The sequence below is a fragment of the Campylobacter concisus genome (genome assembly GCF_902460715.1).
Taxonomy (GTDB): Bacteria; Campylobacterota; Campylobacteria; order Campylobacterales; family Campylobacteraceae; genus Campylobacter_A; species Campylobacter_A concisus_AK.
Genome location: NZ_CABPUX010000001.1, coordinates 982,404 through 1,092,911, shown reverse-complemented (window position 1 = coordinate 1,092,911; position 110,508 = coordinate 982,404). Strand labels below are relative to the sequence as shown.

Sequence of the window (110,508 nt, the reverse complement as noted above, 5' to 3'; positions counted from 1 at the left end):
AGATAAATGACGAGCTAGAAGCCGATCTAAAAGCTATGATACTTGGAGTATCAAATATGGGTGAAGTAATTTGCACTATGCTAAACTCAAATTTAAATGATGCCAAGATGCTTGAAGAAAAGGCTACAACCTTGGCTTTGGCTATGAAAGAGCTTACACAAGGTGCTAGCACACAAGCAAGCTCACTTCAAGAATCTGCAGCAGCAGTTGAGCAAATGAGTAGCTCAATGAATGCCATCTCTCAAAAGACAGCTGATGTTATAAGACAAAGTGATGAAATCAAAAACATCATAACTATCATTAGAGATATAGCAGATCAAACAAACCTTCTAGCACTTAATGCTGCAATAGAAGCTGCACGTGCAGGAGAGCATGGTAGAGGGTTTGCAGTTGTTGCTGATGAAGTTAGAAAACTAGCAGAAAGAACTCAAAAATCACTTGGTGAGATAGAAGCAAATACAAATGTATTAGCTCAATCAATAAATGAGATGAGTGAATCTATAAAAGAGCAAAGTGAAGGAATAAATATGATAAATCAATCAGTTGCTCAAATAGATAATCTAACAAAAGAGAATGTTGTAATAGCCAATAAAGCCAATGAAGTAACAAGCGATGTTGATAACATGGCCAAGACAATAGTAAGTGAAGTAAGAAAGAATAAATTTTAATCAAACTACTTCATCAATCTTCATAAATTCCAACCTAGTTTAGACTGGGTTGGAATTTTAATATTTTTAAATTTAATTTTTATCCAACTGCTTTAAATTTAATAATCAAAAAGCTTAAACAAAAATGCATGCAGTGCTTTAGCGCAATTGCATGCCACCTCTAACGTGCGAGGGGATTTTACTCGGGCTTTGCCTCGTAACTGCAAGCAGAAGAGGGATTTAAAAAGGGGGATAAGGGGACGGCCTCGTAATTCAAGTCCCCTTGTCTCCCTTTTGGATAAAAGAGTTTATAAATTTAAAGTTGAGATTTCAAAAATAGAAATTTGCTATTTTTACAAATTTTAAAATTTCATGAACGAGTAATTTCGGCTCTAAAATTTGAGCTAAGCTGTAAGCGAAGCCAAATTTTAGTAGTCAATTCTTGCGAGTGAGCGAAAATTTAAAATTTGCAAAGCAATCTAATCAAATTTAAATGTTTGTTTTTCTTTGTTAAGGGGGAAGAGGCTTGAATTACGACGTCGCTCTCTTCCCCCTTAACGATCCCCTAACTCCGACAACGTTAGAGGTGCATGCTTCAGTGCTTCGCACTGCATGTGATTTATTTTTAAGAAATTTCTAGCAAATTTTAAAATTTCATGAACGAGCAATTTCGGCTTTAAAATTTGAGCTAAGCGCTAAGCGAAGCCAAATTTTAGCAGTCAATTCTTGCGAGTGAATGGAATTTTAAAATTTACAAAATAGCTTGATTAAATTTGTAAATTTCTTTTTATTCAAAAGGGAGTTAAATTTCACCTCACCTTATAATGCACACTACCGCCATATGCGATATCTTCGGCTTTTACGTCATCGCTTGTTAAAATCTCACTTATCTTGCCGTTTGCTTCAAGCCTCTCTCTATTCTCTTGAGCGTCTTCTTGGTAGCTATAAACCATCGCAACGCTCACCACGCCGCTAATGCCCTCTATCATCTTAAAAACTCTGATCTCATCTTCAATGCTCTCTGAGCTAACGACCACCACGATCCTATCTTCTGCGTCAGTGATGATCTCGCACTCTTTTAGCTTGCTTATCTCGCCTTTTACGCTCTCATTTTTATTATCCGTATAGACTATCAGGCTTGAAATATTCATCTAACTCTCCAAAATAAAATTTTCTTCTCATAAGCAGAGGTTACGACCTCGTTGTCGCTTATGAAAACTATGCTATTTATCGTGCTTTGACCAGTTTTTAGCATCGCGATCTTATCCAAAGTCACGCTATCAACCAAATTTACATCGCTCATCTCATCGCTCATATAAGCTGCGATCTTGCCATCGCTACTAAGTCCTACGCCATAAACCAAAAAGCCAGTATTTATCTTTTTTAGCGTCCCAGCTGAGAAGATGCCAGCGATCCTGTCGGTGCCTCCGCTGATCATGACGCCATTTTTATAGGCAATGTCGTAGATATTATCAGTGTGGATGTCTAAAATTTTGTCCATTTTTTTAGTATGAACGTTGTAAAAATAGACCTTGCCACTCTCACAAGCGATCGCTAGCGTGCCTCTATCTTCGCTTATCTCCATGTCTGAGAGCATTGCGATAGAGATCTTAAAACTATCATAAATTTCGCCACTTTTTAGGTTTAAAAAGTAAATTTCATTGCTGATTGACGCAAGTGCGACGTGCTCATCATCTAAAAATAGCGCCTTTTTTGTCGCTTGATTAGCCATTTTTATGCTTCTCATCTGCCCATTTTCTCTTATATAAAGCACCTTTGTAGCGTAGTCGCCCTCGCTTAGGATGAGCATCTTGCCATTTAGCTCATCGACATTTAAAATTTTTGGCCTTTCATGGTCGCTAACGTAGGTTTTTATATCATCCATTTTGATGATCTCATCAAATTTAGACTCTTTTGGATCGTAAATTTCAACCGTGCCACCATCAGTTGCGATAAAAAGTTTGCCATTTATCAGCGTGGTGCCAAGCACATTTGCACTAGCTTCTATCTCTTTAATAGGCGTTGTGATCTCATTTGCAAAGACAAAATTTAGCAAGCAAAAAAGAAAAAATAAAACTCTCATAAAGCCTCCATCTCAAGCGAATTTTTAAAACAAACATCAAAGCACTCGCCGCAGCTTACGCAATTTTGATTGATTATAGGGCGAAAAACACCAAGAAACTCAACCGCTTTAAATTTACAAGCATCAAGGCAGTTGTAGCAAATCGTGTCATTCCACGCTAGGCAGCTAGCGACATTGATGCTAACCTTTGCGTTTATGCTCTTTGGTGAGCTTAAATTTAGCGTCGCGTGACCGCTACTTTGACAAGCTTTCGCGCACTCTTCGCAAAAGTCGCAGCCTAGCTTTTTAACTTTAAAAACAACTCTTTCATTTTCAAAGCTAAGAAGCTCTTTTTCACAGGCACTTACGCAGCCAGCCTCACAGCCAGCGCAGTCAAATTCTCCGCTAAAAAATGGTGGATCTATAAATTTGGGAGCAGGTTTTGCCCCCAAAATTTTACTAATTAACTCGCGCCTGCTTTGCATTACTTAACGCCGTCATTTAAAACGTCTAGTAAATTTGACTTATGTGAGCCGTTTTTATCTCTAAAGTCAGGCTTAAATTTGTTGCCAACAAGCTGCGTTACGCCATTTTGTTGCTCGACGTGGCAAGTTGTGCAGTTATATCTCTCATCATCAAGCTTACCTGCAAGATCTTTTTTATTTCTGATGTCATAAAGGTGAGAAGCTGGGATCGCAGTTGCTCCGCTATCTTTTGCAAACTCAGGCATGTGGCAGGTTACGCACATATTTGAATCTTTTGTGATAGGCACCAAACCCTCAGTGTCGTGTGGGATAAATGGAGGTGCATTTTCAAAAGATCTATCAAATCTCTTTGCCATACCTGCTGGCTCTTTTGTGTAGTTGATGTCTTTTAAAACAACGTCTTTATCATCTAACAAATCAACATTTCTAAGGCCGATTTGCGAATCACTAATGCTTGGATTATTCAATGCACATGCCGCTAAAAAGGCAGCGCATAGTGCTCCAAGCGCCATTATTTTCATTTTCATTTTTCTCTCCTTAAATTTCTAATACTAAAATTTAACGCCCCGTCGCCGCAAACGTCGATGCATCTACCGCAGCTTATGCACTCGCTTGAGCTAACCGCGCGGCTCTCTTTACCGATCATATCTAGCACTTGCACCTCTGGGCAGACGAGCTTACACTTCATGCATTTTGTGCAGGCATTTGCGTCGTGTTTTACTCTGATGAGTGCAAATTTTGATATCACCGCGTAAAATGCACCAAGCGGGCAGACGTATGAGCAAATTCCGCGCTTTAGCACGAACATATCAAAGGCAACTATGCCAATGGCGATGCCAATGGCGCTAACTGAGCCATAGATGATGCCACGCTGGATGATACCTATAAAGCTAATGCTCTCAAAAGCTGGCACTGACAGAGCAAGGCTTAAGATAAGAGCAAGTGCTAGCAAGTAGTAACGCAAATTTTTACTTACGTTTAAAATTTTCTCACCCTTAAAGCCAAATTTCTCTCTTAGCTTGTAAGCAATGTCGGTTAGTAAATTTACTGGGCAAACCCACGAGCAAAATGCCCTAGAAGCGACGAGCGCGTAAAATGCAAAGACTATGATCGCGCCAATTATTGCATTTATGCCTACGCTAAAGCCTGCTAGTAAAATTTGAAGCACCGCAAATGGATCGCTTAGTGGAATTTGTCCAAAAAGCGAAGATGAGCTTAAATTTCCGCTAAGTATCTTAACTCCATAAACATTTCCTAGGATAAATAGCACTAGGATAGAAATTTGAGTTATTCGTCTTAAGATTAAAAATTTCATAGCTCACCACCATTTAGATAGTCAGTCGCCTTTTTGATGTCGAGCTTTATCTTGCTGTCGGCATCGTCCACGCGCCTTTCATCTTCTTTTATCCAGCCTTTGACGTAGTTATCGCCAACTTTGCCAAGCACAACTTCGCGGTTTAGCACGGTAATGGCTGCTTTTTCGGTGATACAGGCTCGCTCGCACACGCCGCATCCCGTGCAGATATCGCTATCAACTACTGGGAGTAAAAACGCATGCTTTTGCGTCCTTTCGTTGCGGCGATACTCAAGATACAAGGCCTTATCTATGAGCGGACAGGATCTGTAACAAGCATCGCACTGTATGCCCCAGTATGCCACGCAGTTTTTCATATCGACCACTGCAACGCCCATTTTGGCTTTATTTATATCTAGTTTGCCAGCTGTGCTTACTAAATTTGCATCCAGCGCACCAGTCGGACAGGCTGGCACGCAAGGGATATGCTCGCACATATGACAAGGAATTTTTCTAGGCTCAAAATAAGGCGTACCGACACTTATACCATCTTCAAGAGTTGCAAGCTTTAGCGTATCAAATGGACAGGCCTCTACGCAAAGCCCGCACCTAATACAGCTTTTCAAAAACTGCTTCTCCGCTTTCGCACCAGGCGGTCTAAGAAGTACAAGCGGTGAGGCTTTGGCACTAAGTGACCATATAAAGCCTCCGCCAAGAGCTAAGATCGCCGCCTTAGCTCCAAATTTCAAAGCTTCACGCCTACTTGAAAATTCCATATCAGCCACTTTTATGCCTTGTAAATTTTAACCGCGCACTTTTTATAGTCTGTCTCTTTTGAGATTGGACAAGTAGCGTCAAGGCAGACTTTATTTATAAATACGTTTTCATCAAAGAAAGGCACATAGACAAGACCTACTGGCGGCTTATTTCTACCTTTTAGATCTACTCTTGCTTTTACTTTGCCACGGCGTGACTCGACCCAAACGATCTCATTTTGCATTACGCCAAGCTTTTTAGCGTCATCTTCGTGCATGTAGCAAAGTGCCTCTGGGACGGCTCTATAAAGCTCAGGAACACGCATAGTCATCGTGCCTGTATGCCAGTGCTCTAGAACACGGCCAGTACATAGCCAGAATGGATAATCTTTGCTTGGCATCTCGCATGGATCCATGTAAGGGCGGAAGAAAATTTTTGCTTTGTTTGCAAGAGGAGTTTTCTCTTGATTTTTTACGCCTTTTAGATCGCCTGTTGGAAGAGCTGCGTTTTTGTTGCCGTAGAATGCAAATTTATCATTTGGAGCAGCTTTTTTAGCGTATGGGTCAAATTTAGTGTTAAATCTCCACTGAGTCTCTTTACCATCGACAACTGGCCATCTAAGACCTCTTACTCTGTGGTAAGTGTCAAAGTCAGCTAGGTCGTGACCGTGACCAACGCCAAATTTTCTATACTCCTCCCAAAGATATTTGTGGATGAAAAATCCATATCCTTTAAATTCTTTACCATCTGAGCCGATCACTTTTCTGCTGTCGCCAAAGACCTCAGTATTGTCATAGTTTTCCATGATCGGATCGTTTGCGCTAAATTTCTTAGCATCTTCGTTTGCAAAAAGCACGTCAAATAGCGTATCTTCTTCGCTATATCCCATAGCTTTTGCAGCTTCAAGCACGCTTGGAAGTGTCACTTTGTCATTTAGCTTTTTCTCGCCCCAAACATCTTTTAGTTTAAAGCGCTTACTAAATTCAAGCATCTGCCAGATATCAGGCATCGCTTCGCCAACAGGGAGCACTTGCTGTCTCCAGTGCTGTGTCCTTCTCTCAGCATTACCGTATGCGCCCCATTTTTCGTAAATCATCGCAGTTGGAAGGATAAGGTCAGCTACTTTTGCAGAAATTCCTGGATAAGGGTCACTTACGACGATGAAGTTGTCCATTTCGCGAGCTGCTTTGATCCAGTGGTTTGCGTTTGCAGTGTTTTGCCATGGGTTATTTACTTGAACCCAGATAAATTTAACCTTGCCATCTTCAAGATCACGCATCATTTTTACGTAGTGTGAGCCTGGTACGGCATTTAGTGTGCCAGCAGGTAGTTTCCAAAGTTTTTCAGTGATCTCTCTATGTTTTGGATTGCCGACAACCATATCAGCTGGCAAGCGGTGAACGAATGTTCCAACCTCTCTTGCAGTTCCGCACGCACTTGGTTGGCCAGTTAGAGAAAAGGCACCTGAGCCTGGAAGTGCTTGCTTACCAAGTAAGAAATGCACCATATAAGCTTGCTCATTTACCCATGTGCCGCGTTGGTGTTGGTTAAAACCCATCGTCCAGAAGCTAACGACTTTGCGGTTTTTCTCGATGTAAAGATCAGCAAGTGCTTTTAGTTTTTTCTTAAATTCATTGATATCTTCGTTAGGATCGCCTTTTGCTACCTTAGCTGTAAAGTCAAGTGTGTAAGGCGCAAGAGCTTTTTTAAACTCTTCAAATGTTATTTGCCAGTGATCGCCAGCTTTTGCAGCATTTTTATTTTCTAGTGTATCGCCAGCTTTTAGGCCAAGGTAAGAAAGCGTAACGCCCTCAGCCTCGCTTAGCACCTTTGACTTCTCAGTCGCAGCTGTGTCTAGCTCGCTTGGAGCATATTTTTTGTGGTGGATGTCTGGACGAAGACCATATCCAATGTCAGCTGGCCCAGCTGTGAAGACGCAGTGTTTTTTAACAAATTCTTCATCTATCATCTCTGGGTGGTTATAAACTATCTCACGAGCGATGTAGTTCCATATAGCAAGGTCAGATGATGGAGCAAAAATGATCTCGATATCAGCTAAATTTGATGTTCTAGTTGAGTAAGTACTTAAATTTACGACCTTTACTCTATCAGGATCGCTAAGCTTTCTATCGCTCACGCGCGCCCAAAGGATCGGGTGCATCTCAGCCATATTTGCGCCCCAAGCTATGACAGTATCAGTTAGCTCGATGTCATCAAAGCAGCCTGCTGGCTCATCGATGCCAAAAACTTGCATAAAGCCAAGAACCGCACTTGCCATACAGTGTCTTGCGTTTGGATCGATGCTGTTGCTTCTAAAGCCGCCTTTCATAAGCTTAACTGCTGTGTAGCCCTCTGGGATTGTGTATTGACCAGAGCCAAGCACGCCAACGCCGTGAGGTCCAAGCTCGTCATAAGTCTTTCTAAACTGAGCTTCCATCACGTCAAATGCTTGCTTCCAGCTTACTTGCTTAAATTTGCCTTTTTTGTCAAATTCACCCTTTTCATTTACACGTAAAAGTGGATGAGTTATCCTATCTTCGCCGTACATGATCTTAGCGTTAAAGTAGCCTTTGATACAGTTTAGACCGCGGTTTACTGGTGCTTCTGGATCGCCTTTTACAGCTACTATCTTGCCCTCTTTTGTAGCAACCATGATGCCACATCCGGTTCCACAAAATCTACAGGCAGCCTTATCCCAACGCCAGCCTTTTTCAGCTTCGTTTGCCGCACTTAGCGAGCTTGGCACAGCGATACCGGCACTAGCACAAGCAGCACTAGCTGCAGCACTTTTGATGAAATCTCGTCGATTCATTTTTTCTCCTTAAAAGATTTAAACAAATTTAATAGATATTATCCTCATTAAACTTATTTACCCCTGATTTACATAGATAAAATTTTTAATAAACTTAAAACATAAAATTACATATTAGTTTAAGAAAATTTATATAAACAGCCCTTGATAAAAGAGATGATGCGATAGTTTAAAGCAATTTTTCTACATATTTATTGGGATTTTACAAGTCAATCTTAAAAAAATAAATTATAATTTTATTTAAATAGTTGAGTAGAAATGTAACACATATAATAGGATGAAAATTATGTTTTATTTGGTAAATAGTGTAAATTTTATTAAATATCTTAATTATTTTTATAAATTAAATTTAAAGCCCTCCTCAAGCATAAACCTGGTGAGAGGTGGGACAAAAAAGAGGATAAGGGGGCTTCTTTACTTCGTAGGCTCGTAACTGCAAGTAGAGCGTAACTCAAGCCTCCTTGTCTCCATTTTGAATAAAAAGAAATTTACAAATTTAATAAAGCTTTCTTTGCAAATTTTAAACTTTCGTTCACTCGTAAGAGTTGGCTACTGATTTTAGGTCTCGCAAAGCTTGCCACTAAAATCAGAGCCGAAATTACTCGCTCATTAAATTTTAAAATTACTGGAATTTCAATAAATTGCATACATCGCAAGACAAATTTTAAATCTTACTCGCTCGCCCTAACAACTTACTAAATTTAGGGCTCATAGCCATTCGCCACTAAATTTAGAAGCATGATATGCCAGCTCTAATTTTAAAATTTATCCTAGTTTTTGAAACGCATGCAGTGCGTTAGCACTAAAGTATGCACCTCTAACGTGCGAGGGGTTTAGGGGATTTAAAAAGGGGGATAAGGGGACGGCCTCGTAACTCGAGTCCCCTTGTCCCCCTTTGGATAAAAAAGCTAGAATCTCTTCTTCCTAACCTCTTCAACTATGGCTTTAGCCATCTCATCTACTTCTGATGTTACTTCGTTTGCTTGGTTTGCAATTACCACGTTTTCTTTTGTTAGGTGATCTATTTGAGCAACTGATTGATTTATCATGTTAATTCCTTCACTTTGCTCTTTTATAGATTCACTCATCTCATTTATTGATTGAGCTAATACATTTGTATTTGCTTCTATCTCACCAAGTGATTTTTGAGTTCTTTCTGCTAGTTTTCTAACTTCATCAGCAACAACGGCAAATCCTCTACCATGTTCTCCTGCACGTGCTGCTTCTATAGCAGCATTAAGAGCAAGTAAATTTGTTTGATCTGCTATATCTCTAATGATAGTTATGATGTTTTTAATTTCATCACTTTGTCTTATAACATCAGCTGTCTTTTGAGAGATGGCATTCATTGAGCTAGACATTTGCTCTACTGCAGCTGCAGATTCTTGTAAGCTATTTGCTTGAGTGTTTGCTGAGCTAGCTACTTTTGATACAGATTCAGCTAGAAGTTTAGCTTTTTCTTCTAGTACTTGAGCTTGGTTTAGATTGTCATTTAGCATTTTAGAGATTTCAATGCCAAGAGAGTTTATACCACTTGCTATCTTACCATCATCATCAAGTCTTTTTGTAAAGTCTTGGTTTTTATAAGTATTTAGTAGATCAAGTACATCTTTACCATTACTTGAGATTGCATTTTTAAGAGCAAGTTGTAGATCTTTAAATGTGCTTTTTAGTTGATTTAGAGCTGGGTTATTAGTATCAGCTTCTAAGCTTGCTTCATAGTTGCCATCTTTTATCTCATTTACAAAGGTGTTGGCTTTTTGGATGAAGGTGTTCTCTTTTTCTTTAGATGTTTGGATTTTTTGGATGTTTTCATTTATAAGAGAAGACATAACGCCAAATTCATCTTTAGAAACGATATTTGACTTAACTGGCTCTTTGATCTCGTAGTTTAGAAATTTAAAGAACGAAATAAGCGAATCAGATATATTTGAGAGTGGCTTAAGCGATCTGCTAACGATAAATATAAGAAGCGCTACAATGACTACTATAAATATAACTGAAGAGATGACTTGTGAGACAAGTGTTTTGCTAAGGCTTCCGTCATAATCGCTCCAAGAGTTTGCAGAACATACAAGCCAGTTTGCTTGATCGTAAAGCTCGCAAGCAAGAAGTCTCTCTGTGCCTCTGAGGTTATAAGTAAATGTTTTATCGCCATTTTTCTTATACTCGTTTGAGTAGTCGTCAATGATCTTCATAGCTTCGCTAGCATCAGATAAAACAAGATCCTTATGAACAAAATGAATTATCTTTTTATGTTCTAAATCAAATAAAGCTATCGCGCTACTTGGAGTTGGTTTTATCTTATTAAGCTCATTATCAAGCTTATCTATGCCCATATCCACGCCAAAGACACCAACGACCTTGCCATCAACAACTATCTTTTTAGCGATAGTTAAATTTAAGCCACCAGCTGAGCTTGTGTATGGAGCTGAAAAGATGATGCCCTCTTTTGCAATAGCGTCCTTGTACCAGCCTTTAACCCTCGCATCATAGTTTTTTCTCTGATCAAAAACCATAAATTTACGCTCTTTGCCATCAAGCACAGCGTTATAAACAGCACCATCAGCCGCATAACCAAAGTAAAATTCAGAAAAATCAGTAACCTGCGCTGCGTTCATCAGCACTTTTTCTAAAGCCTCTTTGTCATCCAAAATTTGCGGATGCGCCTCGATGTAACTAGCAAAATTTTGAACGGCTGCAAGCTTGTCTTCAAAAAATGCATTCATATAAAACTGCAAAACTTTTGAAGATGAAGTCTTAGACTCCTTTGCTAGATCGTAAATCCTCTCCTTGGTATTTGTGTAATTCACCGTTGAAAACACGCCAAGCGAGACAACTAAAAGCACCACAATAATGAGTGCTATCTTGTTTGCTGCTTTTTTCATAAACAAAATCCCTTTGTGTAAATTTTATGTTTATATCGGCAAAAATTTTTTATGGTTAATAGCTATTTACAATTATTGAGGTATAAAATTTCAAGCTAAATTTCATATAAAGCCTAGTTTCTAGCATCTGCTAAAACAAGTGCAAAAAGCACATCAATGCCTGCTTTTTGAAGTGTATCTCTAGCTTCTAGTATCGTTGTGCCAGTGGTTACGATGTCATCGACTAAGATAACTGGCGCAGTGATCTTTTTTAAAATTTTAAAATTTCTTGGATTGTTTTGTCTAAATTTAAGATCCTTGCCGCTGTAGCTGACACTGCTTGTCGCATGCAGGGCGTGAAAGATAGGTTTAAGGTTTTTAGCACGAAGTTCATTTGCCAAAATAGCCGTGTGCGAGTAGCCGTGATGCACTCTATCATCTATCGGCAGGGCGTAAATTTGCTCTGGGAAGCTAAAGCTTTTAGCAAATTTCTTAAATGCAAATTTGGCTAAATTTTTATAGATAAAAAGTCCGTGCATTTGGTGCTTTGAGTGGATGAGCTCTTTGATCTCAGAGTAGCCATAGAAGCTATAAATTTTAAAGCCCTCTAGCTCTCTTACCAAAGGGCTTGGCTCGCTTAAAATTTGCGAGCAGGTTTTACAAAATGTCTTTAGCGTAAAGCTCTTGCAAAACGCACAAAACATCAGCTATTTAAGATAGCGATCGCAGAGCGTTTAACGGCGTCGTTGATGATGTCTGTTAAGAATGGCTTAAATGCTCCGCCAGTGCGAACTAGCTCAAATTTGGTTTGGTTGTTTGAGATATTTTTGATGATGCTTTGATCGCCTTTTTGGATTTTAAGAGTGATCTTTATCTTGCCCCTTGTGTTGTCGCTGTTGTATCCGCTCATATTTGCTTCAAATTCGTTTATGAAAACTTCAACCACAACGCCACCCATGCCATTTACATTTGCACCATGAGCTATGAGCTCTTTTTTAAGAGAATCGCCAAAATAGGTCGCGAGATCGTTTTGAAGCACGACGTATTCATCCACGGTACCCTTATCATCAGTTATGGTTGCAATAATGCTTTTGTTTTTGCGACTATCATGCACCGCACTTATATAGACCTCAAAACCATTGCTTTGTTGATTTGAAACAATAGCCTTATAAGGATCAAACGCAAGCACCGTCTGAGTAGGCGCACAACCGCTCAAAAATAGGACAAAAAGTCCAAAGATAGCTAGAAATTTAAATTTACTCATATTTTTCCTTTCAAAGTTTAGTGATCTCATCAGCCACTTTTATGGCAGCTTGCTTGACTAAAAGCGCGATAAAGAAGTCAAACTGACCACTTTTTGACGCCTCAAGCTCCTCCACGTGGTGTCTAGTCGAGATAGGGATTCGTTTTTTGAAATTTATATCTGAAAGCACAAGCTCGCCGTATAGATGTCCGTTTAAAATTTCAGAGCTTCTTGAGTAAGTGCCTCTAAGCTCGTCAAATCTAAAATCAAGCCTATATGTATAAGGCGATGTTTGCGTATCCACGACCACGATGCCACGCGAATTTAGCTCACGTTTTAAAAACATATAAAAGAGCACTTCAAGGCGTGGGTTTGAGTTAAAGACTACGCCGCTACCATCTTCTCTTGTGTAATAAATCGACCTTGCACTGCTTCTAGCATCCACAATCCTATGAAAATAGACCTTTTTTAGTCCAACATTTATGTCGATCATATTTTTTTCTAAGCAGCAATTTATCGCCACGTCACTTCTATACTTGACGCCATTTATAAAGACGCCATCGCCCCTGCCCTTACAAGCGCTGCAGTCAGCTGGGATCCTCATAACCTCTTCAAAATAGGTCTTATCTTGGCTGCTTATGCTCGAACTTTGCACGCCGTCTATGCCCTCGCACGATAGACAAAGGCTAGCTTTTGCCACGCAGCCAGTTAGAAAGATGGCTGCAAAAACTGCTAATAATGTCGCTCTTAGCATTTCACTTCCTTTTGCTCCTTTTGTTTTTTGCGGAGATTTTTCACGCTCTCGCCTGCGATGCCGTAGTTGTTCGTATCGATCTCATCGATAATGACAACGGTATTTTGAGCGCTTCTACCTAAAATTTCGCTTATTAGCTTTGTAACTCCGCTTATCATCTTCTCTTTTTGCTCCACACTTGGGCTATCATTCTCTTTTGTCACGCAAATTTTCACAAACGGCATAGCACTCCTTTTTGTAAATTTAGCATTTAAACCTATAAAAACAGCATAAGACAAGTCATAATGTCGTGAGATGATTTTGGATGTTGCGCATAAATTTTCGATCAAGATAGGACAAATAGTCCATCGAAGAGAGAAAATTTAAAGCTCATTCAAAGGCGCTCACGACACGCCGCTAGTCTATTTTTAAGACAGAGAGAAATGCCTCCTGCGGCAAATTCACCTTACCTATCGCCTTCATCCTCTTCTTACCCTCTTTTTGCTTTTCAAGCAACTTTCTCTTACGCGTGATATCGCCGCCATAACACTTGGCTGTGACGTTTTTACCCATTGATTTCACGGTCTCACGAGCGATTATTTTATTGCCGATACTAGCTTGTATCGCCACTTCAAAGAGCTGACGAGGCACGATCTCTTTCATCGCCTTTACAAAGTCTCTACCCTTTGTCTGCGCCTTGCTCTCAGGCACGATGATAGAGAGCGCATCGACCGTCTCGCCGGCCACTTTGACATCAAGCTTCACTAGATCGCCCACGCGGTAGTCGCTTGGCTCGTAGTCAAAACTCGCGTAGCCTTTGGTGCTTGACTTTAGCTTGTCATAAAAATCCATAACGATCTCGTTCATCGGTATATCATACTCGAGTAAAACGCGGTCAGTCGTGATGTAGTCCATCTTTGTTTGTATGCCGCGGCGGTTGTTTAAGAGCGTGATGATGTTGCCCAAAAACTCGCTTGGCGTGATGATAGTAGCTTTCACGTATGGCTCAAGGATCGAGTCTATTTTATTTACAGGCGGCAACTGGCTTGGGTTTTGAATTTTTAAATTTAGCCCATCAGTTTGGATGACTTCATAAGTCACAGTCGGCGCTGTGGCGATGAGATCTAGGTCAAACTCGCGCTCCAGCCTCTCTTTGACGACCTCCATGTGAAGAAGGCCTAAAAAGCCAACCCTAAAGCCAAATCCAAGTGCGACCGAGGTCTCTGGCTCATAGCTTATAGAGCTGTCATTTAGCTTTAGCTTATCCAGCGCATCACGCAGATCTTCAAATTTATCAGTTTCAATAGGATAAAGTCCCGCAAAAACAAATGGCTTAGCCCTCTCAAAGCCGCCAACTGGCTCTTTTAGCGGATTTCTTGACTGCGTTATCGTATCACCAACTTGCACGTCGCTAACGTTTTTAAGCCCCAAAACAACGATGCCAACCTCGCCAGCGCTAAGCGTTTTGGTCTTGATCGGAGCTATAGGATTTGGATACATGAGGTCTAGCACGATGTGTTTTTTGCCCGTGCCCATGACCAAAATTTCGTCATTTTTTGAAATTTCACCATCATAAACACGCACAAGAGCAAGCGCGCCAAGGTAGTTGTCGAACCAACTATCGTAGATTAGCGCCTTTGTAGGCTTGCTTGCGTCGCCATTTGGCGCAGGGATCCTCGTGATGATCGCTTCAAGCAGCTCTTTTATGCCAACGCCCGTTTTTGCGCTCACTTCGATCGCTCCTGAGCAGTCAAGTCCGATGATGTGCTCGATCTCGTCTTTTACCCTAGCAGGGTCAGCCGCTGGTAGGTCGATCTTGTTGATGACTGGGATGATCTCTAGGTTGTTTTCAAGCGCGATATAGACGTTTGCGATGGTTTGCGCCTCCACGCCCTGGCTGGCATCCACAACAAGCAGCGCGCCCTCGCAGCTAGCTAGGCTACGGCTCACCTCATAGCTAAAATCGACGTGTCCTGGGGTGTCTATCAAATTTAGAACAAAATTTTGCCCATTTAGTGCGTAGTTTAGGCGGACAGACTGGGCCTTGATCGTGATGCCACGCTCTTTTTCGATGTCCATCGTGTCCATGATTTGCGAGCTCATCTCACGGTCGCTTACAGCGCCACACTCCTGAATGAGGCGATCAGCAAGCGTGCTTTTGCCGTGGTCGATGTGAGCGATGATGCTAAAGTTTCTAATGTTTTTCATGAAATCCCTAGTTAAATTTTAGGCGATTTTATAAAAAAAATCGTTAAAGTTGAGTAAAAATGAGTTTGCTAGGCTAGCAAGGCTTAAATTTAAAGCTCAAATTTAGCTCTTAAACTTTTACGCAAAGCGCAGAGCACAACGCAAAGTGAATATAAAAAATAAAGATAAGCAAGAAGTGGCAAAAAAGCAAGAAAAGCTGAAGCATAAACTAAAGCGCTAAGCCCGTATGTCGCAGTTGCCAGCGCTGGCACGTGATAAGTCCAAAGCTCTGGTTGTTCGAACGGAGCATCTATGGCATTAAAATAAATATATAATCCTTTTTCATACAAAATAGAGCGCATATCAAGGCTACTACGAAATTTACTGCGATAAGAGGAACCATATCCATAAAAATACCAAGCAAGCACATAGCCACGACTACTAGATATTCATTTTTTATGCGAAACATTAAATTTAAACCTTTTGCGTCAAATTTTAGTGATAATGCCCAAAATGCTCGTCTTTATGCGCACTTTTTAGCTCGCAGATGAGATCGTCTTTATGTCCAAGGCTCTCGCTCTCAAACTGAAGCGTGACATGGCCGATGCCAACGTGAGAAAGCTCGTGCTCGATGCGCTTTATCATCTTTGAAATTTCAGCCACGCTTAACGCATCATCCACCACCACGTGGGCTATGAGCGCGTTTGTGCCAGCATTTATCGCCCAGATATGCAGGTCATGCACGATTTTAACGCCATCTACACCCTTTATAACGCCTAAAATTTCATCCGTATCAAGCTTAAGCGGCACCGCTTCGATCAGGATATTAAAGCTATCTTTTAGCAAGCTAGCGCCACTTTTTATGATGAGTAGCGAGACAAAGATACTTGCGATGCTATCGGCCTGCGTGAAGTTAAATTTCATCACAAGAATCGCCGCAATAATGGCGCCAACTGAGCCAAGCGTGTCGCCAAGCACGTGCAAATAAGCACCTTTCATGTTTAAATTTTCTTTTGTATCAGCGCTTTTATGCATATAAATGGCTACGACTAAATTTACCACAAGCCCCAAAATGCTAACAAAAAGCATCGTTTCAGCCTCTATCTCTGGCTCGTTAAAAAGCCTGATGATCGCTTCGACTATGACAAAAACGGCAAGCGCGATAAGAGCGATAGCATTTATGAAAGCGGCGATGATCTCGACCCTTTTGTAGCCAAAGGTCTTTTGTAAATTTGCCTTTTTTTCTGCGATCTTAAAAGCGACCAGCGACAAAAAGAGAGCCGCAGCGTCTGAGAGCATGTGAAATGCGTCGCTAATGAGCGCAAGCGAGTTTGAAACGAAGCCAAAAACGGCCTCAACTATCATAAACGTGAAAATTAGAAAAAATGAATTTCTAAGAACGCTCTTGTTGTGCATCATTATCCTTCTTTTGGGCGTCGATCCTCTTGCCTATATCTTTTAAATTTGAAAACTCCTCGATGAGCTTTGGTGAGTCGTCAAGACTGATGACGAAATTCCATATATAGGTCATCACAGAGTAGATGTGGCCGGCATTTGTCTGCTGCGAGCTTAGCACTATTATCGCCACCAAAAAGAGTAGCGAAGCGCTAATGCCGATGATAAAATAGCTCAACGCCTCCCTGTTTGAGATCGCTATACGAAATTTAGAAACGACATCGTAGTGCCTATTTAGCGTGCTTTTATTAAAAACACCTATAACCTTTGCCTCTTTTTCTAGGCGGTCATTTAAGCGAAGATAAAGGTCGTCATTTTTCTTGATATATCTTGGCAAAAATATAAGAAAAAAGGTCATCACTACAAAGCACGCCATAGCGACCTTTGGCTCGACAAAAATGAGCATAAACGCTGAGCCGATGATCGAAATGACCGATGTAAAAAACATAGGAAAATGCATCTCAAAGAAATTTACAAACTCTCGCGAGAGCGCTACTCTGGCGATGATGGCGGAGTCGTCTTTGGCATTTTGTTTTTCATTCATGATGACATTTACAGCAAGCTTTGCGTAGATATTTGCAAAAACTTGCGTATCCACGCGGCGTCTAATGGCTCCTACAAGCCACGCTATGAGCACAAAAAGTGCGTAAATAAGGGAATTTGATGTGTTTCCTTGCATGATTGCGTTGATCGCAAAGCCCGCAAATATTGGGTATGCTAGAAAAAGTCCGTTCTCTGCTAGCACCAAAGCAAAGGTCAAAATGAGCTTTTTGTTATGCTCGGTCGCTATGCTCTTTAGCGTTTTAAAGGCGTTATTTTGCAAATTTACTCCTAAAATTTTCGCGAATTCTAGCCAAAATTTATAAATTTTGAAAAATTTTTGTTGTAACTCTTGACATTACAACAAAAAATCACTATACTTCGCTCATCAGTTGTAAATAAAAATATTACAACATAAAAAACAAGGAGAATAAAATGAAAAATTATCAAGTTGCAAAGGTCGCAAACGAGCCAAGAGTCGAGCTAAAAGAGGCTTTAAATTTAACTGGCTGTGAGGTATCTATAAACGAATTTGCGGCAAATGTGAGCGTGCCATTTGTCCATGCGCACAAGCAAAACGAGGAGCTTTACATCATCACTGATGGCGATGGCGAGCTCTTCATCGATGGCGAAGTGATAAAAGTAGGCAAAGGCGACGCAGTGCGCATAGATCCAGATGGCAAAAGGTGCTTTAAAGCTGGCAAAAACGGTATCAAAATGATCTGCATCCAGACAAAACGCGGTAGTCTAGAGCAATACACCATGACTGACGGCGTGATAGTTGAAGACGTAAAGCCAAGCTGGCTGTAAATTTAGCGAGGCAAGAACACAAAGTGCGAGCGTAAATTTAAAATGCGTATCGACTGTGCGATCAAACAAATCAAATTTAAAGGAGAAACAATGAATATAGCAATCATAGGTGCAAACGGCAAAAGCGGCGCAAATTTAGTAAAAGAAGCGCTAAAACAAGGTTACGACGTTACTGCGATCGTTAGAAACAAAGAGTATAAAAACGAAGGCGTAAAGGTTGTTTATAAAGATATTTTCGAGCTTACAAAGGCTGATTTAACTGGCTTTGACGCAGTTATCAGCGCATTTGCAGCATGGAGCGAAAAGACTTTCCCGCTTCACAAAAAAGTGGCCGCTCACCTAGTAAATTTACTAGAAGGCACTAACACAAGGCTCATCGTAGTTGGCGGCGCTGGCACGTTATTTGTTGATAGCAAAGGCACTATGCTCATGGACACCCCAGACTTTCCAGCTGCATATATGGGCGTGGCAAAGGCTACGGCAGAGTCTTATTTTGAGCTAAAAGGTAGCACAAATGTGCTTTGGACATACGTAAGTCCAGCAGGAGACTACGACGCAAACGGCGCTCGCACGGGCAAATACGTGCTTGGCGGGGATGATCTCATACTAAACTCAAAAAATGAGAGCTACATAAGCTACGCAGACCTTGCGCTTGCGATCATTGACGAGCTAAAAAACAAGAAATTTATCCAAAAGCGTTTTACTGCGGTCGGCGAGAGAGCGTAAGTTTATAAATTTGAGAGCTGCGAAGGCTCGTAAGTCAAATTTAGCTGGCTATTTTTGGCAGAAAATTTAAGTATAATCACGAAAAATTTAAGGACGATCATGCAAATTGGCATTAAATTTTCAACCGCGATACACGCGCTTTTGTGTGCTAAATTTTTTGAAAATGAGAAGGTTACTAGCGAATTTATAGCTGGCAGCATAAACACAAACCCAGTTATCGTTAGGCGCCTACTTGGCACACTAAAGGCTGCAGGACTCGTAAATGTCGCAGCTGGAGTTGGTGGGGTGAGCCTTACAAAAGAGCCAAAAGATATAAATTTGCTTGAAATTTTTAACGCAGTAAACGACAAAGAAAAACTTTTTAAAATTCACTCTGACTCGCCCAAAGCCTGCCCAGTCGGCGGTAGGATAGAGGAGCTTTTGTCTGGGCACTTTTTAAGAGCACAAACTGCCCTAGAAAACGAGCTAAAAAACGTTACTTTGCAAGATTTATTAGACGAGCTTGCAAGATAAATTTAGACTAGAAGCTTAATCCTTTCTAGCCTAAAAATAAATTTACAAACTACTCCTGCATCATGGTCCATTTTTGTGCGATCCTAACGGCATTTGTCGCAGCTCCAACACGGATCTGATCGGCACTGCACCAAAGGTGAAGCACATTTGCTCTAAAGTTATCAACCCTGATCCTGCCAACATAAGTCTCGTTTGTATCGCTTGAGATAGTAGGCATCGGATACTCTTTTTTAGCTGGATTATCGACTACGACGACACTTGGAGCTTTGCTTAAAACCTCTCTTGCTGCATCTGCGCTCACGTCTTTGTCAAAGTGGATGGTGATCGCCTCAGAGTGGCTTCTAAGCACTGGCACACGCACACATGTCGCGCTCACTTCGATATCTTTGTGAAGAATTTTTTGCGTTTCATTGACCATTTTCATCTCTTCTTTTGTGTAGTCATTATCCAAAAAGACGTCGATGTGAGGGATCACATTTAGCGCTAGGCGGTGCGCAAAGACCTTTGGCTCGCACTCATCAAGCTTAAATTCAAAAAACTTTTGCATCTGAACAACAAGCTCCTCCATGCCCTCTTTGCCAGCGCCGCTTGCTGCTTGATAGGTAGAAACATCGACCCTATTGATGCCAAAAGCGTCATTTAGTGGTTTTAAAATTTGAACCATTTGGATAGTTGAGCAGTTTGGATTAGCGATAATGCCGCGGTTTTTCCACATGGCGATGTCACTTGGATTGCACTCAGGCACGACTAGCGGGATATCTTTATCCATCCTAAAATGGCTAGTATTGTCGATAACTACCGCGCCGCTGTCAGCTGCAAATTTGGCAAATTTCTCTGAAACTGAGCCACCTGCACTAAAAAATGCGATATCGATCTCGTGCTCGCTAAAAACTTTCTCGGTTAGCTCTTTTACTTTGTAGTGTTTGCCCTTAAATTCGATCTCCATGCCAACGCTCTTTGCACTTGCAAGTGGCAAAAGCTCACCAACTGGGAAATCAACCTCCTCCATAACTCTAAAAAGCTCTTCGCCGACCGCTCCAGTAGCACCAACGACCGCTACGTTAAATTTTCTCATCTGCTCTCCTTGGTTTCTTTTAATTTTCTTAATTTGCATAATTTTACTAGCCAAAAACTTAAATTTTTACCTATTTTTTACTTCTTGCTTGCAAAAATAGATCTTTTGGCAAAATTTCATCGCCCTCGCTTAGTATCGCTGCACGCTGCACGACTGAGATGAGCTCTCTTATGTTGCCTGGGTAGTCATAGACCAAAAGCTCCTCTTTGGCTGCTTTTGAGAAATTTTTAGCCTCAAAGCCATACTCTTTGCAGCATTTGTCCAAAGCATCCTGCGCGATAGGCAAAATTTCATCCTTTCGCTCGCGAAGTGGCGGGATGAAAAGTGGGATCGTGTTTAGGCGGTAGAAAAGATCCTCTCTAAACCTACCCTCTTTCATCGCAAGCTCTAAATTTGCATTTGTAGCGCAGATGATGCGAACGTCTATCTTTTCGCTCTTTGTAGCGCCAAGTCTTGTTATCTCGCGCTCCTGCAAGGCACGAAGCAATTTTGGCTGTAAATTTATAGGCATCTCGCCGATCTCGTCTAAAAATAGCGTTCCGCCATTTGCCAGCTCAAACTGCCCTTTTTTGGTGGTCGCAGCGTCAGTAAAGGCGCCCTTTTCAAAGCCAAAAAGCTCACTTTCTATCAAATTTTCAGGGATCGCAGCCATATTTAAAGCGATAAATGCAGCGTCTTTTCTAGGTGAGTTTGCGTGGATAAATTTAGCAAAGACCTCCTTGCCAACGCCACTTTCACCACTAAGCATGACAGAAGCGTCTGTTCTTGCAGCTTTTAGCGCGATATTTAGCGTCGCTTCAAGCGCCTTTGAAGTGGCTAAAAAGCCGTTATTTTCGCTTTTGGTTTCAACTTTTTTTATGCTTTTTGGAGTCTTTTGCTTTAGCGCCTCTACCCTTTTTATCGCTTCATATAGCGTTGAGACGTCAAATGGCTTTGTTAAAAAGTCTTTCACGCCGAGCCTAACGCTCTCGATCGCCTTGTTAAGTGTCGCGTTACCAGTCATTATGATGACGTCAAATTTGCCGTTTAGCTCTTTAATGAACTCAAGTCCGTCCATCTTTGGCATGTTTATGTCGGTGATGATTAGATCAGTGTCGTCACTTAGCTTTTTTAGAGCTTCAACTGCGCTCTTGTAGCTCTTGATGTTTAGCTCTTCATACTCGCCAAGTGCGATCTCAAGCGACTTTCGCATATTGATGTCATCTTCTACTATGACGATATTCATTTGATCTCTTTTTTATTGAAGTGTGCCGATGATAGCGGATTTTGGCTTAAATTCCACCATAAATCTAACTGGCAAAATTTTCAAATTTGAAGCATTTGTGACCTGCGCATTTTTGACATTTAGCTCATTTTTTATCATCACTTTTCTTAAGGCAAAGCAGTCAAAAATTTCATCTTTGTGTAAATTTAAAAAGCCAAGAGTTGTGGTGTTTTCATCTTTAAAAGCATCTATCTGACAAAGAAATTTTGGTTTTGGATTTGGCGAGAGAGTCATCGCCTTTGAAAATGAAATTTCCTCAAAGGAAACTATTTGATTTTTTGTATCGACCTTCGCCCAGAAGATAAACTCCTCTAGGCAAAAGGCGAAATTTAAAAGTATCGTTAGTAAGAAAAGACTTCTCGCCACTTATCTTCGTCTATCTTAAGCTCCATATTTACCTTATAAAGCCCGTCTTTGAAATTTTCATTCACGATCCTTGCGTTTTTGACAAGACCTTGAACCTTTGAAGTGATAGATGAGTCGTTTAGCATCGCGTCTCTTACGGTGTCTTCAGCGTTGATCTTTACGCCGTAAAGCTTACCAGCAAGCTGCGAATAAGCATCAGCCATCGCTGCTCTTTTTGCAAGAGTGACTGACTGAGCGTATGAGAGCGAATTTAGCGGAGCTATGCCCTCGCCTGTGGCTCTAAAAGTGGTCTCTCTTGGAGCGCTATCATATATCATCTTCTCTTTTTTCATCACCTCTCTAAGATCGTCTTTATCGACCTTTTGGATGACTACGTTGCGGTTTGATGTGCTAGTTGGCTCGCCCATAAAGCCATTAAATGAGCAACCACCAAAAATAGCGATCATCAAAGCAAAAGATAAAATTTTAACCTTCATAAACAACCTTTTTTATGCTTTTATTTAAAATTTAATAGCAAAATTTATTCCAAAAGCCCCATATCTTCGCTTGGTGCTTCGTCCTCATCTTCGCCATCATCTGCCTTAGGGCATCTTGCGATACTTACAACATCATCGCCATCTACATTTACGACGATAACGCCGCTTGTGTTACGTCCTGCTTTGCGGATGCTTTGCATATCAACTCTTATCATCTTGCCGCTTGATGTTAGAGCCATAAGATCTTGCTCTTCATCAACCATCACAACGCCCACTAGATCGCCTGTTCTACTTGTTAGCTTCATGCAGATGACGCCTTTGCCGCCGCGGTTTGTCAAGCGGTACTCATCAGCGGTTGTGCGCTTACCGATACCTTTTTGAGATATGCTTAAAATTTCTTGATCATTGCTTTCGATGACTGCTGCACCTACGACCTCATCGCCTGGCTCTTTAAATTTGATACCAGTTACGCCGCGTGCAGTTCTTCCCATTTGACGAACTTTGCTGATCTTAAATTTAAGGCACATACCTTTTTTGGTAACGACAAATAGCATTGTCTCATCGCCTGAGTTTGCGTCCTCTTCGGCATTTACATTATCTTCATCGATCTCGTTTTGAAGCTCTTCAACTTCAAGCACCTCTGTCTCAACGCTTAGCTCATTTTCAGGGTCAGTTACTGGCATATCATCGTATGTTTGGGCGATGAGTGCAGTTACTAGCTCGTCGTTCTCATCAAGGCTTATAGCTCTTACGCCAACTGAGCGGATGTTTTTAAACTCGCTTAAATTTGTGCGTTTTACGATGCCATTTTTAGTGAAGAACGCTAGCGATTTACTCTCGTCAAAGTCGGTCGTTGGGATGATCGCTTTGATCTTCTCATCAGGCTGCAACTGGATCAAATTTACAACTGCTTTGCCTTTTGCTGTGCGGCTTCCCTCTGGGATTTTATAGACTTTTAGCCAGTAGAGCTGTCCGCGGTCAGTCACAAACATAAGCGTATCGTGGGTATTTGAAGTAAAGAAGCTCTCTATAAAATCATCATCGTATGTCGTAACCGCTACTTTGCCCTTGCCGCCGCGTTTTTGCTTCTCATACTGCTTGCTTGGCACACGCTTGATGTAGCCGCGGTGAGTTATGGTTACGACCATATTTTCATTTGGTATGAGATCTTCGATGTCGATATCATCGTAGTCATCAACGATCTCAGTCACTCTTGGTACTTTAAATTTATTTTTGATCTCAAGAAGCTCTTCTTTGATCAAATTTTCAAGCAATGTCTCGCTCTTTAAAATTTCATCAAGTCTTGCGATCTCAGCCATAAGCTCAGCTAGTTCGGCCTCTAGTTTTTCTCTCTCTAGGCCTGTAAGCTTGCTTAGACGCATATCAAGGATAGCGTTTGCTTGAAGCTCTGAGAGGTTAAATTTACTCATCAAGCCTTCTCTAGCAACGGCTGTATCGGCACTATTTCTAATAAGCTCGATCACCTCGTCGATGTTATCAAGTGCGATCTTTAGACCTTCTAAGATGTGGGCTCTTGCGCGCGCTTTTTCAAGCTCAAATATCGTTCTTCTAATGATGACTGTTTTTCTGTGATTTAAAAATAGCTTAAGTAGTTCAATAAGGTTAAATACCTTTGGCTCTTTGTTATTAATAGCAAGCATAATAACGCCAAAAGTGCTCTCCATCGTGGTTGATTTAAAGAGATTATTTAGCACGATGTCGCTCATCGCGTCGCGTTTTAGCTCGATGACTACGCGAATGCCGTCCTTATCAGACTCATCTCTAACCTCGCTTATGCCATCTATCTGCTTATCTTTTACAAGCTCAGCGATCTGCTCGATAAGCCTTGCTTTGTTTGTTTGATAAGGTAGCTCGTCGATTACTATGACATCTTTGTTTGGCTTTTTTTCTATGTGAGTTTTGGCTCTTAGTTTGACCCTGCCACGACCTGTGCGGTAGGCCTCTATGATGCCTTTTTTACCAAAGATGATACCGCCAGTTGGGAAGTCTGGACCTTTTATAAATTCCATCACCTCTTCAAGTGTCGCCTCTTTGTTTTCAAGAAGTAGCAAAAGACCGTCTATTAGCTCATCAAGGCTGTGTGGTGGGATATTTGTCGCCATACCGACCGCAATACCGCTTGAGCCGTTTAATAATAAATTTGGCACACGGCTAGGCAAAACATCTGGCTCGACCTCTCTATCGTCGTAGTTTGGTACAAAATCAACCGTATCTTTGTCAATATCTTTTAAAAGCTCTTCAGTAAGCATGGTCATTCTAGCTTCGGTATAACGCATCGCAGCTGCGCTGTCACCATCAATCGAGCCAAAGTTTCCTTGTCCATCAACGACTGGATAACGCATAGAAAATTTCTGAGCCATACGAACAAGTGCGTCATAAACCGCTGTGTCGCCGTGTGGGTGGTACTTACCGATGACTTCGCCGACGATACGAGCTGACTTCATATAGGCACTTCTGCTGCCAACACCGAGGTTATCCATAGCGTATAAAATTCTTCTATGAACTGGCTTTAGTCCGTCTCTAGCGTCAGGCAAAGCACGTCCGACGATGACGCTCATAGAGTAGTCAAGATAGCTATTTTTTATAGAATCTTCGATATCAACTGAAGCGATATCTTGAGTTAATTCAAGTAGATTGTCTTTCATTTTTATCCTTAAATTTAGCTTGTGGGATTTTAGCCAAAAATTGATAAAAACTTTCTAAGGGCAAAGCGGCCTGGGTTAAATTTAACCCTTAAGCACGCTCGTAATATGTAGCTCCGTTTGAAAAACGCTTTGTGTAAAGTGGGGTGTATGGCACAAGATCAGCGTGTCCTGCGTAGAGCCTGCCCTCTGGTTTAAGTAGTTTGTGAAGTCTTTCTACGCACTTTAGCCTAAACGCATCGTCAAAATATATCATCATATTTCTTGAAAGGACGATGTCAAATTTACCAAGATTAAACATCGCATCGTCAAAGACATTTAAAATTTTAAACTCACACCTTGGCAAAATTTCTTTTTTGATGAAAAATTTGTCATCTTTTTTTGTAAAAAATCTCTCTTTTTGAAACTCGCTTAGCCTGTGTAAGCTCCTCTCGCCATAGCATCCGACGCTACAAGCTTGTATAGCTTCTGAGTTTATGTCGATGCCAGTTAGCTGGATATCACTTTGTTTAAGGCCAAATTCATAAGCAAGCATCGCAAGCGAATAGACCTCATCGCCAGTTGAGCAAGGCGCACATAAAATTCTAGCCTCCCCAAGCTCTTTTGCGTAGTAGATCACGTCTTTTAGCTGGGCTAGCTCTCTATAAAAATATGTCTCATTTACGGTGACTAAATTTAAAAGATCTTGCCTGAGTAGCGTGTCAAATCTTATCATCGAAACTAGATCTTTAAAGCTTTTTATCTGGCGATTTTTGGCAAATATACTAACTCTTTGCAGTGTGATGTCTCTCTTTGGCTCCAGATCGACCCCACAAAGCGTCTTTATAGTGCTCATAAATTCGTTAAATCCTTCCATGTCGCTTGGTGCTTTTGCCTCTAAAACTTCGCTTTGTTTATTCACTTTGTTAAAAAGCATTTAAAAACTCCTCAAGCTCTTTTCTTATCATCATTAAATTTAACGATTTTAAATTTTGATTTAGCTCCTTAGCACGCTTTGGCATGCCATAAACTATGGCGCTCTCTTCGTTTTCAGCTATGCATTTTGCGCCTGCTTTGTAGAGCTTATCAAGCCCAGCTGCACCATCATCGCCGATACCAGTTAGCAAGATCGCTAGTAAATTTACATTTTTGGCGATCTGCGTGCCTGAGTTAAAAAGCACATCAACATTTGGCGTGTATATCGTTTTTATCTCAGGTTGTGGCTTTGCGCTAACTGGCAAAGTCGCTGAAATTTCAAAATTTTGATCACAGATATAGACGATATTTTCTCTTAAATTTGTCTTTTCGCTTAGAATTTCAACATTTATATTGCACTCCCTGCCCATTTGCGTGACAAATGAGTTTATAAACATCTTATTCATATGCTGAGCTATGACGACCATCGCACCATTTAAATTTATATCTTTTAATAGTTTTTTTATATGACCTGGGCCTCCTGTAGAAGCCCCTATTAAGACCAGTTTTTGAGCCACTAATTGCCTTTAAATTTAAAATTTACCACACAAATCAAGTTCTAAATTCGCCAAGTTTTGCATTTAGCGTATCTGTCATCTTGTTTAGATGCTCAGCAGCTGAAGCTATCTCTTCTACGCTTCTTGCACTTTGAGATGAAATTTGACTTATGCCCTCCATGTTTTTTACTATATCGTCAATATCCTTGCCGGTCTTTATATAGTCCTCGATAGTTTTATCAGATAGTCCTATGGCTGATCTCATGATATCACTCATATCTCGTATGGTCTTTTGCGCGTTGTTTGCCACGCCTATTAGCTCGCTTATTTGCTTAGAGTTTATACTCATTTGCTCGCTACTTTCATTTATCGCTTGAACGATGACGTTGATAGTTGCGTTTATCTCAGTGAGGCTCTTTTGAGTGCGCTCAGCTAGCTTTCTAACCTCATCTGCAACGACTGCAAATCCACGTCCATGCTCGCCTGCACGTGCTGCTTCAATGGCTGCATTAAGGGCTAGTAAATTTGTCTGATCTGCTATGTCGTTGATAACCACAAGGACTGATTTAACCTGCTCGGCATCACGGCTAAGCTGCTCGATCTTGCCAGCCATTTGATTTTCTATATCTGATGTCTGAGCGATCTCTGAAGATAAATTTGAGATGGTATTTAGCGTCTCATCAACGTAGCTTAGCGCCTTTTGAAGATCATCTTTGCCGCCTTTTGCAACTTCGATTGACTCTTTCATATATGATTGTATCTCAGTGCAATCCTTCCCAGCGTCCTCAACTATCTTGCTTGAGTTTTCTACCCCGCGACCAGTTTGGACTGAGGTTGAGCTAAGCTCGTTTGCGATAGAACTGTTTTCGTTTGAGATATTTTTAGCTTCTGAGATCAAAACCCTTACTTTTTCTATAAATTTATTTATGGCTTCGCTTGCCTTTGCTATCTCATCTTTGCCTACAACTTCTAGTTTTCTTGTTAGATCGCCATCGCCGCTTGAGAGGTTTGTAGCTCGCAAGATTAGCTCATTTAGCGGTTTTGTGATAGAAAATTTAGAGTAGAGCATGGCAACTATTAGTGAGATGATTAAAACTATGACGGCTATGACGATGAAATTTGTAGTGTTTGCATTGGCATCATTTTGCATGGTAGCTGAAATTTTATCTATCTCTTTATACATGCCCTCAAGATCAACAACAGACATCAAAAGCACATCCTCATGAAATAAATTTAGCTTTTGTCCACGTGCTATCTTTCTTATAGTATTGCCATCCTTTGACTTCGCAACAAAATTTACAAAGTCTCCATTACTATTTTGCTTAGCCTTTTCGATAAGCTCTTTTACATATTTATAGCCATTTGCATCAGTTGCATCAAGCCTATTTTGTCCATTAAATTCAGGTATACCAGGGTTTGCAATAACCACACCATCTATTGTTGAGAGACTAAAGTAACCAAGCTTACCATCACCAAATCTAGCCCTTGAGAGATAGTCGATGATATCTTCTTTTTGATCTTCTATGGTCTCGTTTGCGTCGTCATAGACCTCTTGAATTTTTAGCAAAATGTTTGAAACGATATCCATCTCTTCACTTAAAGCTGCCCTTTTATCGGCTAAGACCGTTTCAGTCAGCTGTTTGGTAGAAAATTCTATCGCTTTGTTTTGCTCGTAAATGTTTAGAAAGACTAAAATGGCTCCAAGCACCAGTAGGGACGAGACGATCATCATCGTCACTTTTGATGAAATCTTCATAATACCTCCTTTTTAATGTTTAAATTTCCCTAATTTTGAGATTATAGCACTATTAAAGTGCAATATTTACTTTTTATTTGTGATCTTATATAAAAAGCTAAATATCTCGGCCACCGCCTTATATAAATTTGGCGGTATCTCTTGATCGACCTCGACCTTGCTTAAAATTTCAATAAGATCAGGGTCCTCTTTGATAGGTATGTCATGCTCTTTTGCTAGGCTTATTATCTTATTTGCTATCTCGCCAGCACCGCTTGCAAGCACCTTTGGAGCGTTATCTTGCGATCTGTTGTAGCCAAGAGCGACGGCTTTTTTCTTATTTACTTGCATCAAATTTTCTTATCAAAGCCCACATCAAGGCCGCCAAAATTTTTAAATCTATCGTTTAGCTTCACCTTTGGCAAGGTTTTGATGTTAAAATTTGAAACGATCAGTCCAAGCTTTGAGATAGCCTGCTTTAGCTCGCTTGAATTTCCTAAGATAAGCTCTTTAAACTCATTTGTCTGCGTTGCTACCGATAGATCGATATAGCGTTTATCCACAAGCCCAACCATCACATTTATCTGGCCAAATTTCTTGAAATTTAGATCGATCTGGGCATAAAATTTATCCTTTTTGCCCTGCTTAAATGCGACATTTCCGCCCTCCACGCCGTCCCAGATATATGGCATATAAGTTTGTATGCCCCCTTGCAAGCTTGAGACCATCTGGTGCATCTCGATCTGCGAGATCATCTTGTTTGCGGCATTTACGGTTTGGGGGTTTTGGCTCTTTTCGCTTATGTTTAAAAGCGTGCTTTTTACATCTTGATTTAGCACCTTTGAAATTTCACTCTGGCTCTTTGTCGTGATGTTATTTATATCATTTGTGGCTAGTTTTAGTTGCTTTAAAAGCGCCTTACTTTCGGCTAGATCGCTTTTTGCCGTGCTTGCTTCTGGATCTGCTAGGCTAAGGCTATGAGCGAGGCGTCTTGCCGCACTTTGGAGCTTATCTTGCAAGCTACCCTCTTTTGAGACGTCGCTAAGCTCGTTAAACGCCTTTACAAGTCCAGCCTCATCGCCTATATTATTTAGCATTTTTAGATCGTTTTTTAGGCTCTCAAGGATAGCTTTTAGCTCTTTGTGGTTTGAGCTAAAAGCCGCACTTTGATTTAGCTTTTCGCTAGCTAAATTTGCTACCTTCTCGCTTAAATTTGAGATGAAATTCTCCATCTTGCTGGTCTGATTTTTTACCGCGTCTGCGCTTTGCTCTTTTGAGAAGTTTTTATCTAGAAATTTAGCCACATTATCAAGCTTATCCACATCTTTTAAAAGCGTTTTTATACTTGAGTTATCAAGGATGTTTTTAGCGTCACCGCTCGCTTTTTCAAGCATCGAAGTAAGCTTCATAAATGAGTTTTGATTATCCAAGCTCTCATCATTTAGGGTTAAAATTTGACTAAGTAAATTTTGATTTGAGAGATTTTTTATATCGCTTAGTAGCTTTTGTATCGAGCTTGGCAGCTTCTCTGGAGTAAGTGCATCTTTTAAATTTGCTTCAAGCATGACGCCTGAGTTTTTGATCTGATCATTTAGCGAGCCAGCTTTAAGATCAGCTATTGGCTTTAGAAATTCTTTTAGTTTTAGAGCAAGGCTCTTTATCTCAGGGCTTTCATTTTGCGCCGCTTCTGCCTCTAAGCTTTTGGCAAGGTCAGAGAGCTCGCTAGCTAAATTTGGAGCGATCTTTGTATCTTTTGCCTGAGATAAAATTTGCTCAGCCTTACTAAGGCTTGAAGCACTTTTTAGATCATCAAGCACCCTTGCAACTAGCTTGCCAACGTTATCAAGCGCGTTTGAGACACTCTGCTCACTTGGCGTCCCAACTGGCTGATTTTTAAAAAGCAAACCCTCGTTTTTACGGACAGGCGCGTTTTGGGTGGCGTTTTGCCCAGTTTGAACCGAGGTGTTTGATATGTTTAGAGAATTTGCTACGTCCATTTTCTACTTTTTATTTTCTCTATCGGCAAAATTGCCATTTTGCTGAATAGTCGCGATGCCAGCCGTCCTTGCAACAAGCCTGTCGTTGTAGTCTTTTCTCATGTGCTGTGGTATGGTCTTTTGCGTTAGTGCAAATAAAATGAGCCCAACATAAAGCACCAAATAGACATAGATAAAGCCAAATGCGCCAAAAATTTTCATCGCATAGCTCATAAGAAGCGGCGAGAAAAGCGAGGCAAAAGAGTAGCTAAAAAGCAGCGCGCGTGCCACTTGGACGCTCTTTGTCTTGTCTGTGATCTCGTCATTTGCCCTAGCGAGCGAAAGTCCGTATGTACAAAAAATGCCGCCACCAAAGAAAAATGAGAGGACGTACTGAACTATCAAATTTGAGCCATTTAGCAAAAATAAAGCCGCACTGATTAAAGATACAACGCTACAAAGCAAGAGCGCTGGGCGTCTGCCATATTTATCTGAAAAGCCTCCGATAAATGTTTGAGCCAAAAAGCCCCCAGCCATCGCTATAGTCATAAAAAATGACGCCTCTTTTGCGCTATATCCTTGAAGCAAGACAAAGAGGCTTGCCATAGAAAAAAAGCCATTTATCGCAAGTCCTGCAACAAGCGCTCCCACAAGGGCTAGTGGGACGATACCAAAAATTTTTGGGATGTTTATGGGTTGGCGCTGCGGGATTTGGGGCTGGTTGATGCGGATTAAATTTAAAGGTATGCTTGAGAGCATGATAAAGGCTGCGCTGATGATGAAAATTTCAAATGCGCTAAGATCAAGTGCTAAGATCAAAATTCCAAGTCCAAAGCTCGTGTAGAAAACGCACTCGTAAAAGGCGATGACGCGCGATCTTATCTTGTTTGGGATCTTAGCATTTAGCCAGCTTTCTATAACCATCAAAAGTGCGTAGTAGCAATATCCCAAAAAGGCTCGCAAAATCGCCCAAAAGATCAAATTTTCACTTATGGCGTGAAGCATGGCTGAGACTGCAAATATAGCTGAAAAGATAGCAAAAGCTCTGATGTGGCCAGTGGTTGAGATGACTCTGTGCGCTGTGATCGTGCTAATTAACGCTCCTATAAAAAATCCAGTGTTAATTAGTCCAATCGCAAGCTCGCCTACGCCATTTTGCTTAAGTAGCGCACTACAAGATGCGATGACTAGGCCATTGCCTATAAAAAGCAGGCTCATGCCCAAAAATAGCGGTCCCATCGAGCGAATGATCCTAAAGCTACTTGCCATCTTCGTCCTTTTTTAAATTATTTTGCATTATCCCAAAGATAAAAGCTCCAATAGGCATCGGAGCAAGCCCCACTAAAAAGCCAGGTACGTTTAGTAAATTTTCATTTTTTAAAAATATAAATCCAAAAAAAAGTATCGCATACGCAACCAAGCGATATGGCATAAATGCCGCTGCAAAACTCCTATCTTTAAAAGAAAATTTCTGCTTTTTTAGCCTTGCTTTTTCATCTTTTAGGCTAAATTCTTTTGCCTCTTTTTGGGGCAAAATTTCTTCATCCTCTTCGTCCTCTTCTTCTATCTTGGCTAAAATTTCATCTCTAGCATTTTCTAGCCTTGAGTTTATGCGATTTTTATAGGCAAAAAAGCTAGCCGTTAGAATGATAAGCGAGGCAAAAAATGAAATTTGCGAGCTTATAAAAAATTGATTTGATATAAATTTGCCAACCACGCTAAGGGCTAGCCAAAGCGCAAAATAGCAAAGAAAAAGCCTGCTAATCGTCCTCGTCATCATCGTCTTTTTTATAGCCTTTATATCTTGTCTCATCCTTTAGTTCATCTAGGCTTTTAACCTGCGCTTTGTAGGCTTTATAGACATTTAAAATGGCAGCTGCGATGCCAAAGGCAAGCCCTATCCAAAGCGCTGGCGTGAAATTTGTAGCCTTTTTTACAAGATATCCTAGCCCAGTGCCGATCACCACAGCCACGACCATCGATATGCCAAGGCTTAGCTGCTCAGCCCCTGCTACGATATCTTTTATCTTAAATTTTGCCATTAAGCTTTTATCTCCAAAAATGCCTCTTTAGCTGCATTTACCGCTAGATCGATATCCGCTTCACTCATCGCGTTGCAGATAAATCCCGTCTCAAACTGACTTGGTGCAAGATAAATTCCGCGTCTAAGCATCGCTTGGTGAAATTTAGCAAAGAGTTTTGTGTCGCTCTTTAGCGCATCGTCGTAGTTTTTTACTGCATGATTAGTAAAAAAGTAGCCAAACATAGAGCCACGAACCTCGGTTTGGATAGTGATGCCAGCGCTTTTTGCAGCCTCTTTGAAGCCGTCCATTAGTCTTAGGGCTAGTTTTTCAAGTCTAGCGTATAAATTTGCGTCGCTATTTATCTTTGAAATAGCCGCTATGCCAGCGCTCATCGCCACTGGGTTGCCACTTAACGTACCTGCTTGATAGACAGCGCCATCTGGGCTTAGGCAGTCCATGATCTCCGCCTTGCCACCAAATGCAGCGACGTTCATGCCACCGCCTATAACCTTGCCAAATGTGACAAGATCGGCATCTACTTCGTGAAATGGATATGAGCCAAGGCGAGAAGCTCTAAAACCACTCATAACCTCATCAAGGATAAGCACTGCGCCAAATTTATCGCAAAGCACTCTAAGCTCACGTAAAAATTTCTTATCAGCTGGCACAAGTCCCATATTTCCAGCGATTGGCTCGATTATGACGACACCTATTTTGTCTTTATTATTTTCAAAAATAGCTTTTACGCTCTCTATATCGTTGTAGATAGCTAAAAATGTATTTTTCACAACATCTTGTGGCACGCCGCCGCTTGAAGCGTTGCCATATGTCGTAGCGCCACTTCCTGCTTTGATAAGAAGTGCGTCGCTGTGTCCGTGGTAGCAGCCTTCAAATTTGATAAGTCCGTCTTTTTTGGCATATCCTCTAGCCACTCTGATAGCGCTCATGGTGGCCTCTGTGCCAGAGCTAACGAAGCGAATTTTATCTATTTGTTTAAACTCATCACATATTAGCTTTGCTAGAGCGGTCTCTTTTGGTGAGGGAGCGCCGTAAGATACGCCTTGTTTTACAGCAGAGATGATCGCTTCTTCGATATCTTTGTCGCAGTGACCAAAGATGAGCGGACCCCAGCTTTGGATGAAGTCAAGGTACTTTTTACCCTCGACGTCGTATAGATAAGCGCCCTTTGCGTGATCTATCATCACAGGCTCACCTCCAACGCTGCCAAATGCACGAACAGGTGAATTTACGCCGCCTGGGATATATTTTTTAGCTTCACTAAATGCCTCTTTATTTGTCATTTTTTATCCTTTTGATTTTGTGTTTTTAAATTTGTCTTTTGATTATCTTTTTGATTTGCTGCTGGTTTTGTTGGTGACTTTGGTGCCTGCGTGCTAGCTGGCTTTGCAGGCTCAGCTGGTTTTGCAGGAGCGCTCTTGGCTGGCTCTGCTGCTTTTGCGCTTGTGGCAGCTTTAGCAGGTTGCTCTGGCTGTTTTTGCGTAGCAGCAGGAGCGGCTGGCTTAGCTAAATTTTGCGATTTTGCCGCTTTTGCAGGAGGTTTCATCTGATTTGTGATGTATTCATAAAGGATGGTCGTCTCCTCGTCTGTCAAAAAGTAGCTTGGCATGACGCCTTTTGGCTTTGTAAGAGCTGCTTTAAAGCTTTCAAAATCTATATCATTTATCTTTGGCGCTCTAAGCTCATCATCGACCGTTTTGTTAGCTTTTTTGTCAAAATGCTTGTATTTAGAGATTAGGCTGCCTTCGCCCTTTGCGCCGTGACATTTATCACAGCCTATGCCACGCGGATTTAGGTAGAGCATCTTGGCGTACTCGGTCTTTGTGATAAAATCAGCACCAAAAATCGCCACGCAAAAAAGCAAAATCAAAAAAACAGACCTCATAAACCTCTCTTTTAAAAATTTAATTTATTTTTAGGTATGATACCACCCTTGTGATTAAAAAAGCTTTTAAGTAAGGATCGAATATGAAAATTTTAGACGGAAAAGCCGTATCTTTAAAGGTCAAAGAAAGCGTAAAAGTAAGAGCTGATGAGCTAAAGAAATTTGGTATCGAGCCAACCTTGGCCGTCGTCTTGGTCGGTGAAGATAAGGCATCTCAAACATACGTTAGAGCCAAAGAGAAAGCCTGCAACGAATACGGCATAAAAAGCGTGGCTCACCGTCTAAGCGAAAATACAACCCAAAACGAGCTACTTGCCCTTATAAACGTGCTAAATTTAGACGATAGCATCCATGGCATCTTGGTTCAACTGCCACTGCCAAAGCATATCGATACAAACGTCGTGCTCGCAGCGATCGATCCACAAAAAGACGTAGACGGCTTTCACGCTGTAAATGTTGGCAAACTTGTTAGCGGACTTGATGGCTTTGTCCCTTGCACACCACTTGGCGTTATGGAAATTTTAAAAGAGTATGGCATAGATGTAGCTGGACTAAATGCGGTGGTGATCGGCAGAAGCAACATCGTTGGCAAGCCTATGGCAAATTTACTCCTAAATGCCTCTGCAACGGTTACGGTGACACACAGCAAGACTAAAAATTTAAAAGAAATTTGCAAAAATGCTGACCTCATAGTTGCAGCCATTGGCAAGCCATTTTTCTTAAAGGCTGATATGGTAAAAGATGGCGCGGTAGTCGTTGATGTGGGCATAAACAGACTTGATGATGGCAGGCTTGTGGGCGATGTGGATTTTGAAGAGGTCGCACCAAAATGCTCATACATCACGCCCGTTCCTGGCGGCGTTGGTCCGATGACCATAGCCATGCTTTTAAACAACACAATCCTTGCTGCACAAGCAAAGATAGCTAAAAATTAAAGAGTGAGATAATGAAGAGAGCTTTTACTAAATTTTATGACTTTTGCTCGAGCTGGACAGGCACGGTTATCATCGTTTTGCTTGTCATTTTCTTTGTGGCTCAAGCCTTTGTGATCCCGTCTGGTTCGATGAAAAACACGCTTTTGGTTGGGGATTTTTTATTTGCTAAAAAGTATGTTTATGGCATACCAACGCCTAGGATCCCGTGGATCGAGACAAGAGTGCTTCCAGAGCTAAACAATAACGGCCACATGATAACAGGCGAGGGCCCGGCAAGGGGCGATATAGTCGTATTTCGCTATCCAAAAGAGGAGAAAACTCACTTTGTAAAGCGCTGCTTTGCAACTAGCGAGGACGAGATCGTTTTTACTGAAAAAGCCCTCTATCTGCGCCCAAAAGAGGGAGATAGCTTCATAAAGGCAAACTGCCGTGAAAATTTAAATGGCAAAGAGAGTAAATTTGGCTACTCATGCAGCGACATAGCCGAGCTTGATGGCAAACTTTTCATAAAAGAGCCATATAGATTTAGCGGCATCCACTACGATGAAAATGTAAATTTATTTGAGCAGATGGTTTTCATGCTAAATACAAACAAATCAAACGTTTTTATGAAGCCAGCACTCATTAGCTCACTACCGCAAAATCCAAATTTTAACTTTAATGCATTTTACGTAAAAGTGCCAAAGGATGAGTACTTTATGATAGGCGACAACCGCGATCACTCAAACGACAGCCGTTTTTGGGGAAGCGTGGCTTACAAGGACATAGTCGGTCAGCCTTGGTTTATTTATTTTAGCTGGGACAATAACTACAATGTGCGCTGGGAGCGTATCGGACGCTTTGTAGATACGATAGAAAACGATGAGTTTTTCACAAAACAAGCTCTAAAAGAGGGAGAAGTTGATGGACTTCACTAATTTTGACCCCATAAAGGTCGCCACTATCGTCATATCTTTAATAATCGCCATCGTAGGCCACGAGATCGCTCACGGATATGTCGCTTATAAATTTGGCGACAACACCGCAAAAAGCCTTGGCAGACTTAGCATAAATCCCATAAAACACATCGATCCTATCGGCACTATCATCGTGCCACTGGTGCTTTATCTAAGCACTGGCATGATGTTTGGCTGGGCAAAACCAGTGCCTGTAAATACCTACACAGTCGTGCGAAATGGCGGATACAAGGCAGCTATCTACGTAAGTCTAGCTGGTATTTGTTACAACATCATCCTAGGCATCTTATCGCTTTTTGTGCTAAAGGCTTTGCTAAATATAGAAACCTTTGAAATTTTACTTCAGTTTTTATTTACGCTTGCGCTTTTAAATTTGATGTTAGCCATCTTTAACCTCTATCCGATCCCACCACTTGATGGCTTTCACGCGCTCGAGTATGCGCTTAGAAATTTTGGCTTTCACGCACTAGCAGAAAAGCTTGAGGGTATCTCAAGATATGGATTTGTCATCCTTATCATCATCCTCATTTCGCCTTTAAAAGATACTATCTTTTATCCGACAAGATACATTTTAGATATCGCAAGCGCCTTTATAAATGGCTAAATTTAGAGCAAAATTGCTCTAAATTTTTGGCTTTGTGATCTTATAAGAGTACTCTTTTTTAAATTCCTCTTTTGGTGCAAGGCTAAATTTAAGCTCCACCTTGCCATCTTTGCTGATATCTTTTTTATCAAATCCCTTTATCTCGATCTTTACCGCCTCGTCGGCAGATACTGGCATACGATCGACCAAAGTGACCTCAACGCTCTTGCTTGAGTTATTTTTGACACTTATCTCATAGCCCTCTTCGCTTATGCGGTCTTTGCCAAGAAGCGAGCTCTTTTTAAATTTATTTAAGCGCTCTTTTTTAAGCTCGATTAGCTCGTTTTGTCCCAAAAATAACTGCGCTGGCTCATCTTTTGCTTTCATCTCAAACTCGCTTGGACTGCCAACGCTCACACCATTAACGTAAAACTGCGTTTTAGCTGGCGTTAGATCATCATTTAGCTTAAAGCTAGCTACGTTATAAGCCTTTAGCGAGCCGTAAAAATCAGCAAAAACGCTAAAATTTGCGTCCATTTTTTGCGTATCATAAGTTATATATTTGCTCTCGCCTTTTGCTAAATTTAGCCCATCTATCTTCCAAATTTTGGCAAACTCATTCTCATCTCTTTGCACACGCATATCAGCGACCTCAGCGGCGACTTTCGCGGCTCTTAGCATATTTTTCGAAGCGCCGTAACCATCAGCCTCCGCCTCGCTCTCCTCGTACCAAGGGTAAAATTTACTTGGAGCAAGCGCCTTTTGATATCTGGTTGGATAGATGGCGAGCTTTAAATTTTTAACTTCACTGGCAAATGGGTTGGTTAGTAAAATTTCTTGTTTTATCAAGATATTTTTGTTTTTTGTGTCTGCATAAATTTCATTTAGCGTCTTTGGGGCCTCATCATCCATGTATGATAGCGTCGCCTCTTTTGGACTGCAAGCAAATTTCATATCAAGCTGCAAAAATCCAGCCATTTCGCTCTTTGGCTCATTTTCTTTAAGCACTTCAAGCTCACTTTTAGCAGCTGAAATTTTCTCGATATTTTCTAGGCTAAATTTATAAAACTCATCAGCTCTTTTTGTCACATCGTTACTTTTGTTTTCTTCTACTAAAGCTTGCTCTATAAACCTACCTCTCGCATTTAGCGCCTCAAGCTTATTGTTTAAATTTGCAACTTCTTGCTTCCATTTTATGTAACTTGGGCTATTTTCTTCGCTGATCTTTTTTAGATAAGCATTTGCGTCACAATCCCCATTTATAGTGATGTTCTCACTCTGCACACCCTCTGGCACAAAGGCGCTAAAAGAGCTATTTGCGTCACTAAATTTTTGAGTGATGATGGTTTGATCTGTGTAGATCTCTATTAGATTTTCATTTGCAAAGGCTAGCGTAGAAGCCACTAAAAAGAGCGCTTTTTTCACATTTTCTCCTTTAAATTTTTGGTAAATTATAGCTTCATTTTGGCTGAGAGTAAAATTTTATTTTAATGCAACTTTGACTATAATCAACAAAAAATTTAACGGACTTTTCATGAAGATAGACAAAGTTTTCCTAGCTAGCGATCACGCTGGTTTTGAGCTAAAAAACGAGCTTAAAGAGGCTATTAAAGGGCTTGGATACGAAGTGGTTGATCTTGGTACAAACGATAAAAATAGCGTTGATTACCCTGATTATGCGCATTTGCTAGCGAGCAAGCTTGAGCCTAACTGCTACGGCGTGCTAGTTTGTGGCACTGGCATAGGCATATCAATAGCTGCAAACAGGCATGAAAACGTAAGATGTGCCCTTTGCCACGACGAATTTACCGCTAGACTTGCCAGAGAGCACAACGACGCAAACGTGATCGCTTTTGGCGCAAGAGTTATCGGTGCAGGCGTAGCTATCTCGGCGGTTGAAGCGTTTTTAAAGACTGAGTTTGCAGGCGGCAGGCACGAAAGAAGAGTCAAAAAAATCGAGCTTGAGGCATGCAAATGATAGGCGAGTGGATCGTTTTTACCGCTCTTGTTTGTGCTGCGATCTACCTAACCGTCATGGTTTTTTACTTCAAAACGCTTCTAAAAAAAGAGCGTGCGACAAAAGATTTTATGAAAAATAACCTCCAAGATACCGAGGTCGTCATAAGAAAATTTCAGATCCAACTCCAACGAAGTCTAGGCAACATCGACATCTTGACAGATGAGCTAAACAAAACTAAAAACGACGTAACCTCACTTCGCACAAGAAATTCACAGTACCGCTTAGAAAACGACAAGCTAAGACAACGAATTCGTGAGCTTGAAGGCAAGATCGAAGCGCTACTTTAACATCAAATTTAAGGAAATTTATGAAAATTTTAGATCAAAAGGGCAAAGAATTTTTACTAAACTCTATTCGCTGCATAAACGATTTTCCAAAGCCTGGCATAGTCTTTCGCGACATCACGACGCTACTAAACAACAAAGAGGCATTTAACTTTTTGATAGATCATTTGGTGGCTAGATATGAGGACGCAAAGATTGACTACATCGCTGGCATCGAGTCACGTGGCTTCATCTTTGGCGCAGCGCTTGCAGCAAGACTAAGGCTGCCTTTTGTGCCTATTCGCAAGCCAAAAAAACTGCCTTTTATCACGCTTTCTCAAAAATATAGCCTAGAATACGGCGTCGATGAAGTGCAAATTCACATCGATGCTTTTGGAGAAAAAGCAGGCGCTAGAGTGCTTTTGATGGACGATCTCATCGCGACTGGAGGCACTGCAAAAGCTTCAGTTGAGCTTATCGATCAAACTAACGCAACCTGCGTAGAAGCGTGCTTTCTCATAGATCTAGTAGATCTAAAAGGTAGCGAAAAGCTAAAGTCGCTTACTAAAATTTACAGCGTTTTAGAGGTTTAGGATGGAAGAGTTTTTTATAGAACTGCTTAAAGAGTACGGCTACATCATACTTTTTGTCTGGTGTATCATGGAGGGCGAGATGGCCTTAATAATGGCTGGAATTCTCGCTCACACCACGCACATGCACATCGCGCTTGCTATCTTTGTGGCTGGACTTGGAGGCTTTGTGGGAGATCAAATTTACTTCTACCTTGGCCGTTACAATAAAAAATACATCGCAAAAAGGCTTCACACGCAGCGGAGAAAATTTGCAGTGGCGCACATAATGCTGAAAAAATACGGCTGGCCGATCATCTTTTTGCAACGCTATATGTATGGCTTTCGTGTCATCATACCGCTTTGCATAGGACTTACCGGCTATGACGCCAAAAAATATGCCTTTATAAATTTGATCAGCGCTTGGTGCTGGGCGGCGATCACCACCATACCTGCTTGGATACTTGGTGAGCATATACTTGTGCTACTTCAAAAAGCAAAAGAGCACTGGTATGTCGCTATCCCAGTGGTTGCCATATTTATGGGGCTTTTGATATATACATTTAAGCGCATCGAAAATAAAATTTTAAACGAAAGGAGAGATAGAAGACATGCAGTTTCAAATAGTTGATAAAAAATTAAAAGATATAAAAGCTGATATTGAACTAATTTTCGTAGTAGATAAGGAGTTAAAACATAAATTTATAGGCGATAAAGAGGCTATTAAATTTAACAATTACAAAGGCGATAGCGTCCTCATCCTAAGCGAGGCAAAAAGAGCTTACGTGCCACTTTCTAAGCTTGATCTTGATGAGCTTAGAGTTGCGGCAGCTAAAGCTTACAACGCACTAAAGTCGTTAAATATTAAGAGCATAAAGCTAGCTTCTTACGTAGCGCAGTGCCAAAAACTAAGCTTTGAGGCGTTAGCTGAGGGCTTTTTACTTGGAAGCTATGAATTTAACAAGTATAAAGAGAAAAAAGAAAAATACACACTTGAAAAGGTACTCTTTAGCACAGAAGAATTTAGCGCCCAAAAGATCGATTTAAAGGCGGCAGAAGAGGGCTTTAAAGAAGCAGTGATCATCGCTGAGGCTACAAATTTCACAAAAGATATCGTAAATGAAATTCCAGAAATTTATACACCGCAAAAGATGGCGCAGGACGCTTTAAATTTAGCCAAAAACATCGCAAGCATAAAGTGCGAGGTCTATGACGAGAAATTTTTAGCCAAAGAGAATATGAACGCATTTTTGGCGGTAAATCGCGCAAGCGTGCATAAACCAAGGCTCATCCACCTAACCTACAAGCCTAAAAAATCTAAAAAACGCATCATCTTTGTCGGCAAAGGGCTAACATACGATAGCGGCGGACTTAGCTTAAAGCCGGCTGATTATATGCTCACTATGAAATCAGACAAAAGCGGCGCAGCAGCAGCTCTTGGCATCATAAAAGGTGCAGCGGAGTTAAATTTACCATTTGAAATTCACGCCATTTTGGGCGCAACTGAAAATATGATCGGCGGAAATGCCTACAAGCCTGATGACGTGCTTATTTCAAGAAGTGGCGTTAGTATAGAAGTAAGAAACACCGATGCAGAGGGACGTTTGGTGCTGGCTGATTGCCTAAGCTACGCGCAAGACTTTAAGCCAGACATCCTAATCGACATGGCAACCCTAACTGGCGCTTGCGTCGTGGGACTTGGCGAATACACAACAGGCATCATGGGCAACAGCGAGAGCCTAAAAAGCGAGTTTAAAAACAAGATAAAAGATAGCGGCGAGCTAGCGACTACGCTTGATTTTAACCCTTATCTTAGCGAGCTTATCAAAAGCCAGATCGCAGACGTTAGCAATTGCGCCTCAAGCAGATATGGCGGCGCGATCACAGCTGGCATGTTTCTAGCTAAATTTATCAAAGATGAGTATAAAGATAAGTGGCTACACCTTGATATCGCAGGCCCGGCATACCGCGAAAAGGCTTGGGGATACAACCAAGCAGGTGCGAGCGGAGCAGGAGTTAGGATGAATTTATACTTTTTACAAGCACTTAGCAAGGAGAATTGATGGGACTTTCAGTTGGAATAGTAGGCCTACCAAATGTGGGCAAATCAACGACATTTAACGCACTTACAAAGGCGCAAAATGCCGAGAGTGCGAACTATCCGTTTTGCACGATCGAGCCAAACAAAGCCATCGTGCCAGTGCCTGATAAGCGCCTAAATGAGCTTGCAAAGATAGTAAGTCCTAATAAAATTCAATATTCAACCATCGAATTTGTAGATATCGCAGGCCTTGTAAAAGGGGCAAGCTCTGGCGAGGGTCTTGGCAATAAATTTTTATCAAACATCAGAGAGACCGAGCTTATTTTACACATAGTTCGCTGCTTTGAGGATGAGAACATCACTCACGTCGAGGGTAGCGTCGATCCAGTAAGAGACATCGAGATCATCCAAACCGAGCTGATACTAGCTGACATCGAGCAGCTTAATAAAAAGATAGAAAAGCTCACAAGAGAGGCAAAAGCAAATGCAAAAGGCGCAAAAGAGGCGCTTGAGATAGCAAATTTGCTTCTAGCTCACCTAAACGATGGCAAAAGTGCAAGTAGCTTTGAGCAAAGAGATAGTGAGGCGTTTTTGGTACTAAACAAAGAGCTGAGACTTCTAAGCGCAAAAGAGGTAGTTTATGGCGCAAACGTCGATGAAGAGGGACTTAGCGAAGATAATAAATTTGTAAAAGCGCTAAAAGAGTATGCTAAAGCTTCAGACCACGAGGTGATAAAGCTTTGCGCCAAGGTCGAAGAGGAGCTAATAGGTCTAAGCGATGAGGAGGCTCACGAGTTTTTAGCATCTCTTGGAACGAGTGAGAGCGGCCTTGAAAAGATCATCAAAACGTCTTTTGCAAAGCTAAATTTGATAAGCTATTTCACCGCTGGCGTCGTGGAAGTAAGAGCTTGGACGATCACAAATGGCTGGAAAGCGCCAAAAGCAGCAAGCGTCATCCACAACGACTTTGAGAGGGGCTTTATCAGAGCTGAAGTGATAAGCTACGAGGACTATATCGCACATAGCGGCGAAAACGGAGCTAAAGAGGCTGGCAAGATGAGACTTGAGGGCAAAGACTACATCGTGCAAGATGGCGATGTTATGCACTTTAGGTTTAATGTCTAAATTTAGCCCTTTTTGGGCTAAATAGCTAAAATTTGCGCATTAGATATTTAAGCCTTGGGTTGCAAGGCAAAAATAAATTTTTTATAACAAGTTTTAAAAAATACGATAAGTCATAATCTTATATCTTATTAATATATTTAAATAATGTAAAAGCTATCGACTTAGTAAAAACAAATACCAGCTTACAGATGAGCCAATCAAATCTTAGTCCTAGAGAAATTTTGGTAGATAAAATAATGCGCTCATCTTCTTTTACAAGCCTTCATACCTATAATATTTTGAAGGCTATAACTCATATTGTAATGAATATATAAAAATTTATTCATATGCTTAGCGTATTTATTTTATAAGTCTGATCGCTTAAGCAAATTTTAGCTCTTTGTTTTCAAAGATGTTAAATTTGGTCGCATCATTTTCGCTAATATGACGATAGTTAAGCTAAACTCAAAATTTCTAGGCGCTCGCCCTTTTTGATGTGTAAATTTTCATACTCATAAATTTGCGTAAAATTTGCCACCACATTTGTTTGGATGCGTTCATCAAAGCAAAATTTCATCTTGCTAGCGTTTAGTGCGCCTACGAAAATAGGATCGTTACAACTAGGATAAATTTATCTTGACATTAGTTATTCTTTTTAAAGCCAAACAATACAAATTTGCTTTTGCAGATTGATTTAAACCTTTTAAATTTAATAAATTTATCTCTCTTTCTTTTGCAAACTATTTTTATGATCCTTATACGCCATAAAGCATGCAAATATAAAAACGACGATAGTTATGGCTAGGATCAAATTTTGTCCTGGCATGAAAGCTCCTGATTTGTAAATCTAAACCTCTTTTGCGCTGTTTTTAAAGACATTTACCACACTGGCTCGTTTGTGGCAAATTTCAGCATACTCTTTTTCGCTCTTTGAGTCATAGACTATGCCAGCTCCAGCTCCGACAAAGACGTCGCTAAAGCCGTTTTTAGCTGGCACAAAGATGGCTGAGCGGATGAGGATCGCCACCTGAGCGTCGCCATTAAAATGCAAAAATCCAATGCCCCCACCATAGATATTCCGCTCAAAAATTTCAAGCTCGTTAATTATCTGCATCGCTCTGATCTTTGGCGCACCGCTTAGCGTGCCAGCTGGGAAGATGCTAGCTAGCACGTCAAAAAGGTTAAGCTCCCTAGCGCACTTGCCATAGACGTCGCTAACGATATGCATCACTTTTTCAAATTTCTGGATATGCATCGCATTTTTCACGACCACACTCTTTGGCTCTGAGACCCTGCCGATGTCATTTCTGGCAAGATCGATTAGCATCTTATGTTCAGCTAGCTCCTTTTCATCGCTTAGTAGCTCATTTTCAAGTGCCAAGTCAGCATTTGCATCGCTGCCTCTTGGTCTTGTGCCAGCGATCGGTGCTACAAAAATTTGCTCGCTTTTCATCTCAAAAACAAGCTCAGGCGACGAGCCGACCACGTCACCATAAGGCGTAGGAAAATGAAACATATATGGGCTAGGATTTGCGTTAGCTAGCTTTTTGTAAAAGTCCAAACTGCTCATATTTGTTGAAATTTCAAGTAGCTCCCCAAGCACCACCTGAAAGACGTCGCCGCTTCTTATGTATTCTTTTGCCACTTCAACCATATCTTCAAAGTGTTTCTTTTCTTCACTTAGATCAGTTTTTACGCTAAATTCACACTCTTTTTTGAGCTCACCTTCTGCCTTTAAATTTAGCAAAAAGTCATAATACCTCTCTTTATCTCCATAAAAAGTGTAAATTTTACTCATCTTATCAAAGTGTAGATATGCTTTAGCATCAGCGTAGATAAATTTTGGAAATTCATACTTTTTAGCCTTTTCTTCACCGATATACTCAAAGTATCTCACGCCATCATATGCAAAAACGCCAAAAAGTCCAGCAAAAGGTGCGAGTGATCTGTTACGATTAGTATCAAAGTAGCTTCTAAGTCCATAAAAGTCCATATCTTTTTCATCGATATATTCGCAGTCGATGCCGATTATCGTTTGCGTCTTGTCTTCAGCAAGGTAGCTATTTTTAAATTTTTCTCTGATCGCTTCATAATAAAAAAGTGGTTGTTCTAAGAGCATCTTTTTCCTTTTAAATTTTTATTGATTATAAAAAATTTTCGCTTTTACTTTTTAGAATTTTGGCTAAATTTATAAATTTACGCCTTTTTTACTATTTTTTTAAGAGCCCCTTGGCTAAAATTTGCACCAGTCAAGGGAGAAAAAATGCTTTTTGTAGAACTATTTATAATCGGTATCGGCGTTGGTTACATCGCTGGGTTTTTTGGCATCGGTGGCGGCACGGTCGTCGTTCCTATCATGGTCGCATTTGGTTACGACGTGAAAACAGCCATTGGCATAAGCGTCATGCAGATGATCTTTAGTGCGACATTTGGCTCGTATCTAAACTACAAAGCTGGGCTTTTAAAGCTAGATCGTGGCGTGGTTTTGGGGCTTGGAGGCTTGGTTGGAGCCAGCTTTAGTGGCATCATCGTATCGCACGCACCTGCACTCTTACTTGAGTCTATGCTTCTAGCAACTTTTGTCTTCTCACTTATCAAGTTATACTTTTCACCAAACAGCGACGGCTCAAATGCGAATAATTCGCTCTTTTTGCTATTTTTAGTTGGCGTTTTTGTTGGCGTTTTTGCCATTAGTATCGGCATCGGCGGAGGCGTCTTTATCGCTCCTATCTTGGTTGGCTTTTTACGTTATGAGCTGAAAAAAGCCGTTTCTATGGGCGTGTTTTTCGTTATGTTTGCAGCCATTGCCGGCTTCATCTCGCTCTCGCTAAATGGTCACATCTCATACGCTGAGGGCACATTTTTAGGTCTTGGCTCGCTAATAGGCGCATACTTTGGCACCAAAAAGACGCAACATACCGACAAAAAAACACTTAAAAAATGGTTTTTGGTCTTTTACATAGCGATGATATGTTTGATATTAAAAGATATGTTTTTTGAGTAAGAGCATGGCTAAATTTGCCACGCTCTTTTTTTAAATTTCTTCAAAAAAGTAAGCTTCACTTAGTTTAAAAGCAAGCTCTTTTAGCTCATCTTCGCTTAAATTTACGCCCTTTGAGATCTCTTTAAGGCTGGCCTTGCCGTCAAATTTCAATGCAGCTTTGATCTCCTCAACGCTTAAACTAAGCTTGCCATTTAGCTCGTTTGCCAAAGAAATAACTGGTGAGCTAGCCTCCAAAAAATAACCAAGATAGGCCGCAGCTCTAGGCTTTAGCCTAGTTTTTTTAGGCTCATAAGCAAGTGCAGCAAGCTTTGAGGATGAAATTTTGGTGTTTTGATCATTTAAAATTTCAAGTAGCCCCATAAATGCTTCACTCTCGCTCTCACCAAGTGCAGCCTTTACTTCACTTAAATTTAGGCTTTGCGGATAGGCTTTGCTTAAAATTTCTTGCGTTTTTGTCCTTGGCTGCTCACTAAAATATGCAAAATAAATTCTATCAAGCTCGCTCTCGCCAAGCACCGCGTCAAAGTCCTCAGCGCCATTTAGCCTTTCTTTGTGCGCGATAAGGCTTTTTCTAAATGATCTATTAAACAAAAAGTCGTTTATCTGCTCTTTTTTGATGCGAGTGTTGTAGCTTTGCTCGATGTGCGCGTCAAAGCGGTAGATCCCGGTTGAGCTTGCAAAGATATCGTTTAGCGAGGCGTCTATGACGTAGCAAAGCCCGTGTTTGTCGATGTGTTTGGCAAATTTATGAAAGTAAGTTGGCTCGTTGCTAGCCTCCAAAAAGTCGTGCAAAATGTAATAATCACTCCCCTTTGCGATGATGCCTTGTAAGAAATTTAGCTGCGTCAAAAGTAGTTTCATGCTGTCTTTATAGACGACGTCGTTTTGGTTTTGCAGGCTAAATTTCAAATAATCCTGCAAGAAATTTAGCTCATCTTTGACGTGAGAAAGTGCCTCTTTGCTCTCCTTGCCAGCGCTTGCAAAGAGCATGAAGTCCCTTAAAATATCAAGGCTTTTCCAGCCTGGGTAGGTATTATAAGAGACGTAGGCGATGCCATCTTTGCTAAGTAGCGCCTTTATCGTTGCAAGTAGCGCGTCTCTCACGTTTGGGCTCACCCAGCTATAAACGCCGTGAGCGATGATGTAGTCAAACTCGCCAAGCTCCTTGATATCGTGCTCATTCATGTGCAAAAAGTCACGCTCAAGAATGGTGAAATTTTTTAATTTCATCTTCTTTGCGATCTTGTTGCCCTCTTCTACTTGGTGGCTTGAGATGTCGATACCAACGACCTTTGCCTCTTTGCGAGAAGCTGCAAATGGCAAGATATTGCCACCGTATGACGAGCCAAGTTCAAGCACTCTAGCATCTTTTAAATTTGCCACCTTTAGCCCAAGAAATTTAGCCACCGCCTCTATCCTAACAGGCGAGCAGTCGCTAAATGCAGCTGAGAAATAAGGAATTTCGTCGTAAGCTTTTTTTGCCTTGTTCATCAGCCGTGCTTTCTGGCAAATTCTCTCATGAACTCGCCAAGTTTCTCAACGTCGCTTTGACTAACAGCGTTGTAAATAGAGGCTCTTATGCCGCCAAGATGTCTGTGACCTTTTAGCCCTAGCATGCCCTCTTTTAGCGCTTCTTCGACGAAAACTGGCTCAAGCGCATGATCTTTTGGTATCGTAAAGCTCACGTTCATATCTGACCTGCTTGATTTTTTGGCGTGACCCACGTAAAAGCCATTTGAGCTATCTATGATGTTATAAAGCGTGCTTGCTTTTTTGGCGTTTATCTTCTCAACCTCGGCAAGTCCGCCAAGATCTAGCAGGTGCTGCATGGTTAAATTTAAGAGATAAATTCCAAAAGTTGGCGGTGTGTTGTAAAGTGAGTTTGCCTCTACGTGCGTTTTGTAGCGCAAAAACATAGGGACGTTTTGGCTACTCACGCGATCAACTAGGTCTTTTCTTAAAATGACGATAGTCACGCCGCTTGGGCCTGCATTTTTCTGAGCGCCACCATAAAGCAAGCCGATACTGCTAAAATCAAGTGGTCTAGCGAAAAAGTCGCTCGAAGCATCGACGACAAGGGGCGATTTGGTCTTTGGCATAGCCTTATACTGCGTGCCGTAAATCGTGTTGTTTGAGCAGATGTAGGCATAGTCGGCGTCATCGCTAAATTTAAACTCAGGGATGTAAGAGAAATTTTCATCCTCACTGCTTGCTACGACATCCACATTTACGCCAAGCACTTTTGCCTCTTTGATCGCTTTGTTTGTCCAAACGCCGGTGTTTGCATATTCAGCCCTGCCACCTTGATATAAATTCATCGGTATCATGCTAAATTGCAAGTGTGCGCCGCCTTGAAGAAATAAAATTTCATACTCATCGCCGATGCCGTAAAGCTTTCTTATCTTCTCCATCGCGCCAAAGTGGATCTCCTCAAAGGTCTTGCTTCTGTGGCTGATCTCCATGATCGAGTAGCCCTCGCCTCTGTAGTCGGTAAATTCGGCTTTTGCGTGCTCTAAAACATCTAATGGTATCGCGCTTGGGCCTGCACTAAAGTTGATTTTTCTACTCATTTTTACTCCTTGATAATTGCTTTTTTATGTGTATTTTGCGAGATAAGCTCGATCTCATCATTCAAATTTAAATCCCTAAGATCAGCTCTCTTGCCATCTTTTCTAACCTCGATAAGCCCCTTCGTGCTCTCAAAAAAGAGCTCCCTCATCTCATAAGCCTTCTCTAGCGAGCCAAGGGCCGAGCTAAGAAGCAAGATCTTTCTTTGCACGGCGTTTGTTAGGGCATTTTGTTTGTTTGCCACCTCGCTAAATTTTAGCTCGATCCTAGCTTTTAGAGCGTTTGATGAAAATTTAGAAAGTAGTAAATTTAGCAGATTTTGCTTCTTTGTGATCTTTAAATTTAAAGCACTATCAAGATCGTCGCTGAGTCTATCAAGATACTGGAAAAACGCCTCTTCATCAGGCAACAGATCAAGCATAGCTGCACTTGGCGTAAGAGATCTGCGGTCTGCCACAAAGTCACTTATAACGTAGTCTATCTCATGTCCGATAGCGCTTATGACTGGCGTTTTGGTGGCATAAATTTCACGTGCCAGGCCCTCGTCGTTAAAGCACCAAAGATCCTCTTTGCTGCCACCTCCTCTAGCTAAAACGATCACATCTACGCCGTATTTATCGGCTCTGCGTAAGGCTTTTATAAGCGAGCTTGGAGCACTTTCGCCCTGAGTTAGCGCGTCAAATATATAAATTTCACTTAGCCTCCAGCGACTTCTTACCACCTTTAGCATATCCTGAAGTGCAGCTGAAGTGGCACTTGTGACAAGGGCTATTTTTTTAGGTAAATTTGGTATCTCTTTTTTTGCGCCGATGTCAAAAAGCCCCTCGTTTTCGAGCTTTTCTTTAAGCTGCCTAAACGCAAGCTCAAGCTCGCCCTCGCCATCAGGCAGCATCGCACTAGCCACTAGCTGATACGACCCACTTGTCGAATAAATGGTCACTTTGCCATAAATTTTGACCTTCAAGCCCTCTTTTGGCAAGAATTTCACCTTTTGGTTATTCATGCGGTACATCACAGCTGAGATGCTTGACTTTTCGTCCTTTAGCGTGAAGTACCAGTGCCCAGAGGCATGCTTTGTAAGGCGCGAAATTTCGCCACTAACCTCGACGTAGTCAAGGGTTGCTTCAAGCAGCGCCTTTGCTTTTTCGTTTAGCTCAGATACGCTAAGCATTGATCTCTTTGACCTTTTTAGCGATAAATAGCGTCGAGATGTCCATGCTAAAGCCCTTGCAAAGCTCTATCTCAAAGCCAACTTCAACCAGCTCATCGCAAAAGCTCTTTGCGTCCAAGAAATTTTCGATCGAGCTTGGCAGATACTCGTATGCCTCTTTGTTTTTTGAGATAAAGCCCCCGATACTTGGCAAAATTTTACTTAGGTAAAAATCTCTTAGCGCAGTTATAAAGCCCTTTTTCTGGCGCTTTGTAAATTCAAGCACTACGACGTAGCCGCCATCAGCCAAGACCCTGTTAAACTCCCTAAGCGCAGCCTTTCGCTCGACCACGTTTCTGATGCCGTAGCTTATGCTTAAAATTTGAGCCTCACCGCTTGCAAGCGTTGTATTATCAGCATATGCCTCTATAAATTTAAAATTTGGAAATTTCGTCCTCGCCTCTTTTAGCATGCCACTTGATGGGTCGATGCCAGTTAGGCTTTTTATCTCTACGCCAAATTCTTTTGAAATTTCACTCCAAAGCCCCATCATATCGCCAGTGCCGCATGCCACATCCACGATATTTATACTTTTATTTTTAAAAATTTCTAGCATATATCTGCAGGCAAATTTCCTCCAGCTCACGTCCACGCCAAGGCTTAAAACCCTGTTTGCGACGTCGTAAGTCGGGGCGATCTGGTTAAACATATCAACTATTTTTTCTTGTTTTTGCATAAATTTTAGACCTTTATATGTAGTAAATTTTTAAATTTCGCGAGATCTTGCGAGTTGCTTTTATAAATTTAAGCCGTTTTTTTAGTATCTCTTCTCTGGTTTTGTAAATTTGTTTATAGATTTTGCTCTCAAGTTTTTCCTTGCCAGCAGCTTCTGGCAAACGCTCTAAGATACCCAGCCAGACGTCATAGTCTTGAAGCGCACCAAAGATCTCTTGCATATCTTTTAGCCGCTCTTCATACTTTTTAAGCCCGTCAAAATAAAAAATCTCACTCAAAAACTCGTAGGTATATCTCACCTTTTTAAGCTCGATCCTGATCTTGTGAAAGCTCTCATTTGGGCAGTCTTGATCTAGGCTTTTTAGCCTCTTTTGAGCCAAAACTAGAAGCGTTCTTAGTTTAAACGAGCCAAGGCGCGAAAGGCTTACATCAAAGAGCCTTGATCTATAAAACTCGCCCTCATTTAAAAATATCTCCCACTCTTTTAAAAATGCGTAGTTTTCCTCGTCGCTTAGGTAGCTTTTAACGTTTTCATACTCTAAATTTAAAGCCTTTTGCACAAAGTAAATTAGCTCATTTGCATGCTTTTGCTCGCTTAAAAAGCCTAAAAATATGTCTAAGTCTCGCTTTTTGTTGGTTGAATTTGCCAAAATTTTAAAATTCTCACCAAAAAAAAGCGTCACTTTCTCATCAAAAACTCCGTTAAAAATTTTAAGTAGCGACCTAACTTTTCTTAAATTTACTCGCAAGTTGTGTAAAATTTCTTCGTCGTGATCTTGCAGATAGTCACTCTTTAGCCTCTTTATCTCTTTATATATGCTTAAAAATAAAGCTCTAAGTGCCTCGCCGCTTTTTAAATTCGCAGTAAAATTTGGCGAAATTTCTTTGTTTTTAAAGACATTGTAGGCTCTTTTGTAGTCGATTTGTTCATTTTCGTTTGCGTGAATAGCAAGAAATTTGTTTTTATATCTTTTATCGCAGGTGACATCAGCTTGGCAAAACTGCTCCAAAAATGATGGCAGTTTAAAATAGACAGCCTCATTTTCATCACTAAATTCGATCTCAAACGTGCAAAGCCCGTTTAAGCCGTCTTTAAAAACGTCAATGTTGCAGGGATTATTATTTAGCCGAAAAATATATCTATCTTTTGTGATGACGTGTCCGATGCGGTTTTTTAGAGCCTTTTTAAACTCCGCCTTTTCGCAAAATTCCTCATTTTCTTCTCTTATAAGATCTTTGCCAACCTTGATCGTTTTTATAAATTTATCCTCTTCGCTTCTGAAGCGGATCTCTTCATTTTGCGTGATCTTGGTGTAAAACTGAGAAATTTCAAGGTGCTTAAAAACTACTCCAGCTTCTTTTAGAAAATCTAGAATTTGAGAATTTTTGAGTAAAAATTTACGCTCTATCTCCAAACCCACATTTTTCTCCGAAATTTTTTGCTTATTTTAGCGAGTTAGTGCTTAAAATAATGAGAAAAAAGCTAATTTCAGGCTTGTTTGAAGTGTTTTATGAAGAAAAATAAAAATTTATGTTGCGTAGTGCAACATAAATTTTGCCTTATCGGCAGTGTTTACAGCTTTTTACGCTAGCAACGATATTTAGGCGCTCGATGATGTTACCGATCTTTTTTTCAAGCGCTTCTTGATATTTGCCAAGCTCTGAGTCATCATAGCTCATATCCTCGACGCTACCGCAGTTTTCGCAAACCACGTGGATGTGCGGATGCTCGTAAATGTCGTATCTCGCCTTTTGATTGACGATATTTACTTCAACCACCAACCCCTCGTCTTTTAGAGTGTTTAGGTTTTTATAGACAGTTGCGAGCGAAACTGATGGATTTTCTTTTAAAATTTCATCATAAAGCTCATCGATCGTTGGATGTGTGTGACGATCAAGAATTCTCAAAACGCTAAGACGCTGCGGCGTTACTTTAAGCCCAGACTGTTTTAGCAACGATACATATTGCATAATTTTCCCCTATACAAATTTTTGCTTTATGCTAGCAAAAGTAATATTAAACGTTTCTTTATTAAATGATATTAATTATTCTCTAGTAATTTTTGGGTAATTTGCTCAGCGCTTATGCCAAGGCTCTTTTCGACCTCAGCTGTCGAACCGTGCTGGATAAATTTATCATCATACTCAAAGCTAACAACGCTTACATTTGAGATGCCATTTTCTTGTAAAAAGGCACTTACGATCTCGCCAACGCCGCCTTTTTTGGCGCTATCACTAAAGATGTACCACTTTTTAGTGCGTTTTGCTAGCTCACATAAAAGCTCGCTATCAAGCGGCTTTACAAAGACTAGATCGACTAAGATCACCTCAAGCTTGCCGGCTAGTAAATTTCTAACCAAATTTGCCTTGCCAACGCCGTTGCCATAGCCTAAAAATGCGATGTAGCTCTTTGTGTCAGCCAAAATTTCACCCTTGCCAAACTCTAACGGTTTAGCTTTAAACTCATCTCTTAAGATAAACGCCCCACGCGGATATCTAAAAGCGCTAACGCCTTTGTAAGAGTAGGCAAATTCCATAACATTTTTCATGCTCTCTTCGCACCTTGGAGCAAAAAGAACCATGTTTGGCACAGCGTTTAAAAAGCTGATATCAAAAGCGCCCTGATGTGTTTCGCCGTCCTCGCCCACGATGCCTGCTCTATCCATCGCAAATGTGATGTTTAAATTTAGTATAGAAGCGTCGTGAATGACCTGATCGTATGCCCTTTGCATAAAGGTCGAATATATCGCGACAAATGGCTTAAAGCCCTCTTTTGCCATGGCTGACATCGATGTAACTGCGTGCTGCTCGGCTATCGCCACGTCCCAAAAGCGGTCTGGAAACTCATGTATGAGCGCGTCCATACCAGTGCCTGTTGGCATCGCAGCCGTTACACCAACGATGTCGCTGTGCTCTCTTGCCATCTTTAAAAGCTGCTCGCTAAAGATCGCCGTGGCTGACTTGTTTGACTGTCTTTTTATAAATTCGCCACTTTTTAGATCAAACGGCCCAACTCCGTGCCAATTTTCATAGTAACCCTCGGCAAATTCATACCCTTTGCCCTTTAGCGTCTGCACGTGCACGATGACTGGTTTTTTCATGTTTTTGGCAGTTTCAAATGTGCTAAGAAGCGCTGCGAGGTCGTGGCCATCGACTGGGCCTATATACTCAAGTCCAAGCTCTTCAAAAAACATACCAGGAGTGATGAGCCTGATGCCCTCCTCCATGCGTCTAGCCATGTAGGCTGCAGAGTCTGGCATATAGCTTAAAAAGCGCTCGACCCTGCCTTTAAATTTTTGATAAAACTGCCCAGCCATCATCTGGCTTAGATACTTGCTAAGAGCGCCTATTGGCTTACTTATGCTCATTTCGTTGTCATTTAGGATGATGACGCAAGGATATTTTCTGTCCCCAAGCTCATTTAGCGCCTCGTATGCCATTCCACCACTTAGCGAGCCGTCGCCTATGACAGCTACTGGCAAGCGCTCTTCATTTTTTAGTTTGATCGCCTTTGCAGCGCCAACTGCAAGTGAAATGGATGTCGAGCTATGGCCTGCCACAAAGTAGTCAAATTTGCTCTCGCTTGGCTTTGTGTAGCCGCTGATGCCGTTAAATTTTCTAAGCGTATCAAATTTGTCCCAGCGCCCAGTCAGTAGCTTGTGCGCGTAGCTTTGGTGGCTCACGTCAAAGATAAATGGATCTTTTGTAACGTCAAAAATTTTGTGCATCGCAACGATGATCTCGACTGCGCCGATGTTTGAGCTAAGATGGCCGCCATTTTTACTAACGGTGGATAGAATTTTATCTCTTATGTCGTGGCAAAGCGCGTTTAGCTCATCGACATTTAGGCTTTTAAGATCTTTATTCATTATTTACCAGCATTTTTAGCTTCTCAAGCCTTGTTTGCATCGTCGCATCGATGTTTCCACCCTCGCTTATTATCACCACGCCACCTTTGCTTATAGCATCATCAGCACTTACTTTTACGCGCTCATTTTTACTAAACTGCTCTTTTAGATAGTCACTATCTTCAGGATTTACGCGAATTTCTATATTTTTTACGTCGCTTAGCTCTTTTATAAGCGAATTTGCTAGGTGATGAGCGATCTGACTAGATGCGCTTGAAACCTCTTTTTCTATCACCTCTTTTGCGATCTTTATCGCAGTTTGTCCAAGCTCTTCCTCACTCTTTTTCAAAAACTCATCAAATTTAACGTACTGCTCATCTAGCTTTGCAGCTGAAGCGCTAAATTTAGCCTCAAGCTCCTTTATCTTTGCCTCGTTTGCAGCATTTGTTTGAGCGATGCCTTCATTTTTGCCATCCTCTTTTGCACGAGCGATCTCAGCTTCAAGGCGCTTTGCAAATTCACTCTCTTGATTTTCTATTTGCATTTGAAGTTTGATGATATTGCTGCTTAGCTCATCTGTCTTTTTAAGCAGCTCCTCAACAAAACTCGAGTCAAATCCAGGCTGGTGGGCTGGCTGAGGCTGAGAGCCAAAATGGCTTTGCATACTTGGCTGCACTGGGTGCGGCATCTGAGGTGCAAAATTTTCACCACCTTGCTCTAAATTTTGCTCATTTAGCTCTTCACTAAGGTTGTTCTCTTCTATCAAAACAGGTGCGCTATCTTGGGCTCTTTCGTTACTCCCAAGCACCTTAAATCTATAATTTTCTATAAAGTGAGCTGGCGAGGTCTCACTTGTTATTACGCTACTTTTCATTCTATCATCTCATCTGCTTCGCCAACTTGGAAGACGCCTTGATCAGCTAGACCTTGGACAACCTCAACGATGCGTCTTTGCGCCTCTTCAACATCTTTTACACGAACAGCGCCAAGGTATTGCATCTCCTCTTTAAAGGCTTCGGCTGCACGCTGAGACATATTTGATAAAAATTTATCTTTAATGCCGTCACTAGCCCCTTTAAATGCAATCATAAGATCTTTTTTATCGACATTTTTGAGAATTTCTCTGATCGCTGTTGCGTTAAGATTGATAATATCTTCAAATGTAAACATAAGCTCTTTGATCGTTGTGGCAAGCTTATCGTCGTTTTGTTCGATGCGCTCAATGGTGCTTTTGCTAGCTTTTTGACCAAGTCTGTTAAGCACTTCTGCCACAGCTCTTGGGCCACCAACCTCAACCTTGTAAGATGTGAGGCTTTCAAGTTTGCCCTCAAGCACGGTTGAGACACGCTTGATGACTGAAGGGCTGATCTCGCCAAGATTTGCCATCCTGATCACTACCTCACTTCTTAGCTCATCTGAGAAGAAGCTTAGTGTCTCGGCAGCACTTGTTGAGTCCATGTGGGCTAGGATTAGTGCGATAGTTTGAGGGTGCTCTTTTACGATGAAGTCTGCGAGCTGCTGTGGCTTTATCTTATCAAGATAGCCAAAGCTCTTTGAGTTTTCCATGCTTTTAGCAAGCTTGTCTAAAATTTTCTGAGCAGCCTCTGGGCCAAATGTGCGGTATAAAATTTCTTTTGCATACTCTAAACCGCCGCTTCTCATATATTGATTTGACTGCATTAGTGCATAAAATTCTTCCAAAATAGCACCAGCAACTTGTTTGTCTATATTTTTTGCAGTTGCTATGTAGCCTGAAATTTCGGTGATGACATCAACATCCATGTGTGAAAATATAAGAGCTGTCGCCTCTTCGCCAAGCTGTATTAGTAAAATAGCGATCTTTTCTGGCATCGAAAGATCGTCATATATCATCTTTTGCTTATCGGTTAGTTTTATAGACATCAAATTTCCTTACGCATGTTAAAGTCACTATCGTTTTTAACCATATCTTGGAGTAAATTTGAAATTTCCTCACTTCGTTCAGTGACTACTATCTTCATCTTTTCAAGAAGGACATCGTATTTTAGCTCATCTTCGTTAAATTCACCGCTAAGACCAAGCTGCTCCTCGACTTTCTTACGAGCAGCTTTAAATTTCTCAAGCGTATCTTCAGCATCCACCTCGATATCTTCAAGATCGTCCTGGGCTTGCTCCTCTTCTTCTTTCGTCTCTTCAAGCATCTTTTGCATAAATGGCACGATGACTTTTTTGTAGAATATGTAAAGTAGCAGTGCTGCAAAGATGTATTTAAGCAGCGGCAAGAAAGGCATCACGTAGTTGTTCATAAAGCCATCCATCTTCTCGCCAGTGCTGACATCTTTGCCAGTTTTAAACTCGAAGTTATCCAAGCTTACCTCATCGCCTCTATTTTGATTGTAGCCGATTGATTGCTTGATTAAATTTGTGATTGACTCTCTTTGCTCTTTGGTGAGCGGGGCAAATTCAAGCTCGCCAGTTGGTTTGCCGTCTTTATCCTTTTTGCTTTGATAAAGTCCGTCTATAACGACAGCTGCGCTCACTCTGTTTATGCTAGCAAACTGCCCTTTGACATTTGTCACTTTCTTTGAAATTTCGTAGTTTGTCTGCTGCGAACTTTTGTTGTACTGCTCTTTTAAGGTGCTGTCATCTAGCCCTTGAACAGGGCCTATGTTGCTAACTGCACCTGGTACGCCACCGACTTCATTTGGAGCTGAGCCTTGGCGCTTTTCTTCGATGTTGCTCTCGCTTCTTACGACGTTATTTGGGTCATAAACCTCGCTTTTTGTATCTTTTTTATCAAAGTCAAAGTCGATATTTACCTTTGCTACGACCTTATCTGCCCCGCCCACGATAGGAGCTAGCACATTTACGATCTTTTGCTCGTAATTATTTTCAAACTCGCGCTTATAGCGGATCTGCTGAGCTATGGCATCACTATCAAATTCACCGTCTTCATCGCCAAGTGCGACGCCGTCTTGATTGACAATCTTTACATTTTCTGTGCTTAAATTTGTAACAGAGGCGGCGACTAGGTTTTTAATGCCAAAAATTTGCTTCGCATTTAGACTAACGCCTGGCTTTAGCTCAACCACGATAGAAGCGGTCGGCAGTGCTTGTCTTTCAGTAAAAACGCTCTCTTTTGGTATGGCTATTCTTACGGTTGCTTTTTGGATAGATGAGAGGCTCTCGATCGTTCTAGCTAGCTCACCCTCAAGCGCTCTTTGAAATTTAACTCTCTGCTCAGCGTCTGTTGCGCCAAATTCTTGCTTGTCAAAAATTTCAAAACCGATCTTGCTCTCTTTTGGTATGCCAAGCGTTGCAACAGCGATACGCTCTTTATATACATCGCTTGTTGGCACCAGTATTGTGCCTTCATTTGCTAATTTATACTTGATGCCATCTTTGTTTAGCTGATCGACTATTAAGGCTGAGTCGCTTGGGCTGATGTTTTCAAAAAGGACGCTATATCCTGCAAAGCTATCACTTTTGCTTTTGTAAAGCGTTAAAAATACCAAAAAAGCCACAACTAAGACGATCGAGCTGCCTGCGACGATCTTTTGTTTTAGTGAAAGCTTTTGATAAATTTGACTTATTTGATGAAGTAATGCCTTAAAATCCATATCCCTACTTTAAAATTTGCTCTAACTCTTCAAAAACTCTATCGTTTTGCCATGCCTGACCGATGGTGATTCTCACTGCATTTAAGGCATAGCTTTTTAAATCTCGTAAAATTATACCTTTTTTTAGCATCTTTTCGCATATCTGGCTTGATTTTGGCTCTTTAAATTTAAAAGTGATGAAATTTGTGTAGCTTGGGATAAACTCGATGCCATTTTGCTTTGCAAACTCCTCATATCTCTTCATCTGCTCGAAGTTGTTTTGCATAGTTTTATGCACAAACTCATCATCTCCAAGTGCTACGATCGCTGCTCTTAGGCTTGGTGTCGTGATGTTAAATGGAGCTCTTAGCTTTGAAAGAGCGCCTATAATCTCTTCATTTGCCACGCCGTATCCCACGCGCATGCCGCCAAGTGCGTAGGCCTTTGAGAAAGTGCCAAGATAGATGGCATTTTTAAATTTCACCACCTCGCTTGGCTTTATCTCTTTTTTGCTATCTTTAAAATTAGCAAATTCGTTGTAAGCACAATCAAGCACCACAAGCGTGTTTTCACCAATGTTTTTTATAAATTTATAGACCTCATCGGCATCGATGCACTCGCCTAATGGGTTGTTTGGCAAGCAAAGAAAAATGACAGAAATTTCATCTTTGTGCGCGTTATAAATTTCTAAAAACTCGCTCAAATTATGCTCCACACTCTTTGTGCGGTAAATTTTAGCCCCTGTTTGTTTTGCATAAATTTCATACATCGCAAATGTCACGCCAGCCATCAAAACACCACTTTGCTTGTTCGCCTTTGCGTGAAGTGCAAACTCTATGATCTGGTCGCTTCCAGAGCCGATGATTAGATTTTTGCTAGTTACGCCAAATTTCTTAGCCAGCCCCTCTTTTAGCTCAAAGTAGCTATCGTCTGGATAGAGATGTGCGTTTTTAGCGACCTCTTTTAGCGCCTCTTCTACGCGTTTGCTCGTGCCAAAAGGGTTTTCATTACTCGCTAGCTTTATCACATCTTTTGCATCGATGCCAAACTCTCTAACTACAAGCTCGATCGGCTTTCCAGCCTCGTAATTTACTAGATCATCTAAAAAGTCATTAAATTTCATTACTCTTCTCCGTTTAAATAGCTTCCAAGCCAAGTTATCTCAGCGCCGCTCTCTTTTGCAAGTTCAAAGGCGTTTTGCACCTTCTCATCGTCGATATGCCCTTCAAAGTCAAGGTAAAAAATTGACTTAAATTCGCGCTGTTTGATAGGACGTGACTCAAGTTTTGTGATATTGATATTTTCATTTTTAAAGATAGAAAGCAGATCAGCAAGGCGTCCTGGACTGTGATCAGTTTTAGCTAGGATCGAAGTTTTCGAGTTTTCAACCTTGGCGTTTTTAAAATCACTTAAGATCAAAAATCTCGTCCTATTTGCCATATTATCTTCAATAGTCTCATAGACGATTGGCACATTGTAAATTTTAGCTGCGATTTTTGAGCAAATGGCGGCTGATTCTCTATCCATAGATGCCATATATGCAGCTGCTGCGGTTGATTTGGCTGGGACAAATTCGACCTCATTTAGCAAGTGATCTTCTAAAAATTTACGGCACTGGTTGTAGCCTTGCGGATGCGAGTAAATTCGCTTTATCTCTTTTAAATTTTCATTTATGCTAACAAAGCTGTGGTGGATATCTACGTAGAGCTCTGCCACTATCTTTATATCATCAAATTTACTCAAACAATCAAGCGTAGCTCCAACAGCGCCTTCAGTGTTGTTTTCGATAGGCACGACGCCGTATTTTGCCTCTTTTTGAGCTAGCTTCGTAAAAACTGCCTCGATAGTAGCAAGTGGTAAATATGCACTCATTGCACCAAATCTACTTTGCGCCGCTTGATGCGTATAAGTGCCCTCAGGCCCTAGATAGACGATCTTTTGAGGCATCTCTAAATTTCTACTAACAGCAAAAATTTCAAGATAAATGGCCTCGATCGCAGCCTTATTTAAAGCTTTATCTTTGCTAAGGCTAGTTAAGCGGTTTATGATAGCTCGCTCACGCTCAGGACGATATATAGGCGTCCCAGTCGTTTGCTTTAGCTTGCCGATCTGCTCGACAAGCTTCATTCTTTCATTTAATTTATTTAAGATGAGATCATCGATACTATCAATCTCTTTTCTAAGCTCATTTAGCTCTTGCATCAGCGCTCTCCAAAAACTCAATCTCAGGTGCCACGACGTCCTCAAAGCACTCACGTCTTCTTATCAGCCTATCTTTGCCATCAAGCACGCAAACTTCAGCGGCTCTGTTTCTTGTATTGTAGTTTGAACTCATGCTAAATCCATAAGCTCCAGCCCCTTTAACCACGATGACGTCGCCACTCTTGCACTCTGGCAGCTTGATATCTTTTGCTAAAAAGTCGCCGCTTTCACAAACTGGACCGACCACATCGCAAGTGCCTAAATTTTCGTCTTTACCATCGACAAAAATTTTGTGATGTGCGCCATAAAGGCTTGGTCTTATAAGATCATTCATCGCGCCATCAGTGATGACAAATCTCTTTTTGCCATTAAATTTCTCATATAAAACGCTTGCGACAAAGTAGCCAGCATTGCCCACGATAAAGCGTCCTGGCTCGCAAACTATGGTCACATCTTGACCCTTTAGCGCACCTAAAATTCCTTGTGCGTAGTCGTATAAATTTATCTCTTTTTCATCGTTGTAGATGATGCCAAGTCCGCCGCCAACATCAAAGAATTTGATATCGATCTCAAGCGCTCTTAGCTCTCTTAAAAGCTCACTAACGATCTTTGCAGCGTCTATTATCGGGCTTAGTGAAGTTAGCTGCGAGCCGATGTGGAAGTGTATGCCAGTTGGCTCAAGAAACTCTGAAGCTTTAGCGTGGATATACATCTTTTTAGCCGTCTGCGCATCAACGCCAAATTTGTTTTCATTTAGCCCTGTCGAGATATATGGGTGAGTTTTTGCATCAACGCCTGGATTTACCCTGATGCTAATCCTAGCCTTTAAATTTAGCCCTTTTGCTATCTCTTCAAGCCTTAAAAGCTCGGCAAAGCTCTCAACATTTATAAGCAAAATTTCATTTTCTAAAGCCTCTTTTAGCTCTTCATCGCTCTTGCCAACGCCGCTAAATATGATCTGATATCTCTTAGCACCTGCAAGAAGCGCCCTTTTGACCTCGCCGATGCTCACGCAGTCAAATCCAGCTCCAAGATCAGCCAGAAATTTTAAAACACTTAAATTTGAGTTTGCCTTTACAGCGTAGCAAACTAGAGATTTTCTAGCGTAAAATGCGTTTTTTAGCGCCTCGTAGCGCTCTTTAATGTAGTTAAAATCATAAACGTAAAGTGGGGTTTTGTATTTGCTTGCAAGCTCTTTAAAATCCATAAAATAGCCTTTTTTAAAATGGCTTGATTTTACAAAAAAGTTGCCAAAATTTGGCTTAACGATGCGATTTTATGAGATAAATGGCGTATGCAAAAAGCAAAATAACAGGGACAACCATGCCGATTTCTGGCAAGATGACAGAAGTTTGAGCAAATTTGGTTAAGATAAAGAGAAGCCCCCAAACTACGAGTGTTATGACGACAAAGATAAATGTTGAGAGTGCGAGGTTGAAAAACCTGCCAGTCACTGGCAAATGATAGTAGAAAATAAGCAATAAAAATGGCGCAAAAAATGGCGTGATGGCAAGGTTATAAAATGCAGTCCTTGCGCTATCAAGCCCTATGCCTTCGTTTTTAAATGTCTTTATAAAATTTATCGCGTCAGGTATGTTAAATTTCGAGTTTTCAACGCTTGCAGCACTCTCGATGCTCTTTGGTTTAAATCCTCTTAATGCATCTAAATTTTCGCTTTTTACCTTGCTAAAGCCATTTTCGCCAAGCTCTAAGCTTTGAGGCAAAAAGGTCTGATTTACATCCTCTAAAACCCACTCATTGTCTTTAAATTTAGCGTGGTCGGCAAAAGTTGTCGAGAGCAAGTCAGTTCCATTAATGTCAAAAATTCTCACGTCATTTGCTCTTTGCTTGGCTGAATTTAGCTCTTTTATATAGATAAATTTGCCTTCAAACTTCAAAAATGAGTCATTTGTACTTTTTGAAAAAGCGGTGTTTTTAGCGATACTTTTTTGATAGTCATGCGCATAAGCAAATGGCGTAAAATTTAGCCCAACGTAAAAAATCGTCACAAAAAATGCGATAAGAAATGGCGGTAAAATGAGCTTGTTTTTACTGATGCCAAGAGCATAAAAGCTGATTAGCTCGTTTGAGCGAACCATATTTACATGCAAAATTATTAGCGCGAAAATGAGTGAAAGTGGCAAAACATAGCTAATGGCACTTAGTGCAGTAAGGCCAACATAGAGTAGCTGAAGGTTGGCAGATGGCGGCAGATCTTTTAAATTTGTAAGCAAATCGATGCCAACATAAAATAGCTCAAGCGCTAAAAATACGATAAGAAAAGATTTTATATAGACCCAGCCAACGTATCTGGCGTATAGTTTCATTTGATAAGACCTTTTTTTATCGTAAATTTTTGTGAAATTTCGTTGATGTCGCTCTTTAGCAGCTCACAAACCGCATTTTTTGTATAGGCTAAAATTTCATCTAAAGCCTTTTTCTCATCATCACTAAACTCGCCAAGGACAAAATTTTTAGCATCGCCCTCATGTCCTATGCCAACGCGCACTCTTTCGTAGTCGTTGCCTATTAGATTATCGATCGATTTTATGCCGTTATGTCCGCCGCTACTGCCGCCTTTTTTAAATTTAACCGCGCCAAAACTAAGATCAAGATCGTCGTGGATGACGATTATCCTATCTGGTTTATAAAAGTCTTTTACTGCTTTTACGCTTTGGCCCGAGAGGTTCATAAAGGTTGTTGGTTTTAGCAAGATAATGTCGTTAAATTTAAAAACTTCGCCTTGAAATTTGGCTGAGCTAACATCTTTGAAATTTGAGTCTTTTAGGAGGTCTATAAGCATAAAGCCTATGTTGTGTCTAGTGTTTTCGTATTTGGGGCCAGGATTTCCCAGCCCCGCTATTAGTGTCACAAAGGCCCTTTTTATTTAGCTTTAATAACTCCAAGTACCGCAACACGGTCAGCGTCAATGATAGTAACGCCTTTAGGAGCTGTGATATCACGAACCAAAATCGTATCATCAATGTCAAGTTTGCTTACATCAACGTCAAATGAATTTGGTAAATTTTCAGCCGTGCATTTTACGCAAAGACGTCTTTTTGACTGAATCAAAACGCCCTTATTTTTAAGACCAATAGGTGTTCCAACTGGCTTAACTGGGATCATATATTTTGATAAAACGCCTGGAAGTGCTACTTTTAGATCTACATGTTTAAGATCACTTGTAACAACATCTCTTTGGTAATCAACAATAACGACATTATAAACTTTTCCGCCTACTTTTACATCAAAAGCAAGGCTCTCTTTTTTGCGTGCCTCTTTGATAAAGTCATTGACTTTAAAAGCAGCTGCAACATTCTCTAATCCCTTGCCATAAATGTTGGCGATTAGATAACCATCTCTTCTCAAAGCCTTCGCAGACTTCTTACCGATACTCTCTCTAACGATACCCTCTAACATCGTTTTCCTTTCATAAAAAATAGGTGCTGATTTTATCTAATGCTTTATAAATTTCACATAAAGCTTACTAAATTTCTTTAAGTGCGATCACTTCAGGTTGATCTTGTTTGCTTTGAGGTTTGCCAAAATTTACACCATTTTCAAAGCTAAAACCTGTCACATTTGAGCTTTTTATCTTAAGCTGCAAATCGCCTCTGTTACTAGCATTATCAAGCGCTACTTCGGCACTAATTATCTTATTTTCATAAAGCTCAAGCAAGTGCTGATCAAAAGTTTGCATGCCGTAAGTATTTTTTGACTCAGCTATGGCAAGATCGATCTCGTCAAATTTTTCTTCAGATATGAGCTCTTTTATGCGAGTATTTTTTCTCATGATCTCTACTGCTGGGCGCCTTGTGCCAAAAAGTGTCTTAACTAGCCTTTGTGAGATGACGCAGGCAAGGACTGAAGAAAACATAAGACTGACCTTATCTCGCTCGCCTTGTGGGAAGCTATTTACTATCCTATTTACGCTCTCTTTTGCGTCAAGCGTGTGAAGCGTCGAAAGCACCAAGTGTCCAGTCTCTGCAGCCCTAATGGCAGTCTCAATAGTCTCAAGATCTCTCATCTCGCCCACCAAGATGATGTCAGGATCTTCTCTGAGCGAAGCCCTCAGTGCGTCTGAGAAATTTAGCGCATCTGCGCCTATAGAGCGCTGGTTGATTATGCTTTTATCGTCGTTAAATACATACTCAATCGGATCTTCGATAGTCACGATGTGCGATCTTTTTGTTTGGTTTATGAAATTTATCATGCTTGCAAGCGTTGTCGTCTTGCCGCTTCCAGTTGGGCCAGTCACTAGGATGATGCCACGAGTGGTCTCGGTGCAAATTTTTTCTATCACACTTGGTAAATTTAGATCTTTTATGGTTGGAATTTTCGTTGGAGTGACACGAAAGACAGCAGAAATTCCATTTATCTGCAAAAACATATTTACACGAAAGCAGTACTCGTCATTTAGTTTATAAGAAAAATCTATGTCTTTTTTATCCATAAACTCATCAAATTTAGCCCCCAAAAGCTCTTTTGCGATAGCTACTGCATCACTAGGGCCCAAATTTTCTTCGCTAAGTGGCATGATCTCACCATTAAATCTGCCATAAACAAGGCTTGCAGACTTTAGATGAAGATCGCTGCCGCCTTTATCCACTAAAGAGCACAGATATGAGTCTAGGTCTTTTTTGGTCATTAAAGTGATTTCATAATGTCGTCAAATGCTGCAACAAACTGCTTTAAGCCGTCATTTAAAAGCTCTTTATAAGTAGCATTTATATCGATCTCATTATTTTTTATGATGTGAAAAAAGCTTGAGATATTCTCTTTGCTAGGGGCATTTTTTGCCTCAGCTTTTTCTTTTATAAATTCTTTTATCGTATCTATCGGAGCTGTGTTTATAGAGTTTTTATACATTAGCTCCCTAACGTAATAATCCCCTCTTAAGCCACCACCTTTTACGCCAGTACTTGCAAAAAGTGTCCTTACGTTTTCTAAGCCAAAGTCCTCAATGATATGATAGATATTTGCAGCGTTCATTATGCCGATCTGCCCTGTTGGTAGGCTCTTTGCAGACATTGTCTCATCAAGCTTTCTATCAAATCTACTAACAAAAACGCTGATCACACCTTTTGGCATCGTCGTATCCACAAAGCGGCTTGCATAAGCTTTGCTACCCTCTTTAAAGGCCTCTAGGCAGTTTTTAGCCTGATCTGGCGAGAAAATGAGCGTCGCATTTACGCTGATGCCTCTTGCTATAAGCGCGCTCATCGCCTCGTAGCCCTCTTTTGTGGCTGGAATTTTTATCATAACATTTGGCATTGAGATAAGGTTATGAAGCCTGATGCCCTCTTCTATCGTCGCAGCTGTTTCGCCACTTAAATTTGGATCAACCTCGATACTAACAAAGCCATCGTCGCCATTTGCGTAGTTTTTTAGCATTTTACATGCGGCGATCTTGATATCTTGGGTCGCTAAAATTTCATAAAGATCTTTTGGGTGACGCTTGTTGCTATTTTGTATGATCTGTTTATAAGCAGGTGATGCAAAAGCTGTTTTAAAGATAGCTGGATTGCTTGTAGCTCCGTTTATAACGCCTTTTTCTAATAAAGAGTTGAATTCGTTTTGTAAAAAGTCTCTCTCTATAAAGTCGCACCAAAGAGAAAATTTAGCTTCATTGTCATACATTTTTTCACCTTATATATTTTAAAATTTCACGCAGATCCTTGGCATCCACGCAATGCGTCGCCTCTTTTTTTAAAATTTCTTTCGCACAAAAGGCAATTTTTAAATCACATTTTCTAAACATTGACACGTCATTAGCTCCGTCGCCAACGCACATAATCTCACTTTTATCTAAATTTAATAGCCCCTTTAAGCGATCTATCATCTCGCCTTTTGAGCTACCAAACATCATCTCTCCGCCGACTTCACCTGTTAAAATTCCATCTTTGTGGTGCAAGATATTTGCAAAATTTGCATCAAATTTAAGTTTTTCTTGCATCTTATCAGTTGCGATGTGAAAACCACCACTAAATACCACAACCTTTACGCCCTTTTGCTTTAGAGCAGCTATAAGCTCGCTAGCTCCTTGCATGATGGGTAAATTTTTACAAATTTCATCTGCTTTTGAAAGTGGCATTCCTTTTAAAAATTTTACTCTTGCTGTAAGACTTTCAAAAAAATCAAGTTCGCCGTTCATCGAACGCTTCGTTATGCTAGCCACCTCATCACTGGCGTTATTAGCGGCGGCGAGGATGTCAATCGTCTCGCCGTCCATTATCGTAGAGTCAAAGTCAAAAACACAAAGTTTTATCAAACTATGCCCTAAAAATCACGCTTTAAAAGGCTTTCAACCTTTAAAATCGTAAGGATGTTTTGATCGCGTTTGCCGATACCATAGATCATGCCTTTGTCTTTTACTAAAGTCTCTGGCGGCGGATCGATCCTGTTGCGGTCTATTCTGATAGCCTCCGTTAAGCGGTCTATCACGAAGCCTGCGATATTATCCTCATCTTTCATGACGATATATCTTGTATTTGAGCTTTGCTTTGTAACATTTAGTGAAAAACGTTTTCGCAAATCAATAAGCGGGATAACGTTTCCACGCAAGTTAAATACACCAAGGACATAGTCAGGCACGCTAGGAACACGAGTGTATTCGATAGGTTTGATTATCTCTTGGATATTTAAAATAGGTATCGCATACTCTTCCTCGCCAACAACGAAGCCTACAAGTTGGACTATATCTTCGTTGTTTTTTATCTCAGGCTCGTCAATTTGCTGTTTTTGTTTGCTTAAAACTTGGTTTAGTTTATCATTCATCGCCTAACCCCTAACCTAATTTAATATTTTTTCTAACAACGTTTTCAAGGTATTCTGACGAATATGGTTTTGTGATATATTCTGTCATACCAACCTCTACTCCGCGCAATCTATCAGTTTTAGACGTTCTTGATGTTACTGCTATTAGCGGTAAAGTGCGATACTTAGAGTATTTGCGAATTTCACCAGCTAGAGTATATCCGTCCATCCTTGGCATCTCAATATCAATGAGCACCGCATCAAATGCATGCTCGCCTGATTTAATTATATTGAGTGCTTCTACTCCGTTAGTTGCTTCTATTATTGTGACGCCGATTGGCTCGAGCGATTTTTGCATGATGGTTCTATCCATCTTAGAGTCATCAACGATTAGAACCTTATAATCGCTTGGTTTCTCTTTTGCTTTAGTGCTATCTTCCATTTCGGCTCTAATATTTACCTTAATATCCTTTGCCATCTCCATCATAGCACCAACGTCTATGATAAGAGTTACGCGGCCATCGCCTCTTATAGTAGCTCCAGCGATACCTGGGATATTTTGTAGATAATCACCCATTGACTTAATAACAATCTCTTCTTGACCAACTAAAGTATCTACTATGATGCCCAGTTTTGCCTCAGCAACGCCGATGATAACGACATAAGTTTGATCTCCACCGTCAAAGACTTTATTGACACCAAAGACATCTGAAAGTCTAACAAGAGATAAGACCTCATCTCTTAATCTTAGAACGTTTTTACCATCGATCGTGTAAATATCATCGATCGGCACGCGAACAGTCTCAAGAACGCTCGCAAGTGGTATCGCATAAAATTCCTCTTGTGTTCCGACAAGAAGTGACTGAATAATCGCAAGTGTGAGTGGAATTTTAAGCTTCATAACTGTACCTTTTCCAACTTCACTCTCGATATCAATGATACCATTTAGTTTTTCAATGTTTGTCTTAACAACGTCCATGCCAACGCCACGACCAGATACGTTTGTAACCTTGGCTGCAGTTGAAAATCCTGGCTTAAATATAAGACCAAATGCCTCTTTCTCACTCATCGCATCAGCTTCACGCTCAGTGATGATGCCTTTTTCTATCGACTTAGCTTTAAGCATATCAGCATCCAAGCCCTTACCATCATCAACTATCTCAACAACGATATGGTTGCCCTCGTTGTAAGCTTTTAGCTGAACAAGGCCTTTTTCAGGTTTGCCCATTGCCTTTCTTGTCTCAGGATCTTCGATACCGTGGTCGCATGAATTTCTGATGATGTGAACTAGCGGATCGCCGATCTCTTCAACGATTGATTTATCAAGCTCAGTCTCTTCACCTGAAATTTCAAGGTCTATTTGCTTGCCAAGCTCACGGCTTAAATCACGTATCATACGTGGGAATTTATTAAAGACTTTTGCTATTGGAAGCATTCTTGTCTTCATAACAGCTAGCTGGATATCAGTCGTAACTAGACTTAGGCTTGAGACTACTTGATTTAGCTCTTCAAGGAATTTCTCGCCCTCATATCTCTCTTCTACGTCATCATAAATTTTTAGTAGACGGTTTTTGCCAAGGACGAGCTCGCCGATTAAATTCATCAAGTGATCAAGTCTTTTTACTTCAACACGTATCGTTTGCTCTTGTGCTACTGCACTGCTGCTACTAGCTGCTGGCACTTTTTTATCTGCATCTCTTTCTCTACTAGGAGCTGGCTTAGGTGCAGGTGCTGGTGCAGCGCTTGCGGCTGGAGCTATCTCTTCAGGAGATTTTGGAGCTATGCCTTTTGAAGCACGTCTTGCTTGATCTTCTGCTTTTCTAACTTTTAAAAGTCTCTCTATCTCAGCTTCAACCTCAGAGTCACTTAGCTTTGAAAGCTCAGCATCGCTTACTTCAGGAGCTGCTTCTTCAGCTGGCGCGACAGGTTCTGGCTCTTTTACCGGCTCAGGAGCTGGAGCTGCTGGAGCTTCTGGGGCTGCACTTGGGGCTTCACCTTCAGAAATTTGTGTCAAGCTAGCGCAGATATTTTTGATATCAATGCCAGCGGCTGCGTCACTACCGTTATCTCTAATGCTCTCAAGTAGTCCTTTCATCATATCAACTGACTCAAGAACAACGTCCATGATATCTGGAGTGATCTTTAGCTCGCCTTTTCTAGCTTTGTTTAAAACATCCTCCATGTGGTGAGTAAGTTCTGTTAAAACGTCAAAATTTAAAAAGCTTGAGCTACCTTTTACTGTGTGAGCAACACGGAAAATTCTATTTAAAAGCTCCAAATCTTCAGGGTTTGCCTCTAGTTCAACAAGGTCATGGTCTATCTGCTCAATAAGTTCGAAAGCCTCTATTAAAAAGTCTTCCATTATTTCTTTCATATCATCCATACTTCACCTCACTTCGCAGATTTAGAATGTGCTTCAATCACTTTTAGCACCTCTTGATAAAATACACCAGCATCAAATTTTGTAAGATACGCAGCACCACCGGCTTCTTTACTCTTAACCTCACTAAATTCATTGCTTAATGAAGAGTTAAACACAACTGGAACATCTTTAAATCTATCATCATTTTTAATAGTTGAAGCAAAGCGGTATCCATCCATTTGTGGCATTTCGATATCACTTAAGATAACTCTAAGCTCTTTTGTTAAGTTATCTCCATATCTTTGATAAAGCTCTTCCATCCTCTCTAAGCCCTCAACGCCGTTTTTAGCTTCAACCACGCTAAGACCCATCTTCTCAAGTGCGTCTTTTACTAGCTTTCTAGCAGTTGAGCTATCATCTAGAACTAAAGCAGCACCTTTGATCTTTTGATCGTCTGTTACGTCAAATTCGATCTTTGGTGAGTAAATTCCTAGCTCTTCAACGATGCTTTCAAGATCAAGGATAAGAAGTACTTCGTCGTTTTCTATTCTTGTTACACCTGTGATCTTGCCTTTATCCAGAGTACCAGCTCCAGCAGCAAAATTTGCAGGCTCTATGTCTTTCCAGTTTATACGTCTGATCCTCTTGGCCTCATGGACGATAAAACCGATTAATATACCGCTAAATTCAGCGATAATAACACGTGGTTTTATGACTACACCCTCAGTTGGCTCGATGATATTCATCCATCTTGCCAAATTTATAACAGGGATAACCACACCTCTTAAATCAAAAATTCCCTCGATATACTCAGGAACGCCAGGAAGCTCGGTAAGATTTGGCATCTTAATGATCTCCCGCACCTTTGCGACATTGACTCCGTATATTCCTTCATATACTTTGTTTTCGGCCTTTTTAAAGATACGAAAATCAACAAGTTCCATCTCGTTTGAGCCCGTTTTTAGTACGTTGTCTCCAAACATCAATGTCCTTTCAAACTCATTTTGAGCAAATTCAACTTTTGCTGGGCGTATTCTACAACAAAATAACTTTGCTCGCATGCAAAACAAGGTAAATTTATATAAAATCTATCGTAAATATCAAATAGCTCACCTTGATGATAGTGTCCCTCTATCACTATACTTGCGTCAAAGCCCTGCAAATGCTTGCTCATTAGCTCCTTGAAGTTTGAAATTTTATAGTGCAGATTTTTCTTAATAAGTTTAGCTAGTATCGCTTTTGAAATTTTAAAATCCAAAATTTTATCAAGCGCGTTCATAAATTTCAAAAACCATCTAAGCCTTAAAAACCTAAGCGCATACTTATCTATAAAAGGCAAAAATATATCGCCATGCGCGATCTGGACGTGCTCGCCACTCATAGTTCTAAATTTCACTGGCTGAGCGCTAATGTCATAGACCTTTACTCCCTCAAAGCTTAGCCTCTCGCCTTTGTCCCAAAAATCTCTAGTTTTATTAAATAAATTTGAAAGTCTAAAATCGTGGTTGCCCTCGAAGTAAAAAATTTCCACCTTTTGTGAAATTTTATTTATAAGCCTTAAGTGCTCAGCGTAAAATTTTTGCGTATATTCGCCCTCGCCCGTTAAAAAATCAAATATATCGCCAAGCAAGAAAATCTGCGGTGGCTCCTTGATCTCTTTGCTATCAACGGCGCGCAAGAATTTCAAAAAACCATCTCTATTTACATTTTCATGCGCATCAGCCAAAAAGATCGCGCCTTTTTTTATAACGGGGGCATATAGGTATTCGCTCAAATTTTGCCTTAATTAAAAATTAGCAGAGCCAAAAAGCAGCTTTTAGCTCTTCGCCTCATCTTTTTAGTCAAATTTTATAGGCTTATAGCAAATTTTCACGATCTCAACGTCGCTTCTGCCCTTTGGTAAATTTAGCGCGACCTCATCGCCCTCAGCCTTGCCTAAAAGCTGCTTTGCAAGAGGCGAGTTTATCGAGATATAGCCCTTGTCTAGGTCACTTTCGCTCACACCAACTATCGTGTAAGTATGCTCTACCTCGGTCTCTTCATCCATTATCGTCACACTAGAGCCAAACCTCACTCTGTCATGCTCGTAGCTACTTGGATCGATCACCTCTGCGTTTGCCAAAAGTGCGCTAAGCTCAGCGATCCTAGCGTCTATAAAGGCTTGCTTCTCTTTTGCAGCGTGATACTCAGCGTTTTCTTTTAGATCGCCATGGCTTCTTGCGATGTCGATCTCTGTTACGATTTGTGGGCGCTGCACTAGCCTTAGATCCTTTAGCTCAGCTTCTATCTTCTCGTATCCGTGCATTGTCATTGGTTCACTCATTTTTTACTCCATATTTTTTAAAATTTTTACTACATTTTTACTGCTGCCATGCCCTAGGTAAGCCCTTAGCTCATCGCAGCCTTTTAAGAATTTTTGCCTATCACAGCTTTCATAAGCTCTTAGCAAATTTTCAGCCGTTGCAAACTCTTGGATAAACTCCTCATGAAGTGGCTCTTTGCCCATGAAGTCAAACATTATATTTGCAAGTCCCGCGTGCTTGATCTTTACAAATTTTCTAGCGATGAAAACATCTATCGCTTTTGCCTTATATGCTAGCACAAATGGCGTGCCAATGAGCGCTGCCTCAAGCGTAGCAGTGCCAGAGCAAACAAAGGCAAAGTCGCTCTCATACAAGGCTTCAGGCGTGTTTGAGACGATCTCAAAATCACTTGTGTCGCCATAAATTTCGCCCATTTTATCAAGCAAAAATGGCGGCACTACAAGCAGCCTTTTTGCTTCTATCTTTTTAGCAAGCTCTCTATAAACTGGCATCAGCCTTAAAATCTCTGACCTTCTTGATCCCGGCAAAAACGCCACTTTGCCGCTGCTACTTAGGCTAGTTTTCTTAAGCTTTATCTCATCCATCAAAGGATGGCCCACGTAGGTCGAGCGGCTATAAAATTTAGAGTCAAATGGCAGGATCGAAGCTAGGTTGTCACAATACCTCTCCACAACGCTCACTCTTTTTGGCTTCCACGCCCAAACTTGAGGCAAGATGTAGTATGTCACGGCTGCTTTTGCACCGGCCTCTTTTATCGCCTTTGCAAGCGGCAGATTAAAGGCTGGACTGTCTATTAGCAGCACTGCATCAGCCTCTTTTGCCATCTGGCTCATCACTTTCATCGCCTTTTTTGCCTTAAAAATGAGTGGCAAAACCTCGACAAAGCCCATCGCTGAAAACTCGCTGCTTTTCATATATGGCGTGCCAAGCTCTTCGCTAAAAATACCCATTAGCTCAAATTCGCCCTCAAAATTTTTCAAAATTTCTTTTAAATGCAAATTTGCCGATGGCTCAAGAGCGGAGACTAAAATTTTCATTTTTACACTTTCATCAGGTCTTTTTTTGGGGGCATTATACGCAAAAATTCTTTAAAATTTTAAGAAAGCTGTGATAAAATCCAACCCTTTAAAGGATAAAATTTGAAAGAAATTTTGATAACAAATGACGATGGATTTGAGGCGGCTGGACTGCTTGCCTTAAAAGAAGCTTTAAGCGAGCTAGATGACGTAAATGTCACGATCGTAGCTCCAAGCTCTGAAAAATCAGCCTGCGCTCACTCTTTGACACTCACAAGACCGCTTAGGTTTATAAAACTTGATGATAACTTTTTTAAACTTGACGACGCAACGCCCAGCGACTGCGTCTATCTCGCGCTTCACGCACTTTATAATAAAAAACCAGATCTAGTGATAAGCGGCATAAATCACGGGGCAAATTTGGGCGAAGATATCACCTACTCTGGCACGTGTGGAGCAGCGATGGAGGGCGTTTTACAAGGCATTAGAAGCATCGCTTTTTCGCAGTTTTATGAAAACAACTCACTAAATGAACTTGGCTTTGAGCTGGCAAAAGAGGTGGTGAAATTTATCGTACCGAAAGTGCTAAATGATGAAATTTCGCTAAATCAAAGAGAATTTCTAAACGTAAATATCCCAGCCACAACTAGCAAAAATTTCAAAGGTTATGCCGTCGTGCCAGCTGGCAGACGCACCTACGCCACGCATGCCACGCTTAATCGCAACCCAAGAGGCATCGAGTACTACTGGCTTGGAAACGCCGCACTTGAATATGAAAAAGGCGAGACAAGCGACATCAGCAAGGTAAATGAGGGCTTTGCCACGATAACGCCCATAAAACTAAACATGACTTCATACGAGAGCTTGGAGGGCTTAAAAGGGAAATTTGATGCTAAATGATAGATTTACAAGGATAAGATGGCTCTTTGGCGAGGATGGTTTTAGCAAGCTTCAAAGTGCAAAAGTGCTAGTTTGCGGAGCTGGAGGCGTTGGCGGGATGTGCGTGGATGCGCTTGCTAGAAGCGGGGTCGGAAGCATCACTCTAATCGATAAAGACATCTTTGACGTGACAAATCAAAACCGCCAAATTTACAGCGAAAATGTGGGCGGCGTAAAGGTGGAGGAGTTTGCCAAAATTTATCCTTGCATCACACCTATGCAGACGCTGATTACGCCTGAGTTTGTCACTGGCTTTGACTTTAGTAAATTTGACGTAGTGATTGATGCTATCGATGATATCGCCGCCAAGATCGCTCTTGCGAATGCAGTAGATCCTAGCAAATTTATTGCCTCGATGGGTGGTGCAAAAAGGGTTGATCCAACAAAAATAAAGGTGGCTAGCGTTTGGAAAACCTCGGTCGATCCGCTAGCTAGAAAATATAGATATGAGCTAAAAAGATCAGGCTTTAGTGGTAAATTTGACGTCGTCTTTTCAACAGAAGAGCCACTTTGCAAGCCACTTGGAAGCTTCATGGGCGTGACTGCTTGCTTTGGACTAAATTTAGCCTCATTAGCTGTTAAAAAGATAGTTGAGCAGTAAGTCTAAATTTACACTCCGAGCAAAATTTCAAATTAGAGCTGGCTATCGCGGTTTTAAATTTAATGGTGAGCCTACGGAGCAAAAGAGCTCTCTTTCGCCTAAGCCTAACCCAGACGATGTTAAATTTAGCATGTTTTAGTGCTAAAGCACTGCATGCGATTATAAAATTCTATCAAATTTTAAAATTTCATAAACTAGCATATCACGCTTCTAAATTTACGAAATCACTAAGGCGAGCGAGTAAGATTTTAAAATTTACTTTGTAAAGTCAGATAAATTTCGAGTAAATTTGAAAATTTCATGAGCGAGTAATTTCGCTCTAAAATTTGAGCTAAACTGCAAGCGAAGCCAAATTTTAGTAGTCAATTCTTACGAGTGAATGGAATTTTAAAGTTTGAAAAGACAACTTGATTAAATTTATAGATTTCTTTTATTTAAAAGGGAGACAAGGGGACTTGAGTTACGTTCTGCTTGCAGTTACGAGACGAAGCCCGAGTAAAAACCCTCGCACATTAGAGATGCATGCGATAGCACTATCGTACCGTATGCGTTTCACTCGAAAACTCGTGTAAATTTTAAAATTTCATGAACGAGGATTTTTAATAGTAAATTCTTATGGGTAAGCGAAGTTTGAAAATTTGCTAGATAGTAAAATTCTAAATATAGCTTTAAATTTATAAGTCCTAAATTTTAGTAACTAGCTTAAATAAAAATTTAAAATGTACATAGAGTTTGCATGCTTGTCTGATTATGTTGCTCTACTTTGTATAATCAAGTGTGTTTTACTCTTTAAAATTTATCTCATCTTTTTTATATTTTCTAAGTAGCTCGTTTATCTGGTTTTCAAATTTCACCCATCTTGCTTCGCTGCCGTGCTTTGTGAAGAGCTTTTTGGCATGAGAGATCAAAATTTCACTTTTATCTTTTATCAAAAGATATTCGTAGAGCTGATTTATCGCCGCAAGGCCGTTTTGTTCGAGCATTAGCTCTATTAAATTTGTTTCAGAGCTATTTTGCTCAAAAAATTTAAAAACAAAGCCAAGATCGTTTGCTAAATTTTCATAAATTTTAGCCACGTTGTTATCTGGCTCTAGCTCGTAGTATGCAGCAGATGTGCGAGTGATTTCATGTGCTCTAGCTCTGTAATGACACTCATACTCTTTTGGCTTGCTAAGCGCTTCTTTGCCAAGGGTAGCCTCTATAAAAGGGGCGTAAATGCCGCAATTTATATAAAATCTCGTGCGCTCTGAGCTATTGCCACTACTTTTTTGAAAATTTATAACATAGATAAAATTTGGAGTATTTTTGTAGAAATTTAAAGCGCTCTTACTAAAGCCATTATCCTTAAATAGCGGCTTTAGCAGAGCGATAAGCTCGTCAAATTTCTCTTTCATAAATTTAACGTGCCAGATGTATGGTTATTTATTTGCGCGCTCGATGTACTCACCACGAACTGTATCAACGCGGATGACCTCGCCTTCTAGTACGTGAAATGGTATCTGAACTACCGCGCCACTCTCAAGAGTAGCTGGCTTTTTGCCGCCTTGTGTGTCACCCTTGAAATTTGGTGGAGTTTCAACTATCTTGAGCTCGACTACTTGTGGCACTTCAACGCCGATAGCATTGCCGTTGTGAAATAAAATTTCAACCATCATGCCATCGATCATCCATTTTTTAACATCGCCCACATCCTCGTCGCTGATCGCAACTTGCTCGTAAGTAGTCGTGTCCATAAACTGGCAAAACTCACCATCATCATAGAGGTACTGCATCTCTTTTTCTTCAAGATGCGGCTGCTCGCACTTGTCACCTGCGTGAAAAGTCTTTTCAAGAACCTTTCCATCGACAAAAGATTTGATCTTTGCACGAACAAAAGCTGCACCCTTGCCCGGTTTAACGTGTTGATATTCTACGATTTTATAAGGAACGCCGTCGATCTCGATCTTTAGTCCCTTTTTTAGATCGCCCATTGAATATGAAGCCATTTTTTATCCTTTCGTAATTTGTTATATAACTGCGTATTGAGCCCAAACACAAGCTTCAAGTGCGTTTAATCTCTCTAGCGTTTCTGTTTTTATATGTTCATCAACCAAGATGACCGCAAGCGCCATGCCGTGCTCATCTCTACCAAGACGGAAGTCAGCGATGTTTATCTTCTCGTCAGCTAAAATTTTACTGATCTGAGCGATAACGCCTGGTACGTCGTGGTTTTTAAAGATGATCATCTTACCTTTTGGCTTGAAGTCAGTCTTAAAGCCATTTACGGTTACTATACGTTGTTGATTTTCCCCAAAGACCGTGCCACCAACGCTTACGATGCCGTTTTCAGTCGTAAGACGAACTGTGATCTTGTTTTTGAATATACTATCTCCACCTGTGCTAGTTTCGGTAGTTATGCCTTTTTCGTCGCATAAAAATTTAGCATTTACGTAGTTTATCGCATCGCCAAGACTCTCTTTTAAAGCACCCACGATAGCAAAAGTTAGCATTGAGTTTGCATATTCACTAATCTGCCCGTGAGTCTCTATGCGGATAGCCTTGATAGCGCTTTTGTTTATCTGAGCTGCAAGAAATGCCATCTTGCTTGTAAGATCGATATAAGGCTCAACAAATGGCGGTAGATCTTCTGTTTTTATAGGTAAATTTAGAGCGTTTGGATAGCTTATACCGCGTGCTGCCAAGATGGCTTGCTCGACTGCCTCTACTGCGATATTTCGCTGCGACTCAAGAGTATTTGCCCCGAGGTGTGGCGTGACGCTTACATTATTTAGATCAAGAAGCGGATGGCTTGTAGCTGGCTCTTTTGTAAAAACATCGATACCAGCAAATGCTATCTTGCCGCTTTTTAGCCCTTCATAAAGCGCCTCTTCGTTATAAAGACCACCTCTAGCGCAGTTTATAAGCCTTACGCCATCTTTCATCTTTGCTATCTCTTTAGCGCCGATCATATCAGTTGTCTCTTTGGTCTTTGGAGTGTGGATCGTGATGAAGTCGCATGCCAAGATGTCATCAAAATTTTTAGTATAAGTGCCGCCCATATCGATGACTTTAGATGGATCGATATATGGGTCGTATGCGATGATATCCATGCCAAAAGCTTTTGCGCGAGCTGCTACTCTTGAGCCGATGTTGCCAAAACCGATCACACCTAGCTTTTTCTTAAACAGCTCAACTCCATACCACTTCTCGCGTTTCCAAATTCTATCTAGTTTTAGATCGTTGTGAGCGTATTCAAGTGATCTTGCAGCTGCTAGCATGTGTGCCATAGTTAGCTCAACTGCTGCTATAGTATTTGCAGTTGGGACGTTCATAGCGATGATGCCTCTTCTTGAACAGCCATCTATATCAACATTATCCACGCCAACACCAGCTCTAACGATAGCTTTTAGTTTTTTACCAGCTTCTAAAAACGCTTCATTTACCTCAGTCGAGCTTCTAGTGATCGCTACATCAGCCTCGCCTAAAATTTTTAAAAGCTCATCTTTTGGGGTATTAACTGCGTCTATTACATTTATATCTTGTTCTTTTTTTAAAAGTTCAAAACCTACTGGGTGTATCGCATCGCAAACAATGATAGTTTTCATAATTTTACCTCTCTCACACTTGAGTGGATATCGTAAACCCTTAGCTGCAAAATGATATTTTGCAAAAGCCTTGAGTCTTGGGTATTTAAAAAGATCTGGCTCTTAGCGCCATCTCTTACTACAGTAAAATCAACCTCACTATTTCGCAAAGTCTGCATCAAGCAGAACATAGAGTAGATGTCGTTTTTATCTATCATAAGTTCATATGCTGTGATCTTTGGCTTTTCTATCTTAGGTCGGTTGTATTCTATAAAAATTTCATTTACGGGCAATACGTAATCTTTTTTCTTAATAGTTGCCAGCTCGTTGATCCAGTTTTCACTACCGGCTGTATTTTTGGTTATATTTTGCTCACTTGTAATATTTTTTTCAGTAGTTTGGCTGAAATTTACACTTGCAAATTTAACAAGATAAACTCCAACCAAACCTAACATCACAAAGAGCAGAACAACTACTAATAAAAGCGTGCGTCTGCCCATTTATACTAGCGTAATTGTTCTTTTATGATGTCGCCAAGTGTTACTTTGTCGTCGTTGTCGTTGATCTCATTTAACACTTCACGCTCTTTTTGTTTTGCTAAACGGCGTATGCTTAGGCGAATTCTATTTTTCTTCTCATCGATAAATGCGATAGCAGCCTCGATCTCATCGCCGATCTTTAACGTGCTAGCATCTACACTACCTAGATCTTCTTTGCGGATTAGCGCATCGACATTATCGCCAAGCTCAACAAATACGCCAAACTCTTTAACGTCACGGATCGTTCCTTTTACGATGTCGCCTACACTAAATTTATTAGCAAATGCTTGAACTGGGCTTTGTTTTAGATCTTTTAGGCTTAGAGAAATTTTTTGCTCAGCGCTGTCGATTTTGATGATCTTTACCTCAAGCTCGTCGCCAGCTTTGAACATATCTTTGCATTTGTCGTTTCTATCCCAAGAAGCGTCTTCATTGTGTAGCAAGCCCTCAACGCAGCCTACTCTAACAAATGCACCAAAATTTGTGATAGTTGTTACAACGCCTTTTACTACGTCGCCCTCTTTAAATTTAGCTTTAAATTCGTCAAATGGCTTTGGAAGTAAATTTTTAAGGCTCACTCTTAAGCGGTGTCCTTTTGCGTCTATTTCAATAACCTCAACATCGATCTCTTGGCCTTCGCTGATGTGATCTTTTGGATTTTTGATATTTTTGTCCCATGAAATTTCAGATATATGTAAAAATCCTTCAATATCATTTCCAAGATCGACAAATGCGCCATAAGGCTCGATATTGCTAACTGTTACCTTGATAGTGTCGCCAACTTCTAGTCCATCATTTATGATCTCTTCCCAAGGATCTGGAGTAGCAGCCTTGATAGATAGAGATAAGTGACGCTTTTCGTTATCATAGCTGATAACTTTAACTAAAACTTTATCGCCTTCTTTGTATAAAGAGCTAGGATTTACTGGACCTTTGTAGCTTATCTCGCTGTAATGCACAAGTCCGTCTACACCACCAACATCAACAAACATACCATAAGTTGTGATCTTCTTAACTGTGCCCTCTATAACACTATCGTTTTCTACTATGTTTGATAGAGCTTCTTTACGTTTTTTGCGGTCGTCATCTAAAATTTTCTTTCTTGAGACAACGATACTATTCTCTTCTTTATCAACTTTTATAACTCTTACTTTGTATGATTTTCCAACTATGCCCTCAGCGTTTTTAAATCCGCTGTGCGTTCTTGGTAAGAAAAATTCTACGCCATTTGCGTCTTGAGTGATAAAACCACCTTTATTTTTTCCAACTACTTTTACGTCGATTTCGCCAGAATTTTCAGGATCGTAAGCTTCGATGAAAGCTTTAACTTTCTCTTTTCTAAGTGCTTTTTTGTGCGACACTATAGGTCTTCCATTTCTTGATCCAGTTATTACAACTTTGATCGTATCGCCAACTTTATGCGTCAGGTTGCCGTTTGCGTCAGTGATCTCAGAAACATTTAAAATGCCTTCTGACTTCTTGCCAACGTCGATTAAAACCTCATCACCATTGATACTGACGATCTTTGCGTCACTATCTTCTTCAGTCTTTTTAAAAGACTCCTCTAACATCGCAGCAAAATCGATATCTTCGATATCTTCGTCTTTTGCTTTTCCTAATTGAACACTTTTGTTCACAGCCATCTTGATCCTTTAAATTTTATTATGCCAGTAGAGGCAAATTGGCTTATTATAGTTAATTGTGGCTTTAGCTAGGATAAATTTTATACTTTTTTGATTCTATCAACGACTTTTTGTATGATCCAGTCAGGTGTGCTAGCACCAGCACTTATACCACACAAATTTTTGCCCTCAAACCATGATCTTTCAAGCTCTTCTTCACTTTCTATAAGATAGCTATCTTCGCAGAAATTTTTAGATATTAGGTAGAGTTGTTTTGTGTTTGAGCTGTTTTTTCCGCCGATTATTATCATCACGTCAGCTCTTTTTGCTAAATTTTTAGCAGCCTCTTGGTTTTCAAATGTCGCGTTGCAGATCGTATTAAAAACGCGCAGCTCTTTTACATGAAGCATGAGATAGTTTGCGATCTGCATAAATTTCTCAACTTTTCTAGTAGTTTGGCTAACAAGCGCGACCTTTTGCTTAAATTTAATGCCCTCAAGCTCGCTCTCTTCAAGCACGACATAGACATTGCCCTTAGCATACGACTTCACCCCTTTTACCTCTGGGTGGTGCATGTCGCCAAAGATCACCACATCATAGCCCTCTTCGCTCATTTTTTCACAAATTTGTTGTGGCTTTGTCACAAACGGACAAGTTGCATCGATCACTTTTATATCGGTTTTTTTTAGCTCTGCAAGGTCGTTTTTAGTGATGCCATGAGTGCGAATGATCGCCTTTTTCTCATCTTTTAGTTCATCTATGCCCTCAAGCGTCTTTACATTGTAGTTTTTCTCTAGCCTGTTTATCTCTTCGTTGTTATGGATGAGCGGACCGATAGTTGCGGCATCTCCAGCGTTTTCAGCTATCTTTATCGCCCTTTTTACGCCAAAGCAAAATCCATAACTACTAGCAAGCTCGATCTTCAACTCTAGCTCCCATTTTCTTTAAAATTTCAGCAAAATTTGGAAACGAAGTGGCGATAAATTCGCTCTTTTCTATCTGCATGCCACATTTTAGTCCAAGTATGGCAAAGCTCATGGCGATCCTGTGATCTCCGTGGCTATCTATCGTGGCAAATTTAGCCTCAGAGCCATTTATGATAAAGCCATCTTCAAGCTCGCTAGCATCGACACCGCACTGCTTTAGCGCATTTATCGTGACGGCTATCCTGTCGCTCTCTTTTACACGAAGTTCTTTTGCATTTGTTAGCTTGCTTTGGCCCTTGGCGCATGCAAATGCGATGGCTAAAGCTGGGGCTTCGTCGATGAGCCACGAGATATTTTCGCTAACCTCTACACCTTTTAAATTTGGCGAGTATCTAACCTCAATATCGCCGATATCTTCGTATTTACTTGAGGTTTTGTGAAATTTTATCTCAGCGCCCATTTTTTCTAAAACCTTGTAAGCTTCGATGCGAGTTTTATTTAGCAAGATATTTTTTAAAATGATATGCGAATTTGGGATGATTAGAGCTGCGACCGCGAAGAAAAATGCCGAGCTTGGGTCATTTGGCACGTCTATATCAAGTGGCGCAAGTGGGCCTTTCATCGGCTCCAGAGTGATCTCTAGCTCGTCACGCTTTATATCAGCTCCCATGCCAGCAAGCATGCGCTCAGTGTGGTCTCTGCTTAGCTCAGGCTCGCTAAATTTGCAGCCATTTGAGTAAAGAGCTGCTAGCAAAAGTGCGCTTTTTACCTGAGCTGAGGCGATCTTGCTATCAAAACTAAATCTTTCAAATTTAGTCCCTCTTATGCAAAGAGGAGCGTTGTTTGCGTCGTTTGCACCATCTATCTTTGCACCCATCTCATTTAGAGGCTTTGCTATCCTTGCCATCGGACGAGAATTTAAGTATTTATCGCCACTTAGCACAAAAAAGCCCTCCTGCGCGGCTAATAGCCCCATAAAAAGCCTCATCGCCGTACCTGAGTTGCCACACTCCAAAATTTCATTTGGCTCTTTTATCTTTTGTGGCGGAGTGATCGTTATTTCAGCGCCGTTATCTTCGATCTTTGCGCCAAGGAGCTCGACTATTTTTAAGGTATTTAGCGTGTCGCCTGCTCTTAGGTAGTTTCTAACGCGAGATGGCTTGTCGCTTAAAAGCGAAAACATCGCGCATCTATGCGAGATAGACTTGTCGGCTGCGATGTCATCGATAGTTAAATTTAGACTTTTTTCTAATGGATAAATTCTCATCTTATTCCGATATTTAGTTTCTCTTTTAGCTCGCTTAAAATTTTATCCATAAGTGCGTTTATATCGTCATCTTCAAGCGTTTTTTCCATATCTTGAAATGTAAATTTAAGGCTAAGGCTAATCGCGCCGTTTAGTTTTGCATCTTTATAGATATCAACCGGCAAGAACTCTTTTAGCTCTTTTAAATTTAGCCCTCTTATGCACTCATAAATGCGTCCAGCCTCGAAATTTTCAGGCACGATGAGGCTAAGATCTCTTGTCGTGCTTTGGAATTTTGAGTATGGCACTGCTAAGATCGGCTCAAATTTAAGCTTCGCAAAATCAATCTCACAGACATAAGTTTTAGGCAGATCTCTTTTTGCCTCTACTCTTGCATCGACTCTGCCGATATAGCCGATCTTTTCTCCGTTTTGATAGATACGCGCTTGCTCGTATGGGCTAAGATATGAGATGCTCTGGCAAGGTTTTAGCTCAAATTTACCTATGACATTTTGCACCATCGCTGCAAATGCGTAGAAATTTGCCTCCTCGCCCTTTGCGCCGTTTATAAGTGTTGGCTCTTTTAAAAGGCCTGATACGACAAAGCCTAAATTTAAGCCTTGATTTGCATTTTCGTCAAAGACTTCTCCAAGCTCAAAAAGCCTAACCGAGCGCTTTGAGTTTTTGATATTTTTCTCGCTCGAGCTTAGAAGGTGGTTTGCAAGTGCTGGTCTAAGCGTGTTTAGCTCGTTGTTTATAGGATTTAGTATCTTGATCTTGCAAGGTTTGAAATTTAGCTCACTAAGCTCATCAAGGCTGTCAAATACGTAGTGCACGCTTTCAAAAAAGCCATTGTCGGCTGCACGACGCCTTAAATTTAAAGCATTTTTATAGTCAAAATATGTCTTATTTAGTCTATTTTTCTCAGAGAAATTTAGCGGCGTTGAGGCGATATTGTCGATGCCTATTATCCTTACGATCTCCTCGCATATATCATGAGAATTTACGATATCATGGCGAAATAACGGCACTTTTACATTAAAACTCTCTTGCTCGACATTTACGCTGATCTCAAAGCCAAGTTTCTTTAAAATTTTAACAACGTCGTTTCTTGCAACCTCTTGACCGATCATATTTTTAAGCTCACCAAGTGAGATGCTAAGCGTTATAGGCTCGGTGTTTAGAAGTGATTGCTGAGAGCCTGCAAAAAGGCTTAGACTATCTTTAAAGCTAGCTAGCCTTTTAAAAAGATAGTCCGCCCCGTAAGTTAAATTTGGCTCGCTACCGCGGCTTGAGCGATAAACTTGATCGCCTTTTGGTAAATTTTTATTTTCATATATCGCCTTTGAGATGACGTCTGGTTTTACATAGCTAGCCTCGACTACGATGACCTTTGAGCCTTCATTAAGCCTTGCTTCGTCGCTTTGATAAATTCCAGCTATGCCTAAATTTTTATCCCCGCAGCAAACCACACACTCGCCGTTTTCGCCATTTTTGATGTCAAAAACAGCTTTTTCGCCCTCACCCACAAGCTTAGTGTGATCATAAGCTCTAAATAAAACGCCCGTGCAAAATGTCGCGTATTCAAGCAGTCTTTCTACTAAATTTGTCTTTTGGCACTCAATTAAAGCTAGCCTCAAGCGAGTTAGTAAATTTTCATTTAGACCGCTTTTTAGCTCAAATGCTTTATACAAAAACGAGCCATTTACCTTATCTTCGGTTCGCACAGACGCGATCCTGCCGATGCCTAGTAAATTTTCGCTATCTTCATTTTCATGGATATCTTTCATATTTAGATCAAGTGCGGTGCAAATTTCTCTTGCGATGCCGTGTAAATTTTGGCAGTCGCCCCTATTTGCTGTGACATCAACCTCGATGATCACATCTTTAAACGCTTCAAATTCACCAAGACTTGTGCCAAGTTTTAGCTTGCCGATACTCTCATCAAGTGGCAAGATACCGTCATTTGTCTTAGGTAGTCCTAGCTCAGTTGAAGAGCAGATCATACCACATGACTCGATGCCTCTTAGCTTTGCCTTTTTGATCTCAAGACCATTTGGCATCGTTGTGCCAATGAGCGCAACTGGCACAAACTGGCCAGCCTCGACGTTTTTAGCTCCACACACGATCTGAAGCGTTTCGCTGCCAACATCAACCTGACAAACGCTTAGCTTATCGGCGTCTGGGTGCTTTTCTCTACTTTTTACGTAGCCCACTACAACGCTTTTTGGTAAATTTATCTCTTTATAGCTATCAACTTCTAAACCGATAGAGTTTAATGTCTTTGAAAGTGTCTCGCCGCTAATCTCGCTAAGGTCGACCCACTCGTTTAACCAATGCTTTGAAATTATCATTTAAACTGCTCCAACAATCTTAAATCTCCCTCAAAAAGTGACCTTAGATCAGGCACTCTATGAAGCAACATCGCAAATCTCTCAACGCCAAGGCCAAAGGCATATCCACTTACATTTTTATAGCCAACCGCCTTAAATACATTTGGATCAACGACGCCGCATCCAAGCACCTCAAGCCAAGTAGTCTGCTTGCACACCCTGCAGCCCTTGCCGTGGCAGAATATACAACTAATATCAACCTCTGCGCTAGGCTCCGTAAATGGGAAGAAGCTAGGGCGAAAACGCACTTCAACGTCGCCAAACATGTGCTTTAAAAAGCCCTCTAGCATTGATTTTAAATTTGCAAAGCTAACTTTCTCAGCATCCTCCACCACAAGACCCTCGACCTGGTGAAACATCGGTGTATGCGTTAAGTCCATATCACGTCTAAAGACCGTACCTGGCGCTATCATGCGAATAGGCGGCTTTTGATTTAGCATAGTTCGCACCTGAACTGGGCTCGTATGCGTCCTTAAAAGTCTAAAATCATCTAGGTAAAATGTATCTTGCATATCCCTTGCTGGGTGGTATTTTGGTAAATTTAGCGCCTCAAAGTTGTGAAAATCATCTTCTATAAGCGGCCCAGTCTCGAGCGAGAAATTTAGAGCTAAAAAGTACTCAATTATCTTATCCATCGTGGCCATCACAGGATGCAGCGCCCCGCTAGCAACAGGCTCGTTAAAGAGCGTGATATCAGCGGCCTCTTTTTTCATCTTATTATCTATCTCTTGCTCGCTAAGCTCAGCCTTTTTGGCTTCTATAAGCGCGCTTAGCTCATCTCTTTGCTTGTTTAAATTTGCTGCAAATTCCTTTTTCTCATCCTCGCCAAGCTCTTTTAGCTTTGCAAAGCCTTGCGCCAAGATGCCCTTTTTGCCAAAAATTTCTACCCTGACCTTCTCAAGATCATCAAGAGTTGAAATTTCATTTTTGATTTTGTTAATGAAATCTTGCAATTTTTTACCTTTAGAAATTTTTTAGTCGATTTTATAGAAAAAGAGTTAAAATCAAGATAAAAAGCGCGAAATTTAAGCACACTTTGATATAATTTCTCAAACTTTCAAAGGAGCTAAAATGACCATATTTGAAAAGATCGTTGCTGGTGAAATTCCTTGTAACAAAGTGCTTGAAAGCGAGAAATTTCTAGCTTTTAACGACATCAACCCAAAAGCGCCGATCCACATCCTCATCATCCCTAAAAAACACTACAAAAACTTCCAAGAGATGGATCCAGTTTTGATGGGTGAGATGACTAAATTTATCCAAGAAGTGGCGAGCTTAATGGGCGTTGATAAGAGTGGTTACCGCCTCATAACAAACTGCGGCGAAAACGGCGGTCAAGAGGTTATGCACCTACACTTTCACCTACTTGCTGGTGCAAAACTTGGCTGGAGTGAAGGCGTAGCTGATCCACAAAGCACATTTTAAAAATAAAATTTAGACTCTTTTTGAGTCTAAATTCTTTGAAATTTTACTTCAAACATCAAACCTTAAATTTTATAAACTTAAAGTTGCTCTTTAGTTCATTTTGTGTCGAATTTATCTCGCCAAGCTCTGATTTTACGAAGTTTGTAAGCTCTATCTTGCTCACGCTTGGAGATAGAATTTTTATATACTCTTTTTGGTTTTTAAGCTCTAAATTATTGCTAAAAAGAAGCACTCTAGCATCTAGTTTTAGCCCAGATCTAAGCTCAGATATCGTAGCTAAAAGCTCTTTTATATCAAAGCCCTCCGCCGCTTCATCCACAAGCGCTAGCGAGCAAGGTTTTGTCTTTATCTTTATCAAAAACTCACTAAAGCTATTTGCCACCTCAAGCGTGTTTTGAAACTCGCCAAGAGCGCCAGCAAATATCTTATTTTCAAGCTTCGTGCTCTTGTAAATCACTATGTTTTCATTTTTACTAAAGTATCTATTTTCTTTGCTTGGCTTATAGTTTTTTATAAATTTAGGCAAAATTTGATTTAGCTCATCTTTGCTAAAAGGCTTTTTGATCTTCTCATCAAACGCTGGCAGTAGCTCTCTTTCAGGGATATTTGAGGTGTTTGAGACCACAGCGACTAAATTTATCTTCTCTTCTTGAAGCGATCTTATCTCTTTTACGAAATTTGCCACGCCATTTTCAAAAAATGAAGTATCAATAAAGACTGCGTTAAATCTATTTAAAAGCAGTGCTTGCTTAAGCTCTTTGTGGCTGCTAACGCCTATGACCTCGCAGTCTAAGAAGCTAAAAGCACGCGAAAACATCTCAAGGCTAAGTGGGTTTTTATCGCAAAGCAAAAAGAGCACCTTCTCTTCAGCCAAGCTCTCGCCCCTATTTTTCTCCATATAGACAAGCCGTGCAACGCTAAGTGGCGTGAGCGGATCTTTTAGCAAGACCGCATTTTTTATATTTATATTTTTACTCGCACTCTGCCTTGCAAAGACGATATCGTAGTTTTTAGCTTGTGCTTGGTTGTTTGAGATGATATTTTGAAACCTAAGTCCCATATCTTCTAAAGTAGCTGCGAAAAATTCATTATATTTTGCATTTATATCAGGCAGATACGCGATCCTTAGCTCGTGATTTAGGCTGAAATTTTGCAGTTTTTGCACCTTTTTTAGACTAAGGATAAATTTAAACTCATTACCAGCTCCGCCAAGCGTGCTTATATCAAGGCTTGAGTTAAAAAGCTTTAGATAAAAGCTGGCAAGTCTTAGATAAAACTCGCTCTCTTCATCGTTTATCTCATTTTCATCTTCTGCGCTTAAAGCTTTTATCTGCTCTTCATTTATGAAAATTTGATTTGTCCTTATCTTTGTTTCGATGAGCAAAAGACCACTTTGACTAAGAGCGTCGCTGACATTTTTTATCTCTACTATCAAGTTGGCAAATTTATCGCATTTTGTCACGACAGCTTGCATGATAGAGCCAAAGACGACGCTTATCTTCTCGCTATCTCCCTCTAGCTCGTCGCTAATGTTTGCATCAAGATAGGTTAAGAAATTTAGCTTTTTCTCTTGCGTAAAAGGTATCTGCGCTTCAAGGATATTTGAAAACAAAATTTGTGGGTTAAACGGCTTTAAATTTAGGCTTATCTCGCCATTTTTGCTATCAAGCAAGCCTTTTATATTGCTGTAATTTATCGCGATTATCTGGCTATTTTTTTCTAAATTTTCAAAAACTAGCTCATTTTTTACCACGTTTTCATCTTTTTTTAGCGTAGCGACCGAGCTTAAAATTTGCTCTTTTGAGAGGTAAAATTTCTTATTTAGCCTAACTAGCAGCCTATCTTTTATCGCTGTAAAGCTTCTTTCTTGCTCATACTTTTGAAGTAGCTCTTTATATAGCGCGATGAAGCTTTCTATTAAATTTTGTGGATTTCTATCGCCTCTTTTTAAAACCTCATCTCTTACAAGCCTCATTTTTTTGTTTAAATTTTCTAGAGCTTTTAGCCAGATATATGTTTTATAGCCAGCGTAAAATAGCCAAAGCGATAGAAAAAACATCAAAAATGTTAGACTAAGCACCTTTACTCTAAAGTTATCATTTAGTCTCTTTAGCTCGTCACTTAAGACATTTGCTATCTTGCTAAAGAGCTTGGCTCTATTGCTTTCAAAGGTATATATCTGCAAAATTTCATCACGTGTTAGCTCATTTTTTAGCTTTAGCTTAAGGCGGATCTCGTCATAGCCCTGAGAGATCTCTATATTATCAAGCCTATCTATATCTCTTATTATGTTGTCTTTTATGTCGCCATTTGGGAGTAAATTTGCATTTATATCGTTGTATTTAAGGCTATCTAGAGATTGTTTTAGCGAACTTTCAGTAATTTTTTCTTTACCCATAAGCACAGCCAAGATGTGCTCTTTTGTGGTATTTACGTTTTGAAGCAGCTCATAGGTTCTAAGTAAAGAGAGTATATGACGCTTGATATCAATGTCTAAAGCAACATCTCTAAATAAAATTTGCCCACTTTCAACAGCAGAATTTGCTAACTCAACAAAGCTAAGAAACGAGAGATTAGAGCTCTCCCAACTTGCATTTGCGTTTTTTAAAACTTCATTTAGCCTATCTCTTATCCTTTTATCATCTGGTGTGTTAGAAAGAGTATTTGATAAACTTTTTACAAACAAATTCTTAGCAGCATTTGCCTCTCTTAAAGCCGTCTCGTCTTGTGGCGACCTAGTTTTTTCATATCTTTCGTAAGCAATTCTTTCTGAAACGATCGCATCTAAGGTTTTTCTTATCAAACTTTCTCTTTTTACCTCACTATTTATGGCATAAGAGATCCTAAATTTATCAAAGTAGAGCGCGCCACTATAAAAGCAAGTGATAGCAGCCAAAAATATCGGCAAAAGAACTAAAAATTTACTAACCCTCATTGCCAAGCCTTTTTGAAAATTTATTGCAAAGCGTGCTTATTTCGCTTAGTCTTTCGTTTATCTGAGCGATCTTTTTAATCTTGTTTGGTCTGGTAAGTAGTGCATCGAAATTTGCCACAAGCGGAGTGATCTTTAAATTTAGCGCTGGCTCTTTTAATATCTTTATGCTCTCTTCTAAAAATTTAGTATCTCGCGCTTGCACCGCACTTTGGATAAAGATCATCTTATCTTTGGCTTTGCTTAAAAATATACCAAGATAGGTCGCAAACTCGCTTTTGCTTAAATTTAAAAAGCTAGCCGTTTCGCTAAACCAGCTCTCGTTTAAGACCTCTTCTTCTTTATCCAAAAGCTCTTTTTCATCTACCTTTAAATTTGGCAAGCGAAGCTTTGTCTTTGCTTTTATCGCAGCTTGCTGGTTTTGGCTGTAAATTTCTGTTTGATCAAGGATCAAAAGCTCAAAATACTCTTCATTTTTTACTGAGCTGATCTTTGAAAATTTAAGCGTCGCATTTAAAATTTTGCCGTTTTTGGTCTTTAAATTTACTCTTAAATTTGGTCTTTTAGCTAGATAGTCTATAAAAACTCCAGACTCTTTGTAGTCTAAAACTAGCTCGTCAATGTCTTTATGCTCGCTTAAAAACTCCCTTATATCTTTAAATTCAAGCAGACCAAGAGAGATATCTCCCATCGCTAAAATTTGACCGTTTTTGTCATATATTATCACTTCAAATTTCCTTCTTTGAGCGTTAAAAGCTTTGCTGCTACGCTTTTGTTTGTTATTTTTGCCACTTCGTCTAAATTTGCTTCGCTGATTTTATCAAAACTTCCGTAAAAGCTGATTAATTTCGCGATACTGCCCTCAGAAACGCCAGCTTGTCTTAACACTGATCTTTGCATATCGTTTTTCTGCCTTGTTTTTCTGTGAAAACTGATGACAAATCTATGGCTCTCATCGCGCATCTTTTGGAAAAACTGCAGCTTTTTATCGCTCGTGCTTAGGCTAAAACTGCCATTTTTTGTATAAATTTTATCTTTCGCCTCGCCTTTTGCGCGGTGAGCTTTGGCGTCTATTTTTTCTTTTGAGATAGCGATCACATCGACGTTTGCCCCACTACTTGCTAAAATTTCGCAGGCTAAGCTTAAAAGCGCCTCGCCACCATCAATAACCCAAAGATCAGGCGGACTAAGCTTGTCAAATCTAAGCGCTCTAGCTGTTAGGCTCTCTCTCATCTGATCGTAGTCGTTTTTGGAGCCAAGATGCATGTGGCGGTAGTTTTGCTTCGCCCACTCGCCATGCTCATAGCGCACCATCGCCCCGACACTCGCCTCGCCAAAAAGGTGCGAGTTGTCGTAAGCTTCGACCACATAAGGCGTGTGAGCTAGATTAAAATACTCTTTTATCTCGTTTAGTAGCTCATTATCGTGCGTTTTTAGGTATTTTTCGATGCTAACTTCAGCGTTTTTTGTAGCGATCTCGCAAATTTTACGCTTGTCGCCTATTTTTGGGCATGTGATGCTAAATTTACGCCCAAATCTCTCGTTTAAAATTTCCTCCACCAGCTCGCTATCTTCAAAGTCTTCGTGGACGTAAATTTTGGTGCTGATTATTGGCTGACCAGCGATAAAGCTTTTTAAAATGGCCTGCTTATAAGCCTCGTTTATCTCGTCTTTTTGAGCGTTTTTAGCCTGCGTGATATCGGTTTTTACGCCTGTTATCTTGCCACTTTGCACGCTAAATCTCACCGCGCAGATCATATCATGCACGCAAGCGACCGAGTAGGCCTCAAAGTCCTCAAGCTTGGCTAGATCAACTTCGACCTTTGTTTGCATATTTTTAAGCGTTTGCATCTTATCTCTAGTCGCGGCTGCTTGCTCGTAGTCTTCGGCCTTGGCGTAGTTTAGCATGAGCTCTTCAAGACGGGCGATTAGTAAATTTGGATTTTGCAAAGCGGCTGTGGCGTCAGCGACTATTTTAGCGTAGCTCTCTTTTGAAATTTTACCCTCGCACGGGGCGTAGCAGCGTTTTAGCTGGTAAAAAAGGCAGGCTTTTTTGCCTTTGATGCAGGACTTTTTCTGAACTAGGTTGAAATTTAGATAAAGTGCTTCAAGTAGTTCGCCAGCTCCACTGAAATATGGCCCAAAATAGCGTATATTTGAGCCTTTTACCACCTTTCTAGTGATCTCAAATCTAGGAAATTCATCGTTTAAATTTATAAAGATATAAGGGTAGGTCTTGTCGTCACGAAGCAAGATATTGTATTTTGGTTTTAGCTGCTTGATAAATGAATTTTCAAGTATGAGCGCGTCTGCCTCGCTTGGTGTGACGATGTATTCAAGATGCACAGCCTCGCTTATCATTTTTGAAATTCTTGGGCTTAGCTTTTCAGCTGGGGCTAGGCTTGGAGTAAATTTAAAGTAGCTTTTGACCCTGTTTTTTAAAATTTTGGCCTTGCCGACATATAAAAGTCTGTTTTGAGCGTCAAAATACTGATATACGCCAGGCTCGTTTGGAAGCGTTCTTATCTCGTCTATTAGCATCTTGCCTGCTCATTTTTCTTTAGCAAAATTTCTCTTAGCTCTTCAAATTTCTTATAAATTTGCTCATTTGTGGCTAAATTTTTAAACTCGCCCTTGCTTGCTGGCATTATGAAATTTGATCTTTGCGTAGGTTGTGGTGTGAAAAATTTTAGATATTTGCTCACGATAAATCTTATATTTTCTTCTTTTTTATTTTTTATATAGTTGATCTCGCTAAGAGGTTTTGGCTCGATGACGCTTGCAAAAATGCTATTTTTATTAAATTTGCAAAAGGTTTTTAATAACCCTTTTATATCATTTATACTACTATCACGTCTAAGCTCCAAAAGCCCTGAGGGATGAGTGAGAACGAAGGTTAAAATGCCTTCTCTAACATAGCAAAAAGCTATGTAAAATCGCTTTGCTTTACCCATGAGGCGAAGAAGCTCTTGGCACTCGTCTGCCATGCTTAATTTTTCTTTATACAAAGGATTTTCGTGGATAGCATCTATCATAAATTTGGCGTCTTTCATAAGGCAATCTTATCATCTTTTATTTTAATTTTCGCTCTTTTTGCAATTAGTGGTTGCGGCTACAAGGACGATCCATTTTATGGCGATGCACCTGTGAAAGAGAAAAAAACTGACAAGATCAATAAAATTTGATCTTAAATTTGGCGTAAGATAAAAATGTAATGCAAGCTTAATAAATTTAACTAACCTAAATTTTAGGCTCATTTAAGTAAAATACGCAAATTTTTATCTTACAAGGAGAGTATATGAGGTTATTTGGACTTCTAGGCTTGTTTTTTGCTATAGCCTTTGGTGCTGACGGAGAAGCTGCGGCTATTGACTTAACTACTACATGGGCGGGAATTTTATCGCTTATCATTTTTGTTGTTGGATACTTTTTCATAGCAGCAGAAGAGAATTTTCACATCGACAAGGCAAAACCTGCCATCTTTATCGGCACTTTTATGTTTTTGCTAATCGGCGTTTATATGCTTATAAATGGCATGGATGTGCATTCGCTAGAGCACGAGGTAAATCACCTGATCTTAGAGATAGCTCAGATCGTCTTTTTCTTAATGGTAGCGATGACATTTATCGAAGCACTTGTTGAAAGAGATGTATTTAACGCACTTAAATACAACCTAGTTTCAAAAGGCTACACCTATAGAAAGCTATTTTGGCTAACTGGTATTTTGGCATTTTTCATAAGCCCAGTGGCTGATAACCTAACAACAGCGCTTATCCTATCAACAGTTCTTTTAACGATAGATAGAAATAATACAAATTTCCTAGTCGCAGGTGCGATAAACATCGTTGTAGCAGCAAACGCAGGCGGAGCGTGGAGTCCATTTGGCGATATCACTACACTTATGGTTTGGGCAGCTGGCAAGTCACCATTTTTAGACTTTTTTGCACTTTTCCCAGCTTCATTTATCGGCTGGTTTGTGACAGCGTTTTTACTTTCACGCATCGTGCCAAATACTGCGCCTCATTTTGACGTGGCAAATGAGCCAAAAGTGGTTATGAAAAAGGGCGGTAAAGCGGTTATCTTTATAGGTGCATTTACCATCTTTTGTGCAGTTATGATGCACCAGTTGTTTCACTTACCAGCGATGTGGGGCATGATGTTTGGCTTCTCACTGCTTAGCCTTTACACTTACTATTTCAAAAAAGCTCACAAAGACGAAGAGCCTATGAACGTCTTTCACTATATGTCAAAGATCGAAAACAACACACTATTTTTCTTCTTTGGAATTTTAGCTGCAGTTGGTGCTCTTCACTTTGCTGGATTTTTAAATTACGCTGTGTCACTTTATGATAAATTTGGCTCAACACCTGTAAATATCGGTGTTGGCTTCCTTTCAGCAGTCGTTGATAACGTCCCTGTTATGTCAGCTGTTCTAAAAGCAAATCCAGTCATGGGAGCTGATGCAGGCGAGGCTATGAGTCAGTGGCTACTTGTGACACTTACAGCTGGTATCGGCGGTTCGATGATCAGCTTTGGTTCAGCAGCTGGCGTTGGAGTAATGGGTAAATTAAAAGGAATTTATACCTTTGGTGCGCATATGAAATATGCATGGATGGTAGTTTTAGGATACATCGTATCACTCATTGTTTGGTATGTGCAGTTTGAAATTTTTCATATCTACTTTTAAAAGGTTATAAATGAACAATACGATTATAGTTTTGGACTTTGGTTCGCAGTATACTCAGCTAATAGCTAGAAGGCTAAGAGAAGAAGGAGTTTATACTGAAATTTTGCCATTTAACGCAAAACTAAGCGATATAAAGGCGAAAGATCCAAAAGGTATCATTTTAAGTGGTGGTCCAGCTAGCGTTTATGCTAAAGATGCCTACTTTTGCGATAATGGCGTCTTTGAGCTAAATATCCCTATACTTGGCGTTTGCTATGGTATGCAGCTACTTGCTCACACGCATGGTGCTGAGGTTTTAGCCGCTGATCACAAAGAGTACGGCAAGGCTGAACTTAGCGTCGTAAAAGAGCACGATCTTTTTAAAGATACACCTTCAAAACAAATCGTATGGATGAGCCATAGCGACTATGTAAAAGACCTGCCAAAGGGCTTTGAGGCGATTGCAATTAGCGAAAATTCGCCTTATTGTGCTTTTGGTGATGATAAACGTAAATTTTATGCGATCCAGTTTCATGCAGAGGTGCAACACAGCGAGTATGGCACGCAAATTTTAAAGAATTTTGCTAAATATATCTGCGGCTGCGAGAGCACATGGAACATGGGAAGCTTCGCTAAAAATAAGATAGAAGAGATCAGAAAAACAGTGGGCACTCACAAGGTGCTTTGCGCAGTTAGTGGTGGTGTGGATAGTTCTGTGACCGCAGCACTTTTAGCAGCTGCTGTGCCTGAAAATTTGATCCTTGTTTTTGTCGATAACGGACTTCTTAGAACAAACGAAAAAGAACAAGTTGAAGCTACGTTTAGGACAAAGCTTGGCGTTGAGCTAGTTAGCATAGATGCGAGCGAGATCTTTCTTGGTCGCTTAGCTGGCGTCGTTGATCCTGAGAAAAAACGCAAGATCATAGGCGAGACATTTATAGAAATTTTTGAAAAAGAGGCTAAGAAGCATGGCGATGTGAAATTTCTAGCTCAAGGCACTCTTTATACTGATATCATCGAAAGCTCAGTCGTTGGCTCAAGCAAGACGATAAAGAGCCACCACAATGTTGGAGGTTTGCCTGATTGGATGACATTTGAGCTGATAGAGCCTTTAAGAGAGATTTTTAAAGACGAGGTTAGAAAGCTAGGACTTGAGCTTGGACTAAGCCGCGAGCTAGTCTTCCGCCATCCTTTCCCTGGACCTGGCCTTGCTATCCGCATCATGGGCGAGGTAAATAAACCAAGCCTAGAGCTACTTCGCAAAGCTGACGTGATCTTGCGCGATGAGCTAAAAAGTAGTGGCTGGTATAACAAAACTTGGCAGGCATTTTGCGTACTTTTAAACGTAAATTCTGTTGGTGTTATGGGCGATAATCGCACCTATGAAAACGCTGTTTGTGTGCGCGTGGTCGATGCGAGCGACGGCATGACTGCAAGCTTTTCAAGACTTCCTTATGACCTGCTTGAAAACGTAAGCCGCCGCATCATAAACGAAGTAAATGGCATAAACCGCGTAGTTTATGACATCTCAAGCAAGCCACCTGCAACTATCGAGTGGGAGTAAGAACCTCTTAAATAAACAAAGCTGGCTGGTAGATAATATCTTACGCCAGCTTTAATCCTAAAATCAAAATATAAAATTAGCTCTTTTAAATAAATGCTTTCAATAAGATATTTAAACACAAAAATGAGCACTTGAATTTATACCTTTTTTATTTTAAAGTAAAAATGTAGATTAAAGTTACACAACAAAGTTTCTGTTAGATATAAGCAAAATAGTAAATTTGCAGCTGCCTAGACGGTCATAGAAAATTTATGAGCTAAAAACATTTTGCATCATCTTATAAATATCGCTTAAAAAATTATGCAAGTATCAAAAAATGTTTTTCTGAAATTGATGCATTTTTATAAAAACACCAAACACTTTTTGTTTATTTAACAAGTTCAAACCAAGTTTTAAAATTGGCTGTAAATTTATATTTCTCTGATCCTGCCGATAGCTTCAGCAAATTTTAGCTCTTTGTTTTCAAAGAGATTATACTCGATCGCATCTTTTTCGCTAAGTATGACGATAGTTGAGCCAAGCTCGAAATTTCCAAGACGCTCGCCCTTTTTGATGTGTAAATTTTCATACTCATAAATTTGCGTAAAATTTGCCATCGCATTTGTTTGGATGCGATCATCAAAGCAAAATTTCATCTTACCAACGTTTAGCGCACCCACGAAGACTAGCCAAAGTTTTTTGCCATTTTTCATCTCACAAAGTAGCGCCACACGCTCATTTTTGGTATAAAGGCTATCGACCTTGCCAAGCCATTTTACCGCCACACTGTAAAGCTTACCAGGGATATAGACCGCTTTTTTGACTGCGATGTCACAAGGTGCATGATAGTGATGATAGTCTTTTGGGCTAAGATATATGTTGGCAAAGTCAAACTCGCCATCAAGCTCGCCCTGCCCTAAAAGCTCCTTCACACCGTAGCTCATGCCTTTTATACTAAAAGCTTCTAGCTCTTTCGTGGTGCCAAAACTAAGGCAGGTACCATCAACAGGACTTATAAATATCTCATCTGCTTCGTCAAATTCTCTTGGCTTTAAGAGCTCCCTGGTGAAAAGTTCGTTTAAATTTTTATACTCACTTGCTGGCTTAAACTCGCTCATATCGATCTTAAATAGCTTTACATAAAAGGAGTTGATAAGCTCTTGAAGCGGCTTGAAAAAGTTTATTTTTGCTACCTTGCCAAAAATTTGAGAAAAGAGATTGTCCTTGTTCATTTTAGTCCTTGCTTAAATTTAAAATAGCGATCTCGCTAGGAGCAAATATCCTAACCGGAGGCCCCCAAAATCCTGCACCGCTACTAACATAAGCTTGCATTTTATCATTAATCTTATAAAGCCCATGTAAAAAACCTTGATCCAGCAAAACTAGGATGCTAAAAGGGAAAATTTGTCCAGCATGCGTGTGCCCGCAAAGCACTAGATCGACATCTTTTTGCATAGTTTTTATAAATTTTGGCTGATGAGAGAGTAGGATGGTAGGCGAATTTGGGTCGCGTCCAGCTAGCGCTTCGTCTAAATTTGGCTCTAAATTTTTAAACCTTATGCCGGCTAGATCATAAACCCCTGCTAAATTTATACCAGCTATTTTTTCATTTTTATTGCCAAGTATCCTAATGCCAAGAGCGCGAATTTTTTCTAGTATCCCATCAACTCCGTGGTAGTATTCGTGATTGCCAGGGACATAAAAGGTGCCATAGGTGCTTTTAAGGTTTTTTAATGGATCCAAAAAATCGCCTATAAGTTCAGCTCTCATATCGACCAAGTCGCCAACTATCACCACCAGATCTGGTCTAGCTAAATTTATCTCTTTCACAAGCTCAGCCACGAAGTCCTTTTGTAAAAACTCGCCTATATGGACATCAGTTATCATGGCTATTTTTAGATCACTTTGTAAATTTTTTATTTTTATACTAACCTGTCTGATCTTTGGCGGAGTAAGTGCATTAAAAATTCCTTTCAAAAAGCAAGCAACTATAAAAACAACAAATGTCACATCAAAGCAAAATTTAATAAATTTTCGTCTTGTGGGATTAAAATGAGCTTTTGAGCAAATGGATCTAACAACATCATAAAACAAACTAATGCCAAATAAAAATAGAGAAAAACCAATGAGCGTTCCTGCTATCAGATAGAGCTCTATATTTAAAAAGGAAAATCTTAGTTGAAGAACAAATACAAACTCAAACACACTAATAATATAGAAAAATATGCGAATTTTTTTAAGGTGTGGGGCAAAAAAAGATACCTTTTTGATAAAACGTTTGTATGAGTATAAATTTGTAAGAACACTAAAGATAAATGCCCCGATAATGATCCGAAAAAGTCCCAAAATATCTCCTTAAAAACAAAGATTATATTTTATATTTTTAAATTTACATTATAGATTTTATTAATTATTTAGAACAATTTGTAGTGCTAAGCCGTATGATTTTATAATTTAAATTTATAAAAATAATTGTTAAAAGGTATTTGCTTTAGGATAATAGCTAAAAGATAAAATTTTGGAATTTAAAAATAAAAAGGTGGGAAAACTCCCACCTTAAAAAGAATTACTGGACTTTGCCAGACTCAATTCTTTCTTTATAGATTTTGCGAAGTTTTCTAATGTCGTTCTTAACTTCGAATACACCATGCCAGTGTGAATAGTCAGGACCACCCATTAGAGCACCTTGTCTCATACGGCGACCTTCGTGGTGCCACATATGATAGTAAACATCTTGGAATTCATCTGACCAAGCATCTTCTAGTAGTAGGTTTTTAGCTTTCAACTCTTCAAGCATCTTAGTTGCTTCAGCACTGTAAACGTTATAAAGCTCTACTTGCTTATCACCCATAATGAAGAAGTTATCTGTATGAGTTGATGTATGGCAAACTTTACAAACTAGCTTCATCTCAGCTCTTGCTGCTTCTGGTCCATTTGGATGACCTGCAAGTGGCGTTCCTATGGTTAGTTTGCCAGTTTTTTCGTAAACAACAGCAGCTTGTTCATCACCAGCTGTTCTTAGCTTACTGCTAATGCCCCATAGGTTCCATTTTAGTCTTCTTGAAACGTTGTGAGTTGTTGTTGTTTCACCAACACCACTCATGTGGCAAGCTGCACAAGTTGGAGCTCTAAAGTCTGGTACATCCCATGTATCAGGAGCAGCATCAAAATTCCATTTGTGAGCTTCGCTATTATAGATATGTCCGTGCATTGAGTTGTTAAAGATCTCAATATCTGGGTGATCAGGTCCAAGGTGGCAAGATGCACAAGCAGCTGGTTTTCTAGCTTCAGCTACGCTAAATGTGTGCGCGCTGTGACATGATTTACAGTTACCTACGCCACCATCTGGATAAACATTACCTATACCGTAGTTTGGCCAAGTCTCTTTTGTAGGTTTGTGATCAGCGTCTAGTTTGATGACGGTTCCGTGGCACTGTGTACAACCAGTAGCGTCTGGAGCCATTTTGTATTCTGGATGATCCATACCTTCATAGTGATACATTAGTTTTACCATCGCAGGGTTAGCATACATTTGCATAGCACCTCTTGCGTGACCACTCTTAACAGATTCTTCAACCTCATTTTCGTGACACTTAGCACAAGTTTTTGGGCTAACTAGCATTGAAACATGGTTGTTAGAATCTTTTGGATGCACCTTAACTGAAGCCATAGGATTATCTGCATTTACAGAGTGGCAATCCATACAACTTACGCCAACGTGAGCGTGGCGACTATTTTTCCAATCGGCAACTATGCCGGGTGTCTCTTTAGCGTGGCACTCAACACAGCTTTTTGATAAGTCTGACATTTTGTGAGCAACTTTAATGTTTTTTACAACATTAAGGTTTAAAGCGTCAGATTTATTTGCATCCATGTTTGCGGCAAAGCCAAAAGACATTAGACAGGCTAATAACATTAGCGACTTTTTAAACATCTCTCCTCCTTACTTGGTTTTATTGTTTTCTTGTTTTTTAATTGCTTCAAATTTATCGATTTGTAGTCCTAAATTCTTGTGACCAACATGCTCGTGGCAGTCAACACATGATTTCTTATTAGGATTTCCAAGAACGAAATAATCTCTATGTGGCAAGAATGATTTACCAGCTTGAATAACATTTTTTAAATTTGAGTGGCAAGTCAAACATCCACTATCATAGACAAAGTGAGATGCATGCTCGCGTTTTTTACGCCAGTCGATCTTGTCAGTATCTGTAAAAAATGTCTTATAACCGTCATTTATAGATACTTTAAGCTTTGTAAGTACATAGGTATAGGCACTTGTATGATTTAGGTGACAGGCTGAACATTCAGCTTTTATGCCAAGCTTGTTATTGCCGCCGTGTACATCTTCATGATATGCAGCATTCATAGGATCCATCGTGTGACAAATGGTACAGATGTAGCCGCTACCAGTCGCATGAAGTGCATCAGCAATACCCATAGACGCAATAAGTCCGATCACAATGCCGATAACAACAGATGACCAAACAAAAAATTTCTTCTTAACTTCAGCCAAAATTTCCTCCTGAATTTATCAATATATCGTAAATTTTTACGAAAATTTTAGGTGAATGTTATCCAAAAAAATATAAATTTTTTCTTTAAGTAAATGAAAATATTTATTTGATATTAACTTTCAATAAGAATAAATTTCTTGTAGCCCACCTACATCTTTTTCCAAAATTTGGTTCTTCTCATCAAGTTTGACCAAACCATTTGTTTTAAATTTATTTAAAATTCTAGAAAAAGTTTCTGGAGTCATATTGAGTATTGATGAAATTTTTGTATGTTTTAGTTCATTAAATAGATCTTCATGATTTAAAATGAACCTAGCCACCTTCTCTTCGGAGCTAAGTATTAGTTCTTGGTGGAGTAAATTTGTTGTTATTCTTATCTTTTGAGCCATTGATTTTAGAAATTTCATGCAAATTTCTGGCTTTGTCAAAAATTGTGTTTCAAATTTTTCATAATTTATCTTTAAAACTTCACCAGAGATAGTAAAAATGGCGCTTGCTGGATAAGGTATATTTTCAAAATTTACAACTTCAGCTACAAAATTCATAGGTGCAAGCTGATGGATAAAAATTTCCTTGCCATTTGCCGTAGTTTTATAAAGTTTAACCGAGCCAGTTATCAAAAATGTAAGCCACTTTGGCTCCTCGCCCTCTATAAATAAAAACTCGCCTTTTTTGTATTTTTTAACAACACTGATTGCTTCAAGTTTGGCTAGGTCATCGGCACTAAGACCTTGAAAAAATGGGATTTGTTTTATCATATTTCACTCGCTTTTAAGATAAAAAAGCATTTTAGCATAAAAAATAGGACAAAATTTAACGGATTTCAAAGGGAGCTTTCTCCCTTTGATTTAAGAATTTATTTTTTAAGAAGATCTCTGATCTCAGTTAGAAGTGCTATATCAGCAGGAGTTTCAGGCTCTGCAGGAGCTGCCTCTTCTTCTTTTGGTAGTTTATTTTTAAGTGTATTTAAAGCTTTGATGACGCAAAAAATACAAAACGCAATGATTAAAAAATCAACCATTGTTTGTATAAATGAGCCATAGTTTATCGTAACAGCTGGCGCACCTTCTGCTGCTTCTTTTAATGTTAGCTTAAGATCAGTGAAATTTACACCGCCTGTTATAACACCAACCACTGGCATGATAATATCACCAACTAGCGATGAAACGATCTTTCCAAATGCCCCACCGATAACAACACCAACTGCCATATCTATGACATTTCCGCGCATCGCAAATTCTTTAAATTCGCTGATCAAACTCATTCTTTCTCCTATAAATAGTTAAATTTTCGTGCGGATTTTATAAAAAATATGCTTTGCTTAGCCTAAAAATTTAAAATTACATAACTTTAAATTTATCAAGCGAGTGTTATAATCCAAACTTCAAATTTAACGTAAGGAATGAGCTTATGTATCGTTTTGCACCCTCTCCAACAGGAGATATGCACATAGGAAATTTACGTGCTGCTATTTTCAACTATATTTGTTCTTTGCAAGATAAAAGTGGCTTTATTTTACGCATAGAAGATACCGACAAAGAGCGAAATATCGAGGGAAAAGAGAAAGATATCTTAGAAATTTTGAGCAAATTTGGCATAAAACCAGAGCAAATTTACATCCAAAGTGAAAATTTAAAATTCCACAGACAGCTTGCATCAAAGCTTCTCATCGATAAAAAGGCCTTTGCTTGCTTTTGCACTGAAGAAGAGCTTGAGGCAAAAAAACAAAAAGCAAAAGAGCAAGGCGTGGCATATAGATATGACGGCACATGCGAGAGGCTAAGCGACGCTGAAGTTTTAAACTGCGAGAAGCCATTTGTCATCCGCATGAAAAAACCAACACGCACGATGAGCTTTACAGATGCGATCAAGGGCGAGCTTAGCTTCGAGCCAGACGCTGTTGATAGCTTTGTCATCATGAGAGCAGACAAAACTCCAACTTATAACTTCGCCTGCGCGGTTGATGATATGCTTGAGGGCGTGACCTTTGTCATACGCGGCGAGGATCACGTGAGCAACACACCAAAGCAAGACCTCATACGCGAGGGCCTTGGCTACACTGGCAAGATGAACTACGCACATTTGCCTATCCTTTTAAATATAGAGGGTAAAAAAATGAGCAAACGCGAGAACGAATCAAGCGTAAAATGGCTCTTTGAGCAGGGATTTTTACCTGAGGCGATCGCAAACTATCTGATACTTCTTGGCAACAAAACTCCAACTGAAATTTTTACGATCGAAGATGCAGTGAAGTGGTTTGATATAACCAAAATTTCACGCTCACCTGCTAGATTTGACGTGAAAAAACTTGAGCAGATAAATAGAGAACACATCAAGCTTGCTTCAAAAGAGCGCATAAAAGAGATATTTGGCGTGGATGAGAGCAAGGTTGAGCTAGTTAAATTTTACACTCAAGAAAGCTCTCTAGTGCCTGAGATAAAGGCAAAAGTAGAGGCTATATACTCACCAAAAATAGCTCCAGATGAGTACAAAAACGAATTTGAGATCATTAAAAAAGCAGCTTGTAATTTAAAACCGTGCGAAACATTTGATGAGTTTAAAAAAGAGCTTATGAGCGCTACAAATTTAAAAGGCAAAAACTTTTTCATGCCGCTACGTGCGCTTCTTACAAACGACCTTCACGGCCCTGAGCTTAGCGAGCTCTATCCACTCATCAAAGATGATCTAGTAAAAATTTTAATCTAGGAGCAAAAATGATACTTTCCACCCTATTTTCAGCGGTCGCAAACATTTTGCACCTCATCATCACGGTCTATACGTGGATCGTCATCGCAGCGGCTCTCATTAGCTGGGTCAAGCCTGATCCTAGCTCGCCAGTCGTGCAGCTACTTTATAGGCTGACTGATCCTGTTTATAGCTTCATCAGACGCTACATCAAAACAGAATTTAACGGCATAGACTTTGCCCCACTCATCGTGCTTTTAGCACTTCAACTCATAGATCAATTTTTAATAAGGCTTTTATTTGTTTTTGCTGCGTCACTTTAGTATCCTCTCTTTAGCCTGCGTTGCTCTTTTAGCTAAAATTTACACTTACGAGGAGCTAAAAAACGAGCCAAAAAGCCTTGCAAAAGACTACTACATAAACCGCCTTATAAACGAGGGTAGCTACACAAAGGAGCAGATAGCAGAGCTTTCACGCGACGTTTTTAGAAAAAGTGGCTTAGTTCAAAAATCAATCAATAAAATTTTACCTCCCAAAGCAGCCCCTAGCAAGTGCCCTGGCATAAGCGCAAGCAATATCACAAGTGCTAGCTTGGCTTGCCAAAATTTACTAACAACGATGAGCTTTTCTCTAAAACTTGATAGCAAAACTCGTGAAATTTTAGCGGCAAATCTTGCAAGCACAAACCCAGAAAAAGCTAGAATTTTACGCACTTTAAATGAGCCAAATCCAGCTCTTAGCTTTGCAAATGCAAATGATGCAAAGAGCTTTTTAGAGCTTTTTAACACTTCAAGTCCGCAAAGCAAAAATGCTCTTTTTAGCGTAAATTTTGAAGCAAATTTTATGAACAAGCTCTACTTGCAAAAGGGTTTTACAAATTTATTAAACGATGTAGTCTTTAATAAAAAATATGAAGGCTTTAGAAGAAATTTACTTAGCATAGATCCAGCTGTCACTGAGAAGAGCGACGCTTTTACACTTGGGCTAAACGCCATCTTACTTGGTCAAAATAATGTTGCATTTAGTTTTTTCACAAGAGCTAAAAACACCTTTGATAGGGCTTGGCAAAGAGACAATGCGACCTTTTGGCAGTATGAACTAAGCGGCGATGAGAGCTTTTTAAAAGAGCTAAGTGCTAGCAAAGATGCAAATATCTACTCTCTTTACGCAAGAGATTTGGTCGGTGGCGAGCCGCTTGAAGTGATCGTGCCAAGACCTAGCAAGCAAAATATCGAAAATTTTGATGTAAGCGATCCATTTTTATGGAACAAAACCGCAGCTCTTGCAAAGGATATGAACGCCACGCAAGCAAGCGAATTTGCGATGAAATTTTACACAAACGAGAGCATCGGTGCATACGCTTACTTCATGCAAAAGGCGCATGGCTGGGAGAAGCAGTACTTTTTGATGCCAAACTCACCAGAGCTTGAGGGCATCAGCACTGAGCGAAAGTCGATGATCTACGCACTAGCAAGGCAAGAGAGCCTCTTTATCCCAAGCGTCGTTTCTACCTCATACGCCCTTGGCATGATGCAGTTTATGCCATTTCTTGCAAATGCGATCGGCAAAAAAGAGCTAAAAATTCCAAATTTTGACCAAGACGATCTTTTTAAAACTGATGTCGCCTTTAAATTTGCAAATCACCACCTAAACTATCTTGATAAATTTCTTTATCATCCGCTCTTTACAGCCTACGCGTATAACGGCGGTATCGGCTTTACCAAAAAAGTCATAACAAGAGAAGATATGTTTAAAGAGGGGAAATTTGAGCCGTTTTTATCGATCGAACTAGTCCCAGTGGCTGAGACTAGAAACTACGGCAAGAAGGTGCTTGCAAACTACGTGATCTATATGGCGCTTAATGGTTCCAGTATAAAGATTTCGCAACTTTTCGAAAATTTAACAAAACCGGCTTTGACTGATAAATTTCGAAACTAAGCGCAAGATCGTCACTTTGCTTACTTGGTGCGGTCACTTCATAATAGACCGCCCAAGGCATAGAAAATCCAGCAAATTTAAGCATCTCGTCACTTTCATCAAGCAGTCTTACATTTGTGGCATTTGAGTCGCCATTTACCTTTATGTTGCTCAAATTTTGCGCATGCTCTTTTGGGTTTATGGCTACCAAAAAGTGCTCTTTGCTCTCGTCTAAATTTGAGTTGTATATTGGATTTAAATAGGTTGCGATTATAAGCGTTCTATCGGTGCCATCGATGATCTCGCTCTTACTTGTGTAGGCTAAAAGCTCATTTTTTAGTGGCTCATGCACGATCACTTTTTGATCGGCGCAGCCAAATATCATCAAAATAAATGCAAAAAATAGTGTAAATTTTCTCATAAAAAACTCTTAAAATATTAAATTTTCTCGCATTTTAGCATTTTATTTTTTAAATTTCACTCATAAATTTTAAAGCCAATATGAGCTATAATCGCAAGAAATTTTAACGAAAAAGGCTCTTATGAAAAGACTTGCCATTGCTTTTTCTGGCCCTTCAAATAGCGGAAAAACGACACTTATCTTAAAAGTCGCAAAAAAATTTATAGATGATGGGCTAAAGGTCGTTGTGGTCAAGCACGACCCAGGCGACAAGGCCAAATTTGACGTTGAAGGCAAGGATAGCTTTAAATTTTCTCAGGCAGGAGCTGACGTAGTCGTGATGAGTCCGACTAGAACGACTTATTTTTCGCAAAGCTCGCAAGGCATAGACGAGGTCATAAGGATGATAGGCGAGTTTGACATGCTCTTAGTCGAGGGGCTAAAGACGCTGCCACTGCCAAGACTAAGCGTCTTTAGGGGCGAGATCGATGAAGCTTATCTTAGCTTTTCAGACGCGATCGCCACTTATAAAGAGCAGATCCCTTACGAGATCACAAATCTAAATTTAGACGATATAGACGCCATTTGTGCGTGGATAATCAAAAATGCAAAGGCTGTATAATGCAAGAACTAAACCAAATTTTTAACACCATTAAAGATATCGCAAAAGAGATAAGCGAGGTCATAAAATACGCCGATCTTGGCTACACAACTCACGAAAACGCAACTGGCGACACCCAGCTAAAGCTTGATGTTAAAAGCGACGAGATCATCACAGCTAAATTTAAGCAGCTTTCATGCGTAAAAGCACTAATTAGCGAAGAGAAAGAGGACGAGCTTGAGATAAATAAAAATGCTAAATTTGTCATCGCTTACGATCCGCTCGATGGCTCAAGCCTAGTTGATGTAAATTTCGCTGTTGGCTCGATCTTTGGTATCTACGAAGACGAGGTAAAACCAGAAAATTTAATAGCCGCAGCTTACAGCATCTATGGCCCAAGACTTGAGCTAGTAATTGCCGAGAAAAAGGGCGCTTTGCCTAAATTTTATAGGCTTGGCAAAGATGGCGAGTTTAAATTTGTAAAAGAGCTTGAGCTAAAAGAAAAAGGCAAGCTAAACGCCACAGGAGCTACGCAAAAAGGCTGGAGCCAAACGCATAGAAACTTCATAAACGAGCTATTTAACGAGGGCTACAGACTAAGATATTCAGGTGCGATGGTGAGCGACTTGCATCAAATTTTACTAAAAGGCGGCGGTCTTTTTAGCTATCCAGCAACGAGCGATCATCCAAATGGCAAGCTAAGGGTTGTCTTTGAGGTGTTGCCATTTGCCTTTATATATGAAAACGCAAAAGGTGCAACCTCAAACGGCAAAAACCAAACACTTTTTGATATAAAAATAGAAAAAATCCACCAAACTACGCCATGCTTCTTTGGCTCACGTGATGAAATTTCACTTTTGCATAAATTTTACGAGCAAAAATAATGCAAGAAGCACAAGCAAACGAGCCACTTGACGCATTTGAGCTAGCCCTAAAACAAAAGGCTAAAATCATGCAAGAGTGCCAAGAGCAAAAAGGACGCAAAAGCTGTTTTAACTGCGAGGCATTTTTTGACTGCGAGACGAGGATAGAGTATGTAAATAGCTGCTACAACTCGATGTCAAAAGGCAACACCGGCAGTGACGGCGGATTTGATTTTTAAATTTAAAGGAAAAATATGAAAGAAAAAGCTTATATAACTACTCCGATTTATTACGTAAATGACGTGCCACACATCGGCCACGCCTACACGACTATCATCGCTGATACACTAGCTAGATTTAACCGCTTGCAAGGCAAAGAGACCTACTTCATGACTGGCACAGACGAGCATGGTCAAAAGATCGAGCAAGCAGCTCGCGCTAGAGGCAAAACGCCAAAAGAGTACGCTGATGAGATCAGTGCGAAATTTAGATCGCTTTGGGATGAATTTGAGATAAGCTACGACCATTTTATAAGGACGACCGACGAAGAGCACAAGCAAACCGTGCAAAATGTCTTTGAAAAGATGCAAGCAAACGGCGATATCTACAAGGGCGAGTACGAGGGCTTTTACTGCGTTAGCTGCGAGACATTTTTTAACCAAAGAGATCTGCTTGAAGACAACCGCTGTCCAGACTGCGGCCGCGTGACATCTTTGGTTAAAGAAGAGAGCTACTTTTTTAAGCTTTCAAAATATGAAGACGCACTTTTAAAATGGTACGAAAACGACGAGCTTTGCGTCATCCCAAAGGGCAAGAAAAACGAGGTCGTAAGCTTTGTAAAGGGCGGGCTAAAAGACCTCTCAGTCACAAGAACGAGCTTTGACTGGGGCATAAAGCTACCAAAGAGCGCAAACGACGACAAGCACGTTATGTACGTTTGGCTTGACGCACTCATAAACTACCTAACAACGCTAGGATATTCAAGAGATAACGCTAGAATGGACTTTTGGCCGCATACGACACACATTGTCGGCAAAGACATTTTGCGTTTTCACGCAGTTTATTGGCCGGCATTTTTGATGAGCCTTGGCTTGCCACTGCCAAAACACGTCGCAGCGCACGGCTGGTGGACGATAGATGGCGAAAAGATGAGCAAAAGCAAGGGCAACGTCATAAACCCAAGAGAGGTCGCAAATGCTTATGGACTTGAAAATTTCAGATACTTTTTGCTTAGAGAGGTGCCATTTGGACAAGATGGCGACTACAGCCAAAAAGCCTTAATCGAGCGTATAAACTCAGAGCTTGGCAACGGACTTGGCAACTTGCTAAGCCGAATTGTGGGCATGAGCGCAAAGTATAGCGGCTACAAGATCGACTCAAAAGATGTGATCAAATTTCATAAAGCCGAGCTTGATGAGGCGAAGGGCTACCTTGATGAGGCGATTAAAAATTTAGAAAATTTAGCGACAAACCGCTACTTAGAGGATCTTTGGAAGGTCGTAACGCTTGCAAACGCAGCCGTGGCGAAGTACGAGCCATGGTCACTTGTGAAAGCTGGCAAAAGTGACGAGGCAAACGCACTTGTGGCACTTTGTGCAAATTTACTTGCAAAAGTGGCGATACTGCTTAGCCCAGCTATGCCAAAAACTTGCGCTAAGATAGCTGATACGCTTGGCTTTAGCATAGATACTGCTTCTTACGAAAGCCTTGTATTAAAAAATGAAATTTCAAATTTTACTGCAAAAGCCACTGAGCCACTCTTCCCAAGGATAGAAAAAGAGCTAATGGGCGAGGCAAGAGAGCCAAAAGAAGAAGCAAAAGTAGAGGCAAAAGCTGAGCCAAAAGAGGAGAAAAAAGAAGAGGATATTATTAGCATCGATGACTTTGCCAAAATTGTGATAAAAGTAGGCGAAGTGCTCGAGTGTGAGAGGGTCGAGGGCAGTGAGAAGCTGCTTAAATTTAAGATAGATCTTGGCGAGGAGCAGCCACGTCAAATTTTATCTGGCATCGCCAAATACTACGAGCCTAGCTCGCTTGTGGGCAAGCAAGTTTGCGTTTTAGCAAATTTAAAAGAGCGAACGATGATGAAAAAATATGTCTCACAAGGCATGATCCTAAGCGCATCAGACGGCTCGCTAACGCTTCTTGGCACGCAAGGCAAGGTCAAAAATGGCGCGATCGTTGGCTAAATGACGATAGAAAATTTAACCCACATAATAAATGGGCAAATTTTAAACAATCCAAGCATCTCAAGCGTGACTAGCTTCGCGTTTGAGGCTAAAAATATAAAACGAGGCTATGCTCTCATCGCCACGCAAAGCGATCAGATCGCACCTGCGATAAAGCAAGGCGCCTATGCTATCATCAGCGAAGAAGATATCACGCCAAGCGACGATGAGATAGCCTTTATCAAGGTAGCGAGCCTGCAAACGGCTATCATCAAGCTCATGCGCTTTGAAGCGATCCACAAAAATATCAAATTTTGCGCAGTCAATCCCTTCATAAAAGCGCTTTTAGAGAAGTCGCACCTTGAAAAAAACGCCCACGTCATACCTGAAAATTTAACCGAGCTTTTTTATAAAATTTTCCATGCAAATTTGTTTGACACATTTTTTAGCGACGATACGAGGATACTTCAAAGGCTCTCGCTTCTTTACGAGACGGCCTGGACTGATACAAATATAAGCGTGCTAAATCCAAGCTCGATCTTTTTTACAACGCTCATTTACGACGACAAATACTATCAAAATTTATCCATCCCTAGAGTTTTTGCTGGGATGTTTTGCGGACTTCTTGGCTATCTTAAGAAAAACAATATCGGCTTTAAAGTGACAGAGAGCAGAATTTCATCGCACTTTGACCCAGTCTTTATCGACAAAGACTTTAAGCCAGTTGGTTTTGGTAGCAGTTTTAGAGCGGTGATAACTGAAGAAGATGAGGAGCTATTTTTGACTGAAAGTATATTTCTAAGGCGAAATTTCAGCGAGAGCGAGCTTAAATTTTGCCTGCCAAAAGATAGCACGCTAAAGGTTGAAAACGCCATTTTTTATGAAAATTTAGACGAGATAAAGAAGCTACAAAATTTCGTCTACGCCCTTGTGCTTTGCAAAAAAGAAGAACTACTTGATAGCTTAAGTCAAAGCAAAGAGCAAAGCGGGCTATTTTAAATTTAGAGCCAGAGCCTAAGCCCTGGCAATTTTTTACTCACCTAAGAAGTATTTTAGATCAGCTTGCGCGTCGCCGCTAATTGGTCTAACGTTAAATTTATCCACTAAGAAATTTATGATCTCTTCATTGAAAAATTTAGGCAAGCTAGGTCCAACGTTGATGTTTTTGATACCAAGGCTAAATAGCGCTAGCAAGATGATGACCGCTTTTTGCTCCATCCACATTAGCACGATAGAAACTGGTAGGTCATTTACTGCGATGCCTGTTGCCTCACTAAGTGCAAGAGCGATCTTAACCGCGCCGTTGCTATCGTTGCACTGGCCAAGGTCGATGTAGCGTGGTAGCTCGGTGCCTGGGACGTTGCCAAAGTCGATATCGTTAAATCTAAATTTACCGCAGCTTGAAGTAAGTATCACGCAGTCTTTTGGAAGGCTAGCAGCTAGCTCTCTATAGTACTCGCGTCCCTTGCCAGGTGCGTCACAGCCAGCGATCACGAAAAATCTGCGGATCTTGCCAGTGTTTATCGCGTCTAAAATTTGTGGGGCTAAAGTTAGGATAGTCTTGTAGTGACCGCCAGTTACTAGGCTCTCGTCGCTATCAAAGCCGCTAACGTCACCACAGGCTAAAGCGCACTCGATAAGTGGTGTGAAGTCGTCGTTTTCGATGTGTTTTACACCGTTTGTGCCTGCGATCGAGTAGCCAAATAGCCTATCAGCGTATGTGCAGTTTGAGCGTAGTGGCACGATGCAGTTTGTAGTCATTAGTATCGCGCCCTTAAATTCGTTAAATAGCTTGGTTTGGTCAAACCACGCCTTGCCGACGTTGCCTTTTAGGTGGCTATACTTGCGTAGTTCTGGGTATCCGTGAGCTGGAAGCATCTCTGAGTGAGTGTAGATGTTGATGCCTTTATCTTTTGTCGCCTCAAGTAGCGCTTTTAGAGCGTGTAAGTTGTGACCACTTACTAAAATCGCCTTGCCCTCGACCTTGTTTTGGCTCACTCTAACTGGTGTTGGGATGCCAAATTTAGCTGTGTGAGCCTCGCTTAATAGGTTCATCACCTCAACGCCAGCACCGCCTACTTCAAGAAGCTGTTTGATGTGCTCATCGAAGTTGAAATTTGAGTTTGTAAGCGTAAAATAAAGCGTATCAGCCATAACGCGATCGACATTGCTAGTATCAGCGCCAAGCTCGTGCGCGTGGTGGCGGTATGCACTAAGGCCTTTTAAGCCAAAAACCATCGTATCTTGCAAAAGCGCTAGCGTGTCGCTCTTGCCACAGGTGCCCATAGGCTGGCCCTTTGCACCGCATCCATCCTCAGCGCTCATCTCGCACTGATGGCAAAACATCTTCATATCTTTCATCTTTTCTCCTTGTGAATTTAAAAATTTAAGCGGATTTTATCCTAGGTGGCTAGCCATTTTGGTTGATAGCAGTCAAGAAAAGTTAAATTTAAATTTTAGTTATTAAATTTAAGATTTTATGATTATGGATATCAAAATATAAATTTGAAATTTGTCACAAAGAGTTAAAAAAATTTACAAAAAAACGATTTACATTTGAAATTTATTTAAAAGGATGAAAATGAAAAATTTATTACTGGCGATATTTGCCGCTTTTATGCTTTGTGGCTGCGCTCCAAAGGGGATATTTGTGAGTTTGCCAGACGAGCAAGCACCTTCAAGCATTAGCAAAAAGACAAAAATTTACATCGAAAGTGTCAAGGATGTGAGAGCCTTTGAAAACGACCCAAAACAAGCAAGCACCCCATCTTTATATAAGCACAATGTAAATGAAGTTAGCGCAAAAGAGAAACAAAAATACATCGGCAGAACTAGAAACAGCTATGGCAAAGGGCTATGGAACGTCATTTTAGAAAATAAGCAAA

General features: G+C 40.4%; 108 protein-coding genes and 2 pseudogenes (1 of these 110 cut by a window edge). 29 read left to right on the top strand and 81 right to left on the bottom strand.

Annotated features, from left to right (window positions below):
* A partial coding sequence (locus tag F3G91_RS10430) for a methyl-accepting chemotaxis protein (protein WP_223227819.1) occupies positions 1 to 668 on the top strand: 668 nt, incomplete at its 5' end.
* 788 nt (positions 669 to 1,456) lie between these two features.
* On the opposite strand, the gene F3G91_RS05385 is transcribed toward F3G91_RS10430, so the two are convergent.
* The 17 genes and pseudogenes from F3G91_RS05385 to F3G91_RS05310 all read right to left on the bottom strand — a co-directional run bounded on the left by F3G91_RS05385 (position 1,457) and on the right by F3G91_RS05310 (position 17,364).
* Positions 1,457 to 1,798 carry a chaperone NapD gene (locus F3G91_RS05385; RefSeq protein WP_002939660.1) on the bottom strand — a complete coding sequence of 114 codons (342 nt, stop codon included), beginning with the start codon at positions 1,796 to 1,798 and terminating at the stop codon, positions 1,457 to 1,459.
* Positions 1,795 to 2,730 (bottom strand): WD40 repeat domain-containing protein, encoded by a 936-nt coding sequence (locus F3G91_RS05380; RefSeq protein WP_103611313.1) that lies wholly within the window; start codon positions 2,728 to 2,730, stop codon positions 1,795 to 1,797. Before F3G91_RS05380 ends, F3G91_RS05385 begins: the two co-directional genes overlap by 4 nt.
* Positions 2,727 to 3,194, bottom strand: a complete 468-nt coding sequence (locus F3G91_RS05375; RefSeq protein WP_103611312.1) for a 4Fe-4S dicluster domain-containing protein — start codon at positions 3,192 to 3,194, stop codon at positions 2,727 to 2,729. Before F3G91_RS05375 ends, F3G91_RS05380 begins: the two co-directional genes overlap by 4 nt.
* Positions 3,194 to 3,721, bottom strand: a complete 528-nt coding sequence (locus F3G91_RS05370) for a nitrate reductase cytochrome c-type subunit (RefSeq protein ID WP_103611311.1) — start codon at positions 3,719 to 3,721, stop codon at positions 3,194 to 3,196. Before F3G91_RS05370 ends, F3G91_RS05375 begins: the two co-directional genes overlap by 1 nt.
* Entirely contained in the window at positions 3,718 to 4,509 is a 792-nt protein-coding gene (gene napH / locus F3G91_RS05365; RefSeq protein ID WP_149700922.1) for a quinol dehydrogenase ferredoxin subunit NapH, read from the bottom strand. Before napH ends, F3G91_RS05370 begins: the two co-directional genes overlap by 4 nt.
* Positions 4,506 to 5,264, bottom strand: coding sequence for a ferredoxin-type protein NapG (napG, locus tag F3G91_RS05360; protein WP_035143078.1), 759 nt, complete (start codon positions 5,262 to 5,264; stop codon positions 4,506 to 4,508). Before napG ends, napH begins: the two co-directional genes overlap by 4 nt.
* 11 nt (positions 5,265 to 5,275) lie before the next feature.
* Positions 5,276 to 8,056, bottom strand: coding sequence for a nitrate reductase catalytic subunit NapA (gene napA / locus F3G91_RS05355; protein WP_149700921.1), 2,781 nt, complete (start codon positions 8,054 to 8,056; stop codon positions 5,276 to 5,278).
* 908 nt (positions 8,057 to 8,964) lie between these two features.
* Positions 8,965 to 10,254, bottom strand: coding sequence for a methyl-accepting chemotaxis protein (locus F3G91_RS10800; RefSeq protein WP_508610253.1), 1,290 nt, complete (start codon positions 10,252 to 10,254; stop codon positions 8,965 to 8,967).
* Positions 10,255 to 10,386: 132 nt separating this feature from the next.
* Positions 10,387 to 10,677: pseudogene (locus F3G91_RS10795) on the bottom strand (PDC sensor domain-containing protein); the annotation flags it as partial.
* A 380-nt stretch (positions 10,678 to 11,057) separates the two neighbouring features.
* Complete coding sequence (locus F3G91_RS05345) at positions 11,058 to 11,627, bottom strand: ComF family protein (protein WP_149700919.1); 570 nt, start codon at positions 11,625 to 11,627, stop codon at positions 11,058 to 11,060.
* Positions 11,627 to 12,187: a YajG family lipoprotein gene (locus F3G91_RS05340; RefSeq protein ID WP_149700918.1), complete on the bottom strand. Its 561-nt coding sequence runs from the start codon at positions 12,185 to 12,187 to the stop codon at positions 11,627 to 11,629. The genes F3G91_RS05345 and F3G91_RS05340 overlap by 1 nt, the downstream gene beginning before the upstream one ends.
* 10 nt (positions 12,188 to 12,197) lie before the next feature.
* On the bottom strand, positions 12,198 to 12,920 hold the full coding sequence (locus tag F3G91_RS05335) for a hypothetical protein (RefSeq protein ID WP_149700917.1): 723 nt from the start codon (positions 12,918 to 12,920) through the stop codon (positions 12,198 to 12,200).
* On the bottom strand, positions 12,914 to 13,144 hold the full coding sequence (locus tag F3G91_RS05330; RefSeq protein WP_103566346.1) for a 2-hydroxymuconate tautomerase family protein: 231 nt from the start codon (positions 13,142 to 13,144) through the stop codon (positions 12,914 to 12,916). The genes F3G91_RS05335 and F3G91_RS05330 overlap by 7 nt, the downstream gene beginning before the upstream one ends.
* A gap of 172 nt (positions 13,145 to 13,316) precedes the next feature.
* Positions 13,317 to 15,107, bottom strand: coding sequence for a translation elongation factor 4 (lepA, locus tag F3G91_RS05325; protein ID WP_021087702.1), 1,791 nt, complete (start codon positions 15,105 to 15,107; stop codon positions 13,317 to 13,319).
* A 289-nt stretch (positions 15,108 to 15,396) separates the two neighbouring features.
* Entirely contained in the window at positions 15,397 to 15,555 is a 159-nt protein-coding gene (locus F3G91_RS10425) for a hypothetical protein (RefSeq protein WP_223227818.1), read from the bottom strand.
* A 26-nt stretch (positions 15,556 to 15,581) separates the two neighbouring features.
* The gene (locus F3G91_RS05315; protein WP_149700916.1) at positions 15,582 to 16,502 is read right to left on the bottom strand and encodes a cation diffusion facilitator family transporter; all 921 of its coding nucleotides are present in this window, start codon (positions 16,500 to 16,502) and stop codon (positions 15,582 to 15,584) included.
* Positions 16,480 to 17,364, bottom strand: coding sequence for an ABC transporter six-transmembrane domain-containing protein (locus F3G91_RS05310; RefSeq protein WP_149700915.1), 885 nt, complete (start codon positions 17,362 to 17,364; stop codon positions 16,480 to 16,482). The genes F3G91_RS05315 and F3G91_RS05310 overlap by 23 nt, the downstream gene beginning before the upstream one ends.
* A gap of 152 nt (positions 17,365 to 17,516) precedes the next feature.
* Here F3G91_RS05310 and F3G91_RS05305 point away from each other — a divergent pair, with 152 nt between their 5' ends.
* The 3 genes from F3G91_RS05305 to F3G91_RS05295 all read left to right on the top strand — a co-directional run bounded on the left by F3G91_RS05305 (position 17,517) and on the right by F3G91_RS05295 (position 19,130).
* Entirely contained in the window at positions 17,517 to 17,891 is a 375-nt protein-coding gene (locus tag F3G91_RS05305) for a cupin domain-containing protein (protein WP_103639978.1), read from the top strand.
* A gap of 90 nt (positions 17,892 to 17,981) precedes the next feature.
* Positions 17,982 to 18,617, top strand: a complete 636-nt coding sequence (locus F3G91_RS05300) for an NAD(P)-dependent oxidoreductase (RefSeq protein ID WP_109146858.1) — start codon at positions 17,982 to 17,984, stop codon at positions 18,615 to 18,617.
* A 99-nt stretch (positions 18,618 to 18,716) separates the two neighbouring features.
* Positions 18,717 to 19,130, top strand: a complete 414-nt coding sequence (locus tag F3G91_RS05295) for an Rrf2 family transcriptional regulator (protein WP_149700914.1) — start codon at positions 18,717 to 18,719, stop codon at positions 19,128 to 19,130.
* 49 nt (positions 19,131 to 19,179) lie between these two features.
* Here F3G91_RS05295 and F3G91_RS05290 read toward each other — a convergent pair whose 3' ends face one another.
* The 15 genes and pseudogenes from F3G91_RS05290 to F3G91_RS10215 form a co-directional block, all read right to left on the bottom strand.
* On the bottom strand, positions 19,180 to 20,205 hold the full coding sequence (locus F3G91_RS05290) for an aspartate-semialdehyde dehydrogenase (RefSeq protein ID WP_148823807.1): 1,026 nt from the start codon (positions 20,203 to 20,205) through the stop codon (positions 19,180 to 19,182).
* A gap of 70 nt (positions 20,206 to 20,275) precedes the next feature.
* Positions 20,276 to 21,430: a sigma-54-dependent transcriptional regulator gene (locus F3G91_RS05285; protein ID WP_149700913.1), complete on the bottom strand. Its 1,155-nt coding sequence runs from the start codon at positions 21,428 to 21,430 to the stop codon at positions 20,276 to 20,278.
* 12 nt (positions 21,431 to 21,442) lie between these two features.
* Positions 21,443 to 21,835: a hypothetical protein gene (locus F3G91_RS05280; RefSeq protein WP_149700912.1), complete on the bottom strand. Its 393-nt coding sequence runs from the start codon at positions 21,833 to 21,835 to the stop codon at positions 21,443 to 21,445.
* Positions 21,811 to 22,311: an LPP20 family lipoprotein gene (locus F3G91_RS05275; RefSeq protein ID WP_002939671.1), complete on the bottom strand. Its 501-nt coding sequence runs from the start codon at positions 22,309 to 22,311 to the stop codon at positions 21,811 to 21,813. Before F3G91_RS05275 ends, F3G91_RS05280 begins: the two co-directional genes overlap by 25 nt.
* Positions 22,312 to 22,355: 44 nt before the next feature.
* A complete protein-coding gene (gene gyrA, locus F3G91_RS05270; RefSeq protein WP_103580735.1) occupies positions 22,356 to 24,977 on the bottom strand; it encodes a DNA gyrase subunit A in 2,622 nt (873 codons plus the stop codon).
* Positions 24,978 to 25,065: 88 nt separating this feature from the next.
* Complete coding sequence (locus F3G91_RS05265) at positions 25,066 to 25,890, bottom strand: CheR family methyltransferase (protein WP_149700911.1); 825 nt, start codon at positions 25,888 to 25,890, stop codon at positions 25,066 to 25,068.
* Positions 25,880 to 26,446, bottom strand: coding sequence for a CheB methylesterase domain-containing protein (locus F3G91_RS05260; protein ID WP_021092891.1), 567 nt, complete (start codon positions 26,444 to 26,446; stop codon positions 25,880 to 25,882). Before F3G91_RS05260 ends, F3G91_RS05265 begins: the two co-directional genes overlap by 11 nt.
* Positions 26,447 to 26,480: 34 nt before the next feature.
* On the bottom strand, positions 26,481 to 28,181 hold the full coding sequence (locus F3G91_RS05255; RefSeq protein WP_149700910.1) for a methyl-accepting chemotaxis protein: 1,701 nt from the start codon (positions 28,179 to 28,181) through the stop codon (positions 26,481 to 26,483).
* Positions 28,182 to 28,247: 66 nt separating this feature from the next.
* A complete protein-coding gene (locus tag F3G91_RS05250; RefSeq protein ID WP_223227339.1) occupies positions 28,248 to 28,514 on the bottom strand; it encodes a FlhB-like flagellar biosynthesis protein in 267 nt (88 codons plus the stop codon).
* Complete coding sequence (gene fliK, locus F3G91_RS05245) at positions 28,511 to 30,157, bottom strand: flagellar hook-length control protein FliK (RefSeq protein WP_149700909.1); 1,647 nt, start codon at positions 30,155 to 30,157, stop codon at positions 28,511 to 28,513. The genes F3G91_RS05250 and fliK overlap by 4 nt, the downstream gene beginning before the upstream one ends.
* Before the next feature lie 3 nt (positions 30,158 to 30,160).
* Positions 30,161 to 31,405, bottom strand: a complete 1,245-nt coding sequence (locus F3G91_RS05240) for an MFS transporter (protein ID WP_149700908.1) — start codon at positions 31,403 to 31,405, stop codon at positions 30,161 to 30,163.
* On the bottom strand, positions 31,395 to 31,913 hold the full coding sequence (locus F3G91_RS05235) for a hypothetical protein (protein ID WP_223227817.1): 519 nt from the start codon (positions 31,911 to 31,913) through the stop codon (positions 31,395 to 31,397). The genes F3G91_RS05240 and F3G91_RS05235 overlap by 11 nt, the downstream gene beginning before the upstream one ends.
* Entirely contained in the window at positions 31,897 to 32,178 is a 282-nt protein-coding gene (locus F3G91_RS05230) for an AtpZ/AtpI family protein (protein ID WP_002939762.1), read from the bottom strand. Before F3G91_RS05230 ends, F3G91_RS05235 begins: the two co-directional genes overlap by 17 nt.
* Positions 32,178 to 33,461 carry a glutamate-1-semialdehyde 2,1-aminomutase gene (gene hemL / locus F3G91_RS05225; protein WP_149700906.1) on the bottom strand — a complete coding sequence of 428 codons (1,284 nt, stop codon included), beginning with the start codon at positions 33,459 to 33,461 and terminating at the stop codon, positions 32,178 to 32,180. The genes F3G91_RS05230 and hemL overlap by 1 nt, the downstream gene beginning before the upstream one ends.
* Positions 33,462 to 33,727: 266 nt before the next feature.
* A pseudogene (locus F3G91_RS10215) lies at positions 33,728 to 34,063 on the bottom strand (c-type cytochrome); the annotation flags it as partial.
* Positions 34,064 to 34,146: 83 nt separating this feature from the next.
* Between F3G91_RS10215 and folD the strand changes: the two are divergent.
* Genes folD through F3G91_RS05205 form a run of 3 tightly spaced genes read left to right on the top strand, consistent with a single transcriptional unit; the run spans position 34,147 to position 36,558 of the window.
* On the top strand, positions 34,147 to 34,998 hold the full coding sequence (gene folD, locus F3G91_RS05215) for a bifunctional methylenetetrahydrofolate dehydrogenase/methenyltetrahydrofolate cyclohydrolase FolD (protein ID WP_149700904.1): 852 nt from the start codon (positions 34,147 to 34,149) through the stop codon (positions 34,996 to 34,998).
* 11 nt (positions 34,999 to 35,009) lie between these two features.
* Positions 35,010 to 35,915, top strand: coding sequence for a signal peptidase I (lepB, locus tag F3G91_RS05210; RefSeq protein ID WP_149700903.1), 906 nt, complete (start codon positions 35,010 to 35,012; stop codon positions 35,913 to 35,915).
* Positions 35,902 to 36,558: a site-2 protease family protein gene (locus F3G91_RS05205; RefSeq protein ID WP_149700902.1), complete on the top strand. Its 657-nt coding sequence runs from the start codon at positions 35,902 to 35,904 to the stop codon at positions 36,556 to 36,558. The genes lepB and F3G91_RS05205 overlap by 14 nt, the downstream gene beginning before the upstream one ends.
* 18 nt (positions 36,559 to 36,576) lie before the next feature.
* Here F3G91_RS05205 and F3G91_RS05200 read toward each other — a convergent pair whose 3' ends face one another.
* Entirely contained in the window at positions 36,577 to 37,962 is a 1,386-nt protein-coding gene (locus F3G91_RS05200) for a DUF4139 domain-containing protein (RefSeq protein WP_149700901.1), read from the bottom strand.
* A 109-nt stretch (positions 37,963 to 38,071) separates the two neighbouring features.
* Between F3G91_RS05200 and rpiB the strand changes: the two genes are divergently transcribed.
* Genes rpiB through ychF form a run of 6 tightly spaced genes read left to right on the top strand, consistent with a single transcriptional unit; the run spans position 38,072 to position 42,555 of the window.
* A complete protein-coding gene (gene rpiB / locus F3G91_RS05195; RefSeq protein ID WP_148786021.1) occupies positions 38,072 to 38,515 on the top strand; it encodes a ribose 5-phosphate isomerase B in 444 nt (147 codons plus the stop codon).
* A complete protein-coding gene (locus F3G91_RS05190; protein WP_002939538.1) occupies positions 38,512 to 38,844 on the top strand; it encodes a hypothetical protein in 333 nt (110 codons plus the stop codon). The genes rpiB and F3G91_RS05190 overlap by 4 nt, the downstream gene beginning before the upstream one ends.
* Before the next feature lie 20 nt (positions 38,845 to 38,864).
* The gene (gene apt, locus F3G91_RS05185; RefSeq protein WP_149700900.1) at positions 38,865 to 39,413 is read left to right on the top strand and encodes an adenine phosphoribosyltransferase; all 549 of its coding nucleotides are present in this window, start codon (positions 38,865 to 38,867) and stop codon (positions 39,411 to 39,413) included.
* 1 nt (position 39,414) lies between these two features.
* Positions 39,415 to 40,020, top strand: a complete 606-nt coding sequence (locus tag F3G91_RS05180; RefSeq protein ID WP_021083652.1) for a DedA family protein — start codon at positions 39,415 to 39,417, stop codon at positions 40,018 to 40,020.
* Positions 40,001 to 41,452 carry a leucyl aminopeptidase gene (locus tag F3G91_RS05175; RefSeq protein ID WP_149700899.1) on the top strand — a complete coding sequence of 484 codons (1,452 nt, stop codon included), beginning with the start codon at positions 40,001 to 40,003 and terminating at the stop codon, positions 41,450 to 41,452. Before F3G91_RS05180 ends, F3G91_RS05175 begins: the two co-directional genes overlap by 20 nt.
* Positions 41,452 to 42,555 (top strand): redox-regulated ATPase YchF, encoded by a 1,104-nt coding sequence (ychF, locus tag F3G91_RS05170; RefSeq protein ID WP_149700898.1) that lies wholly within the window; start codon positions 41,452 to 41,454, stop codon positions 42,553 to 42,555. The genes F3G91_RS05175 and ychF overlap by 1 nt, the downstream gene beginning before the upstream one ends.
* A 433-nt stretch (positions 42,556 to 42,988) precedes the next feature.
* Here the strand turns inward: ychF and F3G91_RS10575 are convergent, their stop codons facing one another.
* On the bottom strand, positions 42,989 to 43,111 hold the full coding sequence (locus F3G91_RS10575; RefSeq protein WP_262974801.1) for a hypothetical protein: 123 nt from the start codon (positions 43,109 to 43,111) through the stop codon (positions 42,989 to 42,991).
* A 270-nt stretch (positions 43,112 to 43,381) separates the two neighbouring features.
* A complete protein-coding gene (locus F3G91_RS05160) occupies positions 43,382 to 44,653 on the bottom strand; it encodes an anthranilate synthase component I family protein (RefSeq protein WP_149700897.1) in 1,272 nt (423 codons plus the stop codon).
* A 144-nt stretch (positions 44,654 to 44,797) separates the two neighbouring features.
* Between F3G91_RS05160 and F3G91_RS05155 the strand changes: the two genes are divergently transcribed.
* Positions 44,798 to 45,538: a sulfite exporter TauE/SafE family protein gene (locus F3G91_RS05155; RefSeq protein ID WP_103611385.1), complete on the top strand. Its 741-nt coding sequence runs from the start codon at positions 44,798 to 44,800 to the stop codon at positions 45,536 to 45,538.
* A gap of 30 nt (positions 45,539 to 45,568) precedes the next feature.
* Here the strand turns inward: F3G91_RS05155 and F3G91_RS05150 are convergent, their stop codons facing one another.
* The 25 genes from F3G91_RS05150 to lpxB all read right to left on the bottom strand — a co-directional run bounded on the left by F3G91_RS05150 (position 45,569) and on the right by lpxB (position 72,098).
* Positions 45,569 to 47,029, bottom strand: coding sequence for a methyltransferase regulatory domain-containing protein (locus tag F3G91_RS05150; RefSeq protein ID WP_149700896.1), 1,461 nt, complete (start codon positions 47,027 to 47,029; stop codon positions 45,569 to 45,571).
* Entirely contained in the window at positions 47,029 to 48,108 is a 1,080-nt protein-coding gene (serC, locus tag F3G91_RS05145) for a phosphoserine transaminase (protein WP_103614118.1), read from the bottom strand. Before serC ends, F3G91_RS05150 begins: the two co-directional genes overlap by 1 nt.
* Before the next feature lie 2 nt (positions 48,109 to 48,110).
* Complete coding sequence (gene xseA / locus F3G91_RS05140) at positions 48,111 to 49,277, bottom strand: exodeoxyribonuclease VII large subunit (RefSeq protein WP_149700895.1); 1,167 nt, start codon at positions 49,275 to 49,277, stop codon at positions 48,111 to 48,113.
* The gene (gene ubiE, locus F3G91_RS05135) at positions 49,270 to 49,992 is read right to left on the bottom strand and encodes a bifunctional demethylmenaquinone methyltransferase/2-methoxy-6-polyprenyl-1,4-benzoquinol methylase UbiE (protein WP_149700894.1); all 723 of its coding nucleotides are present in this window, start codon (positions 49,990 to 49,992) and stop codon (positions 49,270 to 49,272) included. Before ubiE ends, xseA begins: the two co-directional genes overlap by 8 nt.
* Positions 49,993 to 50,005: 13 nt before the next feature.
* Positions 50,006 to 51,412: a CYTH and CHAD domain-containing protein gene (locus F3G91_RS05130; protein ID WP_223227816.1), complete on the bottom strand. Its 1,407-nt coding sequence runs from the start codon at positions 51,410 to 51,412 to the stop codon at positions 50,006 to 50,008.
* Positions 51,413 to 51,551: 139 nt separating this feature from the next.
* Positions 51,552 to 51,962, bottom strand: coding sequence for a Fur family transcriptional regulator (locus F3G91_RS05125; RefSeq protein WP_009294652.1), 411 nt, complete (start codon positions 51,960 to 51,962; stop codon positions 51,552 to 51,554).
* Between the two features lie 71 nt (positions 51,963 to 52,033).
* Positions 52,034 to 53,860, bottom strand: a complete 1,827-nt coding sequence (dxs, locus tag F3G91_RS05120; RefSeq protein ID WP_149700893.1) for a 1-deoxy-D-xylulose-5-phosphate synthase — start codon at positions 53,858 to 53,860, stop codon at positions 52,034 to 52,036.
* Positions 53,853 to 54,713, bottom strand: coding sequence for a flagellar assembly protein FliH (gene fliH, locus F3G91_RS05115; RefSeq protein ID WP_149700892.1), 861 nt, complete (start codon positions 54,711 to 54,713; stop codon positions 53,853 to 53,855). Before fliH ends, dxs begins: the two co-directional genes overlap by 8 nt.
* The gene (gene fliG, locus F3G91_RS05110) at positions 54,710 to 55,741 is read right to left on the bottom strand and encodes a flagellar motor switch protein FliG (RefSeq protein ID WP_149700891.1); all 1,032 of its coding nucleotides are present in this window, start codon (positions 55,739 to 55,741) and stop codon (positions 54,710 to 54,712) included. The genes fliH and fliG overlap by 4 nt, the downstream gene beginning before the upstream one ends.
* Positions 55,741 to 57,438, bottom strand: a complete 1,698-nt coding sequence (gene fliF / locus F3G91_RS05105; protein WP_103597392.1) for a flagellar basal-body MS-ring/collar protein FliF — start codon at positions 57,436 to 57,438, stop codon at positions 55,741 to 55,743. The genes fliG and fliF overlap by 1 nt, the downstream gene beginning before the upstream one ends.
* A 4-nt stretch (positions 57,439 to 57,442) precedes the next feature.
* Positions 57,443 to 58,540, bottom strand: a complete 1,098-nt coding sequence (gene hisC, locus F3G91_RS05100) for a histidinol-phosphate transaminase (RefSeq protein ID WP_149700890.1) — start codon at positions 58,538 to 58,540, stop codon at positions 57,443 to 57,445.
* Positions 58,540 to 59,619 (bottom strand): prephenate dehydratase, encoded by a 1,080-nt coding sequence (gene pheA, locus F3G91_RS05095; RefSeq protein WP_021086151.1) that lies wholly within the window; start codon positions 59,617 to 59,619, stop codon positions 58,540 to 58,542. Before pheA ends, hisC begins: the two co-directional genes overlap by 1 nt.
* Positions 59,603 to 60,826 carry a diaminopimelate decarboxylase gene (lysA, locus tag F3G91_RS05090; RefSeq protein ID WP_149700889.1) on the bottom strand — a complete coding sequence of 408 codons (1,224 nt, stop codon included), beginning with the start codon at positions 60,824 to 60,826 and terminating at the stop codon, positions 59,603 to 59,605. Before lysA ends, pheA begins: the two co-directional genes overlap by 17 nt.
* A 55-nt stretch (positions 60,827 to 60,881) precedes the next feature.
* Positions 60,882 to 61,946 (bottom strand): LptF/LptG family permease, encoded by a 1,065-nt coding sequence (locus F3G91_RS05085; RefSeq protein ID WP_149700888.1) that lies wholly within the window; start codon positions 61,944 to 61,946, stop codon positions 60,882 to 60,884.
* On the bottom strand, positions 61,943 to 62,491 hold the full coding sequence (pth, locus tag F3G91_RS05080; RefSeq protein ID WP_149700887.1) for an aminoacyl-tRNA hydrolase: 549 nt from the start codon (positions 62,489 to 62,491) through the stop codon (positions 61,943 to 61,945). Before pth ends, F3G91_RS05085 begins: the two co-directional genes overlap by 4 nt.
* Before the next feature lie 11 nt (positions 62,492 to 62,502).
* The gene (locus F3G91_RS05075) at positions 62,503 to 63,039 is read right to left on the bottom strand and encodes a 50S ribosomal protein L25/general stress protein Ctc (protein WP_002939542.1); all 537 of its coding nucleotides are present in this window, start codon (positions 63,037 to 63,039) and stop codon (positions 62,503 to 62,505) included.
* A gap of 67 nt (positions 63,040 to 63,106) precedes the next feature.
* Positions 63,107 to 64,267, bottom strand: coding sequence for a type IV pilus twitching motility protein PilT (locus tag F3G91_RS05070; protein WP_149700886.1), 1,161 nt, complete (start codon positions 64,265 to 64,267; stop codon positions 63,107 to 63,109).
* The gene (locus F3G91_RS05065) at positions 64,267 to 65,259 is read right to left on the bottom strand and encodes a transaldolase (RefSeq protein WP_149700885.1); all 993 of its coding nucleotides are present in this window, start codon (positions 65,257 to 65,259) and stop codon (positions 64,267 to 64,269) included. Before F3G91_RS05065 ends, F3G91_RS05070 begins: the two co-directional genes overlap by 1 nt.
* A gap of 4 nt (positions 65,260 to 65,263) precedes the next feature.
* Complete coding sequence (gene serB, locus F3G91_RS05060; RefSeq protein WP_149700884.1) at positions 65,264 to 65,890, bottom strand: phosphoserine phosphatase SerB; 627 nt, start codon at positions 65,888 to 65,890, stop codon at positions 65,264 to 65,266.
* Between the two features lie 8 nt (positions 65,891 to 65,898).
* The gene (locus tag F3G91_RS05055; protein WP_021087872.1) at positions 65,899 to 66,396 is read right to left on the bottom strand and encodes a chemotaxis protein CheW; all 498 of its coding nucleotides are present in this window, start codon (positions 66,394 to 66,396) and stop codon (positions 65,899 to 65,901) included.
* Between the two features lie 10 nt (positions 66,397 to 66,406).
* A complete protein-coding gene (locus F3G91_RS05050; RefSeq protein ID WP_149700883.1) occupies positions 66,407 to 68,758 on the bottom strand; it encodes a hybrid sensor histidine kinase/response regulator in 2,352 nt (783 codons plus the stop codon).
* Between the two features lie 8 nt (positions 68,759 to 68,766).
* A complete protein-coding gene (locus F3G91_RS05045; RefSeq protein ID WP_103568277.1) occupies positions 68,767 to 69,720 on the bottom strand; it encodes a chemotaxis protein in 954 nt (317 codons plus the stop codon).
* On the bottom strand, positions 69,720 to 70,511 hold the full coding sequence (locus F3G91_RS05040; RefSeq protein ID WP_149700882.1) for a UDP-2,3-diacylglucosamine diphosphatase: 792 nt from the start codon (positions 70,509 to 70,511) through the stop codon (positions 69,720 to 69,722). The genes F3G91_RS05045 and F3G91_RS05040 overlap by 1 nt, the downstream gene beginning before the upstream one ends.
* A 63-nt stretch (positions 70,512 to 70,574) precedes the next feature.
* Positions 70,575 to 71,060: a transcription elongation factor GreA gene (gene greA / locus F3G91_RS05035; protein WP_012001423.1), complete on the bottom strand. Its 486-nt coding sequence runs from the start codon at positions 71,058 to 71,060 to the stop codon at positions 70,575 to 70,577.
* 3 nt (positions 71,061 to 71,063) lie between these two features.
* The gene (gene lpxB / locus F3G91_RS05030; protein ID WP_149700881.1) at positions 71,064 to 72,098 is read right to left on the bottom strand and encodes a lipid-A-disaccharide synthase; all 1,035 of its coding nucleotides are present in this window, start codon (positions 72,096 to 72,098) and stop codon (positions 71,064 to 71,066) included.
* Positions 72,099 to 72,200: 102 nt separating this feature from the next.
* Between lpxB and surE the strand changes: the two genes are divergently transcribed.
* Positions 72,201 to 72,977 (top strand): 5'/3'-nucleotidase SurE, encoded by a 777-nt coding sequence (gene surE, locus F3G91_RS05025; protein WP_149700880.1) that lies wholly within the window; start codon positions 72,201 to 72,203, stop codon positions 72,975 to 72,977.
* Positions 72,967 to 73,617, top strand: coding sequence for a tRNA threonylcarbamoyladenosine dehydratase (locus F3G91_RS05020; protein WP_149700879.1), 651 nt, complete (start codon positions 72,967 to 72,969; stop codon positions 73,615 to 73,617). The genes surE and F3G91_RS05020 overlap by 11 nt, the downstream gene beginning before the upstream one ends.
* Positions 73,618 to 74,399: 782 nt before the next feature.
* Here F3G91_RS05020 and F3G91_RS05015 read toward each other — a convergent pair.
* From F3G91_RS05015 to pheS, 9 genes are all read right to left on the bottom strand, one after another.
* Positions 74,400 to 75,011, bottom strand: coding sequence for a DUF4304 domain-containing protein (locus tag F3G91_RS05015; RefSeq protein ID WP_149700878.1), 612 nt, complete (start codon positions 75,009 to 75,011; stop codon positions 74,400 to 74,402).
* Positions 75,012 to 75,035: 24 nt separating this feature from the next.
* Positions 75,036 to 75,602, bottom strand: a complete 567-nt coding sequence (gene efp, locus F3G91_RS05010; protein ID WP_004317246.1) for an elongation factor P — start codon at positions 75,600 to 75,602, stop codon at positions 75,036 to 75,038.
* Between the two features lie 21 nt (positions 75,603 to 75,623).
* Entirely contained in the window at positions 75,624 to 77,204 is a 1,581-nt protein-coding gene (serA, locus tag F3G91_RS05005; RefSeq protein WP_223227833.1) for a phosphoglycerate dehydrogenase, read from the bottom strand.
* Complete coding sequence (locus F3G91_RS05000) at positions 77,198 to 77,680, bottom strand: hypothetical protein (protein WP_103558816.1); 483 nt, start codon at positions 77,678 to 77,680, stop codon at positions 77,198 to 77,200. The genes serA and F3G91_RS05000 overlap by 7 nt, the downstream gene beginning before the upstream one ends.
* Positions 77,681 to 77,685: 5 nt before the next feature.
* On the bottom strand, positions 77,686 to 79,362 hold the full coding sequence (locus F3G91_RS04995; protein ID WP_149700877.1) for a 30S ribosomal protein S1: 1,677 nt from the start codon (positions 79,360 to 79,362) through the stop codon (positions 77,686 to 77,688).
* Between the two features lie 80 nt (positions 79,363 to 79,442).
* Positions 79,443 to 80,267 carry a 4-hydroxy-3-methylbut-2-enyl diphosphate reductase gene (locus F3G91_RS04990; protein ID WP_103605497.1) on the bottom strand — a complete coding sequence of 275 codons (825 nt, stop codon included), beginning with the start codon at positions 80,265 to 80,267 and terminating at the stop codon, positions 79,443 to 79,445.
* Positions 80,248 to 81,534 (bottom strand): 3-phosphoshikimate 1-carboxyvinyltransferase, encoded by a 1,287-nt coding sequence (gene aroA / locus F3G91_RS04985; RefSeq protein ID WP_149700876.1) that lies wholly within the window; start codon positions 81,532 to 81,534, stop codon positions 80,248 to 80,250. Before aroA ends, F3G91_RS04990 begins: the two co-directional genes overlap by 20 nt.
* Positions 81,531 to 83,867: a phenylalanine--tRNA ligase subunit beta gene (gene pheT / locus F3G91_RS04980; protein WP_149700875.1), complete on the bottom strand. Its 2,337-nt coding sequence runs from the start codon at positions 83,865 to 83,867 to the stop codon at positions 81,531 to 81,533. Before pheT ends, aroA begins: the two co-directional genes overlap by 4 nt.
* A complete protein-coding gene (pheS, locus tag F3G91_RS04975) occupies positions 83,864 to 84,859 on the bottom strand; it encodes a phenylalanine--tRNA ligase subunit alpha (protein WP_004317202.1) in 996 nt (331 codons plus the stop codon). Before pheS ends, pheT begins: the two co-directional genes overlap by 4 nt.
* 118 nt (positions 84,860 to 84,977) lie before the next feature.
* Between pheS and F3G91_RS04970 the strand changes: the two genes are divergently transcribed.
* Positions 84,978 to 85,331, top strand: a complete 354-nt coding sequence (locus F3G91_RS04970) for a histidine triad nucleotide-binding protein (protein WP_004317216.1) — start codon at positions 84,978 to 84,980, stop codon at positions 85,329 to 85,331.
* 55 nt (positions 85,332 to 85,386) lie between these two features.
* On the opposite strand, the gene F3G91_RS04965 is transcribed toward F3G91_RS04970, so the two are convergent.
* Genes F3G91_RS04965 through F3G91_RS04950 form a run of 4 tightly spaced genes read right to left on the bottom strand, consistent with a single transcriptional unit; the run spans position 85,387 to position 91,250 of the window.
* Positions 85,387 to 88,266 carry a DNA-binding transcriptional response regulator gene (locus F3G91_RS04965; protein WP_149700874.1) on the bottom strand — a complete coding sequence of 960 codons (2,880 nt, stop codon included), beginning with the start codon at positions 88,264 to 88,266 and terminating at the stop codon, positions 85,387 to 85,389.
* Positions 88,256 to 88,990 (bottom strand): hypothetical protein, encoded by a 735-nt coding sequence (locus tag F3G91_RS04960; protein ID WP_103635350.1) that lies wholly within the window; start codon positions 88,988 to 88,990, stop codon positions 88,256 to 88,258. The genes F3G91_RS04965 and F3G91_RS04960 overlap by 11 nt, the downstream gene beginning before the upstream one ends.
* Entirely contained in the window at positions 88,987 to 90,804 is a 1,818-nt protein-coding gene (gene uvrC, locus F3G91_RS04955; protein WP_149700873.1) for an excinuclease ABC subunit UvrC, read from the bottom strand. Before uvrC ends, F3G91_RS04960 begins: the two co-directional genes overlap by 4 nt.
* A complete protein-coding gene (locus F3G91_RS04950) occupies positions 90,798 to 91,250 on the bottom strand; it encodes a hypothetical protein (RefSeq protein WP_103571670.1) in 453 nt (150 codons plus the stop codon). Before F3G91_RS04950 ends, uvrC begins: the two co-directional genes overlap by 7 nt.
* Positions 91,251 to 91,280: 30 nt before the next feature.
* Here F3G91_RS04950 and F3G91_RS10210 point away from each other — a divergent pair, with 30 nt between their 5' ends.
* From F3G91_RS10210 to guaA, 3 genes are all read left to right on the top strand, one after another.
* Positions 91,281 to 91,448, top strand: coding sequence for a lipoprotein (locus F3G91_RS10210; protein WP_180997153.1), 168 nt, complete (start codon positions 91,281 to 91,283; stop codon positions 91,446 to 91,448).
* A 113-nt stretch (positions 91,449 to 91,561) separates the two neighbouring features.
* The gene (gene nhaD, locus F3G91_RS04945) at positions 91,562 to 92,950 is read left to right on the top strand and encodes a sodium:proton antiporter NhaD (RefSeq protein WP_103603235.1); all 1,389 of its coding nucleotides are present in this window, start codon (positions 91,562 to 91,564) and stop codon (positions 92,948 to 92,950) included.
* Between the two features lie 10 nt (positions 92,951 to 92,960).
* On the top strand, positions 92,961 to 94,493 hold the full coding sequence (gene guaA / locus F3G91_RS04940) for a glutamine-hydrolyzing GMP synthase (protein WP_009294571.1): 1,533 nt from the start codon (positions 92,961 to 92,963) through the stop codon (positions 94,491 to 94,493).
* 410 nt (positions 94,494 to 94,903) lie between these two features.
* On the opposite strand, the gene F3G91_RS04935 is transcribed toward guaA, so the two are convergent.
* From F3G91_RS04935 to mscL, 6 genes are all read right to left on the bottom strand, one after another.
* Entirely contained in the window at positions 94,904 to 95,704 is an 801-nt protein-coding gene (locus F3G91_RS04935) for a phosphatidylserine decarboxylase (RefSeq protein WP_149700872.1), read from the bottom strand.
* A 1-nt stretch (position 95,705) separates the two neighbouring features.
* Complete coding sequence (locus tag F3G91_RS04930) at positions 95,706 to 96,449, bottom strand: metallophosphoesterase (RefSeq protein ID WP_223227815.1); 744 nt, start codon at positions 96,447 to 96,449, stop codon at positions 95,706 to 95,708.
* Positions 96,450 to 97,038: 589 nt separating this feature from the next.
* Positions 97,039 to 98,406, bottom strand: coding sequence for a multiheme c-type cytochrome (locus F3G91_RS04925; protein WP_149700870.1), 1,368 nt, complete (start codon positions 98,404 to 98,406; stop codon positions 97,039 to 97,041).
* Positions 98,407 to 98,415: 9 nt separating this feature from the next.
* Positions 98,416 to 98,988 carry a cytochrome c3 family protein gene (locus F3G91_RS04920; protein ID WP_103606240.1) on the bottom strand — a complete coding sequence of 191 codons (573 nt, stop codon included), beginning with the start codon at positions 98,986 to 98,988 and terminating at the stop codon, positions 98,416 to 98,418.
* Between the two features lie 120 nt (positions 98,989 to 99,108).
* Entirely contained in the window at positions 99,109 to 99,747 is a 639-nt protein-coding gene (locus tag F3G91_RS04915; protein WP_149700869.1) for a Crp/Fnr family transcriptional regulator, read from the bottom strand.
* A 98-nt stretch (positions 99,748 to 99,845) separates the two neighbouring features.
* Complete coding sequence (mscL, locus tag F3G91_RS04910; protein WP_103590823.1) at positions 99,846 to 100,253, bottom strand: large-conductance mechanosensitive channel protein MscL; 408 nt, start codon at positions 100,251 to 100,253, stop codon at positions 99,846 to 99,848.
* Between the two features lie 146 nt (positions 100,254 to 100,399).
* On the opposite strand from mscL, the gene gltX reads away from it, so the two are divergent.
* The 3 genes from gltX to F3G91_RS04895 are packed head-to-tail and all read left to right on the top strand — an operon-like array spanning position 100,400 to position 103,612.
* Positions 100,400 to 101,695 carry a glutamate--tRNA ligase gene (gltX, locus tag F3G91_RS04905; RefSeq protein ID WP_149700868.1) on the top strand — a complete coding sequence of 432 codons (1,296 nt, stop codon included), beginning with the start codon at positions 100,400 to 100,402 and terminating at the stop codon, positions 101,693 to 101,695.
* Between the two features lie 8 nt (positions 101,696 to 101,703).
* A complete protein-coding gene (locus F3G91_RS04900; protein WP_021084756.1) occupies positions 101,704 to 101,997 on the top strand; it encodes a YggT family protein in 294 nt (97 codons plus the stop codon).
* The gene (locus F3G91_RS04895; RefSeq protein ID WP_149700867.1) at positions 101,975 to 103,612 is read left to right on the top strand and encodes a lytic transglycosylase domain-containing protein; all 1,638 of its coding nucleotides are present in this window, start codon (positions 101,975 to 101,977) and stop codon (positions 103,610 to 103,612) included. Before F3G91_RS04900 ends, F3G91_RS04895 begins: the two co-directional genes overlap by 23 nt.
* On the opposite strand, the gene F3G91_RS04890 is transcribed toward F3G91_RS04895, so the two are convergent.
* On the bottom strand, positions 103,533 to 104,012 hold the full coding sequence (locus F3G91_RS04890; protein ID WP_149700866.1) for a hypothetical protein: 480 nt from the start codon (positions 104,010 to 104,012) through the stop codon (positions 103,533 to 103,535). The genes F3G91_RS04895 and F3G91_RS04890 overlap by 80 nt on opposite strands.
* 121 nt (positions 104,013 to 104,133) lie before the next feature.
* On the opposite strand from F3G91_RS04890, the gene mobB reads away from it, so the two are divergent.
* From mobB to F3G91_RS04865, 5 genes are read left to right on the top strand one after another with little or no spacing between them, the layout of a single operon-like run.
* Entirely contained in the window at positions 104,134 to 104,613 is a 480-nt protein-coding gene (gene mobB, locus F3G91_RS04885; protein ID WP_012001396.1) for a molybdopterin-guanine dinucleotide biosynthesis protein B, read from the top strand.
* Complete coding sequence (locus F3G91_RS04880) at positions 104,613 to 105,476, top strand: class 1 fructose-bisphosphatase (RefSeq protein ID WP_262974800.1); 864 nt, start codon at positions 104,613 to 104,615, stop codon at positions 105,474 to 105,476. The genes mobB and F3G91_RS04880 overlap by 1 nt, the downstream gene beginning before the upstream one ends.
* Positions 105,476 to 105,694, top strand: coding sequence for a hypothetical protein (locus F3G91_RS04875; protein WP_002940116.1), 219 nt, complete (start codon positions 105,476 to 105,478; stop codon positions 105,692 to 105,694). Before F3G91_RS04880 ends, F3G91_RS04875 begins: the two co-directional genes overlap by 1 nt.
* A 15-nt stretch (positions 105,695 to 105,709) precedes the next feature.
* Entirely contained in the window at positions 105,710 to 107,644 is a 1,935-nt protein-coding gene (gene metG, locus F3G91_RS04870) for a methionine--tRNA ligase (protein WP_149700864.1), read from the top strand.
* The gene (locus tag F3G91_RS04865; RefSeq protein WP_107969200.1) at positions 107,645 to 108,622 is read left to right on the top strand and encodes a ferrochelatase; all 978 of its coding nucleotides are present in this window, start codon (positions 107,645 to 107,647) and stop codon (positions 108,620 to 108,622) included. It abuts the gene before it with no gap.
* A 33-nt stretch (positions 108,623 to 108,655) separates the two neighbouring features.
* On the opposite strand, the gene hcp is transcribed toward F3G91_RS04865, so the two are convergent.
* Positions 108,656 to 109,984: a hydroxylamine reductase gene (gene hcp / locus F3G91_RS04860; RefSeq protein ID WP_021087657.1), complete on the bottom strand. Its 1,329-nt coding sequence runs from the start codon at positions 109,982 to 109,984 to the stop codon at positions 108,656 to 108,658.
* A 220-nt stretch (positions 109,985 to 110,204) separates the two neighbouring features.
* On the opposite strand from hcp, the gene F3G91_RS04855 reads away from it, so the two are divergent.
* A protein-coding gene (locus F3G91_RS04855; RefSeq protein ID WP_107969204.1) for a flagellar biosynthesis protein crosses the window boundary here: on the top strand, positions 110,205 to 110,508 show its 5' portion. It continues 341 nt past the right edge of the window; only the first 304 of its 645 coding nucleotides appear in the window; the start codon lies at positions 110,205 to 110,207; its stop codon lies beyond the right edge, outside the window.

What these genes read in the sequence shown, in the direction of transcription:
- F3G91_RS05385 (WP_002939660.1), bottom strand. Translation starts at nt 1,798, where the DNA reads ATGAATATTTCAAGCCTGATAGTCTATACGGATAATAAAAATGAGAGC.
- F3G91_RS05380 (WP_103611313.1), bottom strand. Translation starts at nt 2,730, where the DNA reads ATGAGAGTTTTATTTTTTCTTTTTTGCTTGCTAAATTTTGTCTTTGCA.
- F3G91_RS05375 (WP_103611312.1), bottom strand. Translation starts at nt 3,194, where the DNA reads ATGCAAAGCAGGCGCGAGTTAATTAGTAAAATTTTGGGGGCAAAACCT.
- F3G91_RS05370 (WP_103611311.1), bottom strand. Translation starts at nt 3,721, where the DNA reads ATGAAAATGAAAATAATGGCGCTTGGAGCACTATGCGCTGCCTTTTTA.
- napH (WP_149700922.1), bottom strand. Translation starts at nt 4,509, where the DNA reads ATGAAATTTTTAATCTTAAGACGAATAACTCAAATTTCTATCCTAGTG.
- napG (WP_035143078.1), bottom strand. Translation starts at nt 5,264, where the DNA reads ATGGAATTTTCAAGTAGGCGTGAAGCTTTGAAATTTGGAGCTAAGGCG.
- napA (WP_149700921.1), bottom strand. Translation starts at nt 8,056, where the DNA reads ATGAATCGACGAGATTTCATCAAAAGTGCTGCAGCTAGTGCTGCTTGT.
- F3G91_RS10800 (WP_508610253.1), bottom strand. Translation starts at nt 10,254, where the DNA reads ATGAAGATCATTGACGACTACTCAAACGAGTATAAGAAAAATGGCGAT.
- F3G91_RS05345 (WP_149700919.1), bottom strand. Translation starts at nt 11,627, where the DNA reads ATGTTTTGTGCGTTTTGCAAGAGCTTTACGCTAAAGACATTTTGTAAA.
- F3G91_RS05340 (WP_149700918.1), bottom strand. Translation starts at nt 12,187, where the DNA reads ATGAGTAAATTTAAATTTCTAGCTATCTTTGGACTTTTTGTCCTATTT.
- F3G91_RS05335 (WP_149700917.1), bottom strand. Translation starts at nt 12,920, where the DNA reads ATGCTAAGAGCGACATTATTAGCAGTTTTTGCAGCCATCTTTCTAACT.
- F3G91_RS05330 (WP_103566346.1), bottom strand. Translation starts at nt 13,144, where the DNA reads ATGCCGTTTGTGAAAATTTGCGTGACAAAAGAGAATGATAGCCCAAGT.
- lepA (WP_021087702.1), bottom strand. Translation starts at nt 15,107, where the DNA reads ATGAAAAACATTAGAAACTTTAGCATCATCGCTCACATCGACCACGGC.
- F3G91_RS10425 (WP_223227818.1), bottom strand. Translation starts at nt 15,555, where the DNA reads ATGTTTCGCATAAAAAATGAATATCTAGTAGTCGTGGCTATGTGCTTG.
- F3G91_RS05315 (WP_149700916.1), bottom strand. Translation starts at nt 16,502, where the DNA reads ATGCACAACAAGAGCGTTCTTAGAAATTCATTTTTTCTAATTTTCACG.
- F3G91_RS05305 (WP_103639978.1), top strand. Translation starts at nt 17,517, where the DNA reads ATGAAAAATTATCAAGTTGCAAAGGTCGCAAACGAGCCAAGAGTCGAG.
- F3G91_RS05300 (WP_109146858.1), top strand. Translation starts at nt 17,982, where the DNA reads ATGAATATAGCAATCATAGGTGCAAACGGCAAAAGCGGCGCAAATTTA.
- F3G91_RS05295 (WP_149700914.1), top strand. Translation starts at nt 18,717, where the DNA reads ATGCAAATTGGCATTAAATTTTCAACCGCGATACACGCGCTTTTGTGT.
- F3G91_RS05290 (WP_148823807.1), bottom strand. Translation starts at nt 20,205, where the DNA reads ATGAGAAAATTTAACGTAGCGGTCGTTGGTGCTACTGGAGCGGTCGGC.
- F3G91_RS05285 (WP_149700913.1), bottom strand. Translation starts at nt 21,430, where the DNA reads ATGAATATCGTCATAGTAGAAGATGACATCAATATGCGAAAGTCGCTT.
- F3G91_RS05275 (WP_002939671.1), bottom strand. Translation starts at nt 22,311, where the DNA reads ATGAAGGTTAAAATTTTATCTTTTGCTTTGATGATCGCTATTTTTGGT.
- gyrA (WP_103580735.1), bottom strand. Translation starts at nt 24,977, where the DNA reads ATGAAAGACAATCTACTTGAATTAACTCAAGATATCGCTTCAGTTGAT.
- F3G91_RS05265 (WP_149700911.1), bottom strand. Translation starts at nt 25,890, where the DNA reads ATGCTTTTTAACAAAGTGAATAAACAAAGCGAAGTTTTAGAGGCAAAA.
- F3G91_RS05255 (WP_149700910.1), bottom strand. Translation starts at nt 28,181, where the DNA reads ATGAAGATTTCATCAAAAGTGACGATGATGATCGTCTCGTCCCTACTG.
- fliK (WP_149700909.1), bottom strand. Translation starts at nt 30,157, where the DNA reads ATGGACGTAGCAAATTCTCTAAACATATCAAACACCTCGGTTCAAACT.
- F3G91_RS05240 (WP_149700908.1), bottom strand. Translation starts at nt 31,405, where the DNA reads ATGGCAAGTAGCTTTAGGATCATTCGCTCGATGGGACCGCTATTTTTG.
- F3G91_RS05235 (WP_223227817.1), bottom strand. Translation starts at nt 31,913, where the DNA reads ATGACGAGGACGATTAGCAGGCTTTTTCTTTGCTATTTTGCGCTTTGG.
- F3G91_RS05230 (WP_002939762.1), bottom strand. Translation starts at nt 32,178, where the DNA reads ATGGCAAAATTTAAGATAAAAGATATCGTAGCAGGGGCTGAGCAGCTA.
- hemL (WP_149700906.1), bottom strand. Translation starts at nt 33,461, where the DNA reads ATGACAAATAAAGAGGCATTTAGTGAAGCTAAAAAATATATCCCAGGC.
- folD (WP_149700904.1), top strand. Translation starts at nt 34,147, where the DNA reads ATGAAAATTTTAGACGGAAAAGCCGTATCTTTAAAGGTCAAAGAAAGC.
- lepB (WP_149700903.1), top strand. Translation starts at nt 35,010, where the DNA reads ATGAAGAGAGCTTTTACTAAATTTTATGACTTTTGCTCGAGCTGGACA.
- F3G91_RS05205 (WP_149700902.1), top strand. Translation starts at nt 35,902, where the DNA reads ATGGACTTCACTAATTTTGACCCCATAAAGGTCGCCACTATCGTCATA.
- rpiB (WP_148786021.1), top strand. Translation starts at nt 38,072, where the DNA reads ATGAAGATAGACAAAGTTTTCCTAGCTAGCGATCACGCTGGTTTTGAG.
- F3G91_RS05190 (WP_002939538.1), top strand. Translation starts at nt 38,512, where the DNA reads ATGATAGGCGAGTGGATCGTTTTTACCGCTCTTGTTTGTGCTGCGATC.
- apt (WP_149700900.1), top strand. Translation starts at nt 38,865, where the DNA reads ATGAAAATTTTAGATCAAAAGGGCAAAGAATTTTTACTAAACTCTATT.
- F3G91_RS05180 (WP_021083652.1), top strand. Translation starts at nt 39,415, where the DNA reads ATGGAAGAGTTTTTTATAGAACTGCTTAAAGAGTACGGCTACATCATA.
- F3G91_RS05175 (WP_149700899.1), top strand. Translation starts at nt 40,001, where the DNA reads ATGCAGTTTCAAATAGTTGATAAAAAATTAAAAGATATAAAAGCTGAT.
- ychF (WP_149700898.1), top strand. Translation starts at nt 41,452, where the DNA reads ATGGGACTTTCAGTTGGAATAGTAGGCCTACCAAATGTGGGCAAATCA.
- F3G91_RS10575 (WP_262974801.1), bottom strand. Translation starts at nt 43,111, where the DNA reads ATGAAATTTTGCTTTGATGAACGCATCCAAACAAATGTGGTGGCAAAT.
- F3G91_RS05160 (WP_149700897.1), bottom strand. Translation starts at nt 44,653, where the DNA reads ATGCTCTTAGAACAACCACTTTTTTATTATGAAGCGATCAGAGAAAAA.
- F3G91_RS05155 (WP_103611385.1), top strand. Translation starts at nt 44,798, where the DNA reads ATGCTTTTTGTAGAACTATTTATAATCGGTATCGGCGTTGGTTACATC.
- F3G91_RS05150 (WP_149700896.1), bottom strand. Translation starts at nt 47,029, where the DNA reads ATGAACAAGGCAAAAAAAGCTTACGACGAAATTCCTTATTTCTCAGCT.
- serC (WP_103614118.1), bottom strand. Translation starts at nt 48,108, where the DNA reads ATGAGTAGAAAAATCAACTTTAGTGCAGGCCCAAGCGCGATACCATTA.
- xseA (WP_149700895.1), bottom strand. Translation starts at nt 49,277, where the DNA reads ATGCTTAGCGTATCTGAGCTAAACGAAAAAGCAAAGGCGCTGCTTGAA.
- ubiE (WP_149700894.1), bottom strand. Translation starts at nt 49,992, where the DNA reads ATGCAAAAACAAGAAAAAATAGTTGATATGTTTAACCAGATCGCCCCG.
- F3G91_RS05125 (WP_009294652.1), bottom strand. Translation starts at nt 51,962, where the DNA reads ATGCAATATGTATCGTTGCTAAAACAGTCTGGGCTTAAAGTAACGCCG.
- dxs (WP_149700893.1), bottom strand. Translation starts at nt 53,860, where the DNA reads ATGAATAAAGATCTTAAAAGCCTAAATGTCGATGAGCTAAACGCGCTT.
- fliH (WP_149700892.1), bottom strand. Translation starts at nt 54,713, where the DNA reads ATGAAAAGTAGCGTAATAACAAGTGAGACCTCGCCAGCTCACTTTATA.
- fliG (WP_149700891.1), bottom strand. Translation starts at nt 55,741, where the DNA reads ATGTCTATAAAACTAACCGATAAGCAAAAGATGATATATGACGATCTT.
- fliF (WP_103597392.1), bottom strand. Translation starts at nt 57,438, where the DNA reads ATGGATTTTAAGGCATTACTTCATCAAATAAGTCAAATTTATCAAAAG.
- hisC (WP_149700890.1), bottom strand. Translation starts at nt 58,540, where the DNA reads ATGAAATTTAATGACTTTTTAGATGATCTAGTAAATTACGAGGCTGGA.
- pheA (WP_021086151.1), bottom strand. Translation starts at nt 59,619, where the DNA reads ATGCAAGAGCTAAATGAGCTTAGAAAAGAGATTGATAGTATCGATGAT.
- lysA (WP_149700889.1), bottom strand. Translation starts at nt 60,826, where the DNA reads ATGGATTTTAAAGAGCTTGCAAGCAAATACAAAACCCCACTTTACGTT.
- F3G91_RS05085 (WP_149700888.1), bottom strand. Translation starts at nt 61,946, where the DNA reads ATGAAACTATACGCCAGATACGTTGGCTGGGTCTATATAAAATCTTTT.
- F3G91_RS05075 (WP_002939542.1), bottom strand. Translation starts at nt 63,039, where the DNA reads ATGTTAGAGGGTATCGTTAGAGAGAGTATCGGTAAGAAGTCTGCGAAG.
- F3G91_RS05070 (WP_149700886.1), bottom strand. Translation starts at nt 64,267, where the DNA reads ATGACCAAAAAAGACCTAGACTCATATCTGTGCTCTTTAGTGGATAAA.
- F3G91_RS05065 (WP_149700885.1), bottom strand. Translation starts at nt 65,259, where the DNA reads ATGTATGACAATGAAGCTAAATTTTCTCTTTGGTGCGACTTTATAGAG.
- F3G91_RS05055 (WP_021087872.1), bottom strand. Translation starts at nt 66,396, where the DNA reads ATGAATGATAAACTAAACCAAGTTTTAAGCAAACAAAAACAGCAAATT.
- F3G91_RS05050 (WP_149700883.1), bottom strand. Translation starts at nt 68,758, where the DNA reads ATGGATGATATGAAAGAAATAATGGAAGACTTTTTAATAGAGGCTTTC.
- F3G91_RS05045 (WP_103568277.1), bottom strand. Translation starts at nt 69,720, where the DNA reads ATGTTTGGAGACAACGTACTAAAAACGGGCTCAAACGAGATGGAACTT.
- greA (WP_012001423.1), bottom strand. Translation starts at nt 71,060, where the DNA reads ATGAGTGAACCAATGACAATGCACGGATACGAGAAGATAGAAGCTGAG.
- lpxB (WP_149700881.1), bottom strand. Translation starts at nt 72,098, where the DNA reads ATGAAAATTTTAGTCTCCGCTCTTGAGCCATCGGCAAATTTGCATTTA.
- F3G91_RS05020 (WP_149700879.1), top strand. Translation starts at nt 72,967, where the DNA reads ATGCTAAATGATAGATTTACAAGGATAAGATGGCTCTTTGGCGAGGAT.
- F3G91_RS05015 (WP_149700878.1), bottom strand. Translation starts at nt 75,011, where the DNA reads ATGAAAGAGAAATTTGACGAGCTTATCGCTCTGCTAAAGCCGCTATTT.
- efp (WP_004317246.1), bottom strand. Translation starts at nt 75,602, where the DNA reads ATGGCTTCATATTCAATGGGCGATCTAAAAAAGGGACTAAAGATCGAG.
- F3G91_RS05000 (WP_103558816.1), bottom strand. Translation starts at nt 77,680, where the DNA reads ATGGGCAGACGCACGCTTTTATTAGTAGTTGTTCTGCTCTTTGTGATG.
- F3G91_RS04995 (WP_149700877.1), bottom strand. Translation starts at nt 79,362, where the DNA reads ATGGCTGTGAACAAAAGTGTTCAATTAGGAAAAGCAAAAGACGAAGAT.
- aroA (WP_149700876.1), bottom strand. Translation starts at nt 81,534, where the DNA reads ATGAGAATTTATCCATTAGAAAAAAGTCTAAATTTAACTATCGATGAC.
- pheT (WP_149700875.1), bottom strand. Translation starts at nt 83,867, where the DNA reads ATGATAATTTCAAAGCATTGGTTAAACGAGTGGGTCGACCTTAGCGAG.
- F3G91_RS04970 (WP_004317216.1), top strand. Translation starts at nt 84,978, where the DNA reads ATGACCATATTTGAAAAGATCGTTGCTGGTGAAATTCCTTGTAACAAA.
- F3G91_RS04965 (WP_149700874.1), bottom strand. Translation starts at nt 88,266, where the DNA reads ATGAGGGTTAGTAAATTTTTAGTTCTTTTGCCGATATTTTTGGCTGCT.
- uvrC (WP_149700873.1), bottom strand. Translation starts at nt 90,804, where the DNA reads ATGCTAATAGACGAGATAAGAACGCTTCCAAACGAGCCTGGCGTATAT.
- F3G91_RS04950 (WP_103571670.1), bottom strand. Translation starts at nt 91,250, where the DNA reads ATGGCAGACGAGTGCCAAGAGCTTCTTCGCCTCATGGGTAAAGCAAAG.
- nhaD (WP_103603235.1), top strand. Translation starts at nt 91,562, where the DNA reads ATGAGGTTATTTGGACTTCTAGGCTTGTTTTTTGCTATAGCCTTTGGT.
- guaA (WP_009294571.1), top strand. Translation starts at nt 92,961, where the DNA reads ATGAACAATACGATTATAGTTTTGGACTTTGGTTCGCAGTATACTCAG.
- F3G91_RS04935 (WP_149700872.1), bottom strand. Translation starts at nt 95,704, where the DNA reads ATGAACAAGGACAATCTCTTTTCTCAAATTTTTGGCAAGGTAGCAAAA.
- F3G91_RS04925 (WP_149700870.1), bottom strand. Translation starts at nt 98,406, where the DNA reads ATGTTTAAAAAGTCGCTAATGTTATTAGCCTGTCTAATGTCTTTTGGC.
- F3G91_RS04915 (WP_149700869.1), bottom strand. Translation starts at nt 99,747, where the DNA reads ATGATAAAACAAATCCCATTTTTTCAAGGTCTTAGTGCCGATGACCTA.
- mscL (WP_103590823.1), bottom strand. Translation starts at nt 100,253, where the DNA reads ATGAGTTTGATCAGCGAATTTAAAGAATTTGCGATGCGCGGAAATGTC.
- gltX (WP_149700868.1), top strand. Translation starts at nt 100,400, where the DNA reads ATGTATCGTTTTGCACCCTCTCCAACAGGAGATATGCACATAGGAAAT.
- F3G91_RS04900 (WP_021084756.1), top strand. Translation starts at nt 101,704, where the DNA reads ATGATACTTTCCACCCTATTTTCAGCGGTCGCAAACATTTTGCACCTC.
- F3G91_RS04890 (WP_149700866.1), bottom strand. Translation starts at nt 104,012, where the DNA reads ATGAGAAAATTTACACTATTTTTTGCATTTATTTTGATGATATTTGGC.
- mobB (WP_012001396.1), top strand. Translation starts at nt 104,134, where the DNA reads ATGAAAAGACTTGCCATTGCTTTTTCTGGCCCTTCAAATAGCGGAAAA.
- F3G91_RS04880 (WP_262974800.1), top strand. Translation starts at nt 104,613, where the DNA reads ATGCAAGAACTAAACCAAATTTTTAACACCATTAAAGATATCGCAAAA.
- F3G91_RS04875 (WP_002940116.1), top strand. Translation starts at nt 105,476, where the DNA reads ATGCAAGAAGCACAAGCAAACGAGCCACTTGACGCATTTGAGCTAGCC.
- metG (WP_149700864.1), top strand. Translation starts at nt 105,710, where the DNA reads ATGAAAGAAAAAGCTTATATAACTACTCCGATTTATTACGTAAATGAC.
- F3G91_RS04865 (WP_107969200.1), top strand. Translation starts at nt 107,645, where the DNA reads ATGACGATAGAAAATTTAACCCACATAATAAATGGGCAAATTTTAAAC.
- hcp (WP_021087657.1), bottom strand. Translation starts at nt 109,984, where the DNA reads ATGAAAGATATGAAGATGTTTTGCCATCAGTGCGAGATGAGCGCTGAG.